We start from the raw sequence: 115,343 nt of genomic DNA on the forward strand, positions 1-115,343 counted from the left end.
ACATCACGTTCCAATCATGGACTTGACGGGCTCTGAAGTGCTTCTCTCCTTGTTGGCGATGCAGCGACCGACCCGCATCCTTGAGGTGGGGACGGCAATTGGCTACAGTGCAATCCGTATGGCGGAGTTGTTGCCAGAGGCCGAAATCGTCACGATCGAACGAAACGCCCGTCGATTCGAAGAGGCGACTGGTTTTATCGGGCGATCGGACGTCCGCGATCGCATCACATTGATTCATGGCGACGCCGTTGAATTGATCGGTTCGATCGAAGGTGAGTTCGATGCCGTGTTTATTGATGCGGCAAAAGGACAATATCAAAAATTTTTTGATGGGTATGGCGCTTTAGTACCAATTGGTGGTACGATTTACAGCGATAATTTGTTTTTACGAGGGGACGTCTTGCTCGAGGATGTGTCAGTACTTGACCGTCGCAGACGCCGGCTTGTCCGTCTCGTGAAACAGTTTACTGAGCAATTGATGGCACGGACCGATTATCATACTGCAATTTTGCCCCTTGGTGATGGCCTAGCAATCAGTCGTAAATTACGATGAGGAGGACTTAACTTTGATGCAACATAAACCCGTCATTATTGGCGTGGCCGGGGGTACCGGATCTGGAAAAACGACCGTGGCCCGTGCGCTCGTCGATGCGTTTAAAGGTCAATCGGTCGTCATGATTGAACAAGACGCGTATTATAAAGATCAATCCGAAATGACGATGGAGGAACGGTACAAGACGAACTACGACCACCCCTTCGCCTTTGATAACGATTTGCTAATTGAACATATCCAACAATTGCAACAGCATCAAGCTGTCGAAAAGCCGGTATATGATTATGCGGCCCATACACGGTCTGATGAGACGATTTTGATCGAACCGGTCGATGTCGTCATCGTTGAGGGGATCTTGGCACTTGAAGATGCCCGCTTGCGTGAATTGATGGATATTAAAGTGTTCGTGGATACGGATGCCGACGTTCGAATCTTGCGCCGCATGCAGCGAGACATCAATGAACGAGGCCGTTCAATCGATTCAGTCGTGGCACAATACACGAATGTCGTACGCCCGATGCATTTACAATTCTGCGAGCCGACGAAACGGTATGCGGATATCATCGTTCCTGAAGGCGGAGAAAACTTTGTCGCAATCGACTTACTCGTGACGAAGATCCGTTGGGTGCTCACTGAGCGCAATCGCGCGTGAGGAAATAAATCGTTTTCAATTTACCCTAGCTGTAATATACTAGGAGACAATGAAGGAGTGACAGAAATGGCTGAAAAACAACATTATATGACGTTAGACGGAAAAGCGAAGATCGAGAATGAATTAAACGAACTGAAGACGGTCCGCCGTAAAGAAGTCGTTGAAAATATTAAGATTGCTCGTGATTTCGGTGACTTATCAGAAAACGCGGAATATGACGCGGCAAAAGAAGAACAAGCGATGGTCGAAGGACGAATCGCACAATTAGAAGAAATGCTCCGTAACGCCGTTATCATTCAAGATGATGCAGCGGATAACTCGGTTGTCTCAATCGGGAAAACGGTCACGTTCTTCATCCAAGAAGATAACGAAGACGAGACGTACACAATCGTCGGTGGTGCTGAGGCAGATCCGTTCACAGGGAAAATCTCGAACGAATCACCAATCGCGAAAGCACTTCTCGGTCGTACGGTCGGAGATGTGGTCACGGTTCAAACACCAGGTGGCGACATGATCGTCGAAATCAAAGAAATCAAATAAGTTGTTGAGCGACCTCCATCTTGGAAGTCGCTCTCTTTCTGAGGAGGAATCGGAATGAAAGTTGGAATCATCGGTGCGATGGAAGAAGAAGTGAACTTGCTTCGGAATGAATTGACGGAGCGCAAGGATACGGAAATCGCAAACTATCATTTTTATGAAGGTTATCTTGGAAACATGCAAGTCGTCATCTTGAAGTCAGGCATCGGGAAAGTCAATGCCGCGATCGGGACGACACTCTTGATTGATAAATTCAAACCGGACGTCGTCATCAACACCGGTTCTGCAGGCGGATTCAAAAAAGGGATGAAAGTCGGTGACGTCGTCGTCTCGACGGAAGTGCGCCACCACGATGTCGATGTGACGGCATTCGGTTATGAATACGGTCAAGTGCCAGGAATGCCACCGGCGTATGAAGCCGATGCGAAGCTCGTCAACGTCTGTAAAGATGTGATTGAAAGCTTGCCTGACGTGAACGTGCATCAAGGATTGATTGTAACGGGAGATTCGTTCATCAACGACTCGAAGCGTGTGGCTGATATCCTCGGTCATTTCGATGGCGTCGCTGCCGTCGAGATGGAGGCTGCTCCAATCGCGCAGACCTGTTACCAGTTCGGCGTACCATTCGTCGTTACGCGCTCGATCTCAGACAGTGCAGACGAAGAGGCGAACTTATCGTTTGATGAATTTTTAGAAACGGCTTCAATCAACTCTGCGAAGATGGTCATGGCTGTCACGAAACGTCTCGAACAAGCTTAATCGATTGATTACGAGGAGGATGCATTGACATCCTCTTTTTATTCCCTTATATTAGTACCAGATACTAAGAATAGGGGTCGACGATATGAATATTGGAATCATCGGCATCGGATCGTTCTTACCGGACAATCGGGTGACAAATATCGATTTAGAAAAACGAATGGATACGAGCGATGAGTGGATTCGTACGCGTACAGGCATCGAGGCACGACATTTAGCAGAAAGTGACGTGTCGGTCTCGGATATGGCAACACGCGCTGCAGAACGGGCGTTACAAAGCGCTGGTGTCACCATCGACGAGATCGAGGCGATTGTCTGTGCGACGGCGACTGCGCCAGCGTTTCCGGCAACCGCATGTGTGGTTCAGGCGAATCTTGGTGCGAAAGCCGCTGTGGCGTTCGACGTCAGTGCGGCGTGTAGCGGGTTTATCTTCGCGATGGATACAGCGAAGAGCCTGATGGATTCGAAAGGCTTCAAGAAAACGCTCGTGATCGGAGCGGAGAAGATGGGAAGTTTGATTGATTGGGATGACCGGTCGACAGCTGTCCTATTCGGAGATGGAGCTGGGGCTGTCGTACTCGGGGAAGACGATATCGCTTCAATCGACTCAATCGTACTTGGAAGTGATGGGACAGGTGGCAAGCACTTGTACGAAAATGATGAAGGAAAAATCGTCATGAACGGTCGCGAAGTATTCAAGTTCGCCGTACGGAAAATGCCCGAGATCGTTCTCGAGTCGTTAAACAAGGCCGATAAGTCGTTGAATGACCTCGACGTCCTCGTGCCGCACCAAGCGAATCGTCGAATCATTGATGCGGCGATGGAACGGTTAAACTTAGAAGAAGAGAAAGTCGTCATGACCATTCAAGACCATGCGAACACATCGGCGGCATCCATTCCGCTCGCCTTAGCGGAAGCCGTCAAATCTGGTAAAATCCAAGATGGACAAACGGTCGTCATCGCAGGGTTTGGTGCCGGGCTCACATGGGGTGCAAGCTGTCTGACATGGAATCATGCAACAATTACGGAGGGGAATCATTCATGAAACGAGTAGTAGTGACAGGATTAGGAGTCGTATCACCGTTAGGAAACGACGTGTCGGCAATGTGGGATCGTCTTTTAAAAGGGGATAACGCAATCGATACGTTGACAAAAATCGATATCAGTCAATATCCGGCGAAAGTCGGAGCGGAAGTGAAAGAGTGGAACATCGATCATTTGGTCGAACCAAAAGAAGCACGCAAGATGGACTCATTCATTCAATACTCTCTTTTAGCAGCAGACGCTGCTCATAAAGATAGTGGGCTCGATGTCAAAGCGATCGCGGATGAAGTCGGTACGTGGATCGGGAGCGGAATCGGGGGCGTCGAGACAATCGACAAGCAATCGGCAATCCTCCATGATCGTGGGCCGCGTCGTATCAGTCCATTCTTCATTCCGATGATGATTCCGAATATGGCGAGCGGACAAGTTTCCATCTATCTTGGAGCGAAAGGACCGAGTAACTGTTCTGTGACAGCTTGTGCGTCAGGAACGAACTCAATCGGAGAAGCGTTCCGCGTCATTCAACGGGGAGATGCGATTGCCATGTTCGCCGGTGGAGCGGAAGCACCGATCACACCACTCTCGTTCGCAGGTTTCTGTTCAAACAAAGCACTCTCGACGAATCCAGACCCGAACACGGCGTGCCGTCCATTCGACGAGAACCGCGACGGGTTTGTCATGGGTGAAGGCGCTGGCGTACTCGTATTAGAAGAGTACGAACATGCGAAGGCACGTGGAGCGAAAATGTATGCAGAAGTCGTCGGATACGGGATGAGTTCAGACGCTTATCACATCACTGCACCGTCACCAGAGGCAGAGGGTGGTTCAAAAGCGATGAGTGAGGCGATTCGCGATGCGGGAATCACACCGGAAGATGTGCAATATATCAACGCACACGGCACGAGCACACCGCTCAACGATATGCTCGAGACGAAAGCGATTCGTCGTGTGTTCGGGGAACACGCTGACAAACTCGCGGTCAACTCGTCGAAATCGATGATTGGACATCTTCTCGGAGGAGCAGGTGGCGTCGAGGCAGTCATCACAGCCCTTTCGATTCATGAAGGAAAGATTCATCCGACCATCAACTGTGAATCACCTGCAGCAGATTGCGACCTTGATTATGTACGTGAAGGAAATCGGGAACTTGACATTCAGTATGCACTCAGTAACTCACTTGGCTTCGGGGGCCATAATGCGACACTCGCATTTGCGAAAGTGACGAACTGACGGTAGAAAAATCATTCAAAAAAGGTTAGGGTATAAGGGTTGGTCTAACAGAAAGGAGTGCAACGAATGAAAAAGAAATCATTCATCGTGGCCGCCTTGTTAGGTTCAGTCCTTATCCTTTTTTTATTTATTTGGAACGAACAACGAGAGCAGTCACGTGAACTAGTACCACCAGAAGAACAAACAATTACAATCAATGGAGAATCTCTTCCGACACAACCGGACGTCATGCTCGCGATTGACCCGGCATCCCAAACGGTACTGTCGCATCTTTATGAAGGGCTCTACCGATTCGGCTCAGATGGGTCGATTGAACCGGCACTCGTCGAGAAGCTAGAACGTTCAGATGATGGGACGGTATATACATTCACGTTGAAAGAGAGTGTGACGACCGAAGGAAATGCGATCACGGCACAGACGTTCGTCAATCATTTCCGAAAACTCGTCGACGATGATACGAATTCACCATTTAGTTTCTTACTTGCGGATGTCAAAGCGGCAAAAGAAATTGGTCTCGGACAACAAGAACCAGACGCGTTAGGTGTTCGAGCCATCGATGACCGAACGCTTGAACTCACACTCATCCGACCGATGGAAGGGTTCGAAGAAATATTTGCAATGCCAGCATTTTTACCACAACCATCCGTGACATCATGGGAAGAGTTGGAAACGAACGGACCGTTTGAATTGAATCAAATGGATGATACAAGCATCTCGTTACATAAAAACGAAACGTACCGTGAAGCTGATCAAGTCACGCTCGAAACGATTTCCATCAGAAACGAGTCAAGCTTGTCGGAAGTGTCGGGGATGCATCCGATTCCGTATGACTTCGACACGTCTACCGTTGATGAGGAAGTCATGAATATTGAGGACGTTCCGCGAAGTGGCGTTTTTTATTTAAAACCGAACGTTGAAAAAGCACCATTCGATGATGTTGCGTTTCGACAAGCCCTCGCACTGACGCTGGAACGGACGACACTCGAAGAATCGCTTGCACGGTCGGAACAAACGACGGAAAGACTTCTCGTCATGGATGAAGAAGCTGCAGTTGCAGAGTTGGAAGGCGATGCCGACCAATTATTTGAAACCGTGAAAAAACGGTTAAAAACAGAAACAATCGAGATTGAATTACTTAGCTTTGTCGATGAAGAAGCACGTGAAATTTCGACAAAATTGAAGAATAATTTGGAACAGTTAGACGGATTGACCGTCAATGTCGTGGAGCTTCCGCTAGGAGATAAAGTTAGGAAAGAAGTCTCAGGAGATTATTCTTTCTCTTTATCCGGGTGGCAACCGGACTACCCGATGCTATCAGCCTATTTGACTCAGTTCGAATCTGACGATGTGCTCAATTCAAGTCGATATAGAAGCGAATCGTACGATCAGTTGATGGACGAGGCTCGCTCAACTGAGAATTTAGAAGAGCGCAATACAATTTTACGAAATGCAGAAGCGAAGCTATTAGAAGAGGCGGTTGTTATGCCAATCTATCAAGCGGGACGTTCCTATTTGGTTGAAAAAGGATACGATGAGATCGGTTATCCGGTCATCGGTCCTTCATATGTCCTAACCTTTTCGAAAAAATATGAAAATTGAGCTAAAAGCCCGCCGCTCTAGGCGGGCTTTTTGACTATAGAGAAAATTTTTTAGAAAAATCAAAATAAACACTTTGCAAAATTATCAGAATATTGTATTATTGCATCAACGGGATTTTGGTAACAAATACTGTCAGAAGAAATGACTGAATTTTCTACCATCATTCACTTCGTTAAAACGAAAAAATCAGGGGGTCATCGCAATGAATAAGAAAAAAGGTTTTGCTTTAGCATCTTCGGTTACACTTCTTTCAAGTGCTTTCCTAGCTGCATGTTCGACAGGGGATGAAACAGATTCTTCACAAGGATCATCAAATGAAGGGTCATCTGGTGAAGCGCAAGTCCTCAACTTGCTCGATAGCTCAGACATTCCTTCACTTAACCCAACACTCGCAACGGACGCTGTTTCGTTCAACGTATTGAACAACGTTAACGAAGGTCTTTACCGCATGGACGAGAACGATGAGCCAACTCCAGGTATGGCTGAATCTCACGAAGTTTCTGAAGACGGGAAGACGTACACGTTCAAAATCCGTGAAGGTGCGACTTGGTCAAACGGGGAGCCTGTCACAGCGAACGACTTCGAATACGCTTGGAAAGAAGTACTCAACCCAGATAACGCTTCACAATATGCATACGTTATGTCAGTCATCGAAGGCGCAGACGCGTACAACACTGGCGAAGGCGAGCGCGATTCAGTAGGCGTTAAAGCAATCGACGATCAAACGCTTGAAGTTAAATTGACAGCACCAGCTGATTACTTCCTCGGATTGACAAGCTTCGGCGTGTTCATGCCAAAACTTGAGTCATTCGACACAGAGCAAGGCGAAAACTTCGGTACATCTGCAGAGACAACTCTCTACAACGGACCGTTCAAACTCGACAGCTGGGAGCGCGAGCAAGGCTGGAAAATGGTCAAGAACGAAGACTATTGGGATGCGGACACAGTTAAACTTGAAGAAATCAACGTTAAAGTCGTTAAAGAAGTTTCAACAGGTGTCAACTTGTATGAAAACGGTGACGTTGACCGCACAGGCTTGACTTCTGAGCTCGTTGCTCAGTATCAAGATAGCGAAGACTTCTCAACTGTCGTTGAGCCAACACTCTTCTACCTCCAGTTCAACACTGCTGTGGAAGCGCTTGACAACCAAAAAATCCGTAACGCGATTGATCGCGCATACGATAAAGCTGCAATCTCTGAAACACTTCTTGCAAACGGTTCAGTCCCTGCAAACTACCTCGTACCGAAAGACTTCGTAACAGGTCCTGACGGTAAAGACTTCCGTGAAGCGAACGGCGACATCGGCGGATACAACGTTGAAGAAGCTCAAAAACTTTGGGAAGAAGGTCTTTCTGAGCTTGGAACGGATACAGTTGAGCTTGAACTCCTCAACTATGACTCAGAGTCTGCGAAGCAAATCGGTGAGTTCATCAAAGGTGAACTTGAGAAGAACCTTCCAGGTATGAGCGTTTCAATCAAGCAACAACCGTTCAACAACAAACTTGACCTTGAGAACAAAGGAGAGTTCCAATTCACATTCGCTGGTTGGGGCCCTGACTATCAAGATCCAATGACGTTCGTTGACCTCTTCGTCACAGACGGACCATACAACCGTGGTAAGTGGTCGAACGACGAGTTTGACAAGTTGATTGAATCTGCGAAGTCAAGCACAGATGCTGAACAGCGTTGGGCTGACCTTCAAGCTGCAGAGAAAATCGTTCTTGAAGAGAACGCGATCTCGCCAGTTTACCAACGTGGATCGGCTCGCCTCACGAAGCCATATGTTAAAGATATCGTTGAGCACGCATTTGGTGCAGACTACTCTTACAAGTGGGCTTCAATCGAAGGTAAAGAATAATTTCATTACACGCTTACAAGAGAGACAGGGACGCCTGTCTCTCTTTTTTATGTATCATTTTTTATACAAAAAAGAACTCTCACATGGAGAGTTCTGTCAAGGATGAGTTATTTTTTAACTTTCGCACGTTTGCGACTGAGTCCCATCGCTTTTTCGATCTTCGCGAGGTTTTTGTTTGCGACGGCTTCCGCCTTGGCACGACCCGCATCGAGAATTTCATCAAGTTCTGGAGAATCGATCAGTTCGTGATAACGTGCTTGAATCGGTTCGAGCAAAGCAACGACCGCTTCTGCCACATCTTGTTTAAATGTACCGTAATTTGAGTTCTCATATTGCTTGACGAGGTCATCGATTGATGTACCCGTCGATAACGAATAAATTTCTAACAAGTTTGAGATTCCTGGTTTGTTCTCTCGGTCAAAGGAGATGACACCACTTGAATCAGTCACGGCGCTCTTGATTTTCTTACGGATGACATTTGGCTCATCGAGCATCGAAATGTATCCTTTTGCGTTTGTATCCGATTTCGACATTTTCTTCACCGGATTCGTGAGGGACATAATCCGTGCGCCTTCTTTTTGGATCAATGGTTCCGGCATTGTGAACGTCTCGTAATAACGTTTATTGAAACGCTCCGCCAAATCACGGGTCAATTCGATATGTTGTTTTTGATCATCTCCGACAGGGACTAGTTCTGTATTGTATAACAAAATGTCAGATGCCATGAGGGTTGGATACACAAATAACCCTGCTCCGACATTCTCGTTTCCTTGTGATTTATCTTTATATTGCGTCATACGACCGAGCTCGCCCATTCCCGCGATGCATGTTAACATCCATCCGAGTTGAGCGTGTGCTTTCACTTCAGATTGAACGAAGATTGTCGCTTTTTCAGGGTCGAGGCCTGAAGCGAGATAGAGTGCAGCTAGTTTTCGCGTGTTGTTCATTAACTCGACGCGGTCGAGTTGTACGGTAATTGAATGCAAATCGACGATACAATAATACGCATTGTTGTCGTCTTGAAGATCGACAAATTGTTTCATCGCGCCTAAGTAGTTGCCGAGCGTCACGACGCCGGTCGGTTTGATTCCTGAAAAAATCGTTGCCATGTGTATACACCTCCGAAGAATATAAAAAAAACCGCAGTCGTCCGTCCGAATAAATCGGGACGAATAACCGCGGTGCCACCCAAATTTGCATATCATATGCCACTTGAACGCGGTAACGGGCGTGATCCGTCTCGCCATACTTACGTTCAAGCGAGCCACTCCAAAGTCCATTCATTCAAGTCTTTTCATCTACTCGCAGCACCGTAGACTCTCTGAGGAAAAGGGGATTTGAATTACTTGTCTTCTTCATTGTGTTCTTATTCTGCATTTAGTTTAGCATAGGATCACGCTCTCGAAAAGATTAAATCAAAGCGACGAGGAACGAGAGTGCGATACTCCCGACACCAACAAATACCCAGTTCCAAGCCGATTGTTTACGGAGTTGTCGATCTTCAGGATCTTCTTCTTCATCCTCTTCATAATCTGCATCAATTTCCTTTAACTTGGCACGCCGACTTCGCTTGAAACCGTACATGATGCCATCAAACAATCCAGTCGCACTCATATGGGAAAACATCCCGATCGCAAACGTGAGAATACCGGAAACGAAGAGGCCTCCGCTTAAATGAAAAAGAACAGACTCGGTTCGGAAATAAGAAAAAATGGACCAAACGGTGTAGAGAATTGTGACAATCCCCCAAACAATCAATATATTTCGAAACTTTTTCAATGATGTAATCTCCTTTCAAGCAGTCAAAGGAATGGGGACACCATTCCACGTTTCTTCTATGATACTAGGAAGGCGGGGGAGAAAGCGAGTAAGAAAGTTGCGTTATATGACAGCGTTTTATTCTGTAGTTGACAGTTTGATTAAAAATTTCTTACAATAGCCCTAACGTTCTTTCGTCGAATACTTTATGAAATATTCAGAAAATTAAAGAAAAAGTAAGATGTTTATTCGACGAACGGCTAGCTTTTCAAAACGAAAGGGGAAATCGCAATGAAGAAAAAATCGATTTTGCTCATGATGACGATCATCTTGGCACTCGGTTCAGTACTCGCGGCTTGTTCGACAGGCGGAGACTCTGATGGCGGCGGTTCTTCATCAAACGGAGAAAAAGTTCTTCGCTTGACGGATACGTCAGATATCACAACAGCCGATCCGGCTCTTGCTACAGACGCGGTCGCATTCAACTTGATCGCCAACACAATGGAAGGTCTTTACCGTCTTGATAAAGACGGAAATGCCGTACCAGCTCTCGCTGAAGGCGAACCAGAAGTAAACGAAGATGAGACTGTTTACACATTCACACTTCGTGATGCAGAATGGTCAAACGGAGAGCCAGTCACAGCGAACGACTTCGTGTATGCATGGCAACGTGCTGTCGATCCTGCAACAGGTTCACAGTATGCATATATCATGAACACAATTAAAAACGCTGAAGCGATCAACACAGGTGATACGCCGAAAGAAGAGCTTGGCGTTAAAGCAATCGATGAGAAAACACTCGAAGTCACACTCGAGCGTCCAGACCCATCATTCCTCTCACTTACTTCATTCGGTACATTCACACCGATCAATGAAGCATTCGCAACAGAAAAAGGCGAAGATTTCTCAACGAATCCTGAAAACCTTCTCTACAACGGACCATTCACTTGGTCGGAGTGGGATCGTGAACAAGGTTATGTCTTAACGAAAAACGAATCGTATTGGGATGCAGAAAACGTTGCTCTCGATTCAGTTGATGTGAAAGTTGTTAAAGAAACTTCTACAGTCGTAAACTTGTATGAAGCTGGCGATGTCGATTATGCTGGTCTCGCATCAGAACAAGTTGCTGCGTTCCAAGAAGATGAAGATTACAACACAGGTCTTCGTTCTGCCATCGGATATTTCAAATTCAACCACGAAGATGAAATCTTCTCTGATGTAAATGCACGTAAAGCAATCGCACGTGCGGTCGACCCAACTGGAATCATCGACCAACTCTTGAACAACGGTTCAATTGCAACAACATCATTCATTCCGAAAGACTTCATCAAATATGAAGACGGTACGGATTACACGGAAGGTGTTGAGTACTTCCAAACAAACGCTGACGAAGCGGCTTCACTTTGGGAAGAAGCTACAGGCGGAGAAGCGACAACAATTGAACTTCTCTCGTTCGATAGCGAAGTATCTAAACAAATCTCTGAATACATGAAAGGTCAAATCGAGTCGAACTTGCCGAACGTAACGGTTGAGATTGCTCAACAACCTTTCAACAACAAACTTGAGCGTGAAGCAAACGGTGACTACCAAATGTCATTCGCACTTTGGGGACCTGACTACCAAGATCCACTTACGAACCTTGGTATCTTCACATCAGACAATGGACAAAACGATATCAACTACTCGTCATCTGAGTATGACCAGTTGATTGACGAAGCGTCTGCTGAAACAAACATCGATGCACGTTATGACTTGTTCAAAGAAGCTGAAGCTCTCTTGATTGAACAAGACCAAGCGATCATGCCGATTTATCAAGCAGGTGTGGCATACTTGATTCGTCCAAACATCGAAAACTTTAACCGTCAATTGTTCGGTGCTGATTACCAGTACAAATACGTTGATATTAAGTAATGGGATGAGGGGGCATGCGATCCGCATGTCCCCGATTTTCTAAAAAAATCTTTCGAAGTAAGAGAAAATACTGTTCAAATGTTTTGTTGGTAAAGTATAATGTAGTAACAGTGAAAATTCAGAATAATCTCTGAAAAGAATATTCTTTGTTTTCAGCCGCTGTGCTAAGAGCCTTGAGATGACGTATACGCTATTCTTTCAGAATATTCCTTTCATTTTGTGAATTTGAAAAATAGGTCATATGTCATAGTGAAGCTGTTGGTGCAAGTAGTAGAAAGAATTAGAAAAAACAGGGGGTTTTTATTCATGGGACGTTATATCCTACAACGGCTGACTTACGGCCTCATCACGTTCTTCTTGATTGCCACGTTCACGTTCTTCCTGATGGACCTGCTCCCAGGTTCGCCGTATCAAAACCAGGAAAAACTGACAGAATCACAAATTCAATTATTGAATGACCGCTACGGACTCAACGATCCGCTTCCGGTCCGCTATGCAACGTACATTGGAAACATGCTCCAAGGAGATCTTGGCGTTTCATTCCGTACGGCTAACCGTCCAGTAACTGAGTTGATTATGGAACGAATCGGGCCTTCGGCACAATTAGGGCTCCAGGCATTAGTTCTTGGAACTCTTGTAGGTGTATTGTTAGGTGTTGTTGCGGCGATTCGTCACAATACGGTCATTGACTATGGTTCAATGTTCGTATCGGTAATCGGGATTTCTGTCCCATCGTTCGTTTTTGCAGCCCTCCTTCAGTACTATGTTGGAGTTAAATTGCAATTGCTTCCGGTCGCATTCTGGGAAACTCCAGCTCATACAATATTACCAACAATCTCATTATCGCTCGGTGTCACGGCAGCGATTGCCCGTTTCGTCCGAACGGAGATGTTAGAGGTTACCGGACAAGACTACGTCACCCTCGCGAAAGCGAAAGGATTGACGGGTAACGCCATCGTATGGAAACACATGGTTCGTAATGCGATGATTCCTGCAATCACGATTCTTGGACCGATGACAGCTGGACTCTTAACGGGTACGTTCGTTATTGAGAAAATCTTCGCGGTACCAGGCCTAGGAGAATTATTCGTCACGTCAATCACATTGAATGACTACTCAGTCATCATGGGAACGACATTGTTCTTCTCAGGATTGTTCATTATTATCATTTTGCTTGTCGACTTGCTCTATGGGGTTGTTGACCCACGTATTCGTCTTGGGGGGAATAACTGATGATTGAAAACAAAAAGAATTACGAACAGTTCGACCAAGACATGTTCACACCTGTTGAGATGAATGAACAGCTTGGTGAACGAATCGCTGGGAAAAGTTTAAACTTCTGGCAAGATGCATGGATGCGCCTAAAGAAAAACAAAGCGGCCATCATCTCGCTGTCGATTATTTTGATTCTCGTCGCACTTGCGTTGTTTGGACCGATGTTATCGGCTCGCGATGCTTATGAACAAAACATTTCACAAGCTAAACTTCCACCAAAAGTCACAGGACTTGAATGGGCTGGCTTCGATGGAATGGCGACACTCGGTGGACGCGATATCGACTTCTACGAACAAAAGAACGTAGAAGAGAACTTCTGGTTCGGTACCGACTACCTCGGTCGTGATCTTTGGTCACGTATTTGGGAAGGGACACGTATTTCCCTCTTCATCGGTTTCGTTGCGGCTATCATTGATACATTGATTGGTGTCGCATACGGTGGTGTCTCAGCTTACTTCGGTGGGCGTACGGATAACATCATGCAACGTATTGTTGAGATTTTGACTGGTGTACCTAACTTGATCTTGATCATCTTGTTCATCTTGATCTTTGACCCAGGTGTCTTCACCATCATCCTTGCCATGGCCATCACAGGATGGATTGGGATGAGTCGACTTGTTCGAGGTCAGATTTTGAAACTCAAAAACCAAGAATTTGTCTTGGCAGCTCGTACACTTGGAGCATCTAGTAGTCGTTTGATTTTCAAACACTTGATTCCAAACACATTGGGTGCGATTATCATCACGCTCATGTTCACGATTCCATCTGCCATCTTCTTCGAGGCATTCCTCAGCTTTATCGGGATCGGGCTTCAACCGCCACAAGCATCACTTGGTACGTTGATTAACGATGGATACAAAGAACTACGGACATTCCCGTTCCTTCTTATTATCCCGTCTGTCATCATCGTCTTGCTCATGGTCAGCTTCAACTTGCTTGCCGATGGCTTGCGTGATGCGTTCGATCCGAAAATGCGTAAATAAAAAAGAAAGAGGGGGACTCGTGCATGGAAACGATTTTATCAGTCCGAGACTTAGAGGTCTCGTTCCACACATATGCAGGAACGGTTCAAGCCGTTCGTGGCGTATCGTTTGATTTGAAAAAAGGCGAGACGCTCGCCATCGTAGGAGAATCGGGTTCAGGTAAATCCGTCACTTCGAAGGCAATCATGCGTCTCATTCCGAACCCTCCAGGTGAAATCACGAACGGAGAAATCATGTTCGAAGGAAAAGACTTGGCGAAACTTTCGGAAAAAGAAATGCTTAAAATTCGTGGTCGCGATATCGCAATGATTTTCCAAGACCCAATGACATCACTCAACCCGACCATGACGATTTATAAACAAATCGCAGAAGGGTTGAAACAGCACCAAGGGTTAACAGGTGAGGATGCAAAGAAACGTACACTCGAATTGTTGACACTTGTAGGGATTCCAAACCCAGAAGCACGCTTGAAACAATATCCACACCAACTCTCTGGTGGGATGCGTCAGCGTATCGTTATTGCGATCGCGCTCGCATGTAATCCGAAAGTGTTGATTGCCGATGAACCGACAACGGCACTTGATGTTACGATTCAAGCTCAAATTCTTGAACTATTAAAAGATATTCAACAAAAAACGGGCACAGCGATTATCTTCATCACGCACGACCTTGGCGTTGTTGCGAACATGGCTGACCGTGTCGCTGTTATGTATGCAGGTCGTCTCGTTGAAAAAGGAACGGTTGATGAAATCTTCTACGAGCCACGTCACCCGTACACATGGGGACTTCTTGGTTCGATGCCGCGTCCGACAGATGACCGGAACGAAGCGTTACCTGCAATCCCAGGTACGCCTCCAAACTTGCTCGATCCTCCGAAAGGGGATGCGTTCGCACCGCGTAACCCATACGCGATGAAGATTGATTTTGAGAAAGAGCCACCGATGTTCCAGGTAAGTGATACACACTTTGCTTCAAGTTGGTTATTACACCCACAAGCACCAGCGGTCAACCCGCCACGTGCGATTCGTGAACTCGCTCTCAAGTATCGTCCGGACAGTGCGTTCGCTAAATCGTTTACGAAAGGTGGTGCTGAATAATGGAACGCGAGAAGCTACTCGAAGTAAAAAACCTGAAGCAGCACTTTAAAATTGGCCGTGGCCGCGTCGTCAAAGCGGTAGACGGAATCTCGTTTGATATTTTCAAAGGTGAAGTGCTCGGACTCGTAGGTGAGTCTGGTTGTGGGAAGTCTACGACAGGACGTACAATTATCGGTCTTTATGACGCGACAGATGGTGACGTTGTGTTCAAAGGCGAAAACGTCCACGGTAAAAAATCAAAAGCAGACAAGTTGAAATTCAACCGTGCCATGCAAATGATTTTCCAAGACCCATACGCATCGCTTAACCCGCGTATGACGGTTGCGGATATCATCGCAGAAGGGATTGATATTCACGGTCTTGCGAAGACGAAAGAAGATCGTATGAACCGCGTCTATGACCTTCTTGAAACGGTTGGTTTGACGAAAGAGCACGCGAGCCGTTATCCACACGAATTCTCGGGTGGTCAACGTCAGCGTATCGGGATTGCCCGTGCCCTTGCGGTTGAACCGGACTTCATCATCGCCGATGAGCCGATTTCTGCACTTGATGTATCGATTCAAGCGCAGGTCGTCAACTTGATGAAAGAATTGCAACGCGATCGCGACTTGACGTATTTGTTCATCGCCCACGATTTGTCGATGGTTAAATACATCTCTGACCGTATCGGTGTTATGTATCAAGGTCACCTCGTAGAGCTTGCGACAGCAGATCGTCTTTATGAGAACCCGATTCATGCATACACGAAATCGCTCTTGTCAGCGATTCCGCTTCCGGACCCGGAGCATGAGCGTACACGTAAACGGATCGTATACGAGTCAACATCAAAAGGTCCAGTTGGACGTTCGGATGAAGATTCAAGTATCCCACCACTTCGCGAAGTCGAGCCTGGACACTATGTCTCGCTCACGGATGAAGAGTACGAAGCATACAAAGCACAACTCGTTTAATATAAAAACCTGATTTCTTCGCGAAATCAGGTTTTTTTGCACAAAAAAATCACCTAACGAACTAGGTGATTGATTATCCGTTTGAAATACGTGGCAAGTTCGCAAGGCGTTCCACGATGGCGTCGATTTGACGGACGCGAGCCAACGCATCCTCGATTTCCATTGTCTCATAGTGGTGAAGACCACCTGGTTGCTCCACGAACGTATCCGCGTCATGGACGAGTTGTTGGAGCGGTGTTCGTTGAATTCGACTCGGTGGTAAATAAGAGTCGGTGTGTAGAAGAATCATGACAGAGATTTCTTTGGCACGGGCAGGGTCTTCCCCGAGACGAATCAATAACTTGTGTGCCCGTTCCGCACCTTTAATCGCATGAATGTCGTTCTGGCGATATAAATCATAATTCCATTTGCCTTCTGTATACCACTCATAGTGACCGATATCATGAAGAAGCGCAGCTTTCGTCGCCAAATCCGTATCGAGACCACGTTTCGTTGCCATTTCGAGAGCGCGTTCGCATACATCAACCGCATGCTTTAAGCCTGATCGAGTCAAATATTTTTGGGTAACCGGATGTCCCATAATCGTTTCTAGTGTGATTCTCATCATCGCTCTCCTCCTTATATAGAAAAAGGTTATTTCTATAAACTATACAGGTTTTTTAAATGTAATGCAAATGATACCTATGTAAAGAAACGATGAACTCGCAAGAATGATTCACATTTCACAAACAAATGTGCTATAATTTAATTGTAGATTAGTGCAAGTTCAAGATTTTCAGAATCGGTAATGCTCGGTCGGTTGCTTACGCTGTACGGGGGTGAGAGGCCATGAAAGAACGTGACAAAGTTCTACGAGAGAAAAAACGACTTTTGAAAGAAGTTTTGAAGAAGAAGTTGAAAGACTTACAAGTCAAGCCAGGGAAAGAGACGGTGTCTCAACCAGTGTCTCGAATCCCGGCATCTTGAGATGGGTCATTCAAGGTCGCATTCAACGAATGCGCCCTCTTTTCTTATCTGAATGATAAAGAATATCATTGAAGTTTTAATAATTAAGAATTATTATAATTAAGTGGATGCGAATTTGGGTATACAAATAGAGTCACTTAAAAAGATGGACGCATACTCGATCAGGGAGGAAGAAAAATGGTCACACTTTATACGTCTCCAAGCTGTACATCTTGCCGTAAGGCACGGGCTTGGCTCGAAGAACACGATATCCCGTTTACAGAACGAAACATATTTTCAGAACCGCTCTCGCTTAATGAGATTAAACAAATTTTACGTATGACGGAAGATGGAACAGATGAAATTATTTCAACCCGTTCAAAAGTCTTCTCTAAAATCGACGTATCCGTTGATGCGTTATCGCTTCAACAGCTGTATGATTTGATTCAAGAATATCCAGGCTTACTACGTCGTCCGATTTTGATTGATGAAAAACGATTGCAGGTCGGATACAACGAAGATGAGATTCGTCGATTCCTACCACGGAAAGTTCGAACTTTCCAATTACAGGAAGCACAACGACTTGTGAATGAATGAAAGCATACTGTTTAAGCAGTGTGCTTTTTATTATTGATTATTTCCTATAAAATAAAGTTATAACCCGTCATCTAGATTGAACGATGTCAAAAAGGGTACAACTATAAAAAGATAATTTCCCCTCTCCTCCTTATGTGAATTGGGAGTGAGGTGAGAAGGGAGTGGACAATCGTGAAAATTGAGCGCATCAATGACAATACCGTTAAATTTTTCATCACATATGTGGATATCGAGAAACGTGGTTTCGCACGTGATGAAATATGGTACAACCGAGAACGAGGCGAGCAGCTGTTCTGGCAAATGATGGACGAGGCTCACGAACGTGAAGACATCTCGTTTGATGGTCCACTGTGGATTCAGGTCCAAGCTTTTGAAAAAGGTCTAGAAGTGACCGTGACAATCGCTAAAAATGTGATGGACACGGAAGATGATTCTGAACTCGGTTCGCTTCTTCGCTCTGCGATTGATGAAGCACGGGATCAACAATCGGTACTTGACCAATTGAGTGAGTTGGATGAACTCGAAGCTGAGGCAGATGCTTGGGCGCCACTTGCGATGGAAACGAATGATTTTGAGGCAATCATTTCACTGAGTAAGCGTGCAGGTGACACGTTCAGTGATCTTGATTTGAAACTATATCATTATCAAGACCGCTACTACTTGTGGATTGATTTCCCTGATGAAATGGAGCCAGAAGACGAAGAGAATGCACTCAGTCTTTTAGCGGAATATTTAACATTCAGTACACAGACGCAACCGATGCTTGAAGAGTATGGTAAAGTCATTCTCGATGGCGACGTGTTTGCAAAAGTACGTCACTACTTCTAATGGTACATCGCCTGTTCAAACGGACAGGCGATTTTTTTCAAATCAATGGCAAAGAGGTGTTGGTATGGTGAGACGAATTCGACTACTACTAGACGATAGTGCATGGTTTGTCCCGTTTCTATACGGAATGGGAGGAATCGTGTTAACGGCATTAACCCAGGTGTTCGGTGAGTTTTTCCGAGATTTATTGCCGGACTTTATTTATTTAGACCTAGACTCTGCGGCGTCTGTATTATCTTCGACGTTTACGAGTCTCATGACGATGATGACGTTCAGCTTTTCCACAATCCTCGTCGTGTTGACGACATATTCCTCTCAGTTTTCTCCTCGGACAATCAATAACTTTTTGACGAACTCATCGGCTAAGCATACGCTTGGTCTTTTCATCATGACGACCGTGTATGGGATTTCAAACTTATTCCTCGTCCGTACGGCAGATGAAGGTGTCGTTTTATCGTCAGGGATCAGTGTGCTCTTGGTGATTGGTTCAATTTGGGCGTTCGTGAAGTTCATTCAAACCATCAGTGTATCGATTCAGGCAGAACGTTTGTTATCTGCGCTGCATAAGGAAGCGTTATCGGTGATTAGTGAGCAAAAAGATGCAATCGAGTCAGATGATGTAAATCTCGTACTACCACGTTCTGTTCATTCCTTTGAGGGTCAAGCGTTACGGGCACCGCAAACGGGTTATGTTCGCTTATTTTTAAGAGAGAAGCAAGGAGATCATGAAACGGACTTCGAGTCCATCGTTGCCGTTGGAGATTTCGTCGCTAAAGGTGATTTACTCGGATTCTGGAAAGGTGAGGACGCGCCGGACATCGACTTGTTTGAGATTGGAGAAGTCCGTTCTTCGATGCAAGATCCATCATTTGCGATTGAAAAATTAAGTGAGATTGCGCTGCGTGGTATTTCTCCAGGAATTAATGACCCGAATACCGCGATCCATGCGATTCACTATATCGGAGACATTTTACGAGAGCTCTGTGAACTGCCGGATGGTGATTTTCTATATTCGAACGGGAAGTCCGATTGGCATGTGAAGCGCAAAACGCTTGAGACGATTCTTTTTGAATCATTATCGCCGATGCAGACTTACGCCAGTAAAGATATCTTTGTGATGGGTTCCGTATTTGAGGCGATTCGAATGGCGCGTCTTCAGGCGCATGAGACGTTAGATTCGACGTTTGAGGAGATGATTGATTACTTTGAAGATGTGATCGATTGGGAGAGTCTTCATACAAAAGAACAGAATTATTTACGTAATAAAATCGGTCGCGCGAAAAAGATGGCGACATGACAGGAGACCACCTTTTCAAAAGAAGAGGTGGTCTCTTTTCAAGAGAGGGTATAGCCGCCGTCGACCGTGATGGCTTGACCGTTAATATACGATGAGGCGTCGGTTAATAAAAACTCGACGACCGGAGCTATTTCTTCAGGCGAGGCAGCATGTCCCCGGAAATGATGAGACATCGCCTCTTTAAACTTTGCTTCTCCTCCATATAGTTTATGACTAAGCGGCGTATCGACTGGACCGAAACAGACAGCGTTGAATCGGACTTTCCCTTTCATCCGATGGGCGAACGTTTTCGTTAAGGCGACCACTGCGGCCTTGGAGGCGGCATAATGGGCGAGCATAGGTGGAAACTTGACGTGTCCGACGATCGCGGCATTGTTGACGACGCTGGCTCCTTGGTCAAACAAAGGAATGGCTCGTTGCGTCACCGTATTCAATGCATAGAGGTTGACGTCAAACACTTCAGTGTAAGCATCGTGCGTTAGACGCTCCGGTGTACCGGGTCTGCCGAACGTTGCTGCATTGTTGAAGAGACCATGTAATGTCACACCTTGCTCTTTTAGGTGAACAAAGAGATGGTCGATGTCTTCGGTTGAATGGAGATCACATCGGATGAACGTAGCCAATCCGTTCGAATCTGATTCGAGAGAAGCCCCTCTCGTCTCGTCACGACCAATCCCGATGACACGATGGCCATGTTCGGTTAACCGCAATGCTACGGCGCGCCCAATCCCACTTGTCGCACCTGTTATTAGAAAAGTCCCCATAATTTATTCGCTCCCCTCAAAAAATTGGCGTTACGATGTATAATTAATGATAATACATGACAGAAACGAGGTCAGGTTATAATATGTTGCGACGCATACAAGTACTCTTTTCCCTTATTTTGCTCGCAGGACTCATTGCGATATTATCGTATTACTGGAGCTCACAAGTAATCGGGCTCTTCTCGATTCTCGTTTTTTTGACAACGTTCAGTATTTTGCTTGTGATTTTGCTTGAAAATCGAAATCCGCAACGGACGTTGATCTGGGCGATTGTCATGATTGGCTTTCCTGTCGTCGGGCTGTTCGCTTACTTTGTGTTCGGTCAGAACTATCGTCGTAAGCGGATGTTTAAAGAGAAGGCGATGCTCGATGAAGAGACATACTTGGCTTATCGGCAAAAAGCAATGACGCTATCCCCGTCACTGATGTTTGCGCATGATGATTATGAGAAATTGATGCATCTCACCTCATCATTGAACCAACTACCGGTCTCTTCGAATACGTATACGCAGGTTTTGACGAACGGTCGTGAAAAATTCTCGAAGCTGTTGCCAGCCCTGAAAGGGGCGACAAGGCATATCCACTTAGAGTATTACATCTTTAGGGAAGACCGTATTTCTCGGGAAATTCAGCGCATTTTAATCGAGAAGGCCAAAAAAGGGGTAGAGGTTCGATTTTTATATGATGCGGTCGGTTCTATTCATACGAGTAGTACGTTCTTTGAAGAAATGAAACAAGCTGGTGTCCAGGTGCAGGCGTTCTTTCCGGTCGTCCTTCCGCTCGTGTCGAGTAAGACGAACTACCGAAACCATCGTAAGATTGTCGTCATCGATGGGACCGAGGCGTTCACTGGAGGGTTGAACGTAGGGGATGAGTACTTGGGCGAACACTCTAAATTTGGGTTTTGGCGTGACACCCATCTCTATGTCAGAGGAGAAGGGGTATCGGAGTTACAACTGATCTTTTTACAAGATTGGTATTACATGACTGGGGAGCGGCTTTTTACCCCGTTCTATTTAGAACCGCTCGAAACGGTAAGGAGTGCGAGCGGCGGTGTCCAAATCGTTGCCAGCGGACCAGATGAACCGTATGAGACGATGAAATCGATTTATTTCTCGTTAATTAATGCGGCGAAAAAGTCCGTCTATATTTCCTCCCCGTATTTGATTCCGGATGAAGACATTATGAGTGCGTTAAAGACGGCGTCGCTATCAGGCATCGATGTTCGTATCGTCTTACCGAGTTACCCGGACCATAAAATTGTATTTTATGCGAGCCGATCTTATTATGAAGAGCTGTTATTGGCTGGAGTGAAGATTTATTTATATGAGGAAGGATTTATGCATTCAAAAGTCATCGTCGTCGATGATGGGCTTGCTACGATTGGGACGGCGAACATGGACTTTCGTAGCTTCCATTTAAATTTCGAAGTGAATGCGCTTTTGTACAACACGAACTCGGTCCATCAATTGAAACAAGACTTGTATCATGATTTTGAAGGGTCTCACGAACTCGTGTTAGAAGAGTTCGCGAAGCGCTCATTCTTTATAAAACTCGTAGAATCATTAGCCAGAATGTTTTCACCACTACTATAAGGGGGGAGCAAGATGCGGTTTGCGATCGGTCGAGAAGGAAACATCGTTGATTCCTTTACGCTCAATCGAATGCAGGCGGAGCAACTTGCTCCTTTTCGATGTCCGACATGTCAGGAAATGCTGATTTTGAAGCAAGGAGCGAAACGACGGCTGCATTTTGCCCATATCCATACGTGTGGGAGAGCGGAATCCGTCACGCACCATCAGGATAAATGGGCAGTGTGCCAGTGGCTTCAAGAAAGAGGATATCCGGTCGAACAAGAGGTGACGATTGGGAATCGTCGGGCTGACGTTCTTACAGACGTGGATGGGAACAAAATCGTATTCGAGATTCAAGCATCCCCCTTGCAATCGGAAGAGTACGTCGCGCGAACGAACGATTATAAGCGAGCTGGTCTCGATGTGATTTGGCTCGCGAGTGGACTCGATTTAAGAATGAACCAATCGTTTCAACCGTGGATGTGCCTCGAACTCTTTCAGCGACATCGGTTGTTGACGGTGAGGGATGGGAATCTGTTGCGTTTCAATGGATTTCCGATTTCAATCAAATATGGCATCGGAAATTGGGGAATCTCGTCGTCAGTGAAAACGTCACCGTATGAAGCCTATTATCGGTTCAATGCGCTGGAATGGACGGAGATGATTCGAAGAAAGCGAATGTCGCCACTTTATCCGTCTCCAACCAATCGTCGTCTCATTTTGAATCGTCTATATCCTTTGGGGGTGATTCCCGCATTGTTACCGACCGCCTGCTATCTTCCGCTCACTTCGCTTTGGGGAGTGCATATCCATCCGATTGAATTTCAGACCGTTCTTTATTTAAATCGACGCGAGTCACCGAATGATTCGGTAGAGTGGAGTATTCAAAAGACGTGCCGCCAGTTCGGAGTGACACCGACAAGCGACTTTTCCCAGTCATTTCATGTACAATGGAAACAACTCTTGAATGCATGTCGTTTATCGTGTGATGTCAGTTCATGGCCGCTTCCGACCACATATGAAGAAGCGAGACGTCACGATACACGATTGTTTCAAGGACTTCAGCGATTGATGTTACAATCGGCTAGCCAATCAGAAAAGGGAGTGAACGTATGTCGGAAGTATTGACACGACAACAAGTTCCAGTTGAAGAGACGTGGAACTTAGAGACGATCTACAGTAATGACGAAGCTTGGGAAGCGGATTTTCAAGCGTTGAAAGAGCAAGTACCTGCTTTAATCGGTTTTAAAGGGAAGCTCGGAGAATCGGCAGAAACGTTATACGAATCATTACAACTCCGCGATGAGCTTTCTCGTAAGTTACATAAGCTGTATACATACGCACACATGCGTTATGACGAAGATACGGCGAACAGTCATTATCAGGCGCTAAATGACCGTGCGGGCTCACTCGCCTCGCAAATTTCAGCTCAACTCGCGTTCATGACGCCAGAGCTTCTCTCAATCGATGAAGCCCAAATTGAAGCCTTTATGGAGCAGCACGAGTCACTCCGCGTTTATCGTCATGCGTTCGATGAGTTGGCGCAAGAACGTCCACACGTGTTGACGGAAGCGGAAGAAGCGATTCTTGCACAGGCCGGAGACGTGCTCGGTCAATCGAGTTCGACGTTCGGTATGCTCAACAACGCGGATTTGAAATTCCCAAAAGTGAAAAATGAAAAAGGGGAAGAGGTCGAGTTGACGCACGGTCGTTATATCACATTCCTCGAATCAAGTGATCGAAGTGTCCGTGAGAACGCCTTTAAAGCGATGTACGGGACGTATGGGCAATATTTGAACACGTTTGCCTCTACGCTTTCGGGAAGTGTGAAAAAAGATAACTTCTATGCGTCTGTTCGTAAGTTTGAGAGTGCAAGACAGGCAGCACTTCACCATAATGCGATTCCGGAGTCTGTATATGACGGACTAGTCGAGGCAGTGAACGAGCGTCTTGACTTGTTGCATCGTTATGTCGCACTTCGTAAGCGTGCGCTCGGGTTAGATGAGTTGCATATGTATGATTTATATACACCGCTCGTGAAAGATGTTGAGATGAAGGTGTCATATGAGGAAGCGAAACAATTGATGGTTGATGGTTTGGCACCTCTTGGTGAAGAGTATGTTCAAATCGTGAAAGACGGACTCGACTCACGTTGGGTCGACGTTCGCGAGACACGTGGCAAACGCAGCGGTGCTTATTCATCAGGAGCATACGATACACAACCGTTCATTCTCATGAACTGGCAGGACAACGTCAACAACTTGTTCACACTCGCGCACGAGTTCGGTCATTCCGTGCATAGCCATTATACGCGTACGTCACAGCCGTATCCGTATGGTGACTATTCAATCTTTGTGGCAGAAGTCGCATCGACGACGAACGAGGCTCTGTTGAACGACCATCTATTGAAAACACGAACAGCAAAAGAAGAGCGTCTCTACTTATTGAACAATCAACTTGAAACGTTCCGTGGGACGTTGTTCCGTCAAACGATGTTCGCTGAGTTTGAACATATGATCCATCAGGCTGCGCAAGAAGGCGTCTCACTCACTCCAGAATACTTGAATGAGACGTATTTGGAATTGAACAAACGTTACTTCGGAGACGAGATTGTCATCGATGAAGAGATTTCGTATGAATGGGCGCGGATCCCGCACTTCTATTACAACTACTATGTCTATCAATATGCGACAGGTATTTCAGCATCGGCAGCGTTGTCGCACCAGATTATGGAAGAGGGAGAGCCAGCTGTTCGTCGCTACATCGATAACTTCCTCAAGGCTGGATCAAGTGACTATTCGATTGAAGTGTTGAAAGCGGCTGGTGTCGATATGACGACGAAAGAACCGGTGCTCAAAGCACTTGATCAGTTCGAGGCAGTGCTCGACGAAATGGAATCATTATTGTTCTCGTGAACAATATGTGACAATGTACACAAACTAGTTGTCAGATGAAGTGGGACTCGGTATATTATAAGTGTGAAATCAATCACAAACCCCTTTATTGACCGTAAACTTTCTCCCATCTTGTAGGCCTTCCCCGGGCCTCAAGGTAAGACGGCTCTTGTCCCCGCTTGAGACGTCAAAAACCCCACGGCTCCCCGGCCGTGGGGTTCTTTTTTATTTCGTTTGCGCCCATGCTTCACCACTACATCCAGGTACAGGACGGCAGCGTTGTTGCAAGGAAAGCTTCTTCAGTTCGCGTTCAATCACAGCTTTATCTAAGTCTAGAATATACGATAGTTCGGTAATGGTAGAGGCGTCATATCGAGCCAATACTTTTGCTACATCCCAGTCAGTCGAGCGACTCGGTGCATAACCTAGCAACTCGGTCATGACTGATTGATAGACATCGTACGGATAAACCCCTTCAATCTTCAATGCTTCATCGCGCGTCACGAAGGTGAGGGCGGGCAATGACTCAATCTCCCAATCTTTCAACACTTGATGATCGACTGCTAAAGCATTCAAGAGCTGGTTCGATTGAAGATCGGCTTCGAGTTCACTCAAATCAAGACCATACTCTTCGAAAGAACGTGCGATTTCCCATAAATCGATGGAGCCAAATTGTTTACTAGAGAATAAATCGTTCACATGCATGTGACGTAAAAAACGCATCGCATGACGTTTCCCTTGTAATTCTAGCGCTTTGATCATAGTGAGAAGGCGAACTTCTTCCTGACATCCGCCAACACAGCTAGGAACGGTAGAGACCATTCGGAAACGAATCACATGTCCGTATTCAATCTCTAACTTTTTGATCAGTGTCATCACGTGAAAATTTTCAGGACTCGAGATGTCCATGAAATAGAATAACTCCAATGGCTTATACGTTACTTGAATAGGAGTTTCTTCCAGTGAACAGGATGACCCATTACATTGTTCAAGTTCCATTTGTGTCGCCTCCTCTCGGCAAAAAACTCATTTAACTTTGTAAACTCATTGTAGCAACGAAAAAAAAAGGTTGGCAATGTATCTGCTCAACCTTCAGACCGACTCATTTTTAATTCCATGAATCGTACGATTTTATTTTTGGCGGGACGGTACGGGAGACCGTGCTCCGCTAGCAGTCTTTCGAATGCGCGCTGACCTGCTTCTTCATTCGCGACCTCAAATTCTATTTCATAGTCGGTCGTCTCCAAATAATGGCTTTCATCTAAAACGAGTAGACCGTCCTCTGTTTGATATTCGGCTCGATTCGTCTCGAGGCGTCCGAGGTGTTCGAGTGCGGCATTTAATTTGAATGGAGCAAGAGCTTGCTTCATTTGGTCATCGTGAACGATTCCGTATTTGAACAAGTCTTCAGCTTCTTCTTCGGTGATTTTGGCATGCGTCTCTAGCAATCCGATTTCGTACGGTTGTTTCAGCGTCAACACTTGACCTTGTTTTTTCTCACGGATGCGAAGAGCTGCGCCATTCTTTTTTAACTGAAAAGATGGCGTATCAAAATAATCGTTCGCTTGCCAGCGTACTTGATCTTCTAGTTTGTAAGCTCGAATCAGCTTTTCATACTCATCTTTCGTCAACATTGATTTGAATTCAATTTCCACTTCTTGGGTCATAAATCATCGCTCCATTCTATGAACAATTGTTCGTTTATGATACCATACAAACGGATACATACGGAAAGGACGCGTTTTTTCCGGAAAAGAACGAAAGTGGTGACAGCGTATGCAATCAGTGAACTGGGATCAGTTTTTAGTACCGTATCAAATCGCGGTAGACGAGTTGAAAGTGAAGTTAAAAGCCGTTCGTAAGCAATTCAAGTCGCAAAATGACCATTCTCCGATTGAATTTGTCACAGGTCGTGTGAAGCCAGTCGGGAGTATCCTCGAAAAAGCAAAGCGAAAGAATATCGCTGATCATGAATTGGCGACTGATATGCAAGATATTGCTGGATTACGAATCATGTGTCAGTTTGTCGATGATATCGTTCATGTCTTGGATTTGCTTCATCGTCGGACAGATTTTAAAATAGTGGAAGAACGTAATTATATTACGCATCAAAAAGATTCTGGCTATCGATCGTATCACGTCATTATCGAATATCCGGTTCAGACGATTCATGGGGAGATTCCGACACTTGTCGAAGTGCAAATTCGTACCCTTGCGATGAACTTTTGGGCAACGATCGAGCATTCTTTAAATTATAAATACGATGGCGATATGCCTCTTGAAGTACAAGAACGATTGAGACGTGCGGCTGAGGCGGCCTTTCTTCTCGATGCAGAGATGAGTCAACTTCGTGTCGAGATTCAAGACGCACAGCAAGTGTTTCGGGATAAAGAGATGAATGTGAAAACGGACGAGGACTAGGGGGAAATCGATATGCAGTTTGCGATTGTATCGAGGGGAGATACGCGATCAGCGGAAATCGCCCAAGATCTGACTGAAAAACTTGAAGCCGCGGGGCACACGTTATCGGAAGAACCACGAATCGTGGTATCAGTCGGTGGGGACGGGACGATGTTGCAGGCGTTCCATAAATATATTGACCGACTCGATGAAACACTTCTCGTCGGCATTCATACCGGACATCTTGGATTTTATGCGGACTGGCAACCGGATGAGTTGGATGAACTGACGGAAATGATTACGAGTGAGTCGTTCGAACCGGTCTCTTATCCGCTCGTCGAGGTACTGATTGATTATGAGAACGGAAAGACCGATCGTCAACTGGCGATGAATGACTGTACGATTAAAAATTATAAGCGGACGCTCGTCTGTGATTTGTCGATTCGCGACGATTATTTTGAAACGTTTCGTGGAGACGGGCTATGTATCTCGACCCCATCAGGTTCGACCGCCTATAACAAAGCGCTCGGTGGTGCGATTGTTCACCCATCGATTGAGGCGATTCAAGTGACAGAGATGGCCTCCATCAATAACTTGGTTTATCGGACGATTGGGGCGCCGCTCCTATTGCCGAAACATCATCAAGTGAAAATTAAGCCGCACACGAAAACGGAATTCGAATTGGCGTTCGACCATCAAGAAGCGTTATCTTGGTCAGACGTCGTGTCGATCCGATGCGCGGTCGCAAAAGAAAAAGTGACATTCGCCCGTTTCCGCCCGTTCCCATTTTGGCGCCGTGTACGCGAATCGTTCATCGAGGAAGGAAAGTAACAGATGCAAGGATTTATGATGCGTCGCGTTGTGGAGAAGTCGATTCCACTGCGCGACTTTTTAATGCAGGACCTCGGGATATCCCGAAAGATGCTCACGCTCGTAAAGCATGAAGGTGAAATCGAGGTGAATGGAATACATCGCACCGTTCGGCACGTTCTCGAGCCAGGGGATGAAGTGACGGTACGTTTCCCACCCGAATCCCCTTCAACAGACATGGTCGCCTCAGACAGACCAATCCGCATTTTGTATGAAGATGATACGGTGTTGGCGGTCGATAAGCCGGCAGGAATCGCCACGATTCCATCACGACTACATCCGACCGATACACTCGCAAACGCCGTACTCGGTTACTATTATCGAATCGGTCTGGCATCTGCGATCCATGTGATCAATCGACTCGATCGCGATACGAGCGGGGTCGTCCTGTTTGCAAAGTATGGATTCATTCACCATCGATTTAGCGAGCTTCAGAGAGCGAATGCGCTCACACGCTCTTATGTGGCGCTCGTTGAAGGCGAAGTTCCTATCCAAACAATCGATGCACCGATTGGACGCGCCGAGAATTCGATTATGGAACGAGTCGTGACAAGAGACGGACAGCGCGCCGTCACACATATCGTCGCGTGTCAGCCATTCGGGAGTGACTCTTTATTGACGATTCGACTTGAGACAGGACGCACGCATCAAATCCGTGTTCATTTGCGCCATATCGGTCATCCGCTAATCGGGGACTCGATGTATGGGGGAGCGGCTCGGATGTCACGTCACGCCCTCCACAGCGCGTCAGCGCGCTTTATTCATCCGATGACAGGGGAAGAAGTGATCATCGAAGCACCGATTCCGCAGGATTTTCAATCTATGTAAAAAATCCCCTCGAGGTTTTTCGTAACCTTGAGGGGATTTTGTCAATCGTCATCAAACATATAGGTTTTTGATTTAGAGGCAACGTTCATGACGAGACCGATGGCGATCATGTTCATGATGATCCCTGTCCCTCCATAACTGACGAATGGGAGGGTGAGTCCCGTGATCGGCAAGACCCCGATTGTCATCCCGATGTTTTGGAACACTTGGAATGTGAACATGGCGATGACGCCGGTAACGATATAGCTTCCGAATGCGCTGCTTGATTCAAGTGCGATGTGAATCATGCGATAGAGGAACAAGAAAAAGACGATGATCACAAGTGCTGCGCCGATGAATCCGTAATGCTCGGCGATGACGGCGAAGATGAAGTCTGTCTGTGATTCTGGTAGGTAGACGAGTCCTTGTCCATATCCTGCCCCAAACATCTGCCCAGACCCGATCGCTTGTAATGATTTGATTAACTGGAACGCCAAGTCATCCGAGTATTCATATGGATAGATCCATGCCTGGAATCGGTTGAGGGCGTGTCCTGGTACAATAGCCTGCAACACTTCAAAATGGGAGAAGAACAGATACATAAACGTCCCGATGGTCAAAGCGGCGGCGCTGAAGAGACCGAGCAACCACTTCCAGCCGATACCGGAGACGATGATAATCGCGCCGAGCATCGTGATCAAGACGAGTCCTGTTCCTAAGTCCGGTTGCGTCACGATCAGCCCAAGTGGTGGAATGGCGACCAATACCAATTTGACCAAGAGCCATGTGTCGAGTTGAGATGAGCCGTATCGCTTATTGTGATCATATACAATCGTCGACATCGAAATCAAAAGGAACAATTTCATGAACTCTGCCGGCTGAAAACTGAATCCCGGTACGTTATACCAACCATACGCTCCGTTTATGTTCGGAACGAGTGTTGTGTCGCGGAGAGGAATGAGTCCTACGAGCAAGAGAAGACCGAATGCATATAAGTACCAATGGATTTTTCGAAGTTGCTCATATTCGATTGTCATGATGGCAAACATCGCGAAAAAGCCGATGACGTATCGAATGCCTTGCTCGAGAGCGAAGTTGATATGTTGAAGTCGGGTCGGCAACATCGGTTGTGCCGTATAGATTGCACCGAGGCTGATGATCATCAATAAGAAGACGATGGTCAATAACGTGGTGTCTATACTTTTGAAATATGATTGAATGCGGTTCATAATGGAGTCGAGTCACCCTTTCTATACGTATTTTATCTTACCGCAACTTAAAAAAATCGCAATACGAAACGAGCCGGTTGACAAAACAGAAACCTTTCTGTAATCTGATAACAGATATTATCACCAGGTACTAAAAAGGGGAGTTTATGATGTCAATTTTTCCAACATTAACGAATAAAACGTATGTCGTCATGGGGATTGCCAACAAGCGTTCCATCGCATGGGCGATTGCTAAAACGCTCGATGAGGCGGGAGCGAAGCTCGTATTAACGTATGCAGCAGAACGATTCAAATCAAGTCTCGAATCGCTTGCGAGCGAGTTGAAGCAAGAAGCGATTTTGCTCGAGTGTGACGTTACAAATGATGAAGCGATTGAAACGACGTTCCGTTCCATCCATGAACAAGCGGGCGAAATTCAAGGGATTGCCCATTCGATTGCATTCGCAGATAAAGAAGCATTGCGCGGCGAGTTCTCGGAAATGACACGTGGACAATTCGCGCAGGCGTTAGACATCTCTGCGTATAGTTTGACGGCAGTCGTGAAAGCGGCGAAACCTTACTTCGCATCAGATGCCTCGGTGATCACGTTAACATACCTCGGTGGGGAGCGCGTCGTTCCGAACTATAACTTGATGGGTGTCGCAAAAGCAGCGCTTGACTCTAGCGTCAAGTACTTGGCAAATGAGTACGGCCCGCATGGCGTTCGTGTCAATGCGATCTCGGCTGGTCCGATTCGCACATTGTCGGCTAAAGGGGTAGGCGACTTCAACAGTATCCTTTCTGAGCTTGAACAAAAAGCACCGTTACGTCGAAACGTCTCTGCAGAAGAAGTTGCGTCAACTGGACTCTTCCTTCTCTCGGGAATGGGGAGCGGCGTCACGGGTGAAGTCATTCACGTCGATAGCGGGTATCATATTTTATAAGTTTGGGGAATGGCGCAGTGATGCGCCATTTTTGTATTATGTAGCCGTTTAATCGGGTAAGGACCTATGAAGGAGGTCAGATCATGGGTCCTTATCAGATTGACTTTACTGTCGTTCAATACGTCAACCGGCAAGTCCAGCCGTCAGGTCGAGCAAGCATCGAACCGGTGACGCGTATCAAACGCGTCCAGCGAATCCGACCTCGACGAGAAGAATGGTTAGAAGAAGAGCAAGAAAAAAACCCCGGTCGCTTTGTCGACCGGAGCATATAAGATTAGCCTCGGAAACGGAACGTCTCATAGACGTTCCATGTTTCATTTTCGAGTTCGTACATGACAGCCATCCGAGTGATCGTCTCTTCAAAATGGACTTGCTCCATACGCATCCGTTCGAGGACGTCGAACAGTTCGGCATCGGTCAAATCTTGACCGATTGTAATATGTGGCAAGAACTCATATTTTGGAGACTGACTGAGCACGTCTTCATGTAGTCGCTGCTGCAAAGCAGACAGTTCGCGTGTCGGTAACACTTTCAAATACAGCACGTTGTTCGTTGGCGCAAAAGAGCGGACGCCATCGACTTTTAACTGAATCGGTTTAGTCGAATCCGCAACTTGTTGCAAGTACTCGAGTACTTTTGGCAAGTCTTCTTCTGCTACCTCTGTCCGCTCCTTGATGGTCACGTGAGGTGAAATCAACGCATATTTAGTGTCATAACGTTTTCGATAAGAGTTCGCAAAATCTTGCACTTGTTTAGACGGAAATAAGACTACCCCAATCTTCATTCCTCTTCCCCCTTTAATCGTTTAACCTACATGTTTATGATGACCGATTTAATGAGGGAAGTCAAAGCAGGGTTCGTCTTTTTTCGATTTTTCAGTATAATGGTTATATTAACTAGAGAGGCGATGACTCTCTGAACGAAGGGATGTGAAGCGGGATTTCAATCCTGCGCCTATTATGAAACACGTACCACACTCACGAGATGTCCGAGAAGCAGCGCGTGCCCGCCTGCTCGAGCGCGGCGTCACGATTGAATCGATTGCAGAAATTGTCTATCAGATGCAAGCCCCTTACTCGCCGCATCTTTCCTTAAAAGATTGTATGGATTCCGTAGAAGCCGTTCTCGACAAACGTGAATTGCAACATGCTATTCTCGTCGGATCGGAACTCGATATGTTGGCGGAAAAGGGCCAACTGTCTGAACCGCTCTTATCCATCATTGCATCTGACGAAGGTCTTTTTGGAGTGGACGAAACGATTGCCATCGGTGCCGTTAACACATATGGTTCGATCGCCGTCACGACGTTCGGGTACTTAGACAAGGCAAAAATCGGCATCATCAAGCAGCTCGATACGAAAATGGACGACGGTCAAGTGCATACGTTCATGGACGACCTTGTCGGTGCGATTGCAGCGAACGCGTCTGGACGATTGGCACACCGTCTTCGAGATATGGTCGACTTCGGAGAAGAAGAGATGCGTGAACGAAAAGGGTTGTATTAATGAAATATACACCCATGCAGGTGGTCATCGCCGGGACGATCGCATATGTGATCGTGTCGGTGTTTGTCGTTTTGGGAGCAGTCGGTCCCATGAATACGTTCGTATATGAGTTGTTACAACCGCTACCGGATCGTGTGTTTGCATACGTCACGGAATTAGGGAGCGCGCAGGTCATTGTCGGGCTATCGATTTTAGGTTTATTGTTTTGGTTCTGGCGCGGTGACCGCGTCGAGGCGTGGCGACTCGCGCTCGTCGGGATTGGGACGCTCCTTTTCACACAAGTGCTAAAGCTCGTCTATGGGATTGATCGCCCGCTCATCGATGCATCGCTCGATGCGACAACGTATAGCTTTCCGAGCGGTCATGCATCTGGATCGCTTGCGTTATATGGATTGACGGCTTATGTGCTGTATCGAAAGGGGCAGTCAACATTCGCCATCTTCGTACTGATCTGTCTCGTCCTTGCAGTATCGCTCAGTCGAGTCGTCTTGAACGTCCATTATTTTAGTGACGTGATTGGTGGTTGGCTCGTCGCGCTGACCATGATTGCCTTGTCTGAATGGTTTATAAGGAGGAAAACAGTTTGATCGTCGTTGTAGATGTAGAGAAGTGGTTATTTGTTCAAAAGAAAGAAGCGGATGAAGCGTCGGTGCCTACGATTTTGGTGGAAAAGAATATAGAAGGGGCCACATGGTTCACTTCGATGAAAATTTTGTTCCAACTGAAGAAATGGACGGGTCAACGCCAATTCGTCCCACTGTTACCTTATGATGAAGAGACTTATCGCTCGTATGAGGTATTCCACGTCGATGCCGTGCCTCCGATGGCGTTACTCGACAGGGGGCGCACGTTACTCGTGAACAACCAACGAGATGAATCGTATGAACTCGCCTTACAGGAAAGTGGACATGTATCGGAAGCGTCAATCCTAACGTTTGCGCTCAACTATATTGAACAGGTGACGAATAACCGTGTTGTGTTTGCAGGAGAAGAGACAATTGATGGCGTTCCCGGCGTCCCGAACGAGTTATGGGATGCGACCGATCGATTGGATTCAGGACGCCGACTGTTCGAATGGATTCGAGAAGAAGACGCACGTAAGGAGAATGTACATGACTGATTGGGAACATACGTTTCAACAATTACTTGACGAACAACAAGATGAAGTGAAAGTACCACGGGAAGACTTTTTATCCGTTCGGACCATGCTGATTGAGAAAGGTTGGCTCTTTCAAGTTGTAGGAGAAGCCAAGCACGGCGGGATCACGATTTATCGCCGTAACCCGGTCGTACCGACTTCATAACTGAAAAAGAGACGAACGAATTTGAACGATTCGATCGTCTCTTTTTTGTGTTTTCTTGTAGAGACAGAAGTTTGTGGAGGTGTCTCCGAAAAGTCTGTCGTAACCGCTTACATTTTTTGTCCCGATTCGTTTTATACTACAGGTGTAGGAGGCCTCTACCATGCAATTGAATGAAAAAAGTAAACGAATGTTAAATGTCATCTTACACGAAAAGCAGATGACCGTCGATACGTTGACGATGATGCTTCCATATTCTCGTCGAACGGTTGAATATGAGCTTGAGCGCATTCAAGAATGGCTCAGTTACCATGGTTTATCCAATATGAAAGTGGATGGAACTAAAATTGAATTGACGGTGACAGAAGCGTTAATCGATCAAGTGGAACGTGCGGAATTAGTTTGGTCAGAAGAAGAACGTGAGCTTGTGATTACACTTTATGCCATGACACAAGTTGAGTTTCTTTCAAGCTTCCACTTTCAGCATTTGTTGGATGTGTCCAAGTACACCGTTCAAGAAAGTTTAAATGCGATCAAGAAAAAGGCCGCACGATTCGGTCTCGACTTCTCCTATACGAGAAAAGAAGGCTATCGATTCAACGGTCATTTCCAAACGGTCACGTTATACGTTTATCGAACGATTGAACAATTGCTTGATAAGTCGACGTCCTCACAATTACTCGACCTATGCTTCGATGAATGGCAAGAGGAGTTTAGGAAGCGTGTCCGTCAGATTGAACAGTTTGAGGCGCTCAAACAGTTTCAATTTGTGGAAAGTCACCGCGAAAAAATGGCGTATTTTCTTCTCGTTGGTTCCAAGTTGTCTCCAGAATCATTTGTTCGAGATGAGGACTCTTGGTTGACGGAAAAAGTAGAACAATCAGTTCGAGCGCATTTTCAAGATGTCCCGCAACTTTGGGATATGTTGATAATGCTCATCCAAAGTGGTCCGAAAGTGTCGGAAGAGATGGATGAAACGGTCCAACAGAATCTTGCCGCTACGATGATTCAGGTGATTGAGCGATTCGAGGGATTAAGTTGTACGCGTGTCATTGAACGGGAGGCATTATGTGAGAAATTAGTTCTTCATGCCAAAGCGACACTGAAGCGTGTTCATACGGAAGTCATGCCGCCAGAAGAGTTAGAAAGGTATGTCTTGAAAGAGCACCGGGTTTTAAATGTGATCGTCGATCGTTCACTCGATCCGATTCGACAACAAATTCAAGCCGAACTTCCGAAAACGGAAGTCATGTATTTCACGTTGCATTTCGCAGCCCACCTTCATCAACAAGGACAGCACCTTGATGAAAAAATGAAGGCGATTGTCGTATGTCCGAGCGGGATTAGTGTGTCGCATATGCTCGACCATATTTTGAAGAATCAATTCCCGGACTTTGTATTCTTACCACCGATCTCACAACGTGACGTGTTAGAGTATGCGCCGCTTGTCGATTTAATTTTCACTACGGTCCCATTGCCGTTAGCCGTGCAGCAGCAGGCGCATGTGACCCTCGTACCGACCCTTCCGACGAGGCTCGAGCAACTCGCCTTAAAGCGACAAATCCATCAACGCTTTATCGCCAGCGGAGGAATGGCTCGATTAGAAGTGTCCGATATTCTCGAAGTGGTGAAGAAATATGCGACAGTCCATCAAGAATCACAATTGAGAAAAGAATTGAATCATTTACTACAAGATGAAGCGACGAAAGATGAATGGAAAGGGGGACAACCCGTGCTAAATCAACTCGTAACAAAAAATGAAATTCAACTTCGCGATCATGTGTCGAATTGGCAGGAGTCCATTCGTCTCGCGGCCGAACCACTTGTCCAGAACGGGGCAATCGAAACACGCTATGTGGAAACGATGATTGAGAACGTCGTGGAGCATGGTCCGTATATCGTCCTCATGCCACAAATTGCTATCCCACATGCGCGACCTGAGGATGGTGTGAATCAAATTGGGATGAGCGTGTTGAAACTTACAGAACCGGTCTTCTTTCCGGGGGATAAACCAGTCCGTGCATTTTTTGTGCTAGCGGCTATCGATCAAACGACTCACTTGAAAGCGCTTGCGCAATTGACTGAACTGTTAGGGAATGAACAAGACGTGTCACTCGTATTAGGGGCAGACAACGTCGAAGAGATTGTCGAGATACTCAATCGTTATTCAGAGGAGGAAGAAAAATGAAAAAGATTTTAGTAGTATGTGGGAACGGATTAGGGTCAAGCTTCATTATGGAGTTGAATGTGAAGAAAGCGCTCGAACAAATGGGGAAAGAGGCGGATGTCTCTCATACGGATATTGCGACAGCACGAACTGAACCTGCTGATATTTACCTTGGGGCACAAGATATCATCGGAACACTGGACGATGGTGCGAAAGAAATTGTCGCCCTTGAGAATGTCATGAATATTGAAGAAATCAAATCTAAACTTGAAGGCAAAGTATAACGAATAAATAAACCGTAAAGGGGGAGCGCTTATGCTTGATTTGATTATGCGAGATATATTGGGGACACCTGCCATACTGGTCGGATTGTTCGCATTAATCGGGCTCGTTTTACAGAAAAAAGACATTGCTTCCATCGTCTCTGGTACGCTGAAGACAATCATGGGGTTCGTGATTATTGGAGCGGGGGCCGGTGTGATCATTGCGGCCCTCGACATTTTCGGACAAATGTTCGACGAGGCGTTCAGTATTCGTGGCGTCATCCCAAACAATGAAGCGATTGTTGCAGTTGCACAAGATGCATTCGGTGTTGAAACAGCAATGATCATGGTGTTCGGGATGGTTATGAATATCGTTTTGGCTCGCATCACACCATTTAAATACATCTTCTTGACGGGTCACCATACGTTATTCATGGCGAGTTTACTCGCAGCCATTCTTTCCGTCTCTGGTCTCGAAGGTACGCTCTTGATCATCATCGGATCGGTATTGCTCGGATTATGCATGGTCTTGTTCCCTGCTCTTCTTCAACCGTTCGTTCGTCAAATTACGGGGTCAGACGATTTTGCAGTCGGACACTTTGGTTCACTCGGTTACTTTATATCTGGAACGATTGGGAAATATGCCGGAAACAAGGAGCACTCGACGGAGCAAATTCAAGTACCAAAACAACTTGGGTTTCTACGGGACACATCCGTTGCCGTTTCGTTGACGATGACCCTGTTATTTGTGGTGGTAGCTATCTTTGCCGGACCAGCATTTGTTGAAACGGAATTGTCAGATGGATCAAACTACATCGTCTTCTCTATCATTCAAGCGATCACCTTTGCTGCAGGGGTATATATCGTCCTTGCTGGTGTACGGATGTTGATTGCAGAAATTGTACCGGCCTTCAAAGGGATTGCCGACAAGATGGTACCGAACGCAAAACCTGCGCTAGATTGTCCGACCGTCTTCCCGTTTGCGCCGAATGCGGTCATCATCGGATTTTTAGCGAGTTTTGCAGCTGGGCTATTCTCGATGTTTCTTCTCCCGTTATTCGGTCTGGCTGTCATTGTACCAGGCCTTGTCCCACACTTCTTTACAGGGGCGACGGCAGGGGTATTCGGGAATGCTACCGGTGGACGTCGCGGAGCGATTCTTGGATCGATTGCCAACGGTGTATTAATCAGTTTCTTACCGGCTCTCCTCTTGCCACTCTTGGGGAATCTCGGATTTGAGAGTACGACATTCGGGGACTCTGACTTTGCCCTTGTTGGTATTTTGGTCAGTTGGCTTGTTTCATTATTCTCATAATATAGAAAATGAGGTCTTTCTCCCACACGGAGACAAGACCTCATTTTTTTACGCATTTGAAGCGAGTTTGATTTTTTGTCGTTTCATCTTGTGGAGTAACCATGCATAGAGGACTTCACAAGAGTTGTGAGGAAGGGTCAGCTCCACAAGTGGGTGGGCATGACCAAATATAGTGAAGCGCGAATGGTCCTCGTCGAGCAGAGAGACTTGAATGTCAGTCGCATCCTGAAGTGAAATGCGTTGTTCTCCTGCGTGAGCATCTTTAAGTTTCAGCATTTTTCCATTCGTCGCAAACTTGGTGAACGAAGAGACTCCTTGTACTTTCAGTTGTTCCATTTCGTGTATCTATCCATCCGCGTGATGAATAGATTTTCACCTCGCTTTCTCTATATTGCCTTCCATTCCTCCAGAAGGTTATTCCTAGTATAACGCCTTGTCCGAAAAAGAAAAGTGTTAATTTAACAAAAAATTAAGACAATTTGTTATCAATTTTTAAGAATAGCGTTCACACCCATTCTTGAAGGGAATTGACTTGAAACAATCGGGCTGAAAATAACAAAAAAGAACCTCATTTTCAGAGGTTCGATTGCGTTCTATACATCCATGACCTTATAACCGTTCAATGTGCCATGTACGACGACGGTACAACAACTGTCCTTTCAGCGCGATTGATTCCTTTTTGGCGTCAAAGTCTTCTTCGAGGACGGACATATCTTCATAACGACCGGCCACATAGAAGGAAATGACGATTTGGCGATTGAACAGACTTCGTTTCGTGTGATCAAAATCGATGATCAGTCCTTGAGGTGCCAAATCGAGCAGCTCATCGATGACAGGAAGCGGGATTGGGACGAAACTAATGTTTCGGATATCGCGGTCTAGCTTGCTTTGCAACATATTTTGAACGAAACGATTGATTGTCGACCAATCGCGGATGTAGAGACTACTATGGCGATCGTTTGCTTCATTGAAGAACACAATCTCGTTATCAAGCGAATCCAAAAACGGTTTCTTGATACCACGCTCCATATGACTTAAAAATAGGATCTCTGCGATTTCATGATCGGACAACGTCTCAAGCGTGTTGTAGTCCGGGAAATCAATTGCAGTGAATGTCGTCTGGTTATTTAAATACTTAGACGAGAATGAAGAGAGCTCATGCGCTTCGATATATCGGAATCGTGACCTAGAAGATTGTCTCATTCCTTTAATATCGGTTCGACAAATAATCATCGGTCTCGTGACAGAAAGTGCCTCTGTCACATCAGCTAACGTAACCCCATGTAGCGTAAAGCGCTGAACATCTCGGTCTTGTTTTAAATAAAAGAGTTGTTTTGACATATGGTATCCCCTCAGTTTGACATACTACATTCATAGTAGCAAAAACACATGATTTCCGCTATCTTGAGACGGTTCGAGAGGGTTGAGTTCGATACATTTGGGAAAAGAGAAGTATACTTGAGGAAACGAATAGGAAAGGCGGGTTCCACATGTGGGGATTAAAACGTAGTTTTCCTGAGCTCGCTACGCCCCGGTTTATCCTGCGAGAGCTAGAACCGCGTGATGCTAGAGCACTTTATACCATTTTATCGACTGAAGAAGTAATGCGATATTACGGGTCGGACCCGTTGCTTGCAGTCTATGAGGCGAAAAATGTCATCGCATACTTCAAAGATCAATTTCAACAAGGAAAAGCGATTCGCTGGGCCATTTGTGATCGATTGACAAACGAGTTAGTCGGGACAATCGGATTTCATAATTGGACGCCTCAATATTACCGGGCTGAAATCGGTTTTGAAGTCTCCCCCCATTATTGGAGACAAGGGGTGGCTTTCGAAGCGGCGACTGCTGTCATCCAACATGGATTTGAAGAGTTCAAGTTTCATCGCATCTCCGCCTTGGTTGCACCAGGGAATGAGGGTTCGAATCGCCTCGTACAAAAACTTGGATTTATAGAAGAGGGCTTATTACATGATTATGCATATAGCCATGGTCGATTCATGGATTTAACGATGTATCGACTACTCAAAACAGAATGGGAAGAAAAGGAGCATTTGATGATATGAAGGAACTCGTATTGATACACGGATTGTGCGGTTCGCCAAAGTATTTTGAACGAATGGAACCGTTATTGAATGCAGAAGTCCATGCCCTCACACTGCCGGGTCATGCAGGGACAGAAGTCGGACCAGAGACGATGGACCAGTTCGCAGACTGGGTCATCGAAGAGATTCGACTTCGCAATCTTGAAAAACCGTTCGTCCTCGGACATTCCTTCGGAGGATACGTGACGACCAATCTCGTACGTCGCTACGGTGAAGAATTATCCGGATTTGGATTGCTTCATTCAACTGCCGCCTCTGATACAGAAGAAGCGAAAGAAAAACGGAACGGGGCAATCAACAAAGTCATCGAAGAGGGTGTGAAGCCATTTATTGATGGGATGATCCCAAACGTCTTCTCGGATGATTCCGATCCAACACTTATTCAACAGGCGATTGAGATTGGATATGAGATGTCTGTGGAAGGTATCGTGAATGCACAACGAGCAATTCGTGACCGTGAAGATGAAGTGGGAACCGTTTTAGCGACTGAACTCCCTGGCTTATTCATTTATGGAGAGAAAGATCCGAATATGGACGAGACACGGGCGTTTTTAGGTGCGGATCGTCACAAGAAAGCCGTTGTATCTTATAGCCACATGGGAATGATGGAAGCCCCCGAAGAAGAAGCGGAAATTGTGAATCAGTGGATGCAGGAGGTGGAGCATGGAAAAGTATAAATTAATCGCGATGTCGGGTAGTCTTCGTAAACAATCTTTCAATACGGCACTTTTACATTCGATTATTGAGCTGGCTCAAGATGATTTTGACATCGATGTCGTTTCCATCGAACTTCCGTTATTTAACGACGATTTAATCGATCCGGATGAGCCAGAAGTTGTAGCCGCTTTGAAGCAAGCCGTCCGAGAAGCTGATGGAATATTGATCGTCACACCTGAATATAACCATAGCATTCCAGGCGTTCTAAAGAATGCAATCGACTGGCTCTCACTCGAGCCGGGGACCCCACTCCGAGAAAAGCCCGTCATGATTGCGGGTGCTTCGCCGGGCATACTCGGTACGGCAAGATGTCAAATTCATCTCCGACAAGTATTTGCCACAAATCGTGCAAATGTTTTACCAGGAAATGAAATTTTCATCACGCATTGTAAAGAGAAGATTGATGAGACTGGATTACATGATGAGAAATCGATTCATCAAATTAACAAAACATTATCTGAGTATCGTAAATGGATTGATTTTTGGAAGCGTAACGCAAAAAATTAACTTGAAGTCGCCCTTTTTGTTTGATAGAAATGAATTGTGAAAACAAACACAAGAGGAGCGACACCAAAATGGAAACTTACATCGAACTGTACAATGGCGGCGAATTAGGTGATCGGGCGGTAATGAACGATGGTATGACGTTTGGTCGGATGACGATTGTTGAATTGTTCTATCAATCCAATCATATTTTTGGTTACGTAAAAGAGAATGGTGAAAAACGTTTCTTCCTTGAACCGATTTCAGAGGATGACACATTTACTGTGGATGGGGTCACGTACTCGCTCCAACAGTTTATCGCGTTGTTCTAAAAAAGAATAAATGGGTGATTAAACGCAAGCGACTCGCTTGCGTTTTTTTGTCATTTTCGTCACGATGAAGAGTGAGGTGATGAGGATGAAACTAGTAGCAATCGAACCAACTCCAAGTCCGAATAACTTGAAAATTATTGTGGACCCTCCGTTTGAAGGAAGAGGGACAACGTATGACAAAGCGAGTACCGATGCGCCAGCGATCATTCAAGAAATCGTTGGCCTTCGAGGCGTAAAATCGGTTTACGCTGTATCTGATTTTCTTGCCGTCGAGCGTCATCCGAAACATGACTGGCATGACGTGATGAATGAAATCCGACGAGCGTTTGGTGAACAAGTCGAAGAAGTCGAATCCGCACAGATGGACACGGACTATGAACCGGTTCATGTGTCTGTCCAGTTCGTGCTAGACGTCCCGATGCAGTTGAAACTCGTCAAAGGAGACGAAGAAAAACGAATCGGATTGTCGAAACGGTTCGTTGATGCTGCGATGGAAGTTCAGGCACAAGTGAAGAATGTCATTCAAGATCGGCGCTGGGTCGAACAAGCCCCGCGCTATGGTGAATTAGATGAAGTCAGTGTCGTCGCGCAAGAAGAATTAGAAGCTGCATATCCACAGGAACGCCTTGAGCGCATCGTGGCACGAGCGTTTGGGCGCGAGGCTGATTTCGAGGCAAACGCGAACCACTTGCAATCTGACAATTGGAAAGACCGGATGGCTTTCTTGGATGAATTGGACATCCGAGACGAGAACATGGTCTATTTCCGTCGCGCACTCGAAGACTCCGTAATGGCGATTCGCCGTCAAGCTGTCGTCATGATCGGGATGTTTGAAGAACGGCGTGAGGAATATGTCACATATATTGAACAAGCGCTCGTCGACCCTTCTCCTATTGTGCGACGTACGGCTGGGGATACGGTCTCGGATTGGGCGTTACATCAATCTCAACCTTCGATGATCGAGGCATTAAAAGATAAGAATAAACTTGTCCGTTGGCGTGCAGCCCGTTTCTTATTTGATTGTGGGGACGAACGTGCTGTATCGGCTCTAACGGTTGCCGAACAAGACCGTGAATTTGAAGTTTCTTTACAAGCTCGCCTTGCGAAAGAGCGCATCACAAGCGGAGAAACGGCACTTGGAACAGTGTGGCAACAAATTTCGAACCGTACGAAGTAACATTTCGTTCGACATGTGGTGAATCAATTTCATTTACATTTTTAGGGAGAGAGAGGCGTCCGTAAGGCGGATTTCCTCTCTTTTTCAATATTATTTATGCACATTTCACCATTTGACTAACATTTGATGTAAGCGTTTCGACAATAGGTAAAACGTCACGATTTCCCTGTCGAACGATAGGACCTGCATCTTGGTTTCAGATTGGTACACTAGGTTTATCACAGATGAACAAAGGAGCCATACTTATGATGTTGTTTGCAGAAACGCCTGAACTTGTAGCTTATAAAGAAGTGGTAGGAGAAACGATGGTCGTCACGTTCGAATCGATGCATAGTGAGACGTTCTCCATTTCGGCGCAAGTCCGGTCTGATCTCGATATCGCTGATTCGTTGTTCATGACCGGTTGGCAACAGTACATGGAACAAGCTAAAGTTTCGTAAAAAAGGTAAATAATATAAGGAAAATCATTACAAACGTCTGCACTTTGTATACACTAGTGCTATAGACGTTTTTTATTTTGTTGAGGAGAGTGGGATCCATGAAAAAAACTTGGTTACTCGCCGTTGTGACGGCAATCATACTAGTCGTAGCAGGATGTGGAAAAGAAGAGGCGAAACCGAGTCAAGTGAATAGTGATTCGTCCGAACCACCAGCTCCATTAACACTTGACACCGAAGTCGCATATGATGCGTCAGCTAATACATTATCAGCAACTGTCAAAATGGCGAACCCGAATGAAGAAGCAGCGAACGTGACGTTTAACTCGTCACAACGCTTTCAATTGATTGTTAAACAAGGTGACGAAACTGTGTTTGATTATGGTAGCGAGTATATGTTCACAGAATCGATTATCGAAGAGACATGGGAAGCGGATGAACAAAAGGTATTTGATGAAGTATTCCCGTTAGAACTAGAGGCTGGTGAATATTCGGTCGAAGTGATTGGGCTCGGTCAAGTCGACGGGGCACCAGAGATTGCTGTGACGGATGAGACCTCTTTCACTGTTGAACGAGCTGTAGAAGAGCCAGAAGAGGACACTACAGAAACGCCGGAAGAAACACCTTCATCTGAACCGCAAACAGATGGTGCGTTCCGCGATGTTAAGATCGATGTGAATGGTACGATGATTCAAGTCAGTGGCTTCACGGAAGAAGTGGAGTTTGAGTGGTCTGTGTCAGACGGCCATAACCTGTACGCACAAGGTGCTGCCGAAGTGACGGGGGGGAGCTTCACGTTTGGTGTGTTGCTCGATGAAGCGCCAGCTGAAGGACAAAAACTATTCCTCGAATTGACGCCAATCGGTGGGGACGTCACGTCATTCCAAATTCAATAATCGCGAGACGGAAACGAATGTTTCCGTCTTTCTTTTTTGTGTCGCTAGTTGACGGGGTTTGTGAATTATCAGACAATAAAACGAAATGAGAGAATTATGGGAGGGTCATTCATGCAACAACATATTATCGAATCAACACATGTCAAGCCGACCATCGATCCGAAAGCAGAGATTCGTCAACGAATCGATTTCTTAAAAGCGTATGTGAAACGTGCGGGCGCTAAAGGTCTTGTACTCGGAATTTCGGGAGGTCAAGACTCAAGTTTGGCAGGGAAACTATGTCAGCTCGCCATGGAAGAACTTCGCGCAGAAGAAGCTTTAGACTATACGTTTTACGCGGTAAGGTTACCGTATGGTGAACAACATGACGAAGACGATGCGCAACTCGCCCTTGAGTTCATTCGCCCGGACAAGTCGCTCACGGTCAATATCAAACCTGCCGTCGATGCATCGGTAGAAGCGTTCCGCCAAGCGACAGGGTTGGAATTGAGTGACTTCCATAAAGGGAACACGAAGGCACGTGAGCGAATGAAAGCACAGTATGATATCGCAGCGACGTTCGGCGCCCTCGTTGTCGGTACGGATCATGCAGCCGAATATGTGACAGGGTTTTACACGAAGCATGGGGATGGGGCATGTGACCTCACGCCGTTGACTGGTCTAAACAAACGTCAAGGGAAGGCTTTGCTTCATGAACTAGAAGCGCATGAGCGTGTCATTTATAAAGTCCCGACAGCAGACCTTGAAGATGGTCGCCCGGGACTTCCTGACGAAGTGGCACTCGGTATGACGTATGATCAGCTCGATGACTATTTAGAAGGTAAGTCTGTCGACCCAGTGATTGCAGAGCGAATCGAGACGATTTTCAAACGTTCACGTCACAAACATCATATGCCTGCTTCTCTATACGACGAGTGGTGGCAATAAAAAAAGGAGAGGCTGTCATCATGACGGCTTCTCCTTTTTTGCGTCTCACGCCTTTTTGAATGGGACGAATTGAATCATCAAAATACATGTGAATGCGATGAAGCTGAGTAGCGGAATCGTGACGAAGCCGAAGTAGTTCACCCAGCGAATGAGGCAGTCATTCGTGCAGAAGGCATCTCCGTTCGGAATTCGCTCTAGAATGACGTGATAGAGACTGATACACCATCCGGCACCGGCCATGATGCCGACGAATAATCGATTCACGTCACGGGCGGTCAGCATGATCGTCAAGTAGTAGATGGCAAGTGGATACATAAAGATGCGTTGAAACCAACATAGTTTACATGGTAAGAAAAGCATGACTTCAGAAAAATATAGGCTGCCGAGCGTCGCGACGGTGGCGACGATAAAGGCGAAATGATGGCGTTGCATCAGATTTCCTCCTAACACTCAAATTGATTCATAAACATGATATGATACATTGAAACAAATACTTATTCAGTATACAATCTTTCAAACGATAGAGAAACAGGTGACGTCATGCAAGTATCGGAAGTAGAAGTGTTGATTATCCTTGCAGAAGAATTGAATATGCGTAAAGCGGCGGAACGATTATTCGTTTCCCAGCCGGCGCTTAGTCAACGGCTCGTGACCATCGAACATCAATGGGGGAAAAAGATCTTTGTCCGTTCGACTCGTGGTCTTGCCTTGACGCCAGATGGGGAAAAAATCATCGAGTTCGCTAAAAAAATGTACAGTGAGGAACAAGAACTACGAAGCGAGTTGACCGCGAATCCAGGGGAAGTATATGGGACGTTAAAAATTGCGGTCGCTTCCATCATGGGGCAGTACTGGCTCCCGAAAGTGCTAAAGACGTTCGTAGAGCGTTATCCGTCCGTCCGAGTCAAATTGGTCACTGGATGGTCGAGTGAGATGATGCGTTACATGCTCGAAGAGAATTTTCATATCGGTATCATTCGGGGGAATCCGGATTGGCGCGGGGAGCGTATGAAGCTGTTCTCCGACTCCCTGCACTTGGTCGATTTGAAAATGACAGACCTCGCCCAACTCAAAAATAACGAGCGCTCGTTCATTCAATTTAAGAGTGACTCGACATATTACCAGGAAATATTAGAATGGTGGCAGGAGCGCTTTTCAAGCCCGCCGCTCACCACTCTCGTCGTCGACCAGATTGAGACATGCAAACAGATGGCATTGCACGGAATCGGCTTTGCGATTTTACCGGAGTCCACCATCAAAGATGTCAATGAGATGAATAAGATTCCGTTAACCTCGTCAGGCGGCGTGCCGCTCGTTCGGGACACATGGATGCTGTCGACAGAATCGATGTTAGAATTGGCACAAGTTCAAGCATTTTGGGACATTGTTGAAGAAGTTACGAAGGAGACTGAATGATGAATTGGGCAATCGAAGCAAGAAGACAACTGCATTTAATTCCAGAAGCAGGATATGAAGAATTCAAAACACAAGCGACACTCGAGCAATTGATCCGTTCGCTTGATTCGCCACGTGTTCATATCACCCATTGGCGGACGGGTCTCTTCGTCCGCGTAGACGGTCTTGTCGGTGAGAAAACGATTGGGTATCGCGCCGACATGGATGGGCTGCCGATTACCGAGGAGACGGGTTTAGAATTTGCATCGATTCATGAAGGGATGATGCATGCATGTGGTCATGACGTTCATATGTCCATTGCGCTCGGATTGATTAAGCGGGCGGTCGAAGTCCCGTTCAATCACCATCTTGTCGTCTTCTTCCAACCTGCTGAAGAAGGGCCGGGCGGGGCAGAACCGATGGCGAAATCTGAATTGTTCTATCACTTCCGTCCGGACGCCTTATTCGGATTACACGTCGCACCGGAATATCCGGTTGGGATGGTGGCCTCTAGACCAGGCGTATTATTCGCGAGTGCACGCGAACTGCATATTACGATTCATGGAAAAGGAGGACACGGCGCCTTCCCACACGCAGGAATCGATGCCGTCATCGTCCAAGCCGCCCTCATCATGCAACTGCAAACAATCGTGTCACGGAACATTGATCCGATGGGCAGTGCAGTCGTCAGTATCGGGAAAGTCGCGGCTGGAACAAAAGAAAATATCATCGCCGATACGGCCAAATTAGATGGGACGGTACGCGCGCTGTCTGACAAGGAGATGGTCGTACTCGAGAGTCGGATTCGTCAAATCATCGCCGGTGTCGAAATGACCTATAACGTTCAAATCGACCTGGAATTCGGCAATCGCTATCATGAGGTCGTCAATGATGAGCGCTACCTCTATCAATTCGAAGAAGCGGTCGAAGAAGTGGGATATTCGTATAAGACGTGTGTCCCTGCCATGACAGGTGAAGACTTCGGTTATATGCTGAAGCAAGTTCCGGGGTTCATGGTTTGGCTCGGTGTGAACGATATGGGATCAGGTCTCCATCAATCAACACTCAACCCGGATGAACGGGCGATTGAAGTGGCCATCGAATTGTTCGACCATTATTTCCGTACAGTCATGATTCAATGACGTGAGCGGTCGCAGTTGCGACCGCTTTTAGTGTGCCCGAAAAAGAGTGAACGAGGGAGAAAAGGGGAAAGAAAGATGCATGTAAAGCGACGATTTTGTGGCGATTGCTCAAATGTGAACATTTTGCGAACTCGAGCATTGAGACATTACAGCGCAATATAAAATCATTATGATGTAAGTATCGAAGGGTATTCATCTGTGATTGTCGTTTCATACATGGGTTCGAAGCGATAGAGAGAGATAGGAGGTAATCAATAGATGTTTCAAGATCCTGTCCTGATGAGTCGAGCATTGACGGCACTCACGTTAGGTTTTCATGTGATTTTTGCCACACTCGGCGTCGGGGTTCCACTTTTAATCTTATTGGCAGAATTTTTAGGGATTCGTAAAAAAGACCCGAAATATACCCTTATGGCTCGCCGGTGGTCACGCGGTTATGTCGTGACGGTTGCGGTCGGGGTTGTAACGGGTACGGCAATCGGTCTACAACTTTCATTATTATGGCCGAACTTGATGCGCGTTGCGGGTCAAACAATTGCACTCCCGCTATTCATGGAGACGTTCGCGTTCTTCTTTGAAGCGATCTTCCTCGGGATTTACTTGTACACGTGGGATCGTTTTAAAAATCCATGGCACCATATGCTGGTCGGGATTCCAGTCGCGGTCGGTGCATTGTTCTCTGGGTTCTTCATCACAACAGTAAACAGCTTTATGAACCAACCTGTAGGGTTCGATATCGTAGACGGTCGTTTGGCGAACGTCAGTCCGCTTGAGGCGATGTTCAGTCCGGCTATGCCGACGAAGATGGCACACGTACTGACATCTGCGATTTTAACATCTGCGTTCATCTTAGCTGCGATCGCAGCCGTACAATTGTTGCGTCAGCGTCGTAATCAACTTGACAAGATGTCGATTGAGTATCACAAAAAAGGTCTTCGTTTGACGATGACAGTTGCTTTGATTTTTGCGATCGCGACAGCACTCGTCGGAGATTTCTCAGGTAAATATTTGGCTCAGTATCAACCAGATAAATTAGCAGCAGCAGAATGGCATTTTGAAACCTCCTCCGAGGCAGAATTGATTCTCGGTGGTTGGTTAGAAGATGACGGAGAAGGCGGATATGAAGTCCGAGGCGCATTGAAAATTCCTTACGCGCTCTCCATTCTCGCCGGTGGTGTCCCGAACTATGAAGTGACGGGTCTCGATGAATTTGCTAAAGAAGACCAACCACCGCTCTTTGTTCACTACTTGTTTGATGCGATGGTCGGGATTGGGATGCTTCTCGCACTCATCTCCTTCCTATTCGTATTAGGGCGTTATATTAAACGTTTGAACCAGTTCAGTAAACCGATGCTCTTTGCGATTGCAGCCGGTGGACCGCTTGCTATGGCAGCCATCGAATTCGGTTGGTTCTTCGCTGAATTTGGTCGCCAACCGTGGGCGCTTTATGAATTGATGCGTACGAGTGAAGCAGCTACGACGTCGGCGAATGTCGGTTGGATGCTTGTCGCTTTCGCGATCCTCTACGCGGTACTCGGAACAGTCACGGTAGTCGTACTATCACGTCTGTTCAAAGAGAACCCAGTAGGGAAAGAACTAAAACAATCCGAACATCGTGGTGAAGCGATGTTTGCGGATGATGTGTGATCGGAGGGTATGACATGCAAATTCAAGAGTTAGGGATTGCCGTCTTATGGACATTCTTGTACGGCTACCTCATCGTCGCATCGATTGACTTCGGTGCTGGCTTCTTCGCATTCTATAGCCGTTATACGAAACGGGACCACTTAGTGAACCGTCTCGTCAAACGGTATTTGTCACCGACGTGGGAAGTGACGAACGTGTTTTTCGTCTTCTTCTTCGTCGGGATTGTCGGATTCTTTCCGGATACGGCCTACTATTATGGAACGGCGCTACTCGTTCCAGCGTCAGTCGTGTTGATCTTACTTGCGATTCGCGGTAGTTTTTACGCGTTCGCCAACTACGGGTCGAAAGAAAGTACGCTATATATGTTTCTATACGGGGCCACGGGATTACTCATCCCGGCTTCGATGTCGACAGTATTGACGGTCAGCCAAGGTGGCTTCATCACTGAAACCGAGAATGGCGTCTTCTTCGATGGGGCGAAATTGTTCACGAACTTTTACTCGTGGACAGTCGTTATTTTAGCGATTGTCTCAGTGTTGTATATTAGCGCAATGTTCCTATTGTTCTATGCGGACAAGGCGCGCGATCAAGGTGCGATCGAACTCGTCAGAAAATGGGCGCTCTTCTGGAGCGTTCCGACGATCATCGCTTCAGGTCTCGTCTTCTTCGGTTTGAAGTCGCAGGCAGCTTGGCATTATGAGAGCATTCTCGGAGGGAACTGGTGGTGGTTCGCGATGAGCTTCCTCTTCTTCGTGATTGCCGTCTCATTCGTCTATATGAAACGAAACTATGGGATTGCCTTCTTGATGGTCATGGGACAATTCTTCATGGCATGGTTCGGCTACGGATATTCACACTTACCGTATATCTTGTATCCGTACATCGATATCAACGGAAGCGTCGTCAACGAGTCGATGGCGGTGGCACTCGTCATCGTGTTCATCTTAGGATTGCTCCTTCTCGTTCCGGCCCTCTATTTGTTACTCCGTTTGTTCCTGTTTGACAACGATTATGTGCGCGGGAAACGTTCGAGCGGAAAAGCGTGATTTGAAAGATGGGGTTTCCTTCATATAAGGAGATCCCGTCTTTGTTTTTTATGTAGAGTTTTGAAAGGGAATCAGTTACACTGAACGAAGAATCAAGAAGAGAACAGGTGTAGGAAAGGGATGTAGCATCATGACAGGTGAATTTGCAGTCATTGGATTAGGACGGTTTGGTGGGTCGATCGTCCGTGAATTGTCTTCAAACGGATATGACGTCCTCGCCATCGATTCAGACGAAGAACGCGTCAATGAGTTTATGGGGCTGGCAACTCATGCGGTTATCGCGGATACGACAGATGAAAATGTGTTGAAGAGTTTGGGGATTCGTAACTTTGAACACGTCATCGTCGCCATCGGTGAAAACATTCAAGCTTCGATTTTAACGACGTTGATTTTAAAGGAACTTGGCGTCCAAATCATCACCGTCAAAGCGACGAACGATTACCATGAAAAAGTTCTCCGTCGCATCGGTGCGGATAACATCGTCCACCCGGAACGTGATATGGGTGTTCGAATCGCAAACGGATTGATGAGCCAGAGCATTTTGGATTATCTAGAGTTATCAAATGAGCATTCGATTGTCGAAATCAAAGCATCAGACAAGCTATCGAATAAATCACTCATCGATTTGGACTTACGGGCGAAGTACGGAGTCAACATTGTCGCGATTCGTCGTGATGATGATGTCCTCATTTCTCCGCAGGCAGATGAGATGATCTTATCGGAAGATATTTTAATTATCATCGGGAAAGATACCGATCTAGACCGGCTCGAGCGAACGTTACGCTCGAAGTAAAAACAAAAAGACCTCTTGAGCGATACCGTGATCGTTGAATCGATTGATCCAACTCGGCGGTTTGACTCAAGCAGGTCTTTTTTTAGATTAACTTCATCGCTTTCAATCCGTATTCGATTCCATCTTCAAGGATTGATTTCGTGACGAAGTCCGCAACGTCCTTCGCTTCAGAACGGGCATTTCCCATGGCAATGCCTGTACCTACATACTGGAGCATAGCCAAGTCGTTCAACGCGTCTCCGAACGCATACGTATTCTCGAGACGATAGCCGTTCGCTTCGATAAAGTGACGAATGCCGTCAGCTTTGCTGGCGCCTTTGTTAATGACGTCCATCGCATGCGGATGCCAGCGGATGAAGTCAAACTCATGATAGGCATCGAGATAGTGATGCTCGTCTTCAGGTGTGCAGTAAAGGAGCGTCTGATACACGTCTTCTTTCGCATGGAAGTTTGGTTCATAACGAGGAATCGGCATATCGAGCTCTCCAAGCGATTGTTTGACGATGGCGTCATCCGGTTTAGAGGCACCTCCACGGTCTTGTCCGAGATAGACGAGAGTATGGTCGTTCGAAGTGGCGTGAGTCGTCAAACGACCGAGCGCATCTTTAGATAGCGTGTTGCGATACACGATCTCACCTTGATGCACGACGATTTGGCCGTTGTAACAAACGAAGCTATCGATTCCAACGCGCTCTGGGATGTCCGATAACATCGCCGGTCCTCGCCCCGTTGCGATAAACGTCTCGACACCGTTTTCGCGCAGCGCTTGAATTGCTGAAATCGTCGAAGGTGGAATATAGCTGCCTTCATGTAAGAGCGTGCCGTCAATGTCGAAAAAAACAACTTTTTGATCTTCCATGTGATTCACCATTCTTTCTCTTTGTCTAAAAAATATGTTTTTCAAACCCACTAAAAGGATAACACGAAATAGGGAAACTACCACGAATATCACATCGTTAGTGAAATATTGCCATGAAATGAGCTATAATGAAAAAAGAATCTTACGGACATATTCGAGAATCACTTATGTTTCACATAGATGTATTAATAATTGAAGTAAGGAGAGATTAAATGAAGTTTGTTAAGAACCACCAAACAGCCGTGTTCGCATTAGGCGGACTAGGAGAAATCGGGAAGAACACATACGTTGTTCAATTCCAAGATGAAATCATCGTCATCGATGCGGGAATCATGTTCCCAGAGGATGACTTGCTTGGGATTGACTATGTGATTCCAGATTACTCGTATTTGATTAAAAACAAGGACAAAGTAAAAGGGGTATTCATCACGCACGGTCACGAAGACCATATCGGGGGGATTCCATTCTTACTCAAGCAAGTCCAGTTACCGATTTACGCTACGAAACTTGCGCTCGGTTTGATTAAAGTAAAACTCGAGGAACATGGATTGTTGCGTGAGGCGGAACTCCATGAAATTGATGAGGATTCACTCATCAAGTTCCGGAAGACGAGTATTTCCTTCTTCCGGACGACACACTCGATTCCGAACTCACTCGGTGTGGTCGTGAAAACACCACAAGGGAACATCGTCCATACAGGTGACTTCAAGTTCGACTTCACTCCAGTCGGTGAACCGGCAGACCTCGCGAAGATGGCGGAGATTGGAAAAGAAGGTGTGCTCTGTCTCTTGTCTGACTCGACAAATGCGGAAGTCGAAGGCTTCACGATGAGTGAGAGCGTCGTCGGCGGAACGATTAGCGAGACGTTCCGTAAAGCGGATGGTCGAATCATTTTCGCAACGTTCGCTTCAAACATTTATCGATTACAACAAGTCGTCGATGCGTGTGCCGAAACAGGACGTCATCTCATGATCTTTGGTCGTTCGATGGAGAAGGTCATGACGATTGGGCAAGAACTCGGATTCATCAACGTTCCAAAAGGGATGATCATTGAAGCGAATCAAATGCGTCACTATGACCCGAATGAGATCGCCATTCTTTGTACCGGCTCACAAGGTGAACCGATGGCAGCGCTTAGTCGAATCGCCAACGGGACACACCGTCAAGTGTCGATCATTCCTGGAGATACGGTCATCTTCTCATCTTCTCCGATTCCGGGGAACGCTATCTCGGTCGGGAAGACGATTGACCAATTGTATAAAGCGGGGGCTGACGTCGTTTACGGGAAGTTGACGAACATTCACACGTCAGGACACGGTTCGCAACAAGAGCAATTGTTGATGATTCGCCTTCTCAATCCGAAATTCTTTATGCCGATCCACGGAGAGTATCGTATGTTGAAGAAACATGCCGAACTCGCTGAATCGGTCGGCATTCCAAAAGAAAACAGCTTCGTCATGGATAACGGGGAAGTGCTTGCCGTCGACTCTGAGTCGGCTGCTGTCACTGGTAAAATTTCTGCGAACGCCGTCTACATTGATGGGAATGGAATTGGCGATATCGGGAATATTGTACTAAGGGATCGTCGTATCCTTTCTGAAGATGGACTCGTCGTCGTCGTCATCAGTATCGATGGCAAGACACGCAAACTCGTTTCAGGACCAGATATCATCTCACGTGGTTTCGTCTATATGCGTGAATCAGGTAGCTTGATTCGTGACGGCGAACGTCTATTGAAGAAAACCGTCGAACAAGGGTTGTCAAATAAACAGATGAAGTGGTCGGAGATGAAGCAACTCGTATCCGATACGCTCACACCGTATTTGGCACAAAAGACGCGGAGACACCCGATGGTCCTGCCGATTATTATGGAAGTATGATCTAACGGGCTGTAGGTGACTACAGCCCGTTTTTTGAACTGTAAAGGAGGAGAGTTTATGGCTAAGGGGAAAGGAAAAAAAGGGTGGTTTAAGTGGATTGCGGCCATCATTGCTGTCGTTTTCCTCATCACACTCGTGTATCACCAGGTCAAACCGTTACCGGATGGCGTATCACGACAATCAGAACCTTATCTCATTTCGGATGATCAAATTGATTTTCTTCATGATTTGACATACCAAGGGGAGGATACGGAGATTGTCGAGCAAGAAATTTTTAACGAAGTCGAGCGGGCGATTCGGGAAGCCGAAGAATATATCGTTATGGACTTTTTCTTATTTAACCCTTATTCCAACGAAGATCGGCAATATCCGGATATTACATCACGATTGTCCTCGGCGTTGCTTGAACAAATGGAGCGTTACCCAGACTTGAAGGTCGTCTTTATTACAGACGATATCAATACAACGTATAACGGACACGTTTCCGACCATTTCGATGTGCTTGAGGAGGCGGGGGTAGAAGTCGTGTACACGAACCTCGACGCGCTGCGTGACCCAAACATTTTATATTCCACATTTTATCGGATGGCGCTCCAATGGTTCGGCGATAGTCAGGACGGATGGTTGCCAAACCCGATGGCCTCGTCGGCACCAGACATCACCGTTCGTGCCTATTTGAGACTATTAAACATTAAAGCGAACCATCGGAAGGTGATGGTGACAGAAAATGAGGGGTTCGTGTTATCAGCGAATCCACATGATGCTAGTGGATATCATTCGAACGTCGGGGTCCATTTAAAAGGACCGATTTTAAAAGAGATTGTAGAAGGCGAGCAAGCGGTCGCAACGTTCTCGAAAGGGGATGCCCGACGCTTCCCGGACGATGAGGCACTATCTAGCATCGAGCGTGCACCGACTGAGGCGCCGATGGAAATTCGTTACGTCACGGAAGGGAAGATTCAAGAATCAGTGCTCGATGCGATGAATGGAGCGGAGGACGGCGATACGATTTGGATCGGGATGTTCTATTTGGCTGACCGAAACATTATCCAAGCGATCGAGGATGCCGCAGGTCGAGGCGTGACCGTGAATCTGATTCTCGATCCAAACACGAACGCGTTCGGTCGCTCGAAATCGGGCTTGCCGAATTTACCGGTGACGGCAGAACTGAATACCGTCAATCCTGAACAAATCGAGATTCGATGGTATGACGTCGGCAAGGAACAATATCATCCGAAAATCTTATATGTGGACGGAGACGAGAAGACGGTCATGTTAGGGTCAGGGAACTATACGACTCGGAATATGAACGATTACAACCTTGAAGCAGACGTCGAAGTGAAAGGTGAAGTCGATACAGCTTTCTTTAATGAAGTTGATGATTATTTTAATCGCTTATGGAACAATGAGGACGGAACGTACACGGTCGCATATGATGAGATTCAAACCGATCTCCCACTAGGCAAGTACGTGATGTATTGGCTTCAAAAAGTAACGTGGACGATGACGTATTAAACAAACAGCTATCCTCAACATGAGGATAGCTGTTTTGGCGTCAATTCGTTTCGATTGGATTAAACTCGTTCGTATATTCGTACAAAAACTTCCCGGTCTCTTTCAAGACATCACTTTTACGGTGAAGCGAGAAGTGATCGTACGGGACGGTCTCTGTCTGAATGTTATTCGTATATTCTTCGAGTAGCAGAGAACTAGATGGCTCAATTAGATTGAACTCACCGCCTCGTCCGGAGAAGGACAGCACTTGTACGGAACGTGGCCACGTCTCAAGTTTTGATTGGAACGCCTGTAACCCGTCCGAATTCGGGGACAAGTCACGAATGGCAGGGCTCCCGGTATTGATTCCAAAATTACTGGCGGACAGCCCGAAATTTGCGAGCCGAGTGCCGCCAAATGGACTGTCGAACGTGACGAATTTATCGATGATATATGTCTCCTGGTTCAGGATATAGTTGGCAGCGGCAACACCACCCATACTGTGACCGAGAATATACATGCGGTCGAATGAACGATTTCTCGATTTCTTGTACGTCTCGATAGCTGAATTCAACCATTTCGTTTGATTGTTCAATGAAGCCTCTGCATCCTCGAACTCGATTCGAACGATCGGGCGATTCGAGCTATAGTCATAAATTTCACAGTCAGTTTTTCCCTTCACAGTTACCGTACAAAGGGCACCGTCAGTCGCTTGACCGCTCTGTTCCATCGCTTGTGAGAAGCGCAAGAAGGTTCGGTCGGTCCCAAGCAAGCCGTGTACCGCGAACGTCGGAATGAATTCGTTCGTTTGTGACGCTTGGCGAATCGCCTCGGATTGCCGCTCATTCGCCAATTCTTGTCGGAATGTACCGACAATCAGTACGAGCGAGAGTGAGACGATCAATAATCCTAACAGTCGTGAGCGAATCGATGTTTCCCTAGGGTTACCGACGTTCCGTCTATACTTACGCCAAATGAAATACCCTAAAATGATCGCTGCCACGAACACGACGATGGTGATCACCCATGCTTTAATATTCGGGACGTGGGCGACGAGTTTCAAATTATTTTGGCGACCGCCGTACACTTGCCATTCCACATGTTTCATAGAGCGAAGGTCGAGACCGGTCCCGTCTTCCACGAACACGCCGGTCGGAACGGTCAAATTAAAGCGGATATCGGCTTGCCGGATATATCGTTCAGCTAATTTCTTTGGCGAACCCGACAGTTCGACACCCGGTAAGTCAACCTGGTCTAGTCTGAGGTCGAGGTTCGTCTGCATCGTATAGGAGTCGAACCAGATGCCGTCTCGCTGTTCGATATCGAACTGAATGTCTGGTGGGACTAAAATACCGGCTGGTCCCGTTTTCCACTCTTCTTTAATTCCTTGCAACTCATCCACATTGCGAAACGTCTTCTTCAAGATCATTCCTTCATAGTCATCGGCACTCGAATAATCTTCGGTTTCGTACCCGTTGTCTTCTGCCTGTTCCTTCCACGTATCCCAGTCGAGCCTTAGATTGAGCAACTTCATCACCGGGTGGTCACGGAAAGCGTATGTGGTTTCGAGTGAAACGGATTGATCGTAGTGAACGGTCGCATCGTAATTGATGCGCACACATCCGCCGATTAAAAGAAATAAAAATGGGAATAGTAACAACAGTGCCCTTTTTCTCGAGCTAAACATGTTAAATCGGTTCGCCGTAAGTGTCTAACGGGTTCGATGTATTGATGCGGTCATAAAATAAAATGCCGTCCAAATGATCGAGCTCATGTTGACACACGATGGCACGCATTCCGCGGAGACGCATCTTGATTGGCTGTCCGTCTCGGTCGAACCCTTCTAATGTAATTCGACGAAAACGAGGTACGTTTCCTTTGACCACGCGGTCGACCGATAAGCAGCCTTCCCCACCATTTAAAAACGTTTGTTCAACGGAATGGCTTGTGATTTTAGGGTTGAAGATGGAAAGCTTAAACGTTTCTTCCTCTTCTTGTAGCAAGACTGTGAAGAAACGACGGTTCACACCGAGTTGTGGCGCGGCAATGCCAACTCCACCTCGTAACTCGTATTTTTCGCTCATCTCTGGGTCTTGACTATTGACGAGGAACGTCTCCATCTCGTCGAGTAACGCCAAATCTTCTGTAGTTGGCGGAATCGGTACTTCGGTTGAGCGAGCGCGGAGTCGCTCGTCTCCTTCGCGAATCACGTCTTTCATCGTTAACATATGCAACTTCCTTTCTGTAAAACGTATATGATTGATTATATCATATTTAAACAGGAAGGAATGTGGATGATACAGAAGGTGAAACGAAAATGATACAGAGACAAAATGAATGTCATATGCCTTGAATGTAAGCGTTTTATTTCAGTAAGCATATTTTTTGCGTTATTATAACAACCCGTTTTATACTAACTAGGAAACGGCAGGAGAGCATAACTTTCCTGAATTACGTTAATACAGATTGCTTTTTTGGACAGATACACGTAAGATTTGAGATAGTGTTTGATCACAAAAAAGACAATTGTCTCATAGTTGAAAGGATGAGGTGAAACGAATGAACAACGTTCAGGTACTTCAAAACGTGGAAGAAAACTTCCAAACGTTCCGTATTCTCGACGAGAAGGGTGAGGTCGTCAACCAAGACGCAATGCCTGACCTAACGGACGAGCAACTTCAGGAACTCATGCGCCGCATGGTCTATACTCGAATCTGGGACCAACGCGCCATCTCACTTAACCGTCAAGGACGCCTAGGATTCTACGCGCCAGTGGCAGGTCAAGAAGCGACGATGATCGGGACGCAATACGCGCTCGACAAAGAGGACTGGATTCTTCCAGGATACCGTGATATTCCACAACTCGTATTCCACGGACTTCCGCTTTATCAAGCGTTCTTGTTCTCACGTGGACACGTGGCAGGAAACCGCATCCCTGAAGGTGTCAACGTATTGATGCCGCAAATCATCATCGGTGCACAAATCATTCAAACTGCGGGTGTGGCTATGGGCCTCAAACGCAATGGCAACAAAAATGTCGCTATTACTTACACAGGTGACGGTGGCTCATCACAAGGTGACTTCTACGAAGGATTGAACTTTGCAGGTGCATTCAAATCACCAGCAATCTTCGTCGTTCAAAACAACCGCTTCGCTATTTCAACACCAGTTGAAAAGCAAACAGCAGCTAAAACGATCGCGCAAAAAGCTGTTGCAGCTGGAATCAACGGAATTCAAGTAGACGGAATGGACGTTCTTGCAGTGCTTGCAGCGACACAACAAGCTCGCGTAGATGCACTTGAAGGAACACCTACACTTATCGAGTCACTCACTTACCGTTACGGACCACACACGCTCGCTGGGGATGACCCAACACGTTACCGTACAAAAGAACTCGATACAGAGTACCAAGAAAAAGATCCACTCGTACGTTTCCGTCTCTTCCTTGAGAACAAGAAACTCTGGAACGAAGACATGGAGAACGAAGTGATCGAGCAAGCGAAAGCTGACGTGAAAGATGCAATCAGCCAAGCGGACAAAGAACCAAAACAAAAAGTTTCGGACTTCATCAACAACATGTTCGAAGAACTTCCTTCAAACTTGAAAGAACAGCTTGAAGAATATACTGCAAAGGAGTCGAAGTAAGTTATGGCTCAAATGACAATGATCCAAGCGATTACTGATGCGATGCGCGTTGAAATGAAACGCGACGAGAAAGTACTTCTCTTCGGAGAAGACGTTGGTAAAAACGGTGGGGTATTCCGTGCAACGGAAGGTCTCCAAGACGAGCTCGGCGAAGACCGTGTCTTCGACACGCCACTCGCTGAATCAGGGATTGGTGGTCTTGCAATCGGTCTAGGTCTTACTGGATTCCGTCCGATCATGGAAGTTCAATTCTTCGGATTCGTATTCGAAGTATTCGACTCAATCGCAGCTCAAATGGCACGTATGCGTTACCGTTCAGGCGGCGCTTACAGCCAACCAATCACAATCCGTTCACCATTTGGTGGTGGAGTTAAGACACCTGAACTTCACGCGGATAGCCTTGAAGGTTTGATGGCTCAGACACCTGGTCTTAAAGTTGTTATTCCATCAACTCCGTACGATGCAAAAGGTTTGTTGATCGCGTCAATCCGTGACAACGACCCAGTTGTGTTCCTCGAGCACATGAAATTGTATCGTTCATTCCGTGGCGAAGTACCTGAAGGTGATTACACAATCGAACTCGGTAAAGCAGATGTGAAACGTGAAGGTACAGACGTTTCAATCATCACTTACGGTGCGATGGTGCACACTTCACTTAAAGCAGCGGAAGAGCTTGAAAAAGAAAACATCAACGTTGAAGTCATCGACCTCATGACAGTGAGCCCGCTTGATATCGACACAATCGTAGAATCTGTTAAGAAAACAGGTCGTGCGATCGTCGTTCAAGAAGCACAACGTCAAGCAGGTATCGCAGCGAACGTTGTAACTGAAATTCAAGAACGCGCAATTCTTCACCTCGAAGCACCAGTTCTTCGAGTAACTGCACCAGACACAGTCTTCGCATTCGCACAAGGTGAAGACATGTGGTTACCAGACCATAAAGATGTCGTTGCAAAAGTTAAGGAAGTTGTGAACTTCTAAGATCGTGTCGAATAAACGATGAGGGAGAATGTTCTCCCTTGTCGTGTTTACATGATGAATTGATGGGAGGAAAAACCAGTGGCAGTATTTGAATTTAAATTACCAGATATCGGTGAAGGTATTCACGAAGGTGAAATCGTCAAGTGGTTCGTAAAAGCAGGGGATACGGTCAAAGAGGACGATGTTCTTTTAGAAGTACAAAACGACAAAGCAGTCGTTGAAATCCCAGCACCAGTAGACGGTACAGTCAAAGAGGTTAAAGTTTCTGAAGGTACAGTTGCCGTAGTCGGCGACGTCCTCATTACATTTGACATCGAAGGCGACGCACCAGCAGGTGAGGAAGAAGAAACACCTGAACAACCGAAAGCAGAAGAGAAGACAGAAGACGTGAAAGAAGATGTGAAAGAAGACGCGCCACGCGACGTTCAACTTCACAAATCTGAGCGTGTCATCGCAATGCCATCTGTCCGTAAATATGCACGTGAAAAAGGTGTCGACATCCGTGAAGTGAACGGTTCTGGCGACAACGGTCGCGTCTTAAAAGAAGACATCGATGCATTCGCGAACGGCGAAGCACCGTCTGCAGAAGCTACAACAGAGAAAACAGATTCTGTAGCACCAGCAGCCGCTGCGAAAACGGAAATCAAGCCTTACGAGTCAGCGACTCCAGAACTTGAAACACGTGAGAAAATCCGTGGAATCCGTAAAGCCATCTCGAAAGCTATGGTTAACTCGAAACACACTGCACCACACGTTACACTCATGGACGAAGTCGACGTTACAAAACTCGTCGCACTCCGCAAAGACTTCAAACAAGTCGCGGCTGACCAAGGCGTGAAACTCACGTACTTGCCATTCGTCGTGAAAGCATTGACTGCTGCAGCGAAAGCATTCCCAACAATCAACGCTTCAATCGATGACGTGAACGAAGAAATCGTCTACAAAAACTACTACAACATCGGGATTGCAGCTGACACGGACAACGGACTCGTTGTACCAGTCGTAAAAGATGCAGACCGTAAATCAATCTATGCACTTGCTACAAACATTAACGAACTTGCAGGTAAAGCTCGTGAAGGCAAGCTCGCTGGGGAAGACATGAAAGGCGGATCGATCACAATCACAAACATCGGTTCAGCTGGTGGACAATGGTTCACACCTGTCATCAACCACCCAGAAGTTGCGATTCTCGGTATCGGCCGTATCGCTGAGAAAGCTGTCGTGAAGAACGGTGAAATCGTTGCTGCGCCAGTACTTGCACTTTCATTCAGCTTTGACCACCGCCTCATCGACGGTGCGACTGCACAAAACGCTCTTAACATGGTGAAACGCTTGCTCGAAGACCCAGCACTTCTAATGATGGAGGGATAAGAACATGGTAGTAGGAGAATTCGCACAAGAAACTGATTTGCTTGTCATCGGTGCCGGTCCTGGTGGATACGTTGCCGCAATCCGTGGCGCACAGCTCGGAATGAAAGTAACAATCGTTGAGAAAGGCAACTTCGGTGGCGTTTGCTTGAACGTCGGTTGTATCCCATCGAAAGCTTTGATCACAGCAGGACACAACTTCCAACACGCTAAAGGACATGATTCAATGGGAATCTCGTCTGACAACGTGTCAGTGGACTTCACAAAAGTTCAAGACTGGAAACAGTCAGTTGTTAACAAATTGACTGGCGGTGTCAAAGGTCTCCTTAAAGGAAACAAGATTGAAATCGTTCAAGGTGAAGCTTTCTTCGCTTCTGAAGACACAGTCCGTGTCATCACTGAAGACAGCTCAACTCCTTACAAATTCAAAAAAGCGATTGTCGCGACTGGTTCTACACCAATCGAGATCCCATCGTTCAAATGGTCTAAACGCGTCCTTTCTTCAACTGGCGCATTGGCACTTCCTGAAGTACCGAAGAAACTCGTCGTCATCGGCGGTGGATACATCGGTATGGAGCTCGGTACTGCATACGCTAACTTCGATACAGAAGTTGTCGTTGTAGAAGGCGCTAGCGACATCTTGTCTGGTTTCGAACCACAAATGACGCAAATCGTTAAGAAGAAGCTCAAACAAAAAGGGAACGTCACAATCCACACGAACGCACTTGCTAAAGGTGTCGAAGAAACGGAAGACGGCGTAACTGTTAAGTTTGAAGTGAACGGTGAAGAGCAATCTGTTGAAGCGGACTATGTCCTCGTCACAGTTGGTCGTCGTCCAAACACAGGCGACATCGGTCTTGAGAACGCGGACGTGAAAATCAGCGACCGTGGCATCATCGAAATCGATGACCAGTGCAAAACTTCGAACGAAAACATCTACGCTATCGGTGATATCGTTCCTGGACCACCACTTGCACACAAAGCATCTTATGAAGCGAAAATCGCAGCAGAAGCAGCAGCAGGTAAGCCAGCTTACCTCGACTACTCTGCAATCCCTGCAGTCGTCTTCACAGATCCTGAACTCGCAACTGTTGGTTACACAGAGCCACTCGCAAAAGAAGAAGGACTCGAAATCACAGTTTCGAAATTCCCATTCGCAGCGAACGGTCGTGCACTTGCACTTGACGAGCCAGACGGCTTCATGAAGCTCATCACACGCAAAGAGGACGGTCTCTTGATCGGTGCTCAAATCGCGGGTACTGGCGCATCAGATATGATCGCTGAGCTTGGTCTCGCAATCGAGGCTGGTATGACTGCTGAAGATATCGCACTTACAATCCACGCTCACCCATCACTCGGTGAGATGGCAATGGAAGCTGCTGAAATCGCAATGGGCATGCCAATCCACGTCGTTAAATAAGAATGCTCATAAAAGCTCTCTCACGTTTCGTGAGAGAGCTTTTTCATGTAGGTAACGACACGTTCGACTTCTTTAAATCCAATCTTCTCATGGAACTGTTGACTGTTCTCATTCTCCAGTTCGGTATCTGATGCCAGTTCGATGCAACCTTGATTCACCGCAAATGTAGACGCCGCTTCGATCAAGCGAGAGGCGACACCTTTGTGGCGCTCTGACTCAAGCACGTAAAGTCCTTCCACATAAGCGGTAGGAGACGTCGTAGCGCCTGGCACGTAATCCCGTCTGAAACTGAGCTGACAAAAACCGATAATTTTCGTATCGGAGGATGCGATGAAATAATGCATCTTCTTTGAAACGAGACCGAGTTTGACTTCCATTCGCAATTCCTCAATCGGTGCGTCAGGCCACAGTTCGTGCATTAACTGTGCGAGTGCTTCTTGATTGGACATGGTGGCATATTCCACTTTCATATCTTCTTCTCTCCCGTCTAGGTTTCATATGAACAGTATAAAGGAAAATACTTGTGAAGAGAGAAGGGAGGGAATCCTGATGGCATTTGATGAGGAATTATTATATACCGTATCTGAGACGAGTCGCGTCCGATTTACAGGGATTGAAACAGAAGCCGCGCGCTATGATTTTGGTTTCGTCTATACCCACCAATTCATGGGTAAGGTGTTAGTCGTTTGTATGCAAACCGGTCAATCGGCCCTTCTTGATTTGCATGCATTAGAAGAGCCACGCCAGTTGTATCCAATGCTTGGGATCAATTTGAATGATACGGAGCACGTCGCCGAATTTTTACGGCTCTGTCTAGTTGAAAAAATACAAACATCAGAAGAAATTGATACTTGAAAAAATGTAAGCGTTTTCTTATAATAGGCAATAGGGGAAGCAATTCGATCATCTACAGCCACCTTTTCTGAGATGACATAAAAAATGAGCCGGTCACGATGACCGGCTCATTTTTTGTTTAACGAATCGCTTTTGTTTGTTGGATGACTTTAATCATCTGAAGAGACTCATCTTCAAGACCTTGAACCGGGAGACCGGCTTCGATGTTGGCCATGATGTAGTCGAGTGTCGACGTTGTGATCAATTCACCTGGAATGATGATTGGAATCCCCGGCGGGTACACCATGATGAATTCCGCTGAAATGCGTCCGACCGCGTTTTCGAGAGGAATCGTCTCCGTTTCTTCATAAAACGCATCACGCGGGCTAAGCGCAAGTGGTGGAATCTCAGGGAGCATGATCGATAACGAGTCATTCCCAGACGTCTGATAGACGGATACGACGTCGCGCATCGCTTCAATCAATGCTTGAATCGTCGACTCATCGTCTGCTGATGTGACGATGAAGAGCACGTTCAATAAATCCGACATTTCCACTTCAATCCGATGTTTTTCTCGGAGGTATTTCTCGACTTCAAATCCGGTCACACCGAGCTCACGGACCGATACGAGCACTTTTGTCTCGTCGAGTGCGTAAGTCGATTCAGAATGAAGCTCCGCGTGTCCGTACACAGACAAGTTCGGCATTTGATTGATTGCCGAACGCGCCATACGTGCGAGGTCGAGCGCTCGTTCGTTCATCATATGACCTTTCGTCGCAAGCTGTCGACGCGCTGCATCGAGAGAAGCAAGGAGCAAGTATGACGTTGATGTCGTTGTAATCATCGAGAGCATCGCGTGAATCCGTTCGGGTGAGACGAGGCCACGGCGTACGTTCAAAATAGAACTACCTGTCATCGAACCACCAAGTTTATGGACGCTCGTTGCCGCCACATCCGCTCCGGCTTGCATCGCCGAGAGTGGAAGTTCATCGTGGAACGGCAGATGCACACCGTGCGCCTCATCGACAAGTACGGGTACGTCTTGGGCATGGGCGACATCGACGATGCGCTCCAAATCACCTGCAACACCGAAATAAGTCGGGTTGATGACGAGTACGGCTTTTGTGTCCGGGTGGAGCTCGAGTGCACGTTCTACGGCACTCGCTGTGATTCCATGGGCGATGCCGTACGTCTCGTCAAATTCTGGGTGGATGAAGACCGGGTGCGCACCTGTCAAGACGAGCGCGGACATGACCGACTTATGCACGTTACGTGGAACGATGATTTTCTCATTCGGTCCGACGACGCCCATGATCATCGCCATGATGGCACTCGACGTTCCTTGAACGGAGAAAAAGGTCTCGTCAGCACGGAACGCCTCTGCCGCCAAGCGTTCCGCTTCAGCGATTGCCGCTTTTGGATGATGGAGGTCATCGAGTGGGGCAATGTTAATCAAATCAATTTTTAGGGCGTTTTCGCCAATAAAGTCACGAAACTCCGGATCCATCCCTTTCCCGCTTTTATGACCAGGAATGTGGAACGCAATCGGATTAGAGTCGACATGTTCAAGCAACGTGTCAAATAGTGGCGTTTCGAGCTGAGTAGCACCTTTTAATTTCAATCGTAAATCCCCCTTGGAAACAGTTTGTTTATATGATGAATGATATCGTTAATTTATATGTTGATTTAAAAAAGAAGCAACAAAAAAACTATAGAGATTTATAGCGTAACTTGCAATAGTTTTTTTTGTTGATACAATGAGTGTCGAGGTGAACAATATGCAAATCAATTATCCGATCAATCCGGATTGGACGACTGATGAACTGATCGAGGTCGTCGAGTTCTATAATGTCGTCGCGCAAGCGAACGAAGGTGGGGTCGAGCGTGAAGTTTTCCTAGACGCGTACCGGGCCTTCAAACAAATCGTAACATCTAAGTCAGAGGAGAAACAACTGAACGCGGTTCACGACGAACAGACTGGATATTCTACGTATCGTACCGTTCAAGCGGCGATGAAGTCGTCGAGCAAAATGATTAAATTGTAAGTCCGAGCATGCCCGTGCAAATTCAGGCATGCTTTTTTGTTATTTCTTCTTTAAATCGGGTACAGTTATCTAACACTTATTCAGGTTTAAGGGCTTTGAAATTGGGAATATATCCATTAAGATAAAAAATTCAAAATAGTCAGACAATTCTCTTTCTTTTTCGAATTTTATCTGATATACTCAATTCAACTCATTAAACCGTAACTTGTAGCCCAACAAAAGGAGTGTGGCATCTTATGAAACAAGTGATTGAGGCATTCAAAAGAAAAGACGCAGAAAAACGGATCCCGGTGCTGCGCTTGGAGATTGATTATGAATTGGCAACCCTCTTCGATGCGATGGCGTCACAGGATGATGCTACAGTTCAGGCTAGCAAGCATCGGTTGGAGAAGTACCGCCAAGAATTATTGCGTCTCGAAGCCTGACCATTACACACACATTCAACCAGTATTCCGAGCGGATACTGGTTTTTGTTTGGTACAATACAGTTGAGGTGATCATAGATGATGGAATGGTTTGCAGTCGATTTGATCAAACAGGCGGGAGAATTGATTCGTCGTGAGATTGATCAAAGTTATGAAGTGGAACGGAAGACGGGAAAAGGGGACTTGGTCACTGAGATTGACCGAGCGGTCGAACAGCTGATTGTCCGCCGCATTCAAAAACAATTCCCGGACCATCAAATTATGGGGGAAGAAGGAACGACGGAGACACCAGACACGCTGTCAGGGACGGTCTGGTTCGTCGATCCGATTGATGGGACGTTAAATTTTATTCATCAGAAGCGCATGTTCGCCATCTCGGTGGCCATCATGGTCGACGGAGTCGTGGAATATGGATTCGTCTATGACGTGATGGCGGATGAGATGTTCATGGCCCGGAAAGGATACGGTGCGACATTGAACGGACGGACTTTGACGAACCTACACGAACATCATGTACGAGATGCATTCTTAAGCATGAATGCGACGTGGGTCACGCCGAACCATCAAATTGCCCCGGAAATCCTTGCTCCGATTGTTCGAGACTCGATTGGGACGAGGGCGCATGGGGCTGCATCGCTTGAACTTGCCTGGTTAGCCGCAGGACGTGTGGACGGATACATTACGATGCGCAACATGCCATGGGATTATGCTGCCGGAAAATTGCTCGTGGAAGAAGTGGGCGGGCGTGTCGTTTCCTTATATGGGGAACCCATCCGATACGATGGGAGAACGTCCGTATTGGCAGGAAGCGAGTCGTTCGTCAATGACGTCATCAAACACTATGTCATCGCAAAAGGCGTAACCGCTGAAGCGAAGCCGGATCTTCAAATCGTGGAACACGAGTCGTATGAAGAAATTCGTGATCTGCTCATTTTAGCGAACCCGAATGAAGCGATGGTCCGAGAGCAGTTTCAGACCGGGCGGACGTTCAAAGCGTTACTCGGTGGAGAAATCGTGGGTGCTTATATGCTTGTCACACACGGGGAAGGGCGAGTTGAACTTGTCAATATCGCGGTGAAGCCAGAGAGACAAAATCAAACGATTGGTCAGCGGATGCTTCAAGACGCGATTAAACGTGCGACAGCACTCGGTGGTCAAGAACTTCTCGTTTGTACGGGGAATTCAAGCATCATGCAATTACGTTTTTATCAGCAAGCTGGATTCCGATTTGATTCTGTGGAACGTGATTACTTTTTAAATCATGGATACGATGCAATTGAGGAGGATGGCTTGGTCCTACGAGACCGCATCTGCTTGACGCGTCCGATTTAACTCATCCATTTCATGAAAAAAAGGGTTGCTCGACTGTTGTCAGAGCAACCCTTTTTCTTATCAAGATTGGCGATCAGAAAGAATACGACGACGTAATTGAATGCCAAAGAACGTCGCGATGCCACTAAGTACAAGACTTCCTAAAATGATCGCGGCGCTCCCTTCGGCCACCCCAATGCCGATGCCGACAAATCCGGCGACGACGGCCATGGCAATCAATAGAAACATAAGCTGCATGGAGACTCCTCCTTATTTTCTCTTCTCTACCCCATTGTATGATAAAAAACGTCTAATGAAAACGTTCACAGTCGATTCCACTCGACAAAGGTACTGTGACGTGTGCTATACTCTTAAAGTTGAAGAAAAGCTGAAACTTTTTAAATAAGAGAGGAATAACTACATGAACGTAAGAACAAACCTTCGTAACGTAGCCATCATCGCTCACGTTGACCACGGTAAAACAACGTTAGTCGATGAATTATTGAAACAGTCTGGTACATTCCGGACGAACGAGGCAGTCGCAGAACGCGCGATGGACTCAAACGATATCGAACGTGAGCGTGGAATCACAATTCTCGCGAAAAACACGGCAATCGATTATAAAGACACACGCATCAACATCGTTGATACGCCAGGTCACGCAGACTTTGGTGGAGAAGTTGAGCGAATCATGCGTATGGTTGATGGCGTTATCCTCGTCGTCGATGCACGTGAAGGCTGTATGCCACAAACTCGTTTCGTATTGAAAAAAGCGCTCGACCAAGGACTTCGTCCAATCGTCGTCGTTAACAAAATCGATAAGCCGATGGTTCGTCCACTCGACGTTGTCGATGAAGTCGTTGATCTTTTGATCGATCTTGGCGCAGATGAAGATCAACTTGAATTCCCTGTCGTCTATACTTCGGCTGTCAGCGGTTCAAGTTCGTTCGATCCTGATCCAGCAAACCAAGAAGAAACGATTACACACGTACTTGATACGATTCTTGAAAACACACCGGCTCCAGTGGACAACTCAGACGAGCCACTTCAATTCCAAGTCACAATGCTCGACTATGATAACTACCTCGGCCGAATCGGTGTAGGTCGCGTCTTCCGCGGGAAAATCAAAGTTGGTGAGCAAGTATCACTCTGTAAAACAGACGGTACGGTGAAGCAACTTCGTGTCACGAAATTGTTCGGTTACTTCGGCCTCAAACGTGTCGAAATCGAAGAAGCAAAAGCAGGTGACTTGATCGCCATCGCCGGAATGGAAGACATCAACGTCGGTGAGACGGTCACTCCAGTCGGTAAAGAAGAGCCACTTCCGCTCCTTCGCATCGATGAGCCAACACTTCAAATGCGTTTCATGACGAACAACTCTCCGTTCGCAGGACGTGAAGGGGACTTCGTCACTGCACGTAAAATCGAAGAGCGTTTGATGAAGCAACTTGAGACAGACGTTTCACTTCGTGTTGAAAACACGGATTCACCTGACCAATGGGTCGTATCAGGACGTGGTGAGCTTCACCTCGGTATCTTGATCGAGAACATGCGTCGTGAAGGTTACGAGCTTCAAGTGTCGAAACCACAAGTAATCATTCGTGAAGACGAAAACGGTACGAAAGTTGAGCCGTTCGAGCGTGTCATTATCGACGTACCAGAAGAGTATACAGGTTCAGTCATGGAGTCGATCGGTCTCCGTAAAGGTGAGCTTGCGAACATGAACACGAACGACAACGGTCAGACACGTATGGAATTCATCGTTCCATCACGCGGTCTCATCGGTTACCGTAACGAATTCTTGTCAGCGACACGCGGATATGGAATCTTGAACCACACGTTCGAAGAGTACCGTCCGTATATCGCAGCTGATATCGGCGGTCGTCGCAGTGGTGTTATGGTTTGTATCGAAAACGGTAAGTCAACGGCTTACTCAATCGGTGCACTTGAAGACCGTGGAACGATCTTCATCGAGCCAGGTACGGACGTATATGAAGGAATGATCATCGGTGAATGTAACCGTGACGTCGACCTTGCAATCAACGCCGTTAAAGGGAAGCAATTGACAAACATGCGTGCTTCAGCAAAAGACTCGACACAAGTCTTGAAACGTCCGCGCGTCTTCTCACTCGAAGAGTCGCTCACGTTCTTGAACGATGACGAGTACTGTGAAATCACGCCGGAGTCAATCCGTCTCCGTAAGAAAATCTTGAACAAGAACGAACGCGAGAAAGCTGACAAGCGTCGTAAACTTGGTAAAGAATAAGTATCAGAAAAGGGAACGCTTCGGCGTTCCCTTTTGCATGGAATAGTGTAGAATGGATGTGTATGAAATAAAGGGGGACTCTTTGTCTTGAAAGCTTCTCAAACAATCGATATCACACAAATTGATGTTCCGTGGATTGCCTCGATGCTAGGTGTCGGGAGCGACCCTAATGACTTTTCGGTCGGATTCAACGCACTCGTTGTCACGGTCATCTTATTGACGATTCTCGTCTTTAAACTTGGTTTTGCAAAACAATTGGCGTGGTGGAAATCACTCATCGTCTATATTCTACTTGCTCTTGGAGCAGGTACGATGGCACTCGTCTTTTTCACGTGGCCAATCCCGGAAGTACTTGCTGTCATGGCCATCGTCTTGGCCATCTATCGCGGTCGCCTCTGGTGGAACCGTCGTCAAGATGCAGTCCAATCGTAAAAAAAATACGGGCGTCTCTTCGGAGGCGCCCGTTTTGTTTACCAATTTCGCTTTTGTCGAAAAGTAGGATATAACTTGAATTGTCCAGATGCGGCGCGTTCGGCGGTACGTTCGCTGATTCGCTCCTGACAGTCTTGACACATATATGTTTTAGCCGGCTTATTGCGCAATCGTTTTGCTTCAAACGACCATGAGTCGATTGTTTCGACTTTATCGCAAAGAGAACATTTTACACGCATCTTTTCACCTTCCTCTATAGGATGAGTATAGCATGATTTCAACCGTTGAAAGCAGGGAATTGAATCGGTAAGGGAGAATGGTACAACCATACCCGGTAAAAGGAGGGGAGTTGAATGGCGAGTAAGGCAACGTTTGAATTGACAGCCGCGCAACAGCGATTGTTGAACGACATGCCGTTAACATTTCTCGTCGGTTTTGATGAGGCGAAGCGATGGCCAATCAGTCACGCCATCAGTTGGGTGCAAGCGCTCGACCCTGTCACGATTCGGCTGGCACTAACGAAGAATTCACATATCGTGACAATCTTATCGACCGAGAAGACGGCCGGTCTCATCTTTATCGAAGATGGTCAGTCCTATCACGTGTTGCTTTCATCCATCCGAGAATTTGAACCGATGATGAAACCGAGCCTCCATCTTCGTTTTTTTGAAGGACATGTCGAAGAAGTGAGGAACATCTCGTTTTACGGTGCAGCTTACGCCCAACCCGCAATCACGAAAACATATGATATCCGTGCGGCGGAAAAATTGGACCGTGAAGTGAAAGAAAGCCTTCATTCTTGATTACCATCCTATATTCGAGGGGCGGCAAAGTCTATGAAAAAAACGTATGTACTCGATACGAACGTACTCCTACATGATCCGCTATCCTTATTTCAATTTGAAGAACATGACGTGGTCATTCCGGCCATTGTCTTAGAGGAGCTTGATGGTAAAAAACGAAACATGGATGAGGTCGGGCGTAACGCCCGTGAAACGTCGCGTGTTTTGGACCAACTCCGAACGTCGGGGAAACTCCATGACGGCGTCCCACTTGAAAATGGTGGACGTCTCTTTGTCGAGATTGGTCACGAGCACGAAGTCGATATTCCGTTCGACGTGATGACGAATGATAACCGCATTCTACTCGTTGCCTTAAAATTAATGAAACAATACGAGCATGACGCCAATCATAAAGTCGTCGTCGTCTCAAAAGATATATTGGTCCGGGTCAAGGCGGACGCCATTGGAATCGATGCTGAAGATTATTTGACAGACCATATCGTCGATACGACAAACTTGTATGCCGGCTATCGCGAAATTGAGGTCGACCAGTCGCTCATCGATGAATTTTATAAAGTTCGCCAACTACCGACATCTGCATTGACGAAACAGACGCTATACCCCAATTCATTTGTCGTCTTAAAAAGTAACGTCTCGAAAGCGAGTGCGCTTGCAGTGGTCGACACGCTTCAACCGATCGTCCGTCCGTTAGCGTTAGATGCGGAACACATCTGGGGGATCCATCCACGAAACGTGCAACAACGGATGGCGCTCGACTTGCTGCTCCGAGATGACATCCCGTTCGTCACGTTGCTCGGGAAAGCTGGAACCGGTAAGACGCTTCTTGCCTTAGCGGCAGGACTCTCACTCGTCGAGGATGAACAGCGGTACAATAAGCTCGTCGTCGCACGACCGGTCGTTCCGATGGGGAATGATATCGGCTACTTGCCGGGTGAGATGGAAGAAAAATTGCGTCCGTGGATGCAACCGATCTATGATAATTTAGAATTTTTATTCAGCGCCAACTCAAAGGATGAGTTAGGAAATATTTTGGCTGGTATGAAGTCGATTCAACTCGAAGCACTCACTTATATTCGTGGTAGAAGCATGCCTGACCAGTTCATCATCATCGATGAGGCGCAAAACTTAACAAAGCATGAAATCAAGACGATTCTCACCCGTGTCGGGGAGAACTCGAAAATTGTACTCGTCGGTGACCCGTACCAAATCGACCATCCGTATTTAGATGAATATTCGAACGGATTGACGTACGCGGTGGAACGATTCAAAGGACAAAATGTTTTCGGTCACGTCCAACTTGTCAAAGGGGAGCGTTCGTCCCTCGCAAGATTGGCTGCCGATTTGTTATAAGCGACATACACAAATAACGCCGAGCACTGAGCTCGGCGTTATTTTGTATCGAGTTGTAGCGATTGGACGTTCGTCCGTTCTAAAAAGGCGTTTGAAATCATGATCAATCCTGTGATGATGAACAGTGCGGAAAATCCGAAGTGTGCCACGATTTGAGAGCCAAATAGCGGTCCAAGTAAATTTCCCATGAACTGAGCGGACTGATTATATGAAAAGATCCTTCCGGTTGCAGCGGTTGGTGTATGTTGCCGCAGCAAGGACTGAACGGATGGCATCAAAGCAGCGGTCGCAAATCCGATCCCGAAGCGTAACAGGATGAGTTGCGTCGTCGAAGTGACGAATGCTTGTGGGATCAAGAATAAACTATAGAGTAGCAGTGCCCAAAACAAGATCCGTTCAGCCCCGTATCGGTCCGATAGTCGTCCGAGGCGCTGAGCTGAAAAGAGAGCGGCGAGCCCAGGGGCGGATGCGACAATCCCTGCCATGAAAGCAAGTGCGGTCGTATGCGGATTTAATTCACGTACGTACAACGTCAAGAGTGGTCCGATTGATTGTGTTGAGAACTGGATGAGGAACGTTGTCACAAACAGCCCGACAATCAATTGGGGATGTCGCAGTGAGGCGAAAATAGACTTCACTGAGGCGAGCTCTTCACGTTTCACTGGGACGAACTCTTCCTTTACGAACCAGAGCGTGATGAGGAATGTGAGGAAGAGTGCACTTCCGGTAAAGAGAAAAACGGATCGAAGCCCAATCCAGTCTGCTAGTAGTCCGCCAATGAGCGGACCGAGTAGACCACCGGTGATTCCACCGGTCGACAGGGTACCGAGCGCCCAGCCACTTTTCTCTTTTGGGGTTTGGGAAGCGACCAAGGTGATACCGGCTGAGATGAATCCAGAAACGGCACCCATAAGTAAACGCAACCCGACAAGTTGATACACGTCTTGCACAAAACTGATGAGAAACATGACGATGGCCATTCCGAGACTCGCTCGAATGAGCATCAACTTTCTCCCTTTTTGGTCTGCCAGACGTCCCCACATCGGGGAGACGATTGCGGCCACGAGGAACGTCGCACCGAATGCGATCGCCGACCAAGTGACGACATGGTCAGGGTCCTTTACCCCCAGTTGTTCAATGAACAATGGCAGGAAGGGGAGGACGAGACTCATTGAAGCGGCGGTCAAGAAGCTGCCGATCCAAACAACTATTAAATTTCGTTTCCATAAAGGCATCGTAAGCGTCACGACCTTTCTTATTCAATTCGTAGTCAATACACTACATATTACACTTTGTGAACTAAAAAGTCCAAAAAATGAGAAGGAACGTTCCTTCTCATTGATTGCTCAGTACGGTGATATGGTTCACTTGGCGGATGATTTGATTGTCGTACAGTACGTAGACCGGTCCGTCAGCGAGTACTTTCCCGTCTTTTGAAAATTGTAAATAGACACGAGACGCTTCGCTGAGTGGAATCGTCAAAATCGTTTCGCCGTAGAAGCGGATATGTGTGGCCAAGTCGACAGCTTCGGCATTGTTCAAAAACGGCGAGAGTGGCATCGCGAACGAATCGCGTAATGCTGCGTCTTTGTCTTGTCGAGACATCGGCTTATTGTGATCAATTCTTGTTCCTTGTGATAGACCATCGTCCCATGCTTTCCCCATTTTCGCATAGTAGGCCTCTTGGTCATTCTCCGTCACAGAGTCCAATTCTTCAATCTTTCGTTTGCGGTCGTCAAAAATCCATACGGTCGGGTCAATCGTCAAACTGTGACGCACCGATCCGTCTAGTGGAAAAATCATGCTTATATCCCCCTTTATACACATTACACGTTTCATTATAGCGCTCTTTCTTCTAAAATGGAAAAGAGGAAGAATGTCGCGTTCATCCATACTGCACATTGAATTATTATGAAAGATAATGTACAGTTGAGTTATGACAAACAGTCTGTCATCGTACGGAGGAGGGGTCGTAGTGGCGACAAATTTGGCTGCAATCCAACGGGAGCAAGCGCTACAGTTACTCGAGGCGGATGCTGAGAAAATCCGTTGTCTGATTGAAGTGCAGTTAGAAAACCTAAAAATGCCGAAGTGCCCGCTTTATGAAGAGGTGCTTGATACACATATGTTTGGACTATCGCGCCAAATTGATTTTGCGGTTCGTCTTGGACTCATTTCAGACATTGAAGGTAAAGGACTGCTCGATTCATTGGAACAAAAGTTGTCTGCTTTGGCAGAAGCTTCAGAATTATGAACCTTATACTCAAACTGTGCAAGTGGCGCTGTTTGAGTATTTTTTTATAAGGGTTGTCGGATTGTTTTACATAAGGAAGTGAATACATGAAAACACGGTTTCGGTATTTTGATTTTGCGTTGTTTTTGTCAGTGCTCTTGCTCGTCGGGATCAGCTCGATCATGATTTATAGTGCGAGCGTTTGGAATCGTGGGGACTATGCGAATAGCAGTTTGTTCTATCGCCAGCTCGTCTACGTCGGGATCGGAATTGTTGTCTATTTGGTTGCGACGTTGTTCCGCTATGAGATGTTTCGGAAGAAAGGCATCCGCCTCAGTCTCTATGCGGTCTCAGTCATCTTGCTATTTGTCACTTGGGCGATGCCGCCATTGAACGGGGCGCGGGCTTGGCTCATCATCGGAGGATTTACGATTCAACCAGTTGAGATTGCAAAATTCGTTCTCATCATTTTGCTTGCGAATTACTACCATGAACTATGGAACAACGAGTTAAAAGGACTACCTGGTCGGTTAGCTCGGGCCGCCATCGTGAAAAAAGGATGGCGTGCTCAAATCGGTGCCTTCTTCTTAGTACCGGTTCTCTTTTACTTCTCGTTCTACGCCATTGCCATCAACGGGCAGCCGGATATGGGTGGATTATTCGTCCTCGGTTCGATCATGCTTCTCATGTGGTTCGGTGTCGGGGCGCCACTTCGAATCATGATTCCAGGTATTTTAGCTGGAATCGGTGCCGTCTTCTTATTGTTCACGACGATTTTCTCGGAGAATCAACGGAGCCGGATTGAGGTCGTGTTCAACCCATTCATGGACCCGGAAGGTTACGGGCATCAATTGCTAATGTCGATCATCTCGATTGTGCATGGTGGATTGACCGGTGTCGGACTCGGGAACAGTTTTCAAAAGTATGGGTATTTACCAGAACCAGAGACCGACTATATCATGTCGATCATCGCTGAAGAGTTAGGGTTCTTCGGTGTACTAACCGTTTTGGTACTGCTCTTCTTCATCGCGTTTCGCGCGATTCATATTGCCAATCATGCGGACAGTCATTTTGCGATGTTCGTCTCGTTTGGTATTGCATCACAAATCATCATTCAAACAGCTATCAATATCGGTGCGATGTCCGGTTGGTTCCCGGGGACAGGGGTGACTTTGCCACTGGTCAGTTATGGAGGAACATCGCTCATCATGATGATGGGGATTCTTGGGGTACTCAGTAGTATCTCGATGCGTAACCGTCATCGAGAAGCGACACGCCGAGAAGAGATTCGGGTGAAGTCAGAAGAGAACGTTCAACGTTCATCGCTTCACGTTGTTAGATAAGGAAACAAACAAACTTCATTAACGGGGGGATTTCATTTGAAACCAATTAAAAAGTTACTTGTTGCAAACCGTGGGGAAATTGCCATTCGCGTATTTCGAGCGGCGACAGAGTTAGGCATTCGGACTGTAGCCGTCTATTCACAAGAAGATAGTGGTTCATTACACCGCTTTAAAGCGGATGAAGCCTATTTGATCGGACTCGATAAGAAGCCGATCGATGCGTATCTCGATATCGAAGGTGTTATTCGAATCGCCAAGGAATCTGGCAGTGACGCGATTCACCCGGGATATGGTTTCCTGTCAGAAAACATCGAACTCGCACGACGTTGCCGTGAAGAGGGAATCATCTTTGTAGGTCCACACGAGTCGCATTTGCATGCGTTTGGGGATAAAGTACGAGCACGGCAAAGTGCGATCGCTGCTGGTCTCCCAGTCATTCCGGGCTCAAATGGTCCACTCACATCCTATGAGGATGCGGAAGCATTTGCGAACGAGCATGGTTTCCCGCTCATGGTCAAAGCTTCGATGGGTGGCGGAGGACGCGGAATGCGTGTCATTCGTACAGAAGCTGAAATGAAAGATTTGATTGAACGCGCGAAATCTGAAGCGAAACAAGCATTCGGTTCTGACGAAGTGTACATAGAAAAACTCGTCGAACGCCCGAAACATATCGAGGTCCAAATTCTCGGGGATGAGCACGGTCACATCATTCACTTGTTCGAGCGTGACTGTTCGGTTCAGCGCCGACACCAAAAAGTTGTCGAAGTGGCACCGTGTGTGACGTTATCTGAAGCCTCGCGTCAAGCGATTTGTGATGCGGCGGTACAGCTCATGCGTCACGTTGGTTACGTCAACGCTGGTACAGTCGAGTTTTTAGTGACAGAAGATGAGTCATTCTACTTCATCGAAGTAAACCCGCGTGTTCAAGTCGAACATACGATTACAGAGATGGTGACAGGATTTGATATCGTTCAAACACAATTGATGATCGCACAAGGGGAGTCACTCCACGGCGACATGATTCAAATGCCGAAACAAGAGGACATTAAACTCCTCGGGTATGCGATTCAATCACGTGTAACGTCAGAAGACCCGGCCAACAACTTCATGCCGGATACAGGGAAAATCATGGCATACCGTTCTCCAGGCGGCTTTGGCGTCCGTCTTGACGGAGGAAACGCATACGTCGGTGCAGAAATTTCGCCGTACTATGACTCGCTTCTCGTCAAACTGTCGACGCATGGCATGACATTCGAACAAGCCGCTTCGAAAATGGTACGAAACTTGAACGAGTTCCGGATTCGTGGAATCAAGACGAACATTCCGTTCTTGATTAACGTCATGAAGCATCCGAACTTCATCAACGGAGATTACAACACGTCATTCATCGATGAGACGCCAGAACTGTTCGTCTTCCCGAAACGGAAAGACCGTGGGACGAAACTGTTGAACTATATCGGGGATGTAACGGTGAATGGATTCCCAGGAGTCGGTCTGAAAGACAAGCCGATCAGCCGCTCTGTACGAATCCCGCACGATCTTCCGGCTGAAGCAAAACCGGGGACGAAACAAATCTTGACGGAACTCGGGCCAGACGGCCTTGCTGACTGGATCAAACGTCAACCGGAACTGTTATTGACGGACACGACGATGCGTGATGCGCATCAGTCATTGCTCGCGACGCGTATGCGGACGCAGGACATCCTCAACATCGCAGAACCGACAAGCAAACTGATGCCAGAATTGTTCTCGGTCGAGGCATGGGGTGGAGCGACGTTCGATGTCGCATACCGTTTCCTATCCGAAGACCCATGGGTACGTCTCATGAAGCTTCGTGAGAAGATGCCGAATGTCCTGATTCAAATGTTGCTTCGTGGTGCGAATGCGGTGGGATATAAAAACTATGCGGATAACGTCATTGAGAAGTTTGTGCATGAAGCAGCTTACGCCGGAGTCGATGTATTCCGAATCTTTGACAGTCTCAACAACCTAGAGTCGATTCAATTGGCAATCGATGCGACATTACCGACAGGGAAAGTTGCAGAGGCAGCGATTTGTTATACGGGTGATTTATATGACGGCAACCGTCCGAAGTATCACCTTCCATATTACGTCGATCTTGCGAAGAAACTTGAGGCGAGCGGTGCTCATATACTAGCAATCAAAGATATGGCGGGCTTATTGAAGCCAGAATCAGCATACGCACTCGTTTCAGCATTGAAAGATGCAGTAGATTTACCAATCCATCTGCATACACACGATGCTTCAGGTAACGGTATCTTCACTTATGCACGGGCGACAGATGCCGGTGTAGACATCGTTGACGTTGCCGCAAGCTCGATGTCAGGTATGACGTCACAGCCTTCAGGCGGAAGTTTAGTATATGCGCTCAACCGTCACGAACGTCAACCGAAGATCGACCCGAAACAGTATGAAGTGATCAGTGATTACTGGCAAGATGTTCGTCATAACTACGAACCGTTTGAAAGTGACATGCGCGCACCGCATCCGTCTGTATATGAACATGAGATGCCAGGTGGGCAATATTCGAACCTTCAGCAACAAGCGAAAGCGGTCGGACTTGGAGACCGTTGGGGAGAAGTGAAGGCGATGTATGCCCGGGTCAACATGTTGTTCGGTGATATCGTCAAGGTTACCCCTTCTTCAAAAGTCGTCGGAGACATGGCACTCTTCATGGTGCAGCACAACTTGACGGAAGAGGATGTAATGACGCGTGGTCACCAGCTTGACTTCCCAGACTCGGTCGTCGAGATGATGCGCGGCGAGTTGGGTACGCCTCCTGGTGGCTTCCCTAAAGATGTTCAACAAGTCATCTTGAAAGGGGAAGAACCACTGAACGTTCGTCCTGGTAAATTGATCAAGCCGTATGACTTTGAATCTTCACGACAAGAGTTGTTCGAAAAGTTTGAGCGACCGGTCACGGACTTTGAGCTTCTCGCTCATGCGCTCTACCCGAAAGTGTACGAAGACTATGTCAAACATACGACGACATACGGTGACGTATCCGTGCTCGACACGTTGACGTTCTTCTACGGATTAAATGTCGGTGAGACGATTCAAGTTGAGATCGAGACAGGGAAGACGTTGATCATCAAGCTCGTTCAAGTCAGTGCGCCAAACGAAGATGGCATTCGTCTTGTTTCTTATGAGATGAACGGCGTACCGCGTGAGATTGAGATTAAAGACGTGAACGTCAAATCAGCGACAACGAGTCGTCCGAAAGTGGACCGTTCGAACTCGAAACAAGTCGGCGCCTCGATGCCGGGCTCTGTGTTGAAGGTGTTAGTCGAGCCAGGAAGTCGTGTTCATCGTGGAGAGCAGTTGCTCGTCACAGAAGCGATGAAGATGGAAACGACGATTCAGGCAGCGCAAGATGGGGAGATTAAAGCCATCCACATTAAAGAAGGCGACACAATACAAAGTGACGACTTGTTGATTGAATTTGTATAATCAAAAGAAGCATAGTGCGCTATGCTTCTTTTTTTGTAGATGGGAGTGGTGATGATGAAACGAGTATGTTGGTTCCGATCAGATTTTAGGTTGACCGATAATCATATGCTTCACCGGGCATTGAACGATGCGGAAGAGGGGGACGACCTCGCTTTCGTCTTTTGGCTAAACCCGAAATATTGTGATCCGTTTGAAGTGCGTCACGATTATTTCTTCTCGACGATGCGGGCATTTATGGATGATCTAGAGGAGAAGGGACTCGGACTTCACGTCTTCGTGGCGGAAACGGAGAAGGAGTTCGTGAAACAACTCGGGGATATGGATGTACTTTACTTTAATGCGGAGTATGTGGAACCGTTCAAACAGCGAGACGATCGTGTCATCGACGCACTTGGTGAAGAGGTGAAAGTCGTAAGACTGCTCGACCGCCATCTGTTCCACCCTGATGCGTTCACGACAAAGAGCGGTGATCCGTATAAAGTGTTCACCCCGTTCAAAAAAGCGGCGTATGCCGAACAGCCGCCGAAACCTTACGATGTTGATGTCGATCGCTTAGCGGAATTCATTAGCACAAAGAATGACATACCGAGTGAACTGAAAGACTTGTTCAAACGCTGTGAGCGCGAGTGGAAAGGGTTAGGGGAGACCGAGGCGAAGAAACGGTTGACTCGATTCGTCAATGATCGCATGGTTGATTATGATGAAAAACGAGATATCCCGAGCATCGCGGGGACGAGCCGCTTATCCCCGTACTTACGAACCGGAGTGTTATCGGTTCGTACCGTTACCGAGCAGGTGTTATCCGCTAAAAAATCAAAAGGACGCGACACGTATTATGATGAACTGCTGTGGCGTGAATTCTATTACATGGTGATGGCGAAGTTCAAAGGATTGAAAGATCAACCGTTCAATGACAAATACAAATCGCTCGAATGGGAAGACAATGAGGAACAGTTCGAAAAGTGGTGTAACGGGGAGACCGGGTATCCGATTGTCGATGCAGCGATGCGCCAATTGAACGAGACGGGATGGATGCACAACCGCTTACGCATGATTGTCGCATCGTTCCTGACGAAGCACCTTCTTCTCGATTGGAGAAAAGGGGAACGGTACTTCGAGCGGAGATTGATCGATTATGAGGCATCATCGAATATCGGGGGATGGCAGTGGGCCGCCTCGGTCGGGACGGATGCGGTTCCATACTTCCGGATCTTCAACCCGACGACGCAATCTGAGCGGTTCGACCCAGATGGGACGTTCATCCGGAAATATGTACCGGAACTGAAACATGTGACGGACAAATCGATTCACTTTCCTGATCCGTCTGATCGAAAAGAGTATGCGATGCCACTCGTCGACCATAAAGAAGCGAGAGCGCGGGCACTCGAACGATTTAAAGAGTTGTAAACCAAAACGCCCCATAAAAGTTGGATTTGCATGTCCAACTTTTATGGGGCAGTTCAGTTCACGGCGCTTTTTTACTTAACCATTCATGTCTTTCAATTGTGTGCTATCTTGTCGACCGGTCGATCGATATGCATGGTAAGACAAGTAAGACAAAATACCGAAATAGCATGTGATCAAGAATGCGTGGAGAAGTGGTACGTATGTGGCATGCCCACCGAGTACGATCCATGCACCTGTTCCGACTTGAAGAAGAATGAAAAAGAGAGACGCCATCATGCCGCGTTCGATTAATTGGTTCATCTCTTTTCGAGCGAGGTACAGAACATACAACGTGTACAAGACGAGTAGTCCTGCCATCACACGATGTCCCATTTGAACATAAGATTCGAACGTCCATACCTCTTGGTCACAGATTGGCCAACCGACACAAGCGTAAGTCGCTCCTAAGTGTCGGACGTAAGCTCCTGTGTACACGACAATCATCGTATAAATCGAAAGTCCGTACAGATGAGCTCTCAAACGTTTCGACACAACTTTATGTTCTCGGTCACCTTCAAACAAAAGAATCGTCAAAATAAGTAGTGATGCGAACGAAACGAGCGAAATTCCGAAATGAAGGGCTAAGATGGCATCTGACTGTTGCCAAATGACTGCCCCTGCTCCAATGATTGATTGGATGAGCATAAAGATAAATGCGAGAAACGCAAAGATTTTCACATCGACACGATGCTTGACGGCGATGAATGTCCAAATCGCAAGCGCGATGATGAGGAGGCCTTCAAAGCCAGATACTACACGGTGACTGTATTCGATCATCGTTTCAACACTCGGGTTAGTTGGAATCAATTTCCCGTGACAGAGCGGCCAATCTGTTCCGCAACCGTCCCCTGAGTCTGTCTTCGTCACGGTTCCACCCATGATGAGGACAAGCATCATCCCAAGGGTGACAAACCCTGAGAAAAACGCGAGTTTTTTATGCATGCAATACCACCTGCTTCTAATCAAAATCCGTTAAAAATGTACCTTGTTTATTTATATTTTTTTCGCCATACTTATTATACGGCTTTCCGTTCGAAAAACGAAATGGAAAAGCTTGCAATCGTTATCAAAAACGTTATTCTAATATTAGTAAGGCACATAAGGTGTGACAAATATCACACTATTGACACAAAAAACTCGCTATTTTACAAGCATAAAGGGCGTATTTTATAAAAAAATATGGTATCTTTGTAGAGAGTTAAGTGTATTTTGTTCATATTGTGTTTTTTCTGTGAAGAGAATGCGAGGATTTCGTGATTATGTGGGGGGGTCAGTATGACAAAAGTCAACCCAGGAATGACCGTAGATGTAGAATATACAGAGTCAACGTCATTCCGAGATTACGTCGCCTTAGCGAAAATGGGAATCGTTCGCGCCAACTTACTGTTGGTATTTGCGGGATTCTTCGTGGCAGCGACGTATCAGAGCGATACGCCAGTCCTTTACTTGTTTGAAGTTTGGCCACAGCTCTTATTAACGATGTTAGGAAGCGCACTCGTGATTTCGGGGAGTTGTTACCTAAACAACTTTGTGGACCGAGATATCGATTACTTAATGGATCGTACGGACAATCGACCGAGTGTAACCGGCAAGATTTCAGGGGAGAAGATTTTACTCCTCGGATTGACACAACTTGCATTAGGAACACTTCTATTGCTCCTTGTATCGTACGTCGCCGCAGTATTCGGTTTAATCGGGGCATTTTTTTATGTCGTGATTTATACGATGTGGCTGAAACGTACGAGTACGCTCAATACAGTCGTCGGTAGTATTTCGGGAGCCGTTCCACCGCTTATCGGTTGGGCAGCACTTGATCCGGCACTTCATATCGATGCGTGGCTCATGTTCCTTGTCATGTTCTTATGGCAACCACCACACTTTTTGGCGCTCGCTATGCGACGTACGGAAGAGTACCGAGCGGCAGGCATTCCGATGCTTCCGGTCGTGAACGGATTTGCCATCACAAAACGGCAAATCATCTGGTGGATTGCGACGCTGATTCCGGCATCGCTCTTATTTATGCATTACGGTCTTGTTTACTTGACAGTCGCAGCCGGTTTAGGGGGCTACTGGTTGTATCTCGGATTGAAAGGTTTCAATGCCGAAGATGAAATTAAGTGGGCAAACAAAATGTTCTTTTATTCATTAATTTATTTAGTCGTGTGGATTATCGCGCTGATTTTGACAGCACTTTGATGATTGCACTCACTATATAGAAAACCATTACACATCATTTTGGGAGAAAGTGGGGATTGTTGTGAAATCATTTAAGAAGCTTCTGTTTGGCATCGTCCCGATGATGATGTTCGCAGTCCTGTTGTCAGGTTGCGGTCAAGAGGGATTGTCTGCATTGAAGCCGATGGGAGAAGGGGCTGAGCTTCAGCTCCGTATCATTCTCATCAGTTTGGCGATCATGCTCTTCGTACTCATCATCGTATCGGTCATTTACGTGTACGTGCTCATGAAGTTCCGTCGGAAAGATGAATCGATTCCGAAGCAAGTTGAAGGTAGCAGTACACTTGAGATGATTTGGACAGTCGTTCCGATTATCCTTCTCATCATTCTCGCTGTGCCGACAATCACGACGACTGTCGAACTCGCGAAAGCGAAAGAAGCGAAAAAAGAAGAAGAAATCAACGTTACAGCAAACTTGTACTGGTGGGAATTTGAATATCCAGAAGCAGGTGTTGTGACAGGGCAAGAGCTCGTCATTCCAGTTGGAAAACGAGTCGGCATCAACTTGACGTCAAAAGATGTCATTCACTCATTCTGGGTACCGGCTTTATCTGGTAAGACAGATACGAACCCAGGACTTGATAACGAAATGTGGTTACATGCAAATGAACCAGGTACTTACTACGGGAAATGTGCAGAGCTTTGCGGTCCGTCACATGCCCTTATGGACTTTAAAGTCATCGCGCTCGAGCAAGAAGAATATGATCAATGGCTCGCTGACATGAAAGCCAAGCAAGACGAGAACGGTGAGAAACTCGTCGCAGACAACACGAACTTGACGACAGGTGAGGCAGTGTATGTCGAAAGCTGCTTGAGCTGTCACGGCGGCGGTAAAGTTGCACCAAGTTTAACGAACTTCGGCGATCGTGAATGGCTCGCAGGTTACCTCGAAAACAACGAGGACAACTTGAAAGAGTGGATTCGTGACCCGCAGAAGAAGAAACAAGGGGCTCTCATGCCAGGTTTCAATGAAGGTCAAATCAGCAACGAAGAATTAGACGCACTCGTTGACTTCTTGTATGAGCAGAAGATTGACTAACGGGAAAAGGGGGATTTCACGTGGCACAGACCACTGCAATGCAGCAATCGCGTAAATACAATGGCATCATGGATTGGATTACGACGGTTGACCACAAAAAAATCGGTATTTTGTATTTGTTCTCAGGAATCTTCTTCCTCCTTCTCGGTGGAATTGAAGCATTACTGATTCGTTGGCAACTTGTTAAACCAATGAACGATTTCGTCAGCGGTGAGACATTTAACCAATTGATTACGATGCACGGGACGACGATGATCTTCCTAGCGGCGATGCCGATGCTATTCGGTTTCATGAACGCTGTCGTACCGCTTCAAATCGGGGCACGCGACGTTGCGTTCCCATTCATTAACTCATTAGGTTTTTGGTTGTTCTTCTTCGGTGGAGTCATGCTTAACTTGAGCTGGTTCTTCGGAGCAGCACCGAACGCAGGGTGGACGGCTTACGCACCACTCTCAACACAACCGGAAGCGACAGGGGTAGACTTCTACGCCCTCGGTCTTCAGATTTCAGGTTTCGGTTCATTGATGGCCGGGATTAACTTCCTCGTCACCATCCTGAACATGCGTGCGCCAGGTATGAAACTCATGCGCATGCCGCTCTTCACATGGACGACTTTCGTTGCATCGGCATTGATCGTCTTCGCATTCCCGCCACTTACGGTCGGATTGTTCATGTTGATGTTCGAGCGCCTCTTCGGAGCCGCATATTTTGACCCAGCACTCGGCGGGAACGTTGTCATCTGGGAACACCTTTTCTGGATCTTCGGTCACCCGGAAGTATACATTTTGATCTTACCGGCATTCGGTATTTTCTCGGAAATCATTCCAACATTTGCTCGTAAGCGCCTCTTCGGTTACACGACGATGGTCTTTGCGACAATGCTCATCGGTTTCCTTGGATTCATGGTTTGGGTTCACCACATGTTCACAGTCGGTCTTGGTCCAGTAGCGAACTCGATCTTCGCTGTTGCGACGATGGCGATCGCCGTACCGACCGGTGTTAAAATCTTTAACTGGCTCTTCACACTATGGGGCGGTCAAATCAAATTCAACGTAGCGATGCTCTACTCGGTCGCGTTCATTCCTTCATTCCTCGTAGGTGGGATGACAGGGGTTATGCTTTCAGTCGCACCGGCTGACTATCAGTACCACGACAGCTACTTTGTTGTCGCTCACTTCCACTACGTTATCGTAGGTGGGGTTGTATATGGCCTCTTCGCAGGACTTTACTACTGGTTCCCACTCATGTTCGGAAAAGCACTTTCTGAGAAGCTTGGATACTGGCAGTTCTGGTTGTTCTTTATCGGGTTCCATTTGACGTTCTTCCCGCAACATTTCCTCGGATTGTTCGGTATGCCACGTCGAGTCTTCACGTACCTCGGTGGTCAAGGTTGGGATACGCTCAACATGCTCTCAACAGCTGGAGCATTCTTCATGGGTGTGTCAACGATTGTCTTGCTCGTCGCTGTCGTGAAAGCCTTCTTGTCAAAAGAACGCGTCAAACCAGACCACTGGGGAGACGGACGTACGCTTGAGTGGACGCTTCCTGTTCCAACTCCAGAGTACAACTTTGCACAAACGCCACTCGTCAAAGGACTTGATACGTTCTGGCTCGAGAAAATGGCTGGCAACAAACGCGTGTCAGTCGCTGAAGAAGTATCGGACATTCACATGCCGAATAACTCGCTCATCCCGTTCTTCATGTCGCTTGGTCTCTTTATCGCAGGACTCGGTGCCATCTTCCAGATGGACAACACAGTCGTCGGTTGGTCATTGATTGGGTTCGGATTAGCGATGACGTTCGTCTCGATGTTCCTACGTTCGTGGATTGACGATCACGGCTACTACATTCCGAAGTCACAAGTCGAAGCAGACTTGAAAGCGATTCGTGAGAAAGGAGAACAATAAATGGCACATGCAGTTGAAAAACACCCAGTGACCGGTATCCCGGCCAATCCAGAGAAAGCAACGCTGGAAGGGAAAAATAAATATGTGGCCTTCTGGTTCTTCCTTGGTGGAGAGACAGTCCTCTTCGCCTCGCTCTTTGGAACGTACGTTGGTCTCTTGAACTCTGGTGCGCCAGAGGAATTACGTTCGTATAACATTTTCGAAATGGAGCTCGTCTTCATCATGACGATGCTCCTCCTCACAAGTTCACTCACAAGTGTCCTTGCGATGATGAACATGAAAGCAAACAATCCAGGGCGGATGAAGCTTTGGTTGATTGTGACGCTCCTTCTAGGCGCTGGATTCCTTGGTGCTGAGATTTACGAGTTCATTCACTACTACCACATCGGTCATACGTTCACGTCGAGCGCATTCGGTTCAGCCTTCTACACGCTAGTCGGCTTCCACGGAGCGCACGTCACGTTCGGTCTCCTTTGGATCACGACACTCTTGATTCGTAACTGGAACCGTCCAATCGATGTGTACAACGCACCGAAGTTTTATGTATCAAGTCTGTACTGGCACTTCATCGATGTTGTTTGGGTCTTCATCTTCTCAATCGTCTACCTCTTAGGGATGGTGAACTAATATGGAAAAACGAGCAATGAACGAATCACACAAACAATTAGAGCTTGAAGTAAAAGCAGAATCGAAACGCGAGTATCAGCTTCAATTGATCAGCTTTGCGATGATGATTTTACTCACGTTCGTGGCATTCGGTGCCGTCTATGCGGAACTCATGCCAGTTTGGGCAGCAGGTGGTTTCTTAATCATCTTGGCGGTCATTCAAGTCTTCCTACAGTTGTATATTTTCATGCATATGAATAACCGTGGGAACACATGGATCGTCGGCATGATGTGGTTAGGCATCTTTGTCGCCATCATCACGGTCGCTGCACTACGCTTACTCATTTGGTAATTGTGACAAAGGATTGAACATCTGTGGAAACACGGATGATTCGGTCCTTTTTCCTTTACTTCAAAAATGAATGAATAGTAATCTTGAAGTGAACGGTTTCAAAGGTTAGGGAGAGAAAGAAAAGGGGTGAACGGATGCTCTGGAATACGTCGGAGCTGCTCAATCAATTTGATTGGCTCACGTTATGGAGTCCGCTGTTCGGATTGCTCATGGTCGGGATTTATGTGTTATACGCCGTCGTGACTGAGAGAATGGCGAAGCGAGGATATGCCTCGACCACGTTGTTACAAAAGTTTAGTATGTTGTTTGCGATTGTCTTGTATTATATTGGTTTCGGAAGTCCAATCGATGTATTGGCACATATCATTTTATCTGTGCACATGTTCCAGATGGTGCTCGTCTACATTTTGGCACCGGCACTCGTCGTTTACGGTCTACCGTACTGGGTGTTTGAAAAAGTACTTAGCTTCAAATTCATCGGGCCGACGTTTAAGTTTTTAACAAAGCCACTCATTGCGCTCATTTTATTTAACGCATTGTTCTCGATTTATCACATGCCGGTCGTATTTGACTATGTCTTGACGAACTATGGCGTGCACCGCATCTTCCACGGGGCGTTGGTCGTCTTTAGTTTGACGATGTGGTACCCGGTCATCGTTCCGCTCGTCACAGACGAGGAGGAAGGCATGTCCGACTTGAAACGAATGGTATACATTATCGCCAACGGAGTCTTGTTGACGCCAGCCTGTGCGCTGATCATCTTCAGTCAAACGACGCTCTATAACGCGTATACGGACCCGGAGACGTTTGCTAGGGTACTTGGATACTGTCTACCGAATGGTGACGTGTCAGGTATTAATTTAGAGGCGCTCATGGGAGCGACGAACAGTGCGCTCGAAGATCAACGATTCGGTGGAGTCTTGATGAAACTCGGTCAAGAAATCGTCTATGGCTTTTTCTTCGGATGGACGTTCTTCGGTTGGGTTCGCCGTACAAAGTCTCTTGCGTTAGATGAGGGTATGTCATTCACTCCGCAAGAAACGAATGAGAAAAATTAAACAGAACAAAAAGGGGAAACATTGATGAACTATCTTGCCTTAATTAGTGTGTCATTCATCGTCATCAGTGCGATTCTTGTCGCCATCGGATGGGTGATTATCGCAAAAGACCGCAGCAACATCGAGAAACATAAGAAAGTGATGACGGCGGCCGCGATTGCAGCGACGACATTCTTCATCCTTTACGTCTCACGTACCATTTTTGTCGGAAACACAGCATTCGGAGGACCGGATTCTGTAAAACCGTTCTATCTTGGTTTTATGATTTTCCATATCCTACTCGCGACTACGGGTGGTGTCCTCGGGTTGATCACCCTTTATCTCGGTTATAAAAACAAGATTGAGAAGCACCGTAAAATCGGACCGAAAGCATCGGTCGTCTGGTTCTTCACGGCCATTACAGGTGTGACCGTCTATATTCTTCTCTATGTGGCATATGACCCTGGTGAAACGACGAACGTATTCCGCGCAATAATCGGAGGATGATCCATAGAGAGGGAGAGCTGTATGAAACGGAATAGCTATATGACGGTCGGTCTGACCGTCCTGACGCTCGTTGTCATCGGAGTGGCCGTTTATTTTATATTCTTCAATAAAGACGACTTGCCCGTCATCCAAGAGCCGACCCCGTTCACATTGACGAACGCTTTAAATGAAGAGATGTACAATTCTGATAATGGAAAAGTGAAAATTGTCACGTTCTTCTATACGAATTGTCCAGATATTTGCCCGCTCACGTTACGTGATTTCATGAAGCTGGAGAAAGAGTTGAAGGCAGAGGATTTATACGGTTCGGATGTAGAACTCGTTGCGATCACCGTCGACCCGGAAGTGGACACGGTACCCGTACTGAAAAACTATGGGGAAGCGTTCCAGGCGGAGCCTGAAGGATGGAAGATGCTAACGGGAGATCAAGTCGATATCGACCGAATCACTCGTCAGCTGCAATTTTATTATTCGAAGGCGAATAGCGGGTTAGTGACGCATGCGACGACAATGTACGTCATCGACCGTCATCATGATGTTCGCGCCGTCGCTCAGATGGCAACGGCAGGGGATGAACCGGTCGATATCGAATCTATCATGGAGGACGTTAAAGTGCTCGCGAATGAAAAGGAGTGATCACATTGAACGATACGATGGCTGTGATTGGGAATGACTATTCATACGGAGACGTGACGATCGCGGAACGGGCGATTGAAGATTTGATCGCATGTAGCGCCATTGAGTTCGGCTTGAAAGAAGTGAAGGTCGTGTCTCGATCAAAAGACCATTATGATTATCAAATCGTTGCATCATTACCACTCGTCGAGGCAGAGCGATTGTATCGCTATGTTCGAGACCAATTCGACTTATTGCTTGGTCAGGTCGATGTGACGTTGACAATCATTGCAACCAACTAAAAATAAAGCCCATAGAAGCAGAATGCTTCTATGGGCTTTATTTATGACAAAAAGAAAACCCCTTCGCTTATGCAAGGGGTTTGACTTCTAGTGTTTCGGCGAGAGCCTTTAGACGACGTTCGCAATCGCGGACGATTTCTTCTGGGAAGACTTCATCGTATTCAACACCGTGTGGGTAATAATGCTTTCCTAAAATCGGTGTGAGCATTTTTACGACAGCGTGACGATCTTCGATTTGACCTTCAATCGCGTATACAGGTAAGCGAAGGTAGAATGTTTCGCCAGTCGATTGTTTCTCATATTTCATATCATACGTGGCACGCTCGTAGTCCCAAGCACCTTCACGGATGAAATGATGATGATCCATGATCGTCTCGAGCAAACCAAAACGGATTTCTTTTCCCTCGATGTGGAACTGCTCAAATTTCATCATAATCCCCCTTTTCGAATAAACCTCATATGTCATCATACCATATTCAAAAACGTTCTTGGAATAACGTGTGTTCAAATTGTGAAAAAAAGATGAACGATTGATCAGCTTAGTGTATTTAAGTATTCCTCGATTTTTTGAGTGAGTTTCACGCCGAGTGGAAGGAGTCCTTCCGAACCGAAAAAGACGTTGAACTCCAAAATATAAAATCCGTCCTCGGTCACGATGACGTCAAACGCTGCGTGATTGATGTGTAACGTATTGGCAATCGATTGAATTTCTTGAACGACGTCTTCCGGAATATCCTCATAAGAGAAGTTTGCTCCTTGGGCGACGTTATTCAAGAAGGCTTCGCTGACACGCCAATAGGATCCAACCACTTCCTCGCCGATGATGATGACCCGTAAGTCACGATCATTCGGGATGAATTCTTGGACGTAGAACGTATCGTGGTTCTCGACATATTCTAACCAGTCTTGGTCGTTTTTAATTAACCATACACCTTGGCCCATCGAGGATTTTGCTTTTTTGGCGACGAATGGATAATGAAACTCTTCCAAAACCCGTTCAATCGTATATGGATTTTTTCCGTAAATGAGCGTCTTTGGGATGCGGTGAGGATACGTCGCTTTAAAGGCACGCGTCATCTCGATCTTGTCATGCCCGAGGTGATAAGTCGCAGGGGACGGAAAAATGGCTTTGTTCATCCCGTATATAATGGAATTGACCATCCAATACTCAGGGAACAAGACGAGGTCAGCTTCACGAACTTTATCGAGTTGGTCGTAATAATATTCAGGCTTTGCATACTCCGTCTTTATACCAGCTGATCGAATCATATTAAAAGAAACTTTTTTCATATACAGACACACATCGTGCGTCTATTCACTTCCTTTCTACATTGAACGCCTTGCGGTCAACTTCAATTATAGTGTGGATTGCTTACATAGGGAAACAATTGTGGTAAAATCATGGCAGAAAGGGTGAGGGGTATGATAATCACTGAACAGACGATTGCCCTGCTCGATCAAACTGAAGAATTGACCGATTTGATTGAAGCAAGCGAATCGTTTCAAACATATATTCAAACGAAAGCGGCACGTCTCGCATCACAAGAAGCAAAGGAAATCGAGCGTGAGTTCTTAAAGATGAAAGAGGACTATGAGTATGTCCAGCGCTTCGGGAAGCATCATCCGGACCACGACCGCATCAAAAAAGAGATGCATCTCATCAAACGTCGCCTCGATGTCCAGCCAGAGATTGCAGCGTTCAAAAAAGCGGAACGAAACTTGGATAAGTTATTAGGGGAAGTGAGTGAACTGTTAGCTCATTCAGTATCTCCTAAAATCAAAGTCCCGACCGGTAATCCATTCTTTGACGAAGGTGGATGTTCTGGAGGGGGCAGTTGCGGAGGAGGCGGAAGTTGTGGATGCGCCGTCTAAGTTGAATGAACGGATTGGTTTCGTCGTATACGTGAATTCCTTGAAACAAGTGAAAGCGTTAAGACGTTATGCGAATCTGTACTTTGTCTCAAAACGAGAAAAATATGCGTTTCTTTACACGGACCTCGAAGGTCATGAAGCCATACTCGAACAAGTGAAGGCATTGCCGTTCGTGGAATCGGTCGTTCGGAGCGAGCGCCCGTTCATTTCCGAAACGTACGAGACAAAATCGAAATAAACAAAAAGATGAAGGTGGCATCACCTTCATCTTTTCTGCTGGAGGGAAAGACATGCGTGTCATATCTGGAGAACGAAAAGGGACCCGTTTAAAGGCGGTCCCGGGAACGGCTACGCGCCCAACGACAGATAAAGTGAAAGAATCGTTATTCAACATCATCGGTCCTTACTTTTCTGGCGGGAAAGCGTTAGACCTATATGCGGGTAGTGGTGGACTTGGGATCGAGGCGTTATCGAGAGGATGCGACGAAGCGATTTTCGTCGACCGTCAACCGAAAGCCGTGCAAACGATTCAAGAAAACTTGCGGGCGACCCATTATGAAGAAAAGGGAAAAATATATCGACAAGATGCCAAAGCGGTACTCGAACAGCTGAAAGGACAGCAGGAACAGTTCAAGCTGATTTTTATGGATCCGCCTTATCACGCGGAAGAGCATGAGGCTTTCTTGCAACTGATTGATGCCTCTGACATGTTGATTGACGTCGGCGTCATTGTATGTGAACACGGAAGTGACGTGACGTTGCCAGAACGTGTGGGACGGTTTGAACGAATTAAAGAACAGCGATACTCAGAGGTGATCACAATCAGCTTTTATGAGTATGCATCGATTGAGGAGTGAAACGAATGAAGCGGATTGCGATTTGCCCGGGGAGCTTTGACCCGATCACAAATGGACATTTAGATATTATCGAGCGGGCAGCGGCCATCTTTGACGAAGTCATTGTCGCCGTCCTTGAAAACTCAAGTAAGGCCCCACTATTTGATGTGGAAGAACGATTAGAACTCATTCGAGATGTGACGACACATCTTCCGAACGTGTCGGCCGATGCGTTCGGCGGACTTCTTGTCGAGTACGCAGCGGAACGAGAAGCAGCAACGATTGTACGAGGACTACGAGCTGTTTCTGATTTTGAATATGAACTTCAAATCGCATCGATCAACAAAAAACTGAATGAAAACGTAGAAACGCTGTTCATGATGACGAACAGTCAATATTCATTCCTAAGCTCGTCCATCGTCAAAGAAGTGGCGAAATATGGCGCGTCAGTCAGTGAGCTCGTACCAGAACAAGTCGAAGTGGCGTTACGCAAAAAATACCAAGTGAGTTCGGGACAATGAAATCGCTAAAAATCGGGATTGGGTTGCTCATCACGGTTCTTCTATTTCTCTTCGTTCCGCTCCCTTATTACATTTCATCACCTGGTGCGGCGACGTCGATTGAAGAATTCCTGACCGTCGTAGGTGGCGAAAAGGACGACGGGGAACTGATGATGGTGACGATTTCCCAACGACGTGCGACGCCGTTTTGGCTAGTGGAAAGTTGGGTCACACCGTTCACAGAAGCCAATTTATCCAGTCGCTATTTATATGATGGGGAAAGTGAGGCGGACTACGATCGCCGACAGCAACTCCTGATGGACTCCTCTCAACAAGCGGCAATTCAATATGCGTATGAGCTCGCCGGCAAAGAAGTGACGGTCGACTTTGAAGGGATTTACGTATCGGCACCGATTCCAGGCTCGCTCGCCGCTAACGTGTTAAAGCCAGGCGATATCATTACGGCGATCGACGGGATGTCTTTTGCGACGCGTACTGACTTTTTAAACCGGGTGATGGAATCTGACGCGGGAGATGAGGTTGAGTTGACGATTGAGCGAGACGGAGAAGAACGTGTCGTACAGACGCTCATTCAGCCGATTGACCAAAGTGGTGACCGCGTCGGGATTGGCATTTATGAGCCACTTCCCGTCCAGGAAATCACAGCAGTGCCTGAAGTCGATGTCGCACTGACGAATGTCGGCGGACCGTCCGCGGGGTTGATGTTCACGTTAGAGATTTATGACCAATTGACACCGGGCGATTTGGCGAACGGAAAGCGGATTGCTGGTACAGGAACCGTTGATGAGGAAGGAAATGTTGGACCGATCGGAGGCGCATGGCAAAAAATTGTCGCAGCAGAGGAAGAAGGGGCAACAGTCTTCTTCGTTCCAGCCGGCTCCAATTATGAAGAAGCGCTCGAATCACGCGACCGTCTCGACAGTGACATCAAAGTCGTCCCTGTGAAGACGGTCGAAGACGCGATTCGTTATTTAGAAGAGATGAACTGAGGTCGTTGCCGATGTTCGATTAGTGCGTCGTTATGAAGCGGCAGTCGATACGCTTCGGTAACGCGGGCTTCAAAATCGAGACGCTCGTCATATTTGCTGAGGAGCGGCAACTCATGTTTCAGATCGCGTAACGCCGCGCGACCGATGTCGTTAAAAGCGAGCGGTCTCACGTACGGGACATCGTCAAAACGTGTCGGTACGTCATCTTTTAACCAGTGCAGAAGAACGGACACGAACGCCCGTTGAATCGATGTACGCGTATATCGACGTGTCGAAACGGCTGTGAGGGCAGCGTCAAATGATGTTTCGAGCCCAGCTCGCTTCAGACGAGGTGCAAGAGAAGCATCAATGCCAACGAGTTCGGTCAATGTGTGGAGCGGTAACGTCCGAAGCTTATATTGTAAGACGGGCCAATACAGTTCCCAATGCGTCATCGATTGCGTCCGAAACATCGCTTCAGTGGATGCAGGGACGGCAAGAACTTCACCCGTGTCTAAGTAATGGGCACGAATGCCTGTGGCCGACATGACGTCCGTGAGTGAGGTATCATGGTAATCTGCACCGAGACGCTTGACCGTATGTAGCTGAATCGTCTTCGCAGCTTTGGCATAATGATAGGCCAAAATATTGTTAGGGCGTGTCAAATCAAAGGACGGATAGACGGTATGAAACGCTCGACTCGAAGCTTGCGCCGATGAATGTCCTTCTTGTAACGCTTGATGGAGTGCCTCTTTATATAGAGGGGACTCTTCGACATTTGATTGAGCAGCGTGAACAATGGCGTCGACGTCACCGCTTTCACTTCCGAACGATAACGTTTGGCAACGAAGTTGTTCTGCAATCGAAACAGCAGACGTGGCAAAGCGGTCCGCTCGCTGTACCCCGTACTTGGTAGGCAGTTCGACGACAAGATCGATCGCTCCGCTCTCGACGGCTGCTATAGCCCGTTTCCACTTATCGAAAGAGGCCGGTTCTCCTCGCTGAGTGAACTGTGCACTCATGATGGCAATCATGACATCAGCACCCGTTTCTTGACGTGCAGTTTGCGCTTGATAAAAGTGTCCGTTGTGAAACGGATTGTACTCTGCAATAATGGCCGTCTTTTGCATGATTTACTCCTTTGCATTGTCGTATGGATTGGTGTAAGATGAGTAAGTACGCTTTGGCAAAGCGCCGTCGTCAACTGATTTTAGTGTAAAGAAAAAACATTGACAAAACAAGTTGGCCTATCTATAATTCATATTGTTGCAATTGAGGTGATTCGGATGAAATGGTCTATTGCACAGCTACTTAAGCTCCGAAACCAGGGTGACGGTTTTACGATCGATGAGATGGTAGAACTACCAGAGCTGACTCAGCTCCATCCGGATATCCGTTCGATTCGCCCGGTGCATGTGCACGGGGATGCATCGTTCACATCTAATCAAGTTACATTCAATCTGAAGATTCAAGGTGATCTGACGTTGCCAGATGCGCGAACGTTAGAAGACGTCACTTATGAATTCGATATTGAATCGCTCGAGCCTTTCTTTTTGGAGAATGGGCGTTATACGGAGCAATTCGATGACGTGAATTTGCCAGAAGGAAATACGATCAGTCTTGTGCCGATCGTAAAAGAGCTCATCATGTTAGACGTCCCGATGCAAGTTTACGGGAACGAAACAGACAAAACTCAGGTTGAAGGAGAAGGCTGGACGCTTACTGACGAACAGCCCGAAGCCCAACCAAAAATTGACTCGCGATTCGCGGGACTGGCCGACCTGTTCTCGAAAAAAGAGAACGAGGAAGGTTAACTTTTCAAGGAGGTGGACAACGATGGCAGTACCATTCCGTAGAACGTCGAAAACTCGCAAACGTCTTCGTCGTACTCACTTCAAACTCAACGTACCTGGTATGAACGAGTGCCCGAACTGTGGCGAAATGAAACTTTCACACCGTGTTTGCAAATCTTGCGGACATTATAACGGTAAAGAAGTGACAAGCAAATAATGCGAGAAGAAGTGACCTGACATCAGGTCGCTTCTTTTTTTGTTTGTCATTTTTGGGTCATGACGAGAAGATGTGGTAAACTTTTTGTGCGAAAATAGTTCTAATCAGGAGGAAAGCATGTATGAACTCCATTAAACGGATTGGCATCATCGGGAACGGGGCGGTCGGACTATTGATGGCATCCTTGCTCGCTGATGATTATGAGGTGACGGTATATGGACGAAGCGGATCACCTGAAAAGATTTTAATCACACGGACAGGTTTGACGAGTGGGTCAGCATATGTGTCGCTTCAATCTAGCATGACGTTACAAGAGACTGACCAGGATCTCTTTTTTGTCACGACGAAAGCTCACCAAGTCGAACAGGCGACGGCACGACTCTCCGGAGCGGTTCCGGTGTTCATTTGTTCGAACGGCATTGCCCATCTAGACTATGCGAAACGTCATGGGTTTCATTTAGGTGTCGTCGAGCATGGGGTGACGAAACAAGGGGACGTGATCGAGCATCGAGGGCTCGGTCGTATACGAATCGGGAGTATGACAGGCCTCCTTCCGATCACACTTCAAGATAGTCCGCTTCAGGTCATCTGGGAAGATGACATCGAACAAGTCGTCGTCGAAAAACTGTTCGCAAATGCGATTATCAATCCGATCACAGCGTTGTGCCGTGTTCCGAATGGGGCGCTCGCGAACGCACCCTATCGTGAGATTGCGCATTCCATTTATGAAGAATTGACGCCTTTATTTTCAAAGCGTGTCTCGTATTCGTATATCGAGTCCATCATCGAGCGTACTGCGGAGAATCGTTCTTCCATGTTGCGTGATCTTGAGGAAGGTAGGCCGACAGAGGTGGATGCCATCTTGAAACCTGTCATAGAGAAAGCTGAACAAATGAAGATTTCACTTACCGTTATTCCACTGCTACATAAACTGATTATAGGAGCGAGCGCATCGTGTTAGTGTATATCGTTTCATTTCCACTCATCTTATGGTTTATGGTGTATATGATACTTAGAAAAATTATGCCGAAGTCAATCAACTCATTCAAACTCGCATGTGATGCCGGAGTCGTACTCTGGTTTTATGCTTGTGGGGTTTTACTTGAGGCCATCGTCGGGACGGAAATGTTTCTTCTATTGCTTGCGGCCTGCTGTGCCATCTTTCCGATCAATGCGATCTGGCAACGGGTTCGATATGAGGAAGTATTGTTCACAAAGATGTTCGTCCATGGTTGGCGTCTCCTCTTTTTACTCCTAGTCCCGACGCATGCCATTTTATTTGCGATCGGCGTAGCTCAAGAAATGATTCGTTGATTGATTGAAAGGAAGTTGTTATACGTGAAGGTAGAAGCATTTGATGCCCTATATGCACCCACATCTCCGATGATCCAAGTCGAGCAAGGGTATGGACGTTGGCTCGATTATCGAGGCATGGATGAGGTCGAGGAGCGTGCAAGAGAAATTGCAGGACGTTCGTACGACCATCTGCATGAGCTCGTCCAAATTTTAAAACAGCAACAACGGCAGTTCGGGGAACTATCGGAACGTTTATCAGCGAATCTCGATTTACTCGAACAACGGGAAGCATATGTCATGGTGACCGGGCAACAAGTCGGTGTGTACGGTGGACCCTTGTTCGCTGTATATAAATTGTTGGCGGTCATCAAACGAGCGAAAGAAGCGGAAGCGAAGCTCGGTAAACCCGTCCTTCCGATTTTCTGGATGGCGACGGAAGATCATGACTTCGCGGAAATCAATCACGTCTTCACGACACAGACGTTTTCGAGAACTTTAAAGAAAGACGCCTTGTCGACGCTTCCGCTAGCAGGGAAAGCATCTGTCGGGGAGCTCGAATTCGATCGCGTGAAGCTCGAGCTTGTGCAAATGGCGCAGCGGTTGCTGTTGAATGAGACGGAGACACCGCATACATCACGTCTGTACCATGCGTTGATCGAACTCATACAAGGGAGTCATTCGTTCGCTCAGTTTTTCGGAGGGATGATGCGTCGTTTCGTAGGGAACGACTTCTTATTATTTGATCCGCACGCAAAAGACGTACGCGCGCTTGAACGCCCGATGTTCCGTCGGCTCATCGAGCAACATGATGCATTGCATCTAGCCCTTGAGGACGCTTTTGAAGACGGAATGCCGGCAGTCGAGTTAAACAAAGAGGCGGCGCATCTGTTTTATCATGACGGCACACGTGAGTTGCTCACCAAAACTGACGGGGTGTACACGACGAAACGTGGTCATCGATTCACGGAAACCGAATTGCTCCGTGAAATTGAGGCACACCCCGAACGCTTTTCGAATAACGTGGTCTCCAGGCCGCTCATGCAAGACTATTTATTCCCTACGCTCGGCTATGTAGCGGGTCCTGGGGAAATCGCCTATTGGCTACAACTCCGTCCGTTATTCCACGAACTCGGATGGAAGATGCCGCTACTGTTACCACGTCTCGGTGGTTTGATCGTCTCGAGTAACGACGAAAAGAAATTAAGACAAGAGAGCGTCACGCTAGAGGAATATATGAAACGGCCGTTACCTGACCATCCGTTTGATGATGAGGCGTTTGAAGCGAAGTTGTACGCGTATCGGACACTCACGGAGGCGGTTAGTCAGGAAGCTCGCAGCCACGGAAGACGATTTGAATCGAAGTCGAGACACGTTCTCGAACGTTTGGCAGATGAGATGCGTGCCGAGGCGAAACGTGATCAATATCGATTGAACGCGCGCCGTATTCATCTTTCGACTCGACTATTCCCGATGGATGCACCTCAAGAGCGTATTTTATCGATGGTTCCGATGTTGAATCGTCATGGATTAGACATCTTCGAGCGGATGAAACACGCATATGAGCAATCGGATACAGAACGATGTTTGTTCAAGGTATAACCTTTTTTTGAACAGCTCTTGACATTTGTCAGGAGCTTTTTTTTGTTGTTACCTTTTTGTTTCCTCTTTTCGCTAAAAACCTGTACGGACCTTGACATTTTTATGATAAAGTAAGTGTAATAAAACAGTTGAAATTTGTAGGTTGAGAGGGTTTTTTGAATGTTTGAGCATGAAACGGTTTTAAAAATGGAGTCCATTGAGGGATTGAACATCAAGCCAGATGGGGTATATGTGGACTGTACGTTAGGTGGAGCGGGTCATAGTGAAGAAATCGCAAAGCGTCTAACGACGGGCCAACTATATGCGTTCGACCAAGATGACGTCGCACTCGCTCATGCGAAAGAGCGATTGGCTCCTTATGAAGGCCGTGTGACGTTTATAAAGAGCAACTTCGTTCACTTGAAAGAAGAACTCGCACAACATGGCGTGACAAAAGTGGACGGCGTCCTATTCGACTTAGGCGTTTCTTCGCCACAGCTTGATGAGGCGGAGCGTGGATTCAGTTATAACTACGACGCACCGCTTGATATGAGAATGGACCGCTCGCGAGAGTTTTCAGCCTATCATGTTGTGAATGAATGGTCGTTTGGCGAACTTGCTCGTATTTTCTTTACATACGGGGAGGAAAAGTTTTCGAAACAAATCGCACGAAAGATTGAGCAAGCGCGTGCCGATAAACCGATTGAGACGACGTTTGAGCTTGTCGACTTGATTAAAGAAGCGATTCCTGCACCAGCAAGACGAAAAGGTGGTCATCCAGCGAAGAGAACGTTCCAAGCGATTCGAATCGCCGTCAATGACGAGTTGAACGTATTCGACCGGGCAGTTCAAGATGCGATTGACTTACTCGCATTAAACGGACGCATCTGTGTCATTACGTTCCATTCGTTAGAAGATCGCATTTGTAAACAAGTGTTTAAAGAACGGAGCCAACACCCGCCGTTACCGCCAGGATTGCCAGTCATCCCGAAAGAGTTCGAACCTGAACTCAAGTTGATCACGCGCAAACCGATTGTGGCGAGCGAGGGAGAACTCGAAGATAACCGTCGTTCACGCTCGGCAAAACTGAGAGTGGCCGAAAAACAAAAATAATCACTTTGTAGGAGGGATACCTGATGCCAGAAGCTGCCCGTAAGGCGTTGCAGCCTCAAGTTACACCGAATCGAAATCCGATTCCGCAAGAACGACCAATACCTGCTCCAAAACGACGCACGTTGACCTTGTTTGAATCGATCCTGTATCCAGTGATGATTGGTTCAGTGGTCATGTTCGGTGGCATCACGGTGTCAAAACACAACGAAGCGTATAACATTATGCGTGACACGGCAGCCGTCAACCAGCAGGTGAATGGGGTTGCAAAAGAAAACGAAGAACTGAAGTATGAAATCGCCCAACTAAGCTCGCCAGAAAGAATTTACGCGATTGCCGAGAAACTCGGAATGAAATTCAATGAGAAGAACGTCAAGGTGATTGATTGATGAATTCTCTACAACAGAGTAAAAAAAGAGTGGCGTGGGTAGCGATTGTCTGCTTCACCCCACTCTTTTTATTTTTTGTCGGATGGTTTCTTTACTTGTCGGTCACGCATACATATAAAGGCGAGAATATGTTGGCGTTCGCTGAGGAACAGCGATGGAAGGCAGTCAGTACGTTAGAGGCCGAACGAGGCGAGGTATACGACCGTTTCGGTCAACCGATCGCCATCAACATTCCATCGTATCGACTCGTCGCCGTGTTAAAACTTGGCGGTGAGCGGGTCGATGGGAAGACGCTCATGCCTAATGAGTTTGAAGAAGCAGCGAAACAACTTGCGACCGTTCTTCCGATGGCAGAAGCCGACATCTTGAAACGACTCGAACAAAATGTCGACCGTGGTCAAATCGAGTTTGGCGTTCCCGGTCGCGATTTGACCGTTGAACAAAAAGAAGAAATCGAAGCGTTCGAACTCCCAGGAATCACGTTCGTCGAGGAGCCGAAGCGTTATTACCCGAATAAAGTATTCGCATCTTCCGTCATCGGTTATGCGCAAAAGATTGACCAAAACGGTCGCATCGAGCTCGTCGGTGAACTTGGTATCGAAAAGTCGCTTAACGACATTTTAAGTGAGTCGTACGGCTTGTATCGATTTGAAAAAGATTTGGCCGGCCGTGAGCTCGTCTCGAGTGACGAACAATTAAAAATCGAGCCGGAAGACGGGGCCGACGTACAATTGACGATCGACCACCGGATTCAACAGCTACTCGAGGCGAAGATGAATGAGCTGTATGAGGAATATGAACCGAAGAACGCGACGGCCATCATCATGGACCCGAAAACAGGTGAGATCATCGCCTTATCGGACCGTCCTTCATTCGACCCGAACACGCGTGAAATTTCTTCATATAGTAACTTCTCGGTCTCGTCACGCTTTGAGCCAGGGTCGACGATGAAAATTTTCACATTAGCGGCCGCAATCAACGAAGGTGTGTACAACCCGAACGAGCTGTATAAGTCAGGCTCGTACAAATACGGCAAGACGGTATTCAATGATTACAACATTACCGGATGGGGTACCATTCCTATGGTAGAAGGCGTTTGGCACTCATCGAACGTTGCGTTCTCAATTTTAGCGAACGAACGCCTCGGTCTCAGCCGTTATGAAGATTACTTTAAAGCGTTCAAGTTCGATCAACGGACTGGTATCGATTTACCGGGCGAGGTAAACAGCCAATTCGACTTCGAGAGTCCGATGAACGTCTTGATCACGGCTTGGGGACAATCGACCGCGGTGACGCCGATGCAAATCTTACAGGCGACATCTGCGATTGCGACCGATGGCACGATGAAGCAACCGCATGTCATTAAGAAGATTGTCAACAGTGAAACCGGTGAGACGATTCGGACGACGAATCCGAAAGAGGTCGGCCAACCGATCACCGCTGAGACCGCGAAAAAGACGCGTGAAGCGCTTGACGGTGTCGTCAACAGTGATGTAGGGACTGGGCAATTGTACGCGTTAGACAACTATCAAGTGGTCGGAAAGACCGGTACCGCGCAAATCGCTGAGAACGGGAAGTATTTGAGTGGACAATACATTCACTCATTCGTCGGGATGGCACCAGAAGACGACCCCGAACTCGTCATGTATATCGCTGTCGATCGACCGAACAGTGACTCGTCGACAACCGGACCACGCATCATGGCGCCACTCTTTAAAGATGTGATGGATGTCGCGTTACGTTACCGGAGTGTCGAGCCTGAAAAGCAAGAAAAAGCGGTCGAGGCCTCGACAAAGACAACGTCATCTTATATCGGTAATAACCGTGAGGATGCCGTAAAAGAGGCGACTGACAGTTCGTTCAACCCGATCGTTTTAGGTGACGGGGATGAAGTGACGGCACAGAGCCCTGTAAAAGGACAATCTTACGTCGTCGGTGAACGACTGTTGCTAAAAACGAGTAATTCGTTTACGATGCCAACATTAAAAGGGTGGTCGTTACGTGATGTGAAACGCTTGGCGACGCTTTATCAATTAAATTTAGAAATCGATGGTACCGGATTTGTCACATCGCAATCGATTGGCAAAGGGAAACCTGTCAAGACCGGCGCCTCCTTGAAAGTGAAATTGGAGACACCATCGAATTAACGCACGAGATGAAGAGGGCTGCGGCTCTCTTTTCCTATGTATGAGGAGGAAGTTTGAATGGAACAACTGACAGTTCAAAAATTAGCGTCATGGTTTGGAATTGAAGTGGATGACGAGCGTCTCGTCGAACGTGTCGCCACGGATTCTAGAGATGCAAATGAGGCCGGGCTATTCGTGCCGATCGTCGGGGCACGTGTTGACGGTCATGACTACATCGAAGCAGCAATCGAGAAAGGGGCCATCGTGACGTTCTGGGAAGAAGGTCGCCCTCAACCGGACAATGTGTTCGTCATTCCGGTCAAGTCGACGGTCGAAGCTTTGCAAACCGCCGCTGCCCGCTATTTAGAGGAAATCCATCCGCTTGTGGTTGCCATTACCGGTTCGAACGGAAAAACGTCTACCAAAGACATGATCGCCGTCGTACTAGAAGAAAAATTCAAGACGCATAAGACGGCTGGCAACTTTAATTCAGATGTCGGTCTACCGCTTACCGTCCTCAGAATGCCGCGCGATACGGAAGTGGCCGTATTAGAAATGGGCATGAACGGATTCGGTCAAATCGAGCAATTATCGAAGCTTGCCAAACCGGACGTGGCGTTTGTGACGAACATCGGTGAATCTCATGGAGAACAAGTCGGTGGGCGTTCCGGTATCGCGAAAGCGAAACTTGAAATCAAGGCTGGTCTGAAACCGGACGGACGATTGATCGTCGATGCAGACGAGCCGCTCCTTGACGGTCAAGGCTATCGAGTCGGATACGATGAGACGGCTGACGGGAAAATCGAAGTGGTCGAGACGACGTTCGAAGCATCCATCTTTAAATATAACGGTGACTTATATGAGTTGAAGGTACTCGGTGCCCATCAAATCCGAAACGCAGCTTATGCGATTGCATGCGGTCTCGAGTTCGGACTCGATCATGCGATGATTCAACGTGGTCTTGATCGAATCAAATTGACGACGATGCGAATGGAGAAGCAGATGTTCGGTGAAGCACATCTCATCAACGACGCTTACAATGCAAGTCCGACATCGATGATCGCAGCGATTGAGACGATCAAATCACTCGAAGGGTTCAAAAAGCGCGTGCTCGTGCTTGGAGATATGTATGAGCTTGGAACGGATGAACAAATGCAACATACACAAGTGGGGGCTGTCGTGACGTCTCCGGTGACGGATTGTATTCTCGTCGGCGAAAAAGCAAAATGGATTGCGGATGGGATTCAAGATACGCGCGTGAACGTCACGCTTGTCCCGAATGTTGAGGAAGCGAAGGCACTCCTTCATCGTTATCAACGACCGGATACTGTGGTATTGTTAAAGGCATCTCGAGGACTGGCGCTTGAGCGTCTCGTTCAATAAATAGAGTAGTGAGGTAGCAACATGTTAATTAGTTTAATCGTATTGATCAGTGCATTATTAAGTGTCTTAATCGTCATGCCGCGAGCCATTCCGGCATTGCGTCAATTGAAATTTGGACAAGAGATTCGTGACGAAGGTCCGGGTTGGCACCAGAAGAAATCAGGTACGCCGACGATGGGCGGAATCGTCATCTTGCTCGCCATTTTAGTTGGCTTTATCGTCTCCGTCATCTTCGGGGAAGCAGTCGCCGGATTCGGGACACTTCTATTCGTGACGATGGCGTTCGGGGTAATCGGATTTTTAGATGATTACATCAAAGTCGTCAATAAACGAAACCTTGGCTTGACGTCTCTACAGAAGTTGATTGGTCAAATCGTCGTCTCCGTCTTGTTCGCCTGGTTCTTGTCTCTTGGTGGGGAACTCGATACATCGATTTCGATTCCGTTCACATCCGTTTCATTTGATACAGGATGGTTCTATATCGCCATCGTCATTTTCTGGCTCGTCGGATTCTCAAATGCCGTCAACTTGACGGACGGTCTAGATGGTCTCGTCTCATTCTCAGCCATTCCGACGTTCACGTTCTTTGGTATTTATGCGCTCGCACAAGATGAGCTCGGGATTGCCTGGTTCGCATTCGCCGTTGTCGGTGCTTTGATTGGGTTCCTCGTCTTTAACAAATATCCGGCTAAGATTTTCATGGGCGATACAGGCTCTCTCGCGTTAGGCGGGGCTGTCGCTGGACTCGCACTCATGTTGAAGCTTGAGTTGCTTCTCGTTTTTGTCGGAATCATTTTTGTCATCGAGACATTGAGTGTCATCTTACAAGTCCTTTCGTTCAAAACGACAGGGAAGCGTATCTTTAAAATGAGTCCGATTCATCACCATTTCGAAATGGTTGGATGGTCGGAATGGCGCATCGTCCTCACGTTCGGTGGCATCAGTTTAATTACAGCAGGTTTATCATTACTACTCATGTAAAAGGGTGAGACAGATGGAAAAGCAATGGCACGGTAAAAAAGTTCTCGTCCTCGGTGCCGCTAAGAGCGGGATTGCAGCGGCGACGTATTTGCATCATGCGGGAGCGGATGTGACGATTAATACGGGTAACATTCCACCCGAAGACGAACAAGAAAAAATTCAAGCACTCGGGATAAAATCAGTGTTTAACGAACACCCAATCGGTTTATTGAGTGAAGCAGACCTGATTGTCAAAAATCCAGGGATCCCGTACCACATTCCGTTGCTTCAAGAAGCGATGTCGCGTGAGATTCCAATCTACACGGAAGTCGAGCTCGCTTATTTGGCAACGGAGGCAGAATTCGTCGCCATCACAGGGTCGAACGGGAAGACGACGACAACGACGCTCGTCTATGAGTTGCTCAAAGGCGGAGATCGTCCGGTTCATCTTGCGGGAAACATAGGATTCCCGGCAATCGAGGTCGCGACAGAAGCGAAGGCGGGCGAATTGATTGTCATTGAATTGTCGAGTTTTCAGTTGATGGGCGTCGAGTCGTTCCATCCGCGTTCGGCAGCATTGCTTAATCTATCAGAAGCCCATCTTGACTATCACGGTGATTTTGACGCATACGCAGACGCAAAAGGAAATCTGTTCCGCAAAATGACGTCTGACGACCAAGTCGTCGTTAAAGTGACAGACGCCGAAGTGATGAAACGTGTCCCGACTCAGCTCGAGCCAAGCACGTTCAGTTTTGAGCGAGGAGAAGCTTCCGTAGTGGATGGTTGGGTCACGGTGCGTGGTGAGCGAGTCATTCGCGTGAACGAATTGGCATTAGGTGGTGCCCATAACGTCGAGAACGTGCTCGCGGCGCTTCTGTTAGTCGAGCCGTTTGATCTTCCGAAAGCACACGTCGAGCGTGTGTTACGAAACTTTGGAGGCGTCGCGCATCGGACTGAAAGTTTAGGTGACGTCCTCGGACGTGCCGTCTACAATGATTCGAAGGCGACGAATAATGTCGCGGCGGAGGCAGCGTTACGAGGATTTGACGCTCCGATTGTGTGGCTCTGTGGAGGACTCGAACGGGGTGCGGACTTATCTTCGCTCGTACCGGCCCTTTCAAATGTGAAAGCGATCGTCGCATACGGTGAGACGAAAGAGCGTTTTAAAGCGCTCGGGGAGTCTCAACAAATCCCATCATTCACTGTCGAGACGTTAGCAGACGCCGTCCCACTCGCGTTTGAGCAATCTGAGGCGGGAGACGTCATTCTCTTATCTCCTGCTTGTGCAAGTTGGGATCAATTTAAGACGTTTGAAGAACGAGGCGAACAGTTTGTTCATTTCGTTCGCGCATATGAGGAGGCGAACCGATGAAAATCATGATTTCTGGTGGGGGTACCGGTGGTCATATTTATCCGGCCCTCGCATTGATCGAGACGTTACAAAAACGTCACCCTGATTTACAGGTACAATACGTTGGAACGGAGAATGGGTTAGAAGCCGATCTCGTCCCAAGAACAGGGGTCCCGTTTAAATCAATCCAAATCGCTGGGTTGAAGCGGTCTCTCTCACTCGAGAACTTGAAGACGGCATATTGGTTTTTGAAAGCGGTGCGTTCTCTTAAAAAAGATATGGCGGCGTTCAAACCGGATGTTGTCATCGGGACGGGCGGATTCGTGTCCGGACCAGTCGTTTATACGGCGCAACAGCTCGGTATCCCGACAATTTTACATGAACAAAACAGCATCCCGGGATTAACGAATAAGTTTTTATCGAAGAAAGCGGATCGGGTCGCCCTTTCCTTTAAAGGGTCCGATGTTCATTTCCCTGATGCGAACGTTCGTTTGATTGGGAACCCGCGTGGGAGTGAAGTGCTACAAACAAAAGTTGATGTAGCAGCTGTTCGTGAACAGTATAAGTTAGACGAACGACCAATCGTATTGATTTACGGAGGGAGCCGTGGCGCCGAAGCGATCAACCGTGCCGTCATAGAGGCCATCCCGGCGCTGTCAGACTTACCGATCAACGTACTTTACGTCACCGGGAAGGTCCATTATGAATCTGTGACGAAAGAAGCGCCAACTTCTGAAAATGTCCACATTCATCCGTACGTCTATGATATGCCATCCTTGCTTGCTTGTACGTCACTCGTCATCTCGCGTGCAGGAGCCTCGACGATTTCTGAATTGACCGCACTCGGGTTGCCAAGTGTTTTAATTCCGAGTCCATACGTGACGGCAGACCACCAGACGAAAAATGCCTCTGCTCTTGTCGAGAACGGAGCGGCTTTACTCGTAAAAGAAGAGTCGTTGACTGGTGAGACGCTCGTCGAAGCGATTCGTCAAGTGCTCGGTCGACAAGAGGAGATGGCGAACGCATCCCGTGCCCTCGGATTCCCAGACGCGTCGGATGCGCTAGCCGACCTAGTAGAAGAAGTCATTCGATAAAGGAGTAGAATCCGATGGAACCAAGCCAACAAACGGTACGCAGTCTAGAAGACCGTATTCCGTACATGAAAAAACAGCGACGGAAAAAAGCGAACCGTCGGATGTTCTCCGTGCTTTCCCTGTTTGGGATTCTCATCTTACTCGTGGTCTATATGCAAACTTCGATGTCGAACGTAAAAGAAGTGAACGTATCTGGACTTTACTGGTTAGATGAGACCTATGTGTTTCAAGACATGGAACTCGACACATCGACAAAATTTGTCAGTCTATCACCAAGTAAGATGAGTGCACAAATGGAAAAGTTGCCTGGTGTCAAACGGGTAGACATAGACCGATCTTGGTATAACGTGGTTCACGTCAATGTGACGGAAGAGAAGATGATTGCCTATGCTCGTGCGGAGACAGGAGATGTCGTCGTTTTAGCAGACGGCTCACTTCATCCGACAGGCACCATCACCGACCCTCAGAAGTTAAAAGACGGTCCACTGCTAAGAGAGTTCAATTCAGAAAAGGAACTCGAAAAGATTGCAAGTGAGTTGGAACAAGTCGATGATGCGACTCGGGCTCGTATGTCGGAAGTCATCTTGTCTAAGCAAAAAGGGGAGCCGACACGTTACGAGATCTTTATGAATGACGGAAATACGCTTCTCACCCCGACTTTGAAGTTAAGTGAGACCGTATCGAAATATGGAGAAATCTATGAAAACATCCCAAAAGGACAGCAAGGAACGGTCGTCATGGATGGTGGTTTTTACTTTGTTCCATATAAGAAAACGAATGAATAGTCAGTTATATTACAGTCCTTAGACACATAAGGGCTGTTTTTTTGTCGTTTGTAAACGAATTGATAACGCGAAACCGCTTAAATTGTAGGATTCTACCTTTTCTCACTATCTTATTTGTTGTAAACTTAGACGTGAGATATCTTGTCGAAACCAACAATTTTTTTGGATATCTGTCATATTTGTCATGTAATTTGTACAGGAAAATTATAGAGCGGAGGTGTTTCCCTTTTGGAAGCGAATGGTTATGTGGCCGCATTAGATATTGGAACGTCAGAGATTAAGCTCGTCGTCGGTGAATTGCTCGGCGGAACGCTTAATATTTTGGCAGAAGGGTGTGCACCGTCTGCAGGGGTGAAACGTGGTGCTGTCGTAGACATCGATAAAACAGTCCAAGCGATCAAACAGGCCGTTGAACACGCGGAGACATCGTTAGGTGATCAAATTCGATCTGTATACGTTGCCATCGAAGGGGAACATATCCAAATTGCCCCATGTCATGGAATCGCATCCGTGAAGCGGGAAGATCAGGAAATTACAGATGCAGACGTGATGGAAGTCATCAATTCAGCACAAGTGATGCGATTACCGGATGAGATGAGTGTCATCGATGTAATCCCATCATCATTCACGGTGGATCAACAAACGGGTGTCGTCGATCCTCGTGGCATGCTTGGTTATCGACTAGAAATGCATGGAAAGATGGTTACTGGATCGAAGACAATTTTACATAGTATTCGTCGTTCGATTGAACGTGCCGGATTACACCTCGAAGGATTTATTTTAGGAAACCTCGCGCTCGGCATGAGTGCAGCTTCTGTCGATGAGATTGATTTAGGAATCGGACTCGTCGATGTTGGTCACGAAAAGACGACGGTCTCGGTATTTTATCGTGGAGATCTCGTCTACTCGTATATCCTTCCAGTCGGTGGAGACCATATGACAAGAGACTTGGTCTATAAACTCAATTGTAAATATCAAGATGCCAAAGTGGCGAAAGAAGAATACGGTCTTGCACTCGAAGAAATGGCCGATGGAACAGAAGGTTTCTCCTACACGAACATCAATGGGGAAGTGGCGTTCGAACCACAGTCAGAAATTAGCTATGTTTTAGAGGCGAGAATAGAGGAAATGTTTACTCTTATGTTGAATAAGGTTCAAAAAGTAGGTGTTCCGATGCTGAATGGCGGATATTTACTTTGCGGTGGAGCTGCTGCTCTACCAGGTATTCAAGAGTTAGCGACTCGTATTATGGGCCAAAAGACGAGGTTGTATCAACCTTCATCGATTGGTGTGAGACATCCGAAGTACGCGACGGCAGTCGGTGTATTGAAATATGTCTTAATGAGTGATCATCACGTTTCAAAATCTCAACTCGAAAAACCGGAAGTTCGCTACGAAACGCTTAACACAAAGCAGGAACCGACCGATACTCATGTTGGAGAGAACGAATACGAGACCGATCAAGAGTCGAAAAAAGGTTTTAGTCGTTTGATGGAAAAATTATTTGGCGTTTAAGCTGACGTTGTAATACAACTTGGAAAATAAGTAGGGGGATACCTGAATGATGTACTTTGATGAGGCGATTGACGCCGTAGCAAAAATTAAAGTAATTGGAGTCGGAGGCGGCGGTTCAAACGCCGTTAACCGTATGATTGAACACGGGGTACAAGGAGTTGAGTTCATCGCCGTCAACACGGATGCTCAAGCCTTGAATATGTCGAAAGCTGATGTGAAGCTTCAACTTGGTGCCAAATTGACACGTGGTCTCGGTGCTGGTGCGAATCCTGATATCGGTAAAAAAGCGGCAGAAGAAAGTCGCGAACAATTGATTGAAGCGCTTGATGGAGCGGATATGGTCTTCGTCACAGCTGGTATGGGTGGCGGAACAGGAACTGGTGCTGCACCGGTCATCGCTGAGATTTCAAAAGAAATCGGAGCGCTCACAGTCGGCGTTGTCACAAAACCATTCATGTTCGAAGGCCGGAAACGGATGCAACATGCGCAACACGGGATTCAGGCATTTAAAGAAAAAGTAGATACTCTCATCGTGATTCCAAACGATAAACTTCTTGAAATCGTGGAACGCAACACGCCGATGATCGAAGCTTTCCGTGAAGCGGATAACGTACTTCGTCAAGGTGTGCAAGGGATTACCGACTTGATCGCTATCCCAGGTCTCATCAACCTTGACTTCGCTGACGTGAAGACGATCATGACGGAAAAAGGATCTGCACTTATGGGTGTAGGTGTCGCTACAGGTGAAAACCGTGCTGTTGAAGCAGCGAAGAAAGCCATCTCTTCACCACTTCTCGAATCTTCAATCGAAGGAGCGAAAGGTGTCTTGATGAACATTACAGGTGGGCTTAGCCTTAGCTTGTATGAAGTGACAGAAGCGGCTCAAATCGTTCAAAGTGCAGCGGATGAGGAAGTGAACTTGATCTTCGGTTCGGTCATCAACGAAAACTTGAACGATGAAATCATCGTCACCGTGATTGCAACTGAATTTGCTGAGGAAACACAAGGGGCGAACCCATTCCTTCAGCAGCCGAAAAAACAGCCTGAGGTTGAGAACAAGGAACCCCAACCAAAAGCAAATGAAGCGGCTCAACAAGACGAAGGGAACTTCCATCGCCCAGTGTATGGAGGAGACGTCCCAGACGAGACGATCAACATCCCTGCGTTTGTGAGACAACGCCGTAACTAAACAACAAGGGGTGCCGAATCGGCATCCCTTTTTCTAAAAAGGAGAATCCGATGCAACTGTTACATACATGGGAAACCGAAACGAATCGCTATCACGCTTACGTGACGACACGGACGAACGGACACAATGCCGGAAACGTCGGTCTTCACGTCGGTGATGACGTCGATCAGGTCGTTCAAAATCGTCAACGATTCTTTCAACAGGCAGAGCTTTCACTTGAAGATTCAGTTTGGGCCGACCAAGTACACGGTACAACGGTTCATCTCGTCGAGTCAGCTGACAAGGGAAAAGGCGCATTTCGATATGACGAGGCGATCCCGCAAACAGACGGACTCGTCACGAAAGAAGAAGCCATACCACTCGCGCTTGTCTTCGCTGACTGCGTACCTCTCTTTTTCTGCGCGAAAGACCATGGGGTCATCGGAGTTGCCCATGCGGGCTGGAAAGGGACGGTCGGGAATATCGTTGAGACTATGGTTCACGCATTTAACGAGCAAGGCATCGATGCAACGGAAGTGGAGATGCTCGTCGGTCCATCGATTTCTGGGGATGACTATGAAGTCGATCGTCGTGTGCTAGAAGCAGTTCGTGCCGTCTCACCGACCGCCTATGAACAAGCTGTTCGACAGGAGTCCGGTGATCACGCCCTGTTATCACTTCAAACCGTCAATGAAGTATTGGCTAAAGAACATGACGCGTCCGTCATGCAATCGAATTTACCGACTGGCGCAAATGCTCCATTTTTCTCATATCGAGATGGAGAAACGAAACGACGATTTGCGGCAGTCATCGTCAAGGAGCGTAAATTGTGAGTATTTCAGATAACGTAAAACAAGTTCAATCCATCATGGCAGCACACGTTCAACATGCAGAACCGACTTTGATTGCTGTCACGAAGTCGGTAGGCGTTGATGTCGCCAACGCCCTCTATGAAGAGGGGATTCGTGATTTTGGTGAGAATCGACCGGACTCTTTGCTTGAAAAAGTAAAACGGATGCCAGAAGATGCGAAGTTTCACTTCATCGGCACGTTACAGACGCGTAAGGTGAGACAAATCATCGATCACGTTGCCGCGATCCACTCGTTAGACCGTTTATCACTCGCTGCAGAGATTGATAAACGGGCGAACAAAACAATCGATTGTTTCGTTCAAGTGAACACGTCGGGAGAAGATTCAAAACATGGTCTCGAAATAGAGGAAGTTATGCCTTTCATCGAGAACTGTAAACAGTATCCTCATATTCGAATCATCGGGTTGATGACGATGGCACCGTTCACCGAAGAGGAGACAGTCGTTCGCGAGACGTTCAGCCGTTTACGTCAATTACGTGATGAAGTAACCGCAAAGGCGTTTGAACACGCACCTTGCACGGAACTGTCGATGGGGATGTCAAACGATTACCCGATCGCGATTGAAGAAGGCGCATCGTTTGTTCGTATTGGTACCGTACTTGTGCAATAATATATCTTAAGGAGGAATCCGTTATGTCAATCAAAAACAAAATGAAAGATTTCTTTGGACTTGAGGAAGATCCGAACAGCACATACGAAGAAGAAGAGTTTGCCGTCGCAAACACAACCACACCTTCTTCGACTGAAACATCGGTCGTGAGACAAGAAGATCGTCCGAAATCAGCAAATAATCTTGTGGCGTTAAATACGAAGAAGAAAGAACGTTCGAAAGTCGTATTGGCCGAACCACGTGTATTTGCTGAGGCGCAAGATATTAGCGACCAATTGAAAGAAAACCGTGCTGTCATCGTCAATCTTCAGCGCATGTCAAAAGAGCAATCACGTCAAGTCGTCAACTTCCTTTCCGGTGTCGTTTATGCACTAGAAGGATCGATGACTTCGATTGGACATAACACGATTCTGTGTACTCCGAACAATGTCGAATTGACTGGTTCAATCTCAAACTTGATTTCGGAGGATGAACTTCATAGTAAAGGGTGGTAACTGAATGGAAAACGTAATCCCTGCCTTAGGCAATACGTTGAGTACTTTGCTTGGTATCTATAGCTGGGTCCTCATCGGCTATATCTTATTATCATGGTTCCCGAATGCGCGTGAATCAATGTTCGGACAAATTTTATCGTTCTTATGTGAACCATTTTTAGCACCGTTCCGTCGAATCATCCCGCCAATCGGTGGCATGCTCGATATCTCTCCAATCGTCGCGTTGTTCGTGCTTCGGATGGCACAAGCCGGCATCGCTGCTATTTTCGGGTGATGTATGAGCGTTTATGATCATTATCGGCCAAGTGAACGGGCGTTCGTGGAGCAAGTGCTAGATTGGGTACAACAAGTCGAGGACAGCTACGTATTGAAGTTGACGGACTTTTTAGACCCTCGTGAACAGCAAATCGTCAAACAGCTTGTCGGTAAACAGCTCGTCATTCATGACGATGGCGGATTCGAAGGAGCAGAACGCCGTCGGTTGATTTTGGCGCCAGAGTACTATGAACTGAACGTTGATGATTTTGAAATCGAGATTCGTCGCATCGAATATCCGACAAAATTTGTTGACCTGACGCATCGGCAAGTGACTGGAACCTTACTCAACGCTGGACTGAAGCGTCAAAAGTTTGGGGATGTCGTCCTTGAAGATGAAATCGTCCAGTTTGCGACAACCCGTGAAGCGGTCGGATTTATCGAAATGAACTTGGAACGTGTCGGAAAAGCAAAAGTTCGCATTTCTGCTGTTGCGAAAGATGACATTCTCGTCGTTCCAGAAACAGAATGGGTCGAAGGGTTTGGGATTGTATCCTCGTTGCGATTTGATACCGTCGCGAGCGAGGTGCTTAACATATCACGTCAGAAAGCCCAAGCGCTTGTGAAACATGGTGACTGTAAAGTGAATCATAAAGCCATCGAAGATCCGAGCTTCATGCTTGAACCAGACGATCTTCTATCCGTTCGTGGATACGGTCGTATTAAGATGATGGAGATTCTTGGTTCGACCAAACGTGAAAAGATTAAAATCCAGTATGGGACCATACGTTAAATTTTAGGAGGAAAGTCGAATGGCGTTGACACCGATTGATATTCATAATAAAGAATTCTCTTCCCGTTTTCGTGGGTACGACATCGATGAGGTCAATGAATTTTTAGATCAAATCATTAAAGAGTTTGAACTATTGATTCGTGAGAATCGACGGTATGAAGAACTTGTCAACGATATGCAAGCTCGCATTGACTACTTCTCCTCGATGGAAGATACGTTGAACAAGTCGATTATCGTCGCGCAGGAAGCTGCGGAAGAAGTGAAGAACAATGCACAAAAAGAAGCGAGCCTGATTTTGAAACAAGCGGAACGTGAAGCGTACGCTCGTGAAGAAGAAGCAGCCCGTAAAGAGCAGCTCGCAGAACGTGAAGTCGTGCAAATGCTCAAAAAAGTGGAATTGTATCGGACGCGTTTCCGTGTCCTCGTCGATGCCCAGATGGAGCTCTTGAATAGCACGGAATGGGAAACGATTGTAGGAGAACCGCCTGTTCAGACGGTTCTTGACGATAGATCAGAACTTGCGTATAATGACCACGAAGTCACACAGAATGAAGAACAACATGGATAAATGATCAACACGTTGAGTAGGACGCGTCGATCGAGTCATACCTACGAAGCGACTTAGGGACGGTGAGAGCCTAAGAGAAAGACTCGAATCGGTATCCCCTATGAGTTGTCACGCTGAACAATAGTAAGCGTGACCGCCTGACCTCGTTATCGGTTACCGAGAGCGGTCTCATGAAAGTGAGACTAGTAGGGTGGTACCGCGAGTCAACCAACTCGTCCCTATCAGGGATGGGTTGGTTTTTTTGTTTTCTAATAAATGTTGATGGAGGAGTTTCGATGAACTACAAAGACACGCTATTAATGCCAAACACAGAATTCGCAATGCGTGGGAATTTACCAAAACGCGAACCAGCGATGCAAACAGAATGGGAAGACATGGACCTTTACAACAAGGTACAAGAGAAAAATGCTGGGAAACCACAATACATCTTGCATGACGGCCCTCCATATGCGAACGGCGACATCCATATGGGACATGCGATGAACAAAGTATTAAAAGACATCATCGTTCGTTTCAAAGGGATGAACGGGTACCAGTCTCCAATGATTCCAGGTTGGGACACACACGGTCTTCCAATCGAGAACGCCCTTCAAAAAGCCGGCGTCAACCGCAAGGAGATGACAGTCGCTGAATTCCGTGAAAAGTGTGCGGAGTATGCGATGGAGCAGGTGAACTCGCAACGTGAACAGTTCAAACGTCTTGGTCTTCTTGCAGACTTTGAAAATCCATATATCACACTTCTTCCAGAATACGAGGCGGCACAAATCCGCTTGTTCGGAACGATGGCTGAAAAAGGATACATCTATAAAGGGAAAAAGCCAGTATATTGGTCGCCATCTTCAGAGTCTGCACTCGCGGAAGCGGAGATCGAATATTACGATAAAAAATCACCAGCCATCTATGTGGCATTCCGCGTCGTAGACGGTAAAGACACATTGACGTCTGACGATCACTTTGTCATCTGGACAACGACTCCTTGGACAATCCCAGCGAACCTTGGGATCGCAGTGAGTGATGAGTTGACATACACGCGCATCGAGCATGAAGGAAAAGGTTATATCGTCGCAGAGACGCTCGTTGAAGAAGTGACGACAGCGCTCGGATGGTCTGATTTCACAGTGAGCGGCTCATGGAATGGTCGTGACTTTGAATATATGACGGCTCAACATCCACTATATGACCGCACATCGCTCGTCATGCTTGGCGATCACGTCACAGCGGATGCGACTGGACTCGTCCACACAGCTCCAGGTCACGGGGAAGATGACTACCGTGTCGGACAGGCTTACGGCTTAGACGTCCTTTGCCCGGTCGATGACCGTGGTTACATGACGGCTGAGGCTCCTGGTTTCGAAGGGTTGTTCTATGAAGATGCGAACAAGCAAATCGGGATGAAACTTGAAGAGAACGGTTTCTTGCTCAACTTGAAATTCATCAAACACTCGTACCCACACGACTGGCGTACGAAAAAACCAGTCATCTTCCGTGCGACACCGCAATGGTTCGCTTCAATCAAAGACTTCCGCGAAGACATGCTTCGTGAAATCGAAGAAGTAAACTGGGTTCCTGAATGGGGAATGACACGTCTTTACAACATGGT

123 protein-coding genes and 2 other annotated features (2 of these 125 only partly in view) are annotated in these 115,343 nt (G+C 46.9%); of the genes, 99 read left to right on the forward strand and 24 right to left on the reverse strand.

From position 1 onward, the window contains the following. From KNO91_RS01485 to KNO91_RS01520, 8 genes are all read left to right on the forward strand, one after another. A protein-coding gene (locus tag KNO91_RS01485) for an O-methyltransferase (RefSeq protein ID WP_214794585.1) crosses the window boundary here: on the forward strand, positions 1-553 show its 3' portion. 89 nt of this gene lie to the left of the window's left edge; only the last 553 of its 642 coding nucleotides appear in the window; the start codon falls outside the window, past its left edge; the stop codon is at positions 551-553. A gap of 16 nt (positions 554-569) precedes the next feature. Further along, on the forward strand, positions 570-1,205 hold the full coding sequence (gene udk, locus KNO91_RS01490; protein ID WP_074035132.1) for a uridine kinase: 636 nt from the start codon (positions 570-572) through the stop codon (positions 1,203-1,205). A gap of 66 nt (positions 1,206-1,271) precedes the next feature. Continuing rightward, positions 1,272-1,745, forward strand: coding sequence for a transcription elongation factor GreA (greA, locus tag KNO91_RS01495; protein WP_214789237.1), 474 nt, complete (start codon positions 1,272-1,274; stop codon positions 1,743-1,745). Positions 1,746-1,799: 54 nt separating this feature from the next. Then, positions 1,800-2,501 (forward strand): 5'-methylthioadenosine/S-adenosylhomocysteine nucleosidase, encoded by a 702-nt coding sequence (gene mtnN, locus KNO91_RS01500; RefSeq protein WP_214789234.1) that lies wholly within the window; start codon positions 1,800-1,802, stop codon positions 2,499-2,501. An 85-nt stretch (positions 2,502-2,586) separates the two neighbouring features. Continuing rightward, positions 2,587-3,546, forward strand: a complete 960-nt coding sequence (locus tag KNO91_RS01505) for a beta-ketoacyl-ACP synthase III (protein WP_214794269.1) — start codon at positions 2,587-2,589, stop codon at positions 3,544-3,546. Further along, a complete protein-coding gene (fabF, locus tag KNO91_RS01510) occupies positions 3,543-4,775 on the forward strand; it encodes a beta-ketoacyl-ACP synthase II (RefSeq protein WP_214794267.1) in 1,233 nt (410 codons plus the stop codon). Before KNO91_RS01505 ends, fabF begins: the two co-directional genes overlap by 4 nt. Before the next feature lie 66 nt (positions 4,776-4,841). Next, complete coding sequence (locus KNO91_RS01515; protein WP_214794265.1) at positions 4,842-6,374, forward strand: peptide ABC transporter substrate-binding protein; 1,533 nt, start codon at positions 4,842-4,844, stop codon at positions 6,372-6,374. A gap of 202 nt (positions 6,375-6,576) precedes the next feature. Then, a complete protein-coding gene (locus tag KNO91_RS01520; RefSeq protein ID WP_214815781.1) occupies positions 6,577-8,232 on the forward strand; it encodes a peptide ABC transporter substrate-binding protein in 1,656 nt (551 codons plus the stop codon). 107 nt (positions 8,233-8,339) lie between these two features. Here the strand turns inward: KNO91_RS01520 and trpS are convergent, their stop codons facing one another. Next, entirely contained in the window at positions 8,340-9,341 is a 1,002-nt protein-coding gene (gene trpS, locus KNO91_RS01525; protein WP_214815784.1) for a tryptophan--tRNA ligase, read from the reverse strand. 52 nt (positions 9,342-9,393) lie between these two features. Further along, positions 9,394-9,600: a binding site (T-box leader), on the reverse strand. 42 nt (positions 9,601-9,642) lie between these two features. Beyond that, positions 9,643-10,011, reverse strand: coding sequence for a DUF3899 domain-containing protein (locus tag KNO91_RS15370; RefSeq protein ID WP_214794259.1), 369 nt, complete (start codon positions 10,009-10,011; stop codon positions 9,643-9,645). Between the two features lie 270 nt (positions 10,012-10,281). Here KNO91_RS15370 and KNO91_RS01535 point away from each other — a divergent pair, with 270 nt between their 5' ends. The 5 genes from KNO91_RS01535 (at position 10,282) to KNO91_RS01555 (ending at position 16,206) form a co-directional block, all read left to right on the forward strand. Then, positions 10,282-11,901 (forward strand): peptide ABC transporter substrate-binding protein, encoded by a 1,620-nt coding sequence (locus tag KNO91_RS01535; RefSeq protein WP_214789212.1) that lies wholly within the window; start codon positions 10,282-10,284, stop codon positions 11,899-11,901. Positions 11,902-12,207: 306 nt separating this feature from the next. Then, on the forward strand, positions 12,208-13,134 hold the full coding sequence (opp3b, locus tag KNO91_RS01540) for an oligopeptide ABC transporter permease (protein WP_214785236.1): 927 nt from the start codon (positions 12,208-12,210) through the stop codon (positions 13,132-13,134). Then, positions 13,134-14,159, forward strand: coding sequence for an oligopeptide ABC transporter permease (gene opp3C, locus KNO91_RS01545; protein WP_371816623.1), 1,026 nt, complete (start codon positions 13,134-13,136; stop codon positions 14,157-14,159). The genes opp3b and opp3C overlap by 1 nt, the downstream gene beginning before the upstream one ends. 23 nt (positions 14,160-14,182) lie before the next feature. Further along, positions 14,183-15,256: an ABC transporter ATP-binding protein gene (locus KNO91_RS01550; RefSeq protein WP_015881213.1), complete on the forward strand. Its 1,074-nt coding sequence runs from the start codon at positions 14,183-14,185 to the stop codon at positions 15,254-15,256. Beyond that, positions 15,256-16,206 carry an ABC transporter ATP-binding protein gene (locus KNO91_RS01555; protein WP_074035095.1) on the forward strand — a complete coding sequence of 317 codons (951 nt, stop codon included), beginning with the start codon at positions 15,256-15,258 and terminating at the stop codon, positions 16,204-16,206. Before KNO91_RS01550 ends, KNO91_RS01555 begins: the two co-directional genes overlap by 1 nt. A gap of 73 nt (positions 16,207-16,279) precedes the next feature. On the opposite strand, the gene KNO91_RS01560 is transcribed toward KNO91_RS01555, so the two are convergent. After that, the gene (locus KNO91_RS01560) at positions 16,280-16,813 is read right to left on the reverse strand and encodes an HD domain-containing protein (RefSeq protein ID WP_214794257.1); all 534 of its coding nucleotides are present in this window, start codon (positions 16,811-16,813) and stop codon (positions 16,280-16,282) included. 221 nt (positions 16,814-17,034) lie between these two features. Here KNO91_RS01560 and KNO91_RS01565 point away from each other — a divergent pair, with 221 nt between their 5' ends. From KNO91_RS01565 to KNO91_RS01580, 4 genes are all read left to right on the forward strand, one after another. After that, the gene (locus KNO91_RS01565; RefSeq protein ID WP_015881216.1) at positions 17,035-17,172 is read left to right on the forward strand and encodes a hypothetical protein; all 138 of its coding nucleotides are present in this window, start codon (positions 17,035-17,037) and stop codon (positions 17,170-17,172) included. A gap of 177 nt (positions 17,173-17,349) precedes the next feature. After that, on the forward strand, positions 17,350-17,748 hold the full coding sequence (spxA, locus tag KNO91_RS01570; protein ID WP_015881217.1) for a transcriptional regulator SpxA: 399 nt from the start codon (positions 17,350-17,352) through the stop codon (positions 17,746-17,748). 171 nt (positions 17,749-17,919) lie between these two features. Beyond that, positions 17,920-18,576, forward strand: a complete 657-nt coding sequence (gene mecA / locus KNO91_RS01575) for an adaptor protein MecA (RefSeq protein WP_214794255.1) — start codon at positions 17,920-17,922, stop codon at positions 18,574-18,576. 64 nt (positions 18,577-18,640) lie between these two features. Continuing rightward, on the forward strand, positions 18,641-19,873 hold the full coding sequence (locus tag KNO91_RS01580; RefSeq protein ID WP_214815787.1) for a DUF2254 domain-containing protein: 1,233 nt from the start codon (positions 18,641-18,643) through the stop codon (positions 19,871-19,873). Between the two features lie 38 nt (positions 19,874-19,911). Here KNO91_RS01580 and KNO91_RS01585 read toward each other — a convergent pair whose 3' ends face one another. Next, positions 19,912-20,637, reverse strand: a complete 726-nt coding sequence (locus KNO91_RS01585; protein ID WP_214794251.1) for an SDR family NAD(P)-dependent oxidoreductase — start codon at positions 20,635-20,637, stop codon at positions 19,912-19,914. Between the two features lie 83 nt (positions 20,638-20,720). On the opposite strand from KNO91_RS01585, the gene cls reads away from it, so the two are divergent. Genes cls through pepF form a run of 3 tightly spaced genes read left to right on the forward strand, consistent with a single transcriptional unit; the run spans position 20,721 to position 25,126 of the window. Further along, positions 20,721-22,232 (forward strand): cardiolipin synthase, encoded by a 1,512-nt coding sequence (gene cls / locus KNO91_RS01590; RefSeq protein ID WP_214789197.1) that lies wholly within the window; start codon positions 20,721-20,723, stop codon positions 22,230-22,232. Positions 22,233-22,244: 12 nt separating this feature from the next. Then, a complete protein-coding gene (locus tag KNO91_RS01595; protein ID WP_214815790.1) occupies positions 22,245-23,339 on the forward strand; it encodes a competence protein CoiA in 1,095 nt (364 codons plus the stop codon). Beyond that, positions 23,324-25,126, forward strand: a complete 1,803-nt coding sequence (gene pepF / locus KNO91_RS01600; RefSeq protein WP_214815793.1) for an oligoendopeptidase F — start codon at positions 23,324-23,326, stop codon at positions 25,124-25,126. The genes KNO91_RS01595 and pepF overlap by 16 nt, the downstream gene beginning before the upstream one ends. 204 nt (positions 25,127-25,330) lie before the next feature. On the opposite strand, the gene KNO91_RS01605 is transcribed toward pepF, so the two are convergent. Both KNO91_RS01605 and KNO91_RS01610 read right to left on the reverse strand, forming a co-directional pair. Next, a complete protein-coding gene (locus KNO91_RS01605; protein WP_251126507.1) occupies positions 25,331-25,981 on the reverse strand; it encodes a DsbA family protein in 651 nt (216 codons plus the stop codon). Positions 25,982-26,190: 209 nt separating this feature from the next. Beyond that, positions 26,191-26,772 (reverse strand): CYTH domain-containing protein, encoded by a 582-nt coding sequence (locus KNO91_RS01610; protein ID WP_214815796.1) that lies wholly within the window; start codon positions 26,770-26,772, stop codon positions 26,191-26,193. A 109-nt stretch (positions 26,773-26,881) separates the two neighbouring features. Here KNO91_RS01610 and yjbM point away from each other — a divergent pair, with 109 nt between their 5' ends. The 3 genes from yjbM to KNO91_RS01625 are packed head-to-tail and all read left to right on the forward strand — an operon-like array spanning position 26,882 to position 29,203. Further along, entirely contained in the window at positions 26,882-27,526 is a 645-nt protein-coding gene (gene yjbM, locus KNO91_RS01615) for a GTP diphosphokinase (RefSeq protein ID WP_015881226.1), read from the forward strand. Between the two features lie 12 nt (positions 27,527-27,538). Continuing rightward, complete coding sequence (locus KNO91_RS01620) at positions 27,539-28,336, forward strand: NAD kinase (protein WP_214789179.1); 798 nt, start codon at positions 27,539-27,541, stop codon at positions 28,334-28,336. A gap of 3 nt (positions 28,337-28,339) precedes the next feature. Then, the gene (locus KNO91_RS01625; protein ID WP_214794243.1) at positions 28,340-29,203 is read left to right on the forward strand and encodes an RluA family pseudouridine synthase; all 864 of its coding nucleotides are present in this window, start codon (positions 28,340-28,342) and stop codon (positions 29,201-29,203) included. Between the two features lie 41 nt (positions 29,204-29,244). Here KNO91_RS01625 and KNO91_RS01630 read toward each other — a convergent pair whose 3' ends face one another. After that, on the reverse strand, positions 29,245-30,411 hold the full coding sequence (locus tag KNO91_RS01630) for an FtsW/RodA/SpoVE family cell cycle protein (RefSeq protein ID WP_214789173.1): 1,167 nt from the start codon (positions 30,409-30,411) through the stop codon (positions 29,245-29,247). Between the two features lie 149 nt (positions 30,412-30,560). Between KNO91_RS01630 and fabI the strand changes: the two genes are divergently transcribed. Both fabI and KNO91_RS01640 read left to right on the forward strand, forming a co-directional pair. Next, complete coding sequence (fabI, locus tag KNO91_RS01635) at positions 30,561-31,334, forward strand: enoyl-ACP reductase FabI (protein ID WP_214695521.1); 774 nt, start codon at positions 30,561-30,563, stop codon at positions 31,332-31,334. Positions 31,335-31,417: 83 nt separating this feature from the next. Continuing rightward, positions 31,418-31,606 carry a hypothetical protein gene (locus tag KNO91_RS01640; RefSeq protein ID WP_074035057.1) on the forward strand — a complete coding sequence of 63 codons (189 nt, stop codon included), beginning with the start codon at positions 31,418-31,420 and terminating at the stop codon, positions 31,604-31,606. Between the two features lie 2 nt (positions 31,607-31,608). Here KNO91_RS01640 and KNO91_RS01645 read toward each other — a convergent pair whose 3' ends face one another. After that, entirely contained in the window at positions 31,609-32,118 is a 510-nt protein-coding gene (locus KNO91_RS01645) for a YjcG family protein (RefSeq protein WP_214789170.1), read from the reverse strand. Positions 32,119-32,293: 175 nt separating this feature from the next. On the opposite strand from KNO91_RS01645, the gene KNO91_RS01650 reads away from it, so the two are divergent. The 7 genes from KNO91_RS01650 (at position 32,294) to KNO91_RS01680 (ending at position 37,885) form a co-directional block, all read left to right on the forward strand. Further along, a complete protein-coding gene (locus KNO91_RS01650; protein WP_015881233.1) occupies positions 32,294-32,839 on the forward strand; it encodes a phosphatidylglycerophosphatase A family protein in 546 nt (181 codons plus the stop codon). After that, positions 32,839-33,426, forward strand: a complete 588-nt coding sequence (locus KNO91_RS01655; protein ID WP_214815799.1) for a phosphatase PAP2 family protein — start codon at positions 32,839-32,841, stop codon at positions 33,424-33,426. Before KNO91_RS01650 ends, KNO91_RS01655 begins: the two co-directional genes overlap by 1 nt. Continuing rightward, positions 33,423-33,959, forward strand: a complete 537-nt coding sequence (locus KNO91_RS01660; RefSeq protein ID WP_214815803.1) for a hypothetical protein — start codon at positions 33,423-33,425, stop codon at positions 33,957-33,959. Before KNO91_RS01655 ends, KNO91_RS01660 begins: the two co-directional genes overlap by 4 nt. Continuing rightward, on the forward strand, positions 33,952-34,143 hold the full coding sequence (locus KNO91_RS01665) for a hypothetical protein (RefSeq protein WP_214794238.1): 192 nt from the start codon (positions 33,952-33,954) through the stop codon (positions 34,141-34,143). Before KNO91_RS01660 ends, KNO91_RS01665 begins: the two co-directional genes overlap by 8 nt. Positions 34,144-34,303: 160 nt before the next feature. Then, positions 34,304-36,328, forward strand: coding sequence for a BglG family transcription antiterminator (locus KNO91_RS01670; RefSeq protein WP_214815806.1), 2,025 nt, complete (start codon positions 34,304-34,306; stop codon positions 36,326-36,328). Continuing rightward, positions 36,325-36,591 carry a PTS sugar transporter subunit IIB gene (locus KNO91_RS01675; protein WP_214739852.1) on the forward strand — a complete coding sequence of 89 codons (267 nt, stop codon included), beginning with the start codon at positions 36,325-36,327 and terminating at the stop codon, positions 36,589-36,591. The genes KNO91_RS01670 and KNO91_RS01675 overlap by 4 nt, the downstream gene beginning before the upstream one ends. Positions 36,592-36,622: 31 nt before the next feature. Next, positions 36,623-37,885 carry a PTS ascorbate transporter subunit IIC gene (locus KNO91_RS01680; RefSeq protein ID WP_214789155.1) on the forward strand — a complete coding sequence of 421 codons (1,263 nt, stop codon included), beginning with the start codon at positions 36,623-36,625 and terminating at the stop codon, positions 37,883-37,885. A gap of 48 nt (positions 37,886-37,933) precedes the next feature. Here KNO91_RS01680 and KNO91_RS01685 read toward each other — a convergent pair whose 3' ends face one another. Continuing rightward, entirely contained in the window at positions 37,934-38,221 is a 288-nt protein-coding gene (locus tag KNO91_RS01685; RefSeq protein ID WP_015881237.1) for a hypothetical protein, read from the reverse strand. 273 nt (positions 38,222-38,494) lie between these two features. After that, a complete protein-coding gene (locus tag KNO91_RS01690; RefSeq protein WP_214789152.1) occupies positions 38,495-39,226 on the reverse strand; it encodes a hypothetical protein in 732 nt (243 codons plus the stop codon). Between the two features lie 149 nt (positions 39,227-39,375). Here KNO91_RS01690 and KNO91_RS01695 point away from each other — a divergent pair, with 149 nt between their 5' ends. The 8 genes from KNO91_RS01695 (at position 39,376) to nadE (ending at position 44,959) form a co-directional block, all read left to right on the forward strand. After that, positions 39,376-39,951 (forward strand): GNAT family N-acetyltransferase, encoded by a 576-nt coding sequence (locus KNO91_RS01695; RefSeq protein WP_214789149.1) that lies wholly within the window; start codon positions 39,376-39,378, stop codon positions 39,949-39,951. Next, positions 39,948-40,667 (forward strand): alpha/beta hydrolase, encoded by a 720-nt coding sequence (locus KNO91_RS01700; RefSeq protein ID WP_214815809.1) that lies wholly within the window; start codon positions 39,948-39,950, stop codon positions 40,665-40,667. The genes KNO91_RS01695 and KNO91_RS01700 overlap by 4 nt, the downstream gene beginning before the upstream one ends. Next, positions 40,654-41,214, forward strand: a complete 561-nt coding sequence (locus tag KNO91_RS01705; protein WP_214815812.1) for an NADPH-dependent FMN reductase — start codon at positions 40,654-40,656, stop codon at positions 41,212-41,214. Before KNO91_RS01700 ends, KNO91_RS01705 begins: the two co-directional genes overlap by 14 nt. A 68-nt stretch (positions 41,215-41,282) precedes the next feature. Further along, positions 41,283-41,522: a hypothetical protein gene (locus KNO91_RS01710; RefSeq protein WP_214789140.1), complete on the forward strand. Its 240-nt coding sequence runs from the start codon at positions 41,283-41,285 to the stop codon at positions 41,520-41,522. An 85-nt stretch (positions 41,523-41,607) separates the two neighbouring features. Continuing rightward, entirely contained in the window at positions 41,608-42,699 is a 1,092-nt protein-coding gene (locus KNO91_RS01715) for a virulence factor (RefSeq protein WP_214815815.1), read from the forward strand. A gap of 245 nt (positions 42,700-42,944) precedes the next feature. Further along, positions 42,945-43,139, forward strand: coding sequence for a hypothetical protein (locus KNO91_RS01720; protein ID WP_214695545.1), 195 nt, complete (start codon positions 42,945-42,947; stop codon positions 43,137-43,139). A 98-nt stretch (positions 43,140-43,237) separates the two neighbouring features. Then, positions 43,238-44,032, forward strand: coding sequence for a BsuPI-related putative proteinase inhibitor (locus tag KNO91_RS01725; protein ID WP_214794227.1), 795 nt, complete (start codon positions 43,238-43,240; stop codon positions 44,030-44,032). 111 nt (positions 44,033-44,143) lie between these two features. Beyond that, entirely contained in the window at positions 44,144-44,959 is an 816-nt protein-coding gene (gene nadE, locus KNO91_RS01730; protein WP_214789128.1) for an ammonia-dependent NAD(+) synthetase, read from the forward strand. Between the two features lie 45 nt (positions 44,960-45,004). Here the strand turns inward: nadE and KNO91_RS01735 are convergent, their stop codons facing one another. Continuing rightward, positions 45,005-45,391, reverse strand: coding sequence for a disulfide bond formation protein B (locus tag KNO91_RS01735; protein ID WP_214789124.1), 387 nt, complete (start codon positions 45,389-45,391; stop codon positions 45,005-45,007). Positions 45,392-45,499: 108 nt separating this feature from the next. On the opposite strand from KNO91_RS01735, the gene KNO91_RS01740 reads away from it, so the two are divergent. The 5 genes from KNO91_RS01740 (at position 45,500) to KNO91_RS01760 (ending at position 50,982) form a co-directional block, all read left to right on the forward strand. Then, positions 45,500-46,375 (forward strand): transcriptional regulator CcpC, encoded by an 876-nt coding sequence (locus KNO91_RS01740; RefSeq protein ID WP_214789121.1) that lies wholly within the window; start codon positions 45,500-45,502, stop codon positions 46,373-46,375. Then, entirely contained in the window at positions 46,375-47,496 is a 1,122-nt protein-coding gene (locus KNO91_RS01745; protein ID WP_074035009.1) for an N-acetyldiaminopimelate deacetylase, read from the forward strand. Before KNO91_RS01740 ends, KNO91_RS01745 begins: the two co-directional genes overlap by 1 nt. A gap of 258 nt (positions 47,497-47,754) precedes the next feature. Next, complete coding sequence (locus KNO91_RS01750) at positions 47,755-49,143, forward strand: cytochrome ubiquinol oxidase subunit I (protein WP_214794222.1); 1,389 nt, start codon at positions 47,755-47,757, stop codon at positions 49,141-49,143. Positions 49,144-49,157: 14 nt separating this feature from the next. After that, positions 49,158-50,189, forward strand: a complete 1,032-nt coding sequence (locus KNO91_RS01755; protein ID WP_214794220.1) for a cytochrome d ubiquinol oxidase subunit II — start codon at positions 49,158-49,160, stop codon at positions 50,187-50,189. Positions 50,190-50,319: 130 nt separating this feature from the next. Continuing rightward, complete coding sequence (locus tag KNO91_RS01760; protein WP_214695570.1) at positions 50,320-50,982, forward strand: potassium channel family protein; 663 nt, start codon at positions 50,320-50,322, stop codon at positions 50,980-50,982. Positions 50,983-51,064: 82 nt separating this feature from the next. Here KNO91_RS01760 and KNO91_RS01765 read toward each other — a convergent pair whose 3' ends face one another. Beyond that, entirely contained in the window at positions 51,065-51,853 is a 789-nt protein-coding gene (locus KNO91_RS01765) for a Cof-type HAD-IIB family hydrolase (protein ID WP_214815818.1), read from the reverse strand. Between the two features lie 200 nt (positions 51,854-52,053). Between KNO91_RS01765 and rnjA the strand changes: the two genes are divergently transcribed. Then, positions 52,054-53,721 (forward strand): ribonuclease J1, encoded by a 1,668-nt coding sequence (gene rnjA / locus KNO91_RS01770; RefSeq protein ID WP_015881254.1) that lies wholly within the window; start codon positions 52,054-52,056, stop codon positions 53,719-53,721. Between the two features lie 57 nt (positions 53,722-53,778). Then, entirely contained in the window at positions 53,779-55,236 is a 1,458-nt protein-coding gene (locus KNO91_RS01775) for a phospholipase D family protein (protein ID WP_214815821.1), read from the forward strand. Positions 55,237-55,276: 40 nt separating this feature from the next. Here KNO91_RS01775 and KNO91_RS01780 read toward each other — a convergent pair whose 3' ends face one another. Both KNO91_RS01780 and def read right to left on the reverse strand, forming a co-directional pair. Next, complete coding sequence (locus KNO91_RS01780; RefSeq protein ID WP_214815824.1) at positions 55,277-56,902, reverse strand: alpha/beta hydrolase; 1,626 nt, start codon at positions 56,900-56,902, stop codon at positions 55,277-55,279. A gap of 1 nt (position 56,903) precedes the next feature. After that, a complete protein-coding gene (gene def, locus KNO91_RS01785; RefSeq protein WP_214794212.1) occupies positions 56,904-57,443 on the reverse strand; it encodes a peptide deformylase in 540 nt (179 codons plus the stop codon). 331 nt (positions 57,444-57,774) lie between these two features. Here def and pdhA point away from each other — a divergent pair, with 331 nt between their 5' ends. The 4 genes from pdhA to lpdA all read left to right on the forward strand — a co-directional run bounded on the left by pdhA (position 57,775) and on the right by lpdA (position 62,629). Then, a complete protein-coding gene (gene pdhA / locus KNO91_RS01790) occupies positions 57,775-58,860 on the forward strand; it encodes a pyruvate dehydrogenase (acetyl-transferring) E1 component subunit alpha (protein WP_214789099.1) in 1,086 nt (361 codons plus the stop codon). Between the two features lie 3 nt (positions 58,861-58,863). Then, complete coding sequence (locus KNO91_RS01795) at positions 58,864-59,841, forward strand: alpha-ketoacid dehydrogenase subunit beta (protein ID WP_074034993.1); 978 nt, start codon at positions 58,864-58,866, stop codon at positions 59,839-59,841. Positions 59,842-59,919: 78 nt separating this feature from the next. Beyond that, positions 59,920-61,212 carry a dihydrolipoamide acetyltransferase family protein gene (locus KNO91_RS01800; protein ID WP_214794210.1) on the forward strand — a complete coding sequence of 431 codons (1,293 nt, stop codon included), beginning with the start codon at positions 59,920-59,922 and terminating at the stop codon, positions 61,210-61,212. Between the two features lie 4 nt (positions 61,213-61,216). Beyond that, positions 61,217-62,629 carry a dihydrolipoyl dehydrogenase gene (gene lpdA / locus KNO91_RS01805; protein WP_074034989.1) on the forward strand — a complete coding sequence of 471 codons (1,413 nt, stop codon included), beginning with the start codon at positions 61,217-61,219 and terminating at the stop codon, positions 62,627-62,629. Between the two features lie 20 nt (positions 62,630-62,649). On the opposite strand, the gene aac(6') is transcribed toward lpdA, so the two are convergent. Then, positions 62,650-63,099: an aminoglycoside 6'-N-acetyltransferase gene (gene aac(6') / locus KNO91_RS01810; RefSeq protein ID WP_214815827.1), complete on the reverse strand. Its 450-nt coding sequence runs from the start codon at positions 63,097-63,099 to the stop codon at positions 62,650-62,652. A gap of 79 nt (positions 63,100-63,178) precedes the next feature. On the opposite strand from aac(6'), the gene KNO91_RS01815 reads away from it, so the two are divergent. After that, on the forward strand, positions 63,179-63,484 hold the full coding sequence (locus KNO91_RS01815; RefSeq protein ID WP_214815830.1) for a DUF3055 domain-containing protein: 306 nt from the start codon (positions 63,179-63,181) through the stop codon (positions 63,482-63,484). A 118-nt stretch (positions 63,485-63,602) separates the two neighbouring features. Here the strand turns inward: KNO91_RS01815 and KNO91_RS01820 are convergent, their stop codons facing one another. Continuing rightward, positions 63,603-65,084 carry an aminotransferase class I/II-fold pyridoxal phosphate-dependent enzyme gene (locus KNO91_RS01820; protein ID WP_214789086.1) on the reverse strand — a complete coding sequence of 494 codons (1,482 nt, stop codon included), beginning with the start codon at positions 65,082-65,084 and terminating at the stop codon, positions 63,603-63,605. A 157-nt stretch (positions 65,085-65,241) separates the two neighbouring features. Here KNO91_RS01820 and KNO91_RS01825 point away from each other — a divergent pair, with 157 nt between their 5' ends. The 3 genes from KNO91_RS01825 to KNO91_RS01835 all read left to right on the forward strand — a co-directional run bounded on the left by KNO91_RS01825 (position 65,242) and on the right by KNO91_RS01835 (position 67,265). Beyond that, positions 65,242-65,508, forward strand: a complete 267-nt coding sequence (locus KNO91_RS01825) for a UPF0223 family protein (protein ID WP_214748331.1) — start codon at positions 65,242-65,244, stop codon at positions 65,506-65,508. A 236-nt stretch (positions 65,509-65,744) separates the two neighbouring features. Continuing rightward, the gene (locus KNO91_RS01830; RefSeq protein ID WP_015881266.1) at positions 65,745-65,933 is read left to right on the forward strand and encodes a hypothetical protein; all 189 of its coding nucleotides are present in this window, start codon (positions 65,745-65,747) and stop codon (positions 65,931-65,933) included. 81 nt (positions 65,934-66,014) lie between these two features. Continuing rightward, positions 66,015-67,265: an inositol monophosphatase family protein gene (locus KNO91_RS01835; RefSeq protein WP_251126508.1), complete on the forward strand. Its 1,251-nt coding sequence runs from the start codon at positions 66,015-66,017 to the stop codon at positions 67,263-67,265. Between the two features lie 60 nt (positions 67,266-67,325). On the opposite strand, the gene KNO91_RS01840 is transcribed toward KNO91_RS01835, so the two are convergent. Further along, the gene (locus KNO91_RS01840) at positions 67,326-67,502 is read right to left on the reverse strand and encodes a DUF5325 family protein (RefSeq protein WP_214789081.1); all 177 of its coding nucleotides are present in this window, start codon (positions 67,500-67,502) and stop codon (positions 67,326-67,328) included. Between the two features lie 163 nt (positions 67,503-67,665). Here KNO91_RS01840 and typA point away from each other — a divergent pair, with 163 nt between their 5' ends. After that, a complete protein-coding gene (typA, locus tag KNO91_RS01845; RefSeq protein WP_214789078.1) occupies positions 67,666-69,510 on the forward strand; it encodes a translational GTPase TypA in 1,845 nt (614 codons plus the stop codon). 87 nt (positions 69,511-69,597) lie between these two features. Further along, positions 69,598-69,942, forward strand: coding sequence for a YlaH-like family protein (locus tag KNO91_RS01850; RefSeq protein ID WP_214789075.1), 345 nt, complete (start codon positions 69,598-69,600; stop codon positions 69,940-69,942). A 38-nt stretch (positions 69,943-69,980) separates the two neighbouring features. On the opposite strand, the gene KNO91_RS01855 is transcribed toward KNO91_RS01850, so the two are convergent. Then, complete coding sequence (locus KNO91_RS01855; RefSeq protein WP_074034957.1) at positions 69,981-70,181, reverse strand: YlaI family protein; 201 nt, start codon at positions 70,179-70,181, stop codon at positions 69,981-69,983. Between the two features lie 114 nt (positions 70,182-70,295). Here KNO91_RS01855 and KNO91_RS01860 point away from each other — a divergent pair, with 114 nt between their 5' ends. Continuing rightward, on the forward strand, positions 70,296-70,745 hold the full coding sequence (locus KNO91_RS01860; protein WP_214794202.1) for a PNPOx family protein: 450 nt from the start codon (positions 70,296-70,298) through the stop codon (positions 70,743-70,745). A 33-nt stretch (positions 70,746-70,778) separates the two neighbouring features. After that, entirely contained in the window at positions 70,779-72,095 is a 1,317-nt protein-coding gene (locus KNO91_RS01865; RefSeq protein WP_214789070.1) for a PhoH family protein, read from the forward strand. Positions 72,096-72,133: 38 nt separating this feature from the next. Here KNO91_RS01865 and KNO91_RS01870 read toward each other — a convergent pair whose 3' ends face one another. Together KNO91_RS01870 and KNO91_RS01875 are read right to left on the reverse strand one after the other, a co-directional pair. Continuing rightward, positions 72,134-73,330 carry a multidrug efflux MFS transporter gene (locus KNO91_RS01870; RefSeq protein WP_214789067.1) on the reverse strand — a complete coding sequence of 399 codons (1,197 nt, stop codon included), beginning with the start codon at positions 73,328-73,330 and terminating at the stop codon, positions 72,134-72,136. 100 nt (positions 73,331-73,430) lie between these two features. Further along, entirely contained in the window at positions 73,431-73,898 is a 468-nt protein-coding gene (locus KNO91_RS01875) for a hypothetical protein (RefSeq protein ID WP_214815836.1), read from the reverse strand. A gap of 172 nt (positions 73,899-74,070) precedes the next feature. Between KNO91_RS01875 and KNO91_RS01880 the strand changes: the two genes are divergently transcribed. The 4 genes from KNO91_RS01880 (at position 74,071) to KNO91_RS01895 (ending at position 80,549) form a co-directional block, all read left to right on the forward strand. After that, a complete protein-coding gene (locus tag KNO91_RS01880; RefSeq protein ID WP_015881276.1) occupies positions 74,071-74,349 on the forward strand; it encodes an Fpa/YlaN family protein in 279 nt (92 codons plus the stop codon). 86 nt (positions 74,350-74,435) lie between these two features. Next, the gene (locus KNO91_RS01885) at positions 74,436-75,671 is read left to right on the forward strand and encodes an FtsW/RodA/SpoVE family cell cycle protein (protein WP_214789061.1); all 1,236 of its coding nucleotides are present in this window, start codon (positions 74,436-74,438) and stop codon (positions 75,669-75,671) included. A gap of 36 nt (positions 75,672-75,707) precedes the next feature. Next, positions 75,708-79,142 (forward strand): pyruvate carboxylase, encoded by a 3,435-nt coding sequence (locus KNO91_RS01890; RefSeq protein WP_214794198.1) that lies wholly within the window; start codon positions 75,708-75,710, stop codon positions 79,140-79,142. 54 nt (positions 79,143-79,196) lie between these two features. Continuing rightward, the gene (locus tag KNO91_RS01895) at positions 79,197-80,549 is read left to right on the forward strand and encodes a cryptochrome/photolyase family protein (protein ID WP_214794196.1); all 1,353 of its coding nucleotides are present in this window, start codon (positions 79,197-79,199) and stop codon (positions 80,547-80,549) included. A 75-nt stretch (positions 80,550-80,624) separates the two neighbouring features. Here the strand turns inward: KNO91_RS01895 and KNO91_RS01900 are convergent, their stop codons facing one another. Beyond that, complete coding sequence (locus KNO91_RS01900) at positions 80,625-81,530, reverse strand: COX15/CtaA family protein (protein ID WP_214789052.1); 906 nt, start codon at positions 81,528-81,530, stop codon at positions 80,625-80,627. Positions 81,531-81,863: 333 nt separating this feature from the next. Between KNO91_RS01900 and cyoE the strand changes: the two genes are divergently transcribed. The 9 genes from cyoE (at position 81,864) to KNO91_RS01945 (ending at position 89,188) form a co-directional block, all read left to right on the forward strand. Next, positions 81,864-82,784 (forward strand): heme o synthase, encoded by a 921-nt coding sequence (gene cyoE, locus KNO91_RS01905; protein WP_214794194.1) that lies wholly within the window; start codon positions 81,864-81,866, stop codon positions 82,782-82,784. Positions 82,785-82,884: 100 nt separating this feature from the next. Next, the gene (gene coxB / locus KNO91_RS01910) at positions 82,885-83,862 is read left to right on the forward strand and encodes a cytochrome c oxidase subunit II (protein WP_214794583.1); all 978 of its coding nucleotides are present in this window, start codon (positions 82,885-82,887) and stop codon (positions 83,860-83,862) included. A 38-nt stretch (positions 83,863-83,900) separates the two neighbouring features. After that, positions 83,901-85,769 (forward strand): cytochrome c oxidase subunit I, encoded by a 1,869-nt coding sequence (gene ctaD / locus KNO91_RS01915; RefSeq protein WP_214816082.1) that lies wholly within the window; start codon positions 83,901-83,903, stop codon positions 85,767-85,769. Then, positions 85,770-86,396, forward strand: a complete 627-nt coding sequence (locus KNO91_RS01920; protein WP_015881284.1) for a cytochrome (ubi)quinol oxidase subunit III — start codon at positions 85,770-85,772, stop codon at positions 86,394-86,396. 1 nt (position 86,397) lies between these two features. After that, complete coding sequence (locus KNO91_RS01925) at positions 86,398-86,727, forward strand: cytochrome C oxidase subunit IV family protein (RefSeq protein ID WP_214691743.1); 330 nt, start codon at positions 86,398-86,400, stop codon at positions 86,725-86,727. Positions 86,728-86,861: 134 nt separating this feature from the next. Continuing rightward, positions 86,862-87,785, forward strand: a complete 924-nt coding sequence (locus tag KNO91_RS01930) for a cytochrome c oxidase assembly protein (RefSeq protein WP_214691744.1) — start codon at positions 86,862-86,864, stop codon at positions 87,783-87,785. Between the two features lie 24 nt (positions 87,786-87,809). Continuing rightward, positions 87,810-88,271: a DUF420 domain-containing protein gene (locus KNO91_RS01935; RefSeq protein ID WP_214698118.1), complete on the forward strand. Its 462-nt coding sequence runs from the start codon at positions 87,810-87,812 to the stop codon at positions 88,269-88,271. Positions 88,272-88,292: 21 nt separating this feature from the next. After that, positions 88,293-88,907: an SCO family protein gene (locus KNO91_RS01940; protein WP_214815838.1), complete on the forward strand. Its 615-nt coding sequence runs from the start codon at positions 88,293-88,295 to the stop codon at positions 88,905-88,907. Further along, positions 88,904-89,188, forward strand: coding sequence for a hypothetical protein (locus tag KNO91_RS01945; RefSeq protein WP_260569895.1), 285 nt, complete (start codon positions 88,904-88,906; stop codon positions 89,186-89,188). Before KNO91_RS01940 ends, KNO91_RS01945 begins: the two co-directional genes overlap by 4 nt. A 67-nt stretch (positions 89,189-89,255) precedes the next feature. On the opposite strand, the gene KNO91_RS01950 is transcribed toward KNO91_RS01945, so the two are convergent. Next, a complete protein-coding gene (locus tag KNO91_RS01950) occupies positions 89,256-89,618 on the reverse strand; it encodes a YugN family protein (protein ID WP_015881291.1) in 363 nt (120 codons plus the stop codon). 104 nt (positions 89,619-89,722) lie between these two features. Beyond that, a complete protein-coding gene (locus tag KNO91_RS01955) occupies positions 89,723-90,457 on the reverse strand; it encodes an ATP-grasp domain-containing protein (protein ID WP_251126509.1) in 735 nt (244 codons plus the stop codon). Positions 90,458-90,610: 153 nt separating this feature from the next. Here KNO91_RS01955 and KNO91_RS01960 point away from each other — a divergent pair, with 153 nt between their 5' ends. Genes KNO91_RS01960 through KNO91_RS01980 form a run of 5 tightly spaced genes read left to right on the forward strand, consistent with a single transcriptional unit; the run spans position 90,611 to position 93,406 of the window. Continuing rightward, positions 90,611-91,060: a YlbF/YmcA family competence regulator gene (locus tag KNO91_RS01960; protein ID WP_214789038.1), complete on the forward strand. Its 450-nt coding sequence runs from the start codon at positions 90,611-90,613 to the stop codon at positions 91,058-91,060. Continuing rightward, positions 91,044-91,298, forward strand: coding sequence for a YlbG family protein (locus KNO91_RS01965; protein WP_371816625.1), 255 nt, complete (start codon positions 91,044-91,046; stop codon positions 91,296-91,298). The genes KNO91_RS01960 and KNO91_RS01965 overlap by 17 nt, the downstream gene beginning before the upstream one ends. A 52-nt stretch (positions 91,299-91,350) precedes the next feature. Beyond that, positions 91,351-91,917 (forward strand): 16S rRNA (guanine(966)-N(2))-methyltransferase RsmD, encoded by a 567-nt coding sequence (rsmD, locus tag KNO91_RS01970; protein WP_214789035.1) that lies wholly within the window; start codon positions 91,351-91,353, stop codon positions 91,915-91,917. A 5-nt stretch (positions 91,918-91,922) separates the two neighbouring features. Next, positions 91,923-92,417, forward strand: coding sequence for a pantetheine-phosphate adenylyltransferase (coaD, locus tag KNO91_RS01975; RefSeq protein WP_214815841.1), 495 nt, complete (start codon positions 91,923-91,925; stop codon positions 92,415-92,417). Next, entirely contained in the window at positions 92,414-93,406 is a 993-nt protein-coding gene (locus KNO91_RS01980) for a SepM family pheromone-processing serine protease (protein WP_214815843.1), read from the forward strand. The genes coaD and KNO91_RS01980 overlap by 4 nt, the downstream gene beginning before the upstream one ends. On the opposite strand, the gene KNO91_RS01985 is transcribed toward KNO91_RS01980, so the two are convergent. Further along, positions 93,385-94,515, reverse strand: a complete 1,131-nt coding sequence (locus KNO91_RS01985) for a tRNA(Met) cytidine acetate ligase (protein ID WP_214815847.1) — start codon at positions 94,513-94,515, stop codon at positions 93,385-93,387. The genes KNO91_RS01980 and KNO91_RS01985 overlap by 22 nt on opposite strands. 156 nt (positions 94,516-94,671) lie before the next feature. Between KNO91_RS01985 and KNO91_RS01990 the strand changes: the two genes are divergently transcribed. From KNO91_RS01990 to ileS, 22 genes are all read left to right on the forward strand, one after another. After that, on the forward strand, positions 94,672-95,199 hold the full coding sequence (locus KNO91_RS01990) for a YceD family protein (RefSeq protein WP_214815850.1): 528 nt from the start codon (positions 94,672-94,674) through the stop codon (positions 95,197-95,199). A gap of 22 nt (positions 95,200-95,221) precedes the next feature. Continuing rightward, positions 95,222-95,395 (forward strand): 50S ribosomal protein L32, encoded by a 174-nt coding sequence (rpmF, locus tag KNO91_RS01995; RefSeq protein ID WP_015881300.1) that lies wholly within the window; start codon positions 95,222-95,224, stop codon positions 95,393-95,395. 121 nt (positions 95,396-95,516) lie between these two features. Continuing rightward, positions 95,517-96,356, forward strand: a complete 840-nt coding sequence (locus KNO91_RS02000; protein ID WP_214815853.1) for a 2-dehydropantoate 2-reductase — start codon at positions 95,517-95,519, stop codon at positions 96,354-96,356. After that, a complete protein-coding gene (locus KNO91_RS02005; protein ID WP_371816629.1) occupies positions 96,356-96,709 on the forward strand; it encodes a DUF3397 domain-containing protein in 354 nt (117 codons plus the stop codon). Before KNO91_RS02000 ends, KNO91_RS02005 begins: the two co-directional genes overlap by 1 nt. A 24-nt stretch (positions 96,710-96,733) precedes the next feature. Beyond that, entirely contained in the window at positions 96,734-98,290 is a 1,557-nt protein-coding gene (gene bshC / locus KNO91_RS02010) for a bacillithiol biosynthesis cysteine-adding enzyme BshC (RefSeq protein ID WP_371816626.1), read from the forward strand. A gap of 159 nt (positions 98,291-98,449) precedes the next feature. Further along, on the forward strand, positions 98,450-99,382 hold the full coding sequence (gene rsmH / locus KNO91_RS02015) for a 16S rRNA (cytosine(1402)-N(4))-methyltransferase RsmH (protein WP_214789018.1): 933 nt from the start codon (positions 98,450-98,452) through the stop codon (positions 99,380-99,382). 23 nt (positions 99,383-99,405) lie between these two features. Continuing rightward, positions 99,406-99,768: a cell division protein FtsL gene (gene ftsL / locus KNO91_RS02020; RefSeq protein ID WP_214691757.1), complete on the forward strand. Its 363-nt coding sequence runs from the start codon at positions 99,406-99,408 to the stop codon at positions 99,766-99,768. Beyond that, positions 99,768-101,915, forward strand: coding sequence for a penicillin-binding protein (locus KNO91_RS02025; RefSeq protein ID WP_214815855.1), 2,148 nt, complete (start codon positions 99,768-99,770; stop codon positions 101,913-101,915). Before ftsL ends, KNO91_RS02025 begins: the two co-directional genes overlap by 1 nt. A gap of 57 nt (positions 101,916-101,972) precedes the next feature. Beyond that, a complete protein-coding gene (locus KNO91_RS02030) occupies positions 101,973-103,277 on the forward strand; it encodes a UDP-N-acetylmuramoyl-tripeptide--D-alanyl-D-alanine ligase (protein WP_214789012.1) in 1,305 nt (434 codons plus the stop codon). Between the two features lie 21 nt (positions 103,278-103,298). After that, complete coding sequence (gene mraY, locus KNO91_RS02035; RefSeq protein ID WP_214794185.1) at positions 103,299-104,258, forward strand: phospho-N-acetylmuramoyl-pentapeptide-transferase; 960 nt, start codon at positions 103,299-103,301, stop codon at positions 104,256-104,258. 13 nt (positions 104,259-104,271) lie between these two features. Beyond that, entirely contained in the window at positions 104,272-105,609 is a 1,338-nt protein-coding gene (gene murD, locus KNO91_RS02040; protein ID WP_214815858.1) for a UDP-N-acetylmuramoyl-L-alanine--D-glutamate ligase, read from the forward strand. After that, positions 105,606-106,682 carry an undecaprenyldiphospho-muramoylpentapeptide beta-N-acetylglucosaminyltransferase gene (murG, locus tag KNO91_RS02045; RefSeq protein WP_214789004.1) on the forward strand — a complete coding sequence of 359 codons (1,077 nt, stop codon included), beginning with the start codon at positions 105,606-105,608 and terminating at the stop codon, positions 106,680-106,682. The genes murD and murG overlap by 4 nt, the downstream gene beginning before the upstream one ends. A 14-nt stretch (positions 106,683-106,696) precedes the next feature. Further along, entirely contained in the window at positions 106,697-107,467 is a 771-nt protein-coding gene (locus tag KNO91_RS02050; protein WP_214815861.1) for a cell division protein FtsQ/DivIB, read from the forward strand. Positions 107,468-107,695: 228 nt separating this feature from the next. Then, the gene (gene ftsA, locus KNO91_RS02055; RefSeq protein ID WP_214788998.1) at positions 107,696-108,982 is read left to right on the forward strand and encodes a cell division protein FtsA; all 1,287 of its coding nucleotides are present in this window, start codon (positions 107,696-107,698) and stop codon (positions 108,980-108,982) included. A gap of 46 nt (positions 108,983-109,028) precedes the next feature. Next, entirely contained in the window at positions 109,029-110,171 is a 1,143-nt protein-coding gene (gene ftsZ, locus KNO91_RS02060) for a cell division protein FtsZ (protein WP_214691765.1), read from the forward strand. A gap of 50 nt (positions 110,172-110,221) precedes the next feature. After that, complete coding sequence (gene pgeF, locus KNO91_RS02065; protein WP_214794177.1) at positions 110,222-110,983, forward strand: peptidoglycan editing factor PgeF; 762 nt, start codon at positions 110,222-110,224, stop codon at positions 110,981-110,983. Continuing rightward, positions 110,980-111,633, forward strand: coding sequence for a YggS family pyridoxal phosphate-dependent enzyme (locus KNO91_RS02070; protein WP_214815864.1), 654 nt, complete (start codon positions 110,980-110,982; stop codon positions 111,631-111,633). Before pgeF ends, KNO91_RS02070 begins: the two co-directional genes overlap by 4 nt. Before the next feature lie 23 nt (positions 111,634-111,656). Then, positions 111,657-112,127 (forward strand): cell division protein SepF, encoded by a 471-nt coding sequence (locus KNO91_RS02075; protein ID WP_214788989.1) that lies wholly within the window; start codon positions 111,657-111,659, stop codon positions 112,125-112,127. 4 nt (positions 112,128-112,131) lie between these two features. Beyond that, positions 112,132-112,401, forward strand: coding sequence for a YggT family protein (locus KNO91_RS02080; protein ID WP_074034873.1), 270 nt, complete (start codon positions 112,132-112,134; stop codon positions 112,399-112,401). Between the two features lie 3 nt (positions 112,402-112,404). Beyond that, a complete protein-coding gene (locus tag KNO91_RS02085) occupies positions 112,405-113,175 on the forward strand; it encodes a YlmH family RNA-binding protein (protein ID WP_214794173.1) in 771 nt (256 codons plus the stop codon). Positions 113,176-113,194: 19 nt separating this feature from the next. Then, positions 113,195-113,743, forward strand: coding sequence for a DivIVA domain-containing protein (locus tag KNO91_RS02090; protein ID WP_074034869.1), 549 nt, complete (start codon positions 113,195-113,197; stop codon positions 113,741-113,743). A 3-nt stretch (positions 113,744-113,746) separates the two neighbouring features. Continuing rightward, positions 113,747-113,966, forward strand: a binding site (T-box leader). Between the two features lie 52 nt (positions 113,967-114,018). Beyond that, on the forward strand, positions 114,019-115,343 hold the start of the coding sequence (gene ileS, locus KNO91_RS02095) for an isoleucine--tRNA ligase (RefSeq protein ID WP_214815867.1). 1,402 nt of this gene lie beyond the right edge of the window; the window shows 1,325 of its 2,727 coding nt (coding positions 1-1,325); it begins with the start codon at positions 114,019-114,021; its stop codon lies off the right edge, out of view.

The organism is Exiguobacterium sp. s59, from assembly GCF_018617475.1.
GTDB classification, from domain to species: domain Bacteria; phylum Bacillota; class Bacilli; order Exiguobacteriales; family Exiguobacteriaceae; genus Exiguobacterium; species Exiguobacterium aestuarii.

Bases quoted from the DNA above. Each gene is read 5' to 3' on its own strand.
- KNO91_RS01815 (WP_214815830.1), top strand. From the start codon at position 63,179: ATGGCATTTGATGAGGAATTATTATATACCGTATCTGAGACGAGTCGC.
- coxB (WP_214794583.1), top strand. From the start codon at position 82,885: ATGATGATGTTCGCAGTCCTGTTGTCAGGTTGCGGTCAAGAGGGATTG.
- KNO91_RS01675 (WP_214739852.1), top strand. From the start codon at position 36,325: ATGAAAAAGATTTTAGTAGTATGTGGGAACGGATTAGGGTCAAGCTTC.
- KNO91_RS01650 (WP_015881233.1), top strand. From the start codon at position 32,294: ATGAAACACGTACCACACTCACGAGATGTCCGAGAAGCAGCGCGTGCC.
- KNO91_RS01985 (WP_214815847.1), bottom strand. From the start codon at position 94,515: ATGCAAAAGACGGCCATTATTGCAGAGTACAATCCGTTTCACAACGGA.
- KNO91_RS01585 (WP_214794251.1), bottom strand. From the start codon at position 20,637: ATGGGGACTTTTCTAATAACAGGTGCGACAAGTGGGATTGGGCGCGCC.
- KNO91_RS01580 (WP_214815787.1), top strand. From the start codon at position 18,641: ATGGTGAGACGAATTCGACTACTACTAGACGATAGTGCATGGTTTGTC.
- KNO91_RS01535 (WP_214789212.1), top strand. From the start codon at position 10,282: ATGAAGAAAAAATCGATTTTGCTCATGATGACGATCATCTTGGCACTC.
- KNO91_RS02050 (WP_214815861.1), top strand. From the start codon at position 106,697: ATGGAACCAAGCCAACAAACGGTACGCAGTCTAGAAGACCGTATTCCG.
- typA (WP_214789078.1), top strand. From the start codon at position 67,666: ATGAACGTAAGAACAAACCTTCGTAACGTAGCCATCATCGCTCACGTT.
- KNO91_RS01595 (WP_214815790.1), top strand. From the start codon at position 22,245: ATGCGGTTTGCGATCGGTCGAGAAGGAAACATCGTTGATTCCTTTACG.
- fabF (WP_214794267.1), top strand. From the start codon at position 3,543: ATGAAACGAGTAGTAGTGACAGGATTAGGAGTCGTATCACCGTTAGGA.
- KNO91_RS01900 (WP_214789052.1), bottom strand. From the start codon at position 81,530: ATGCATAAAAAACTCGCGTTTTTCTCAGGGTTTGTCACCCTTGGGATG.
- KNO91_RS01865 (WP_214789070.1), top strand. From the start codon at position 70,779: ATGAAAAAAACGTATGTACTCGATACGAACGTACTCCTACATGATCCG.
- KNO91_RS01750 (WP_214794222.1), top strand. From the start codon at position 47,755: ATGTTTCAAGATCCTGTCCTGATGAGTCGAGCATTGACGGCACTCACG.
- KNO91_RS01550 (WP_015881213.1), top strand. From the start codon at position 14,183: ATGGAAACGATTTTATCAGTCCGAGACTTAGAGGTCTCGTTCCACACA.
- KNO91_RS01505 (WP_214794269.1), top strand. From the start codon at position 2,587: ATGAATATTGGAATCATCGGCATCGGATCGTTCTTACCGGACAATCGG.
- KNO91_RS01670 (WP_214815806.1), top strand. From the start codon at position 34,304: ATGCAATTGAATGAAAAAAGTAAACGAATGTTAAATGTCATCTTACAC.
- KNO91_RS01860 (WP_214794202.1), top strand. From the start codon at position 70,296: ATGGCGAGTAAGGCAACGTTTGAATTGACAGCCGCGCAACAGCGATTG.
- opp3b (WP_214785236.1), top strand. From the start codon at position 12,208: ATGGGACGTTATATCCTACAACGGCTGACTTACGGCCTCATCACGTTC.
- spxA (WP_015881217.1), top strand. From the start codon at position 17,350: ATGGTCACACTTTATACGTCTCCAAGCTGTACATCTTGCCGTAAGGCA.
- KNO91_RS01565 (WP_015881216.1), top strand. From the start codon at position 17,035: ATGAAAGAACGTGACAAAGTTCTACGAGAGAAAAAACGACTTTTGAAA.
- lpdA (WP_074034989.1), top strand. From the start codon at position 61,217: ATGGTAGTAGGAGAATTCGCACAAGAAACTGATTTGCTTGTCATCGGT.
- KNO91_RS01765 (WP_214815818.1), bottom strand. From the start codon at position 51,853: ATGGTGAATCACATGGAAGATCAAAAAGTTGTTTTTTTCGACATTGAC.
- KNO91_RS01515 (WP_214794265.1), top strand. From the start codon at position 4,842: ATGAAAAAGAAATCATTCATCGTGGCCGCCTTGTTAGGTTCAGTCCTT.
- KNO91_RS01725 (WP_214794227.1), top strand. From the start codon at position 43,238: ATGAAAAAAACTTGGTTACTCGCCGTTGTGACGGCAATCATACTAGTC.
- KNO91_RS01870 (WP_214789067.1), bottom strand. From the start codon at position 73,330: ATGCCTTTATGGAAACGAAATTTAATAGTTGTTTGGATCGGCAGCTTC.
- KNO91_RS02030 (WP_214789012.1), top strand. From the start codon at position 101,973: ATGGAACAACTGACAGTTCAAAAATTAGCGTCATGGTTTGGAATTGAA.
- KNO91_RS01925 (WP_214691743.1), top strand. From the start codon at position 86,398: ATGGAAAAACGAGCAATGAACGAATCACACAAACAATTAGAGCTTGAA.
- KNO91_RS02000 (WP_214815853.1), top strand. From the start codon at position 95,517: ATGAACTCCATTAAACGGATTGGCATCATCGGGAACGGGGCGGTCGGA.
- KNO91_RS01990 (WP_214815850.1), top strand. From the start codon at position 94,672: ATGAAATGGTCTATTGCACAGCTACTTAAGCTCCGAAACCAGGGTGAC.
- KNO91_RS01875 (WP_214815836.1), bottom strand. From the start codon at position 73,898: ATGATTTTTCCACTAGACGGATCGGTGCGTCACAGTTTGACGATTGAC.
- KNO91_RS01690 (WP_214789152.1), bottom strand. From the start codon at position 39,226: ATGTCAAAACAACTCTTTTATTTAAAACAAGACCGAGATGTTCAGCGC.
- KNO91_RS01895 (WP_214794196.1), top strand. From the start codon at position 79,197: ATGAAACGAGTATGTTGGTTCCGATCAGATTTTAGGTTGACCGATAAT.
- KNO91_RS01735 (WP_214789124.1), bottom strand. From the start codon at position 45,391: ATGCAACGCCATCATTTCGCCTTTATCGTCGCCACCGTCGCGACGCTC.
- KNO91_RS01835 (WP_251126508.1), top strand. From the start codon at position 66,015: ATGGAATGGTTTGCAGTCGATTTGATCAAACAGGCGGGAGAATTGATT.
- KNO91_RS01930 (WP_214691744.1), top strand. From the start codon at position 86,862: ATGCTCTGGAATACGTCGGAGCTGCTCAATCAATTTGATTGGCTCACG.
- ctaD (WP_214816082.1), top strand. From the start codon at position 83,901: ATGCAGCAATCGCGTAAATACAATGGCATCATGGATTGGATTACGACG.
- KNO91_RS01830 (WP_015881266.1), top strand. From the start codon at position 65,745: ATGAAACAAGTGATTGAGGCATTCAAAAGAAAAGACGCAGAAAAACGG.
- rpmF (WP_015881300.1), top strand. From the start codon at position 95,222: ATGGCAGTACCATTCCGTAGAACGTCGAAAACTCGCAAACGTCTTCGT.
- KNO91_RS01520 (WP_214815781.1), top strand. From the start codon at position 6,577: ATGAATAAGAAAAAAGGTTTTGCTTTAGCATCTTCGGTTACACTTCTT.
- ftsZ (WP_214691765.1), top strand. From the start codon at position 109,029: ATGATGTACTTTGATGAGGCGATTGACGCCGTAGCAAAAATTAAAGTA.
- KNO91_RS01855 (WP_074034957.1), bottom strand. From the start codon at position 70,181: ATGCGTGTAAAATGTTCTCTTTGCGATAAAGTCGAAACAATCGACTCA.
- KNO91_RS01560 (WP_214794257.1), bottom strand. From the start codon at position 16,813: ATGATGAGAATCACACTAGAAACGATTATGGGACATCCGGTTACCCAA.
- opp3C (WP_371816623.1), top strand. From the start codon at position 13,134: ATGATTGAAAACAAAAAGAATTACGAACAGTTCGACCAAGACATGTTC.
- KNO91_RS01695 (WP_214789149.1), top strand. From the start codon at position 39,376: ATGTGGGGATTAAAACGTAGTTTTCCTGAGCTCGCTACGCCCCGGTTT.
- def (WP_214794212.1), bottom strand. From the start codon at position 57,443: ATGTTAACGATGAAAGACGTGATTCGCGAAGGAGACGAGCGACTCCGC.
- KNO91_RS02085 (WP_214794173.1), top strand. From the start codon at position 112,405: ATGAGCGTTTATGATCATTATCGGCCAAGTGAACGGGCGTTCGTGGAG.
- KNO91_RS01700 (WP_214815809.1), top strand. From the start codon at position 39,948: ATGAAGGAACTCGTATTGATACACGGATTGTGCGGTTCGCCAAAGTAT.
- KNO91_RS01980 (WP_214815843.1), top strand. From the start codon at position 92,414: ATGAAATCGCTAAAAATCGGGATTGGGTTGCTCATCACGGTTCTTCTA.
- KNO91_RS01715 (WP_214815815.1), top strand. From the start codon at position 41,608: ATGAAACTAGTAGCAATCGAACCAACTCCAAGTCCGAATAACTTGAAA.
- KNO91_RS01940 (WP_214815838.1), top strand. From the start codon at position 88,293: ATGAAACGGAATAGCTATATGACGGTCGGTCTGACCGTCCTGACGCTC.
- cls (WP_214789197.1), top strand. From the start codon at position 20,721: ATGTTGCGACGCATACAAGTACTCTTTTCCCTTATTTTGCTCGCAGGA.
- KNO91_RS01625 (WP_214794243.1), top strand. From the start codon at position 28,340: ATGCAAGGATTTATGATGCGTCGCGTTGTGGAGAAGTCGATTCCACTG.
- murG (WP_214789004.1), top strand. From the start codon at position 105,606: ATGAAAATCATGATTTCTGGTGGGGGTACCGGTGGTCATATTTATCCG.
- pgeF (WP_214794177.1), top strand. From the start codon at position 110,222: ATGCAACTGTTACATACATGGGAAACCGAAACGAATCGCTATCACGCT.
- udk (WP_074035132.1), top strand. From the start codon at position 570: ATGCAACATAAACCCGTCATTATTGGCGTGGCCGGGGGTACCGGATCT.
- KNO91_RS02025 (WP_214815855.1), top strand. From the start codon at position 99,768: ATGAATTCTCTACAACAGAGTAAAAAAAGAGTGGCGTGGGTAGCGATT.
- KNO91_RS01825 (WP_214748331.1), top strand. From the start codon at position 65,242: ATGCAAATCAATTATCCGATCAATCCGGATTGGACGACTGATGAACTG.
- KNO91_RS01610 (WP_214815796.1), bottom strand. From the start codon at position 26,772: ATGACCCAAGAAGTGGAAATTGAATTCAAATCAATGTTGACGAAAGAT.
- cyoE (WP_214794194.1), top strand. From the start codon at position 81,864: ATGACAAAAGTCAACCCAGGAATGACCGTAGATGTAGAATATACAGAG.
- KNO91_RS01955 (WP_251126509.1), bottom strand. From the start codon at position 90,457: ATGATTCGATCAGCTGGTATAAAGACGGAGTATGCAAAGCCTGAATAT.
- mraY (WP_214794185.1), top strand. From the start codon at position 103,299: ATGTTAATTAGTTTAATCGTATTGATCAGTGCATTATTAAGTGTCTTA.
- KNO91_RS01920 (WP_015881284.1), top strand. From the start codon at position 85,770: ATGGCACATGCAGTTGAAAAACACCCAGTGACCGGTATCCCGGCCAAT.
- KNO91_RS01840 (WP_214789081.1), bottom strand. From the start codon at position 67,502: ATGCAGCTTATGTTTCTATTGATTGCCATGGCCGTCGTCGCCGGATTT.
- KNO91_RS01640 (WP_074035057.1), top strand. From the start codon at position 31,418: ATGGGTCCTTATCAGATTGACTTTACTGTCGTTCAATACGTCAACCGG.
- KNO91_RS01685 (WP_015881237.1), bottom strand. From the start codon at position 38,221: ATGGAACAACTGAAAGTACAAGGAGTCTCTTCGTTCACCAAGTTTGCG.
- KNO91_RS01680 (WP_214789155.1), top strand. From the start codon at position 36,623: ATGCTTGATTTGATTATGCGAGATATATTGGGGACACCTGCCATACTG.
- KNO91_RS01960 (WP_214789038.1), top strand. From the start codon at position 90,611: ATGATAATCACTGAACAGACGATTGCCCTGCTCGATCAAACTGAAGAA.
- trpS (WP_214815784.1), bottom strand. From the start codon at position 9,341: ATGGCAACGATTTTTTCAGGAATCAAACCGACCGGCGTCGTGACGCTC.
- KNO91_RS02080 (WP_074034873.1), top strand. From the start codon at position 112,132: ATGGAAAACGTAATCCCTGCCTTAGGCAATACGTTGAGTACTTTGCTT.
- KNO91_RS01885 (WP_214789061.1), top strand. From the start codon at position 74,436: ATGAAAACACGGTTTCGGTATTTTGATTTTGCGTTGTTTTTGTCAGTG.
- pepF (WP_214815793.1), top strand. From the start codon at position 23,324: ATGTCGGAAGTATTGACACGACAACAAGTTCCAGTTGAAGAGACGTGG.
- rnjA (WP_015881254.1), top strand. From the start codon at position 52,054: ATGAAGTTTGTTAAGAACCACCAAACAGCCGTGTTCGCATTAGGCGGA.
- KNO91_RS01740 (WP_214789121.1), top strand. From the start codon at position 45,500: ATGCAAGTATCGGAAGTAGAAGTGTTGATTATCCTTGCAGAAGAATTG.
- nadE (WP_214789128.1), top strand. From the start codon at position 44,144: ATGCAACAACATATTATCGAATCAACACATGTCAAGCCGACCATCGAT.
- KNO91_RS01935 (WP_214698118.1), top strand. From the start codon at position 87,810: ATGAACTATCTTGCCTTAATTAGTGTGTCATTCATCGTCATCAGTGCG.
- KNO91_RS01630 (WP_214789173.1), bottom strand. From the start codon at position 30,411: ATGAACCGCATTCAATCATATTTCAAAAGTATAGACACCACGTTATTG.
- KNO91_RS01755 (WP_214794220.1), top strand. From the start codon at position 49,158: ATGCAAATTCAAGAGTTAGGGATTGCCGTCTTATGGACATTCTTGTAC.
- greA (WP_214789237.1), top strand. From the start codon at position 1,272: ATGGCTGAAAAACAACATTATATGACGTTAGACGGAAAAGCGAAGATC.
- KNO91_RS01620 (WP_214789179.1), top strand. From the start codon at position 27,539: ATGCAGTTTGCGATTGTATCGAGGGGAGATACGCGATCAGCGGAAATC.
- ftsL (WP_214691757.1), top strand. From the start codon at position 99,406: ATGCCAGAAGCTGCCCGTAAGGCGTTGCAGCCTCAAGTTACACCGAAT.
- mtnN (WP_214789234.1), top strand. From the start codon at position 1,800: ATGAAAGTTGGAATCATCGGTGCGATGGAAGAAGAAGTGAACTTGCTT.
- KNO91_RS01710 (WP_214789140.1), top strand. From the start codon at position 41,283: ATGGAAACTTACATCGAACTGTACAATGGCGGCGAATTAGGTGATCGG.
- KNO91_RS01950 (WP_015881291.1), bottom strand. From the start codon at position 89,618: ATGAAATTTGAGCAGTTCCACATCGAGGGAAAAGAAATCCGTTTTGGT.
- KNO91_RS02090 (WP_074034869.1), top strand. From the start codon at position 113,195: ATGGCGTTGACACCGATTGATATTCATAATAAAGAATTCTCTTCCCGT.
- KNO91_RS01665 (WP_214794238.1), top strand. From the start codon at position 33,952: ATGACTGATTGGGAACATACGTTTCAACAATTACTTGACGAACAACAA.
- fabI (WP_214695521.1), top strand. From the start codon at position 30,561: ATGTCAATTTTTCCAACATTAACGAATAAAACGTATGTCGTCATGGGG.
- KNO91_RS02075 (WP_214788989.1), top strand. From the start codon at position 111,657: ATGTCAATCAAAAACAAAATGAAAGATTTCTTTGGACTTGAGGAAGAT.
- KNO91_RS01705 (WP_214815812.1), top strand. From the start codon at position 40,654: ATGGAAAAGTATAAATTAATCGCGATGTCGGGTAGTCTTCGTAAACAA.
- coaD (WP_214815841.1), top strand. From the start codon at position 91,923: ATGAAGCGGATTGCGATTTGCCCGGGGAGCTTTGACCCGATCACAAAT.
- rsmD (WP_214789035.1), top strand. From the start codon at position 91,351: ATGCGTGTCATATCTGGAGAACGAAAAGGGACCCGTTTAAAGGCGGTC.
- KNO91_RS01605 (WP_251126507.1), bottom strand. From the start codon at position 25,981: ATGACACTGATCAAAAAGTTAGAGATTGAATACGGACATGTGATTCGT.
- pdhA (WP_214789099.1), top strand. From the start codon at position 57,775: ATGAACAACGTTCAGGTACTTCAAAACGTGGAAGAAAACTTCCAAACG.
- KNO91_RS01780 (WP_214815824.1), bottom strand. From the start codon at position 56,902: ATGTTTAGCTCGAGAAAAAGGGCACTGTTGTTACTATTCCCATTTTTA.
- KNO91_RS01795 (WP_074034993.1), top strand. From the start codon at position 58,864: ATGGCTCAAATGACAATGATCCAAGCGATTACTGATGCGATGCGCGTT.
- KNO91_RS01775 (WP_214815821.1), top strand. From the start codon at position 53,779: ATGGCTAAGGGGAAAGGAAAAAAAGGGTGGTTTAAGTGGATTGCGGCC.
- KNO91_RS01745 (WP_074035009.1), top strand. From the start codon at position 46,375: ATGAATTGGGCAATCGAAGCAAGAAGACAACTGCATTTAATTCCAGAA.
- murD (WP_214815858.1), top strand. From the start codon at position 104,272: ATGGAAAAGCAATGGCACGGTAAAAAAGTTCTCGTCCTCGGTGCCGCT.
- KNO91_RS01555 (WP_074035095.1), top strand. From the start codon at position 15,256: ATGGAACGCGAGAAGCTACTCGAAGTAAAAAACCTGAAGCAGCACTTT.
- KNO91_RS01655 (WP_214815799.1), top strand. From the start codon at position 32,839: ATGAAATATACACCCATGCAGGTGGTCATCGCCGGGACGATCGCATAT.
- yjbM (WP_015881226.1), top strand. From the start codon at position 26,882: ATGCAATCAGTGAACTGGGATCAGTTTTTAGTACCGTATCAAATCGCG.
- KNO91_RS01720 (WP_214695545.1), top strand. From the start codon at position 42,945: ATGATGTTGTTTGCAGAAACGCCTGAACTTGTAGCTTATAAAGAAGTG.
- rsmH (WP_214789018.1), top strand. From the start codon at position 98,450: ATGTTTGAGCATGAAACGGTTTTAAAAATGGAGTCCATTGAGGGATTG.
- KNO91_RS01760 (WP_214695570.1), top strand. From the start codon at position 50,320: ATGACAGGTGAATTTGCAGTCATTGGATTAGGACGGTTTGGTGGGTCG.
- KNO91_RS01645 (WP_214789170.1), bottom strand. From the start codon at position 32,118: ATGAAGATTGGGGTAGTCTTATTTCCGTCTAAACAAGTGCAAGATTTT.